Origin of the sequence: Undibacterium sp. Rencai35W (assembly GCF_049340185.1) — a bacterium.
GTDB lineage: Bacteria > Pseudomonadota > Gammaproteobacteria > Burkholderiales > Burkholderiaceae_D > Undibacterium.
Map to the genome: position 1 here is coordinate 346,029 of NZ_JBMPPC010000002.1, position 115,343 is coordinate 461,371.

At 50.0% G+C, this 115,343-nt stretch carries 108 protein-coding genes (2 of these 108 cut by a window edge); 56 read left to right on the forward strand and 52 right to left on the reverse strand.

All coding sequences use genetic code 11. The features are described 5' to 3' along the window. The 4 genes from ACO0K3_RS05530 to ACO0K3_RS05545 form a co-directional block, all read left to right on the forward strand. On the forward strand, positions 1-974 hold the 3' portion of the coding sequence (locus ACO0K3_RS05530; RefSeq protein WP_422982668.1) for an aminoglycoside phosphotransferase family protein. 49 nt of this gene lie to the left of the window's left edge; only the last 974 of its 1,023 coding nucleotides appear in the window; its start codon lies off the left edge, out of view; it ends in the stop codon at positions 972-974. A 166-nt stretch (positions 975-1,140) separates the two neighbouring features. Next, positions 1,141-1,869: an N-acetylmuramate alpha-1-phosphate uridylyltransferase MurU gene (gene murU / locus ACO0K3_RS05535; protein ID WP_422982670.1), complete on the forward strand. Its 729-nt coding sequence runs from the start codon at positions 1,141-1,143 to the stop codon at positions 1,867-1,869. A 22-nt stretch (positions 1,870-1,891) separates the two neighbouring features. After that, entirely contained in the window at positions 1,892-3,262 is a 1,371-nt protein-coding gene (locus ACO0K3_RS05540) for an aminopeptidase P N-terminal domain-containing protein (protein ID WP_422982672.1), read from the forward strand. Continuing rightward, positions 3,259-4,470, forward strand: coding sequence for an FAD-dependent monooxygenase (locus ACO0K3_RS05545; RefSeq protein WP_422982674.1), 1,212 nt, complete (start codon positions 3,259-3,261; stop codon positions 4,468-4,470). Before ACO0K3_RS05540 ends, ACO0K3_RS05545 begins: the two co-directional genes overlap by 4 nt. 239 nt (positions 4,471-4,709) lie before the next feature. Here ACO0K3_RS05545 and ACO0K3_RS05550 read toward each other — a convergent pair whose 3' ends face one another. After that, positions 4,710-5,165, reverse strand: a complete 456-nt coding sequence (locus ACO0K3_RS05550; RefSeq protein ID WP_422961051.1) for an Lrp/AsnC family transcriptional regulator — start codon at positions 5,163-5,165, stop codon at positions 4,710-4,712. A gap of 231 nt (positions 5,166-5,396) precedes the next feature. Here ACO0K3_RS05550 and ACO0K3_RS05555 point away from each other — a divergent pair, with 231 nt between their 5' ends. The 5 genes from ACO0K3_RS05555 to ACO0K3_RS05575 all read left to right on the forward strand — a co-directional run bounded on the left by ACO0K3_RS05555 (position 5,397) and on the right by ACO0K3_RS05575 (position 10,484). Continuing rightward, positions 5,397-6,470 (forward strand): ornithine cyclodeaminase, encoded by a 1,074-nt coding sequence (locus tag ACO0K3_RS05555; RefSeq protein ID WP_422982676.1) that lies wholly within the window; start codon positions 5,397-5,399, stop codon positions 6,468-6,470. 18 nt (positions 6,471-6,488) lie between these two features. Beyond that, a complete protein-coding gene (rocF, locus tag ACO0K3_RS05560; protein ID WP_422982678.1) occupies positions 6,489-7,400 on the forward strand; it encodes an arginase in 912 nt (303 codons plus the stop codon). Between the two features lie 251 nt (positions 7,401-7,651). After that, the gene (locus ACO0K3_RS05565) at positions 7,652-9,187 is read left to right on the forward strand and encodes a serine/threonine protein kinase (RefSeq protein WP_422982680.1); all 1,536 of its coding nucleotides are present in this window, start codon (positions 7,652-7,654) and stop codon (positions 9,185-9,187) included. Positions 9,188-9,305: 118 nt separating this feature from the next. Then, positions 9,306-9,677, forward strand: coding sequence for a TssQ family T6SS-associated lipoprotein (locus tag ACO0K3_RS05570; RefSeq protein WP_422982682.1), 372 nt, complete (start codon positions 9,306-9,308; stop codon positions 9,675-9,677). Between the two features lie 66 nt (positions 9,678-9,743). Further along, complete coding sequence (locus ACO0K3_RS05575) at positions 9,744-10,484, forward strand: hypothetical protein (protein WP_422982684.1); 741 nt, start codon at positions 9,744-9,746, stop codon at positions 10,482-10,484. 112 nt (positions 10,485-10,596) lie between these two features. Here ACO0K3_RS05575 and ACO0K3_RS05580 read toward each other — a convergent pair whose 3' ends face one another. The 4 genes from ACO0K3_RS05580 to ACO0K3_RS05595 form a co-directional block, all read right to left on the reverse strand. After that, positions 10,597-12,042, reverse strand: coding sequence for an NAD(P)(+) transhydrogenase (Re/Si-specific) subunit beta (locus ACO0K3_RS05580; RefSeq protein ID WP_422982686.1), 1,446 nt, complete (start codon positions 12,040-12,042; stop codon positions 10,597-10,599). After that, positions 12,042-12,365 carry an NAD(P) transhydrogenase subunit alpha gene (locus ACO0K3_RS05585; RefSeq protein WP_422982688.1) on the reverse strand — a complete coding sequence of 108 codons (324 nt, stop codon included), beginning with the start codon at positions 12,363-12,365 and terminating at the stop codon, positions 12,042-12,044. The genes ACO0K3_RS05580 and ACO0K3_RS05585 overlap by 1 nt, the downstream gene beginning before the upstream one ends. 53 nt (positions 12,366-12,418) lie before the next feature. Further along, a complete protein-coding gene (panD, locus tag ACO0K3_RS05590; protein ID WP_422982690.1) occupies positions 12,419-12,781 on the reverse strand; it encodes an aspartate 1-decarboxylase in 363 nt (120 codons plus the stop codon). A gap of 95 nt (positions 12,782-12,876) precedes the next feature. Further along, entirely contained in the window at positions 12,877-13,992 is a 1,116-nt protein-coding gene (locus ACO0K3_RS05595) for a Re/Si-specific NAD(P)(+) transhydrogenase subunit alpha (protein WP_422982692.1), read from the reverse strand. Positions 13,993-14,471: 479 nt separating this feature from the next. Here ACO0K3_RS05595 and ACO0K3_RS05600 point away from each other — a divergent pair, with 479 nt between their 5' ends. The 8 genes from ACO0K3_RS05600 to ACO0K3_RS05635 all read left to right on the forward strand — a co-directional run bounded on the left by ACO0K3_RS05600 (position 14,472) and on the right by ACO0K3_RS05635 (position 23,848). Further along, positions 14,472-14,978, forward strand: coding sequence for an NUDIX hydrolase (locus ACO0K3_RS05600; RefSeq protein ID WP_422982694.1), 507 nt, complete (start codon positions 14,472-14,474; stop codon positions 14,976-14,978). 39 nt (positions 14,979-15,017) lie between these two features. Beyond that, complete coding sequence (mnmA, locus tag ACO0K3_RS05605) at positions 15,018-16,118, forward strand: tRNA 2-thiouridine(34) synthase MnmA (protein WP_422982696.1); 1,101 nt, start codon at positions 15,018-15,020, stop codon at positions 16,116-16,118. A 143-nt stretch (positions 16,119-16,261) separates the two neighbouring features. Beyond that, positions 16,262-18,463 (forward strand): TonB-dependent receptor plug domain-containing protein, encoded by a 2,202-nt coding sequence (locus ACO0K3_RS05610; RefSeq protein ID WP_422982698.1) that lies wholly within the window; start codon positions 16,262-16,264, stop codon positions 18,461-18,463. Between the two features lie 617 nt (positions 18,464-19,080). Then, positions 19,081-19,395, forward strand: a complete 315-nt coding sequence (locus tag ACO0K3_RS05615) for a collagen-like triple helix repeat-containing protein (protein WP_422982700.1) — start codon at positions 19,081-19,083, stop codon at positions 19,393-19,395. 175 nt (positions 19,396-19,570) lie between these two features. Continuing rightward, positions 19,571-19,762, forward strand: a complete 192-nt coding sequence (locus ACO0K3_RS05620; RefSeq protein WP_422982702.1) for a Thivi_2564 family membrane protein — start codon at positions 19,571-19,573, stop codon at positions 19,760-19,762. A gap of 118 nt (positions 19,763-19,880) precedes the next feature. Next, positions 19,881-21,500, forward strand: coding sequence for an FMN-binding glutamate synthase family protein (locus tag ACO0K3_RS05625; RefSeq protein ID WP_422982704.1), 1,620 nt, complete (start codon positions 19,881-19,883; stop codon positions 21,498-21,500). A 378-nt stretch (positions 21,501-21,878) separates the two neighbouring features. Then, on the forward strand, positions 21,879-22,829 hold the full coding sequence (locus tag ACO0K3_RS05630) for a MurR/RpiR family transcriptional regulator (protein ID WP_422982706.1): 951 nt from the start codon (positions 21,879-21,881) through the stop codon (positions 22,827-22,829). 209 nt (positions 22,830-23,038) lie between these two features. Further along, positions 23,039-23,848, forward strand: a complete 810-nt coding sequence (locus ACO0K3_RS05635; protein ID WP_422982708.1) for a prohibitin family protein — start codon at positions 23,039-23,041, stop codon at positions 23,846-23,848. Positions 23,849-23,989: 141 nt separating this feature from the next. Here ACO0K3_RS05635 and ACO0K3_RS05640 read toward each other — a convergent pair whose 3' ends face one another. Continuing rightward, positions 23,990-24,508, reverse strand: a complete 519-nt coding sequence (locus tag ACO0K3_RS05640; protein WP_422982710.1) for a carboxymuconolactone decarboxylase family protein — start codon at positions 24,506-24,508, stop codon at positions 23,990-23,992. An 88-nt stretch (positions 24,509-24,596) separates the two neighbouring features. Then, positions 24,597-25,145, reverse strand: a complete 549-nt coding sequence (locus ACO0K3_RS05645) for a peroxiredoxin (RefSeq protein ID WP_422961032.1) — start codon at positions 25,143-25,145, stop codon at positions 24,597-24,599. Between the two features lie 468 nt (positions 25,146-25,613). On the opposite strand from ACO0K3_RS05645, the gene asd reads away from it, so the two are divergent. Continuing rightward, positions 25,614-26,474 (forward strand): archaetidylserine decarboxylase, encoded by an 861-nt coding sequence (asd, locus tag ACO0K3_RS05650; protein ID WP_422982712.1) that lies wholly within the window; start codon positions 25,614-25,616, stop codon positions 26,472-26,474. A gap of 104 nt (positions 26,475-26,578) precedes the next feature. Here asd and ACO0K3_RS05655 read toward each other — a convergent pair whose 3' ends face one another. Beyond that, positions 26,579-27,241: a hypothetical protein gene (locus ACO0K3_RS05655; RefSeq protein WP_422982714.1), complete on the reverse strand. Its 663-nt coding sequence runs from the start codon at positions 27,239-27,241 to the stop codon at positions 26,579-26,581. Positions 27,242-27,565: 324 nt separating this feature from the next. On the opposite strand from ACO0K3_RS05655, the gene hemP reads away from it, so the two are divergent. The 5 genes from hemP to bfr all read left to right on the forward strand — a co-directional run bounded on the left by hemP (position 27,566) and on the right by bfr (position 29,924). Next, complete coding sequence (gene hemP, locus ACO0K3_RS05660; protein WP_422982716.1) at positions 27,566-27,805, forward strand: hemin uptake protein HemP; 240 nt, start codon at positions 27,566-27,568, stop codon at positions 27,803-27,805. Positions 27,806-27,915: 110 nt separating this feature from the next. Further along, the gene (locus ACO0K3_RS05665; RefSeq protein WP_422982718.1) at positions 27,916-28,233 is read left to right on the forward strand and encodes a hypothetical protein; all 318 of its coding nucleotides are present in this window, start codon (positions 27,916-27,918) and stop codon (positions 28,231-28,233) included. An 86-nt stretch (positions 28,234-28,319) separates the two neighbouring features. After that, a complete protein-coding gene (locus ACO0K3_RS05670; protein ID WP_422982720.1) occupies positions 28,320-28,586 on the forward strand; it encodes a (2Fe-2S)-binding protein in 267 nt (88 codons plus the stop codon). Next, positions 28,583-29,290 (forward strand): TonB family protein, encoded by a 708-nt coding sequence (locus tag ACO0K3_RS05675; RefSeq protein ID WP_422982722.1) that lies wholly within the window; start codon positions 28,583-28,585, stop codon positions 29,288-29,290. The genes ACO0K3_RS05670 and ACO0K3_RS05675 overlap by 4 nt, the downstream gene beginning before the upstream one ends. Before the next feature lie 157 nt (positions 29,291-29,447). Further along, complete coding sequence (gene bfr / locus ACO0K3_RS05680) at positions 29,448-29,924, forward strand: bacterioferritin (protein WP_422955581.1); 477 nt, start codon at positions 29,448-29,450, stop codon at positions 29,922-29,924. Between the two features lie 270 nt (positions 29,925-30,194). On the opposite strand, the gene ACO0K3_RS05685 is transcribed toward bfr, so the two are convergent. Next, positions 30,195-30,803, reverse strand: a complete 609-nt coding sequence (locus tag ACO0K3_RS05685) for a glutathione S-transferase N-terminal domain-containing protein (RefSeq protein WP_422982724.1) — start codon at positions 30,801-30,803, stop codon at positions 30,195-30,197. A 383-nt stretch (positions 30,804-31,186) separates the two neighbouring features. On the opposite strand from ACO0K3_RS05685, the gene purB reads away from it, so the two are divergent. From purB to ACO0K3_RS05710, 5 genes are all read left to right on the forward strand, one after another. Next, positions 31,187-32,614 (forward strand): adenylosuccinate lyase, encoded by a 1,428-nt coding sequence (gene purB / locus ACO0K3_RS05690; protein ID WP_422982726.1) that lies wholly within the window; start codon positions 31,187-31,189, stop codon positions 32,612-32,614. 250 nt (positions 32,615-32,864) lie between these two features. Next, positions 32,865-33,401 (forward strand): cytochrome b, encoded by a 537-nt coding sequence (locus ACO0K3_RS05695; protein ID WP_422982728.1) that lies wholly within the window; start codon positions 32,865-32,867, stop codon positions 33,399-33,401. A gap of 40 nt (positions 33,402-33,441) precedes the next feature. Beyond that, entirely contained in the window at positions 33,442-34,056 is a 615-nt protein-coding gene (locus tag ACO0K3_RS05700) for a YceI family protein (RefSeq protein WP_422982730.1), read from the forward strand. Between the two features lie 39 nt (positions 34,057-34,095). Further along, complete coding sequence (locus ACO0K3_RS05705) at positions 34,096-34,668, forward strand: YceI family protein (protein ID WP_422982732.1); 573 nt, start codon at positions 34,096-34,098, stop codon at positions 34,666-34,668. An 85-nt stretch (positions 34,669-34,753) separates the two neighbouring features. Next, complete coding sequence (locus tag ACO0K3_RS05710) at positions 34,754-35,194, forward strand: MarR family winged helix-turn-helix transcriptional regulator (RefSeq protein WP_422982734.1); 441 nt, start codon at positions 34,754-34,756, stop codon at positions 35,192-35,194. A gap of 305 nt (positions 35,195-35,499) precedes the next feature. Here ACO0K3_RS05710 and ACO0K3_RS05715 read toward each other — a convergent pair whose 3' ends face one another. From ACO0K3_RS05715 to yajC, 5 genes are all read right to left on the reverse strand, one after another. Further along, positions 35,500-38,586, reverse strand: coding sequence for an efflux RND transporter permease subunit (locus ACO0K3_RS05715; protein WP_422982736.1), 3,087 nt, complete (start codon positions 38,584-38,586; stop codon positions 35,500-35,502). Next, entirely contained in the window at positions 38,583-39,890 is a 1,308-nt protein-coding gene (locus tag ACO0K3_RS05720) for an efflux RND transporter periplasmic adaptor subunit (RefSeq protein WP_422982738.1), read from the reverse strand. The genes ACO0K3_RS05715 and ACO0K3_RS05720 overlap by 4 nt, the downstream gene beginning before the upstream one ends. Before the next feature lie 348 nt (positions 39,891-40,238). Then, positions 40,239-41,177 (reverse strand): protein translocase subunit SecF, encoded by a 939-nt coding sequence (gene secF, locus ACO0K3_RS05725; protein WP_422982740.1) that lies wholly within the window; start codon positions 41,175-41,177, stop codon positions 40,239-40,241. A gap of 38 nt (positions 41,178-41,215) precedes the next feature. After that, complete coding sequence (gene secD, locus ACO0K3_RS05730; RefSeq protein WP_422982742.1) at positions 41,216-43,081, reverse strand: protein translocase subunit SecD; 1,866 nt, start codon at positions 43,079-43,081, stop codon at positions 41,216-41,218. Between the two features lie 75 nt (positions 43,082-43,156). Continuing rightward, a complete protein-coding gene (gene yajC / locus ACO0K3_RS05735; RefSeq protein ID WP_422955860.1) occupies positions 43,157-43,423 on the reverse strand; it encodes a preprotein translocase subunit YajC in 267 nt (88 codons plus the stop codon). Positions 43,424-43,852: 429 nt separating this feature from the next. Between yajC and ACO0K3_RS05740 the strand changes: the two genes are divergently transcribed. Both ACO0K3_RS05740 and ACO0K3_RS05745 read left to right on the forward strand, forming a co-directional pair. Continuing rightward, positions 43,853-45,214: a S1 family peptidase gene (locus ACO0K3_RS05740; protein WP_422982744.1), complete on the forward strand. Its 1,362-nt coding sequence runs from the start codon at positions 43,853-43,855 to the stop codon at positions 45,212-45,214. Beyond that, a complete protein-coding gene (locus ACO0K3_RS05745; RefSeq protein ID WP_422982746.1) occupies positions 45,211-46,188 on the forward strand; it encodes an FHA domain-containing protein in 978 nt (325 codons plus the stop codon). Before ACO0K3_RS05740 ends, ACO0K3_RS05745 begins: the two co-directional genes overlap by 4 nt. Positions 46,189-46,470: 282 nt before the next feature. On the opposite strand, the gene ACO0K3_RS05750 is transcribed toward ACO0K3_RS05745, so the two are convergent. The 3 genes from ACO0K3_RS05750 to queA all read right to left on the reverse strand — a co-directional run bounded on the left by ACO0K3_RS05750 (position 46,471) and on the right by queA (position 49,746). Beyond that, positions 46,471-47,418: a TraB/GumN family protein gene (locus ACO0K3_RS05750; protein ID WP_422982748.1), complete on the reverse strand. Its 948-nt coding sequence runs from the start codon at positions 47,416-47,418 to the stop codon at positions 46,471-46,473. Continuing rightward, complete coding sequence (tgt, locus tag ACO0K3_RS05755) at positions 47,418-48,551, reverse strand: tRNA guanosine(34) transglycosylase Tgt (protein ID WP_422982750.1); 1,134 nt, start codon at positions 48,549-48,551, stop codon at positions 47,418-47,420. Before tgt ends, ACO0K3_RS05750 begins: the two co-directional genes overlap by 1 nt. Positions 48,552-48,675: 124 nt before the next feature. Further along, positions 48,676-49,746, reverse strand: a complete 1,071-nt coding sequence (gene queA, locus ACO0K3_RS05760) for a tRNA preQ1(34) S-adenosylmethionine ribosyltransferase-isomerase QueA (RefSeq protein WP_422982752.1) — start codon at positions 49,744-49,746, stop codon at positions 48,676-48,678. Between the two features lie 376 nt (positions 49,747-50,122). On the opposite strand from queA, the gene recG reads away from it, so the two are divergent. The 7 genes from recG (at position 50,123) to ACO0K3_RS05795 (ending at position 58,828) form a co-directional block, all read left to right on the forward strand. Further along, on the forward strand, positions 50,123-52,231 hold the full coding sequence (gene recG, locus ACO0K3_RS05765) for an ATP-dependent DNA helicase RecG (RefSeq protein ID WP_422983174.1): 2,109 nt from the start codon (positions 50,123-50,125) through the stop codon (positions 52,229-52,231). 130 nt (positions 52,232-52,361) lie between these two features. Further along, on the forward strand, positions 52,362-52,847 hold the full coding sequence (locus tag ACO0K3_RS05770) for a GNAT family N-acetyltransferase (RefSeq protein ID WP_422982754.1): 486 nt from the start codon (positions 52,362-52,364) through the stop codon (positions 52,845-52,847). A gap of 105 nt (positions 52,848-52,952) precedes the next feature. Continuing rightward, complete coding sequence (locus ACO0K3_RS05775) at positions 52,953-53,858, forward strand: SDR family NAD(P)-dependent oxidoreductase (RefSeq protein WP_422982756.1); 906 nt, start codon at positions 52,953-52,955, stop codon at positions 53,856-53,858. 479 nt (positions 53,859-54,337) lie between these two features. Beyond that, on the forward strand, positions 54,338-55,282 hold the full coding sequence (locus tag ACO0K3_RS05780; RefSeq protein WP_422961856.1) for a hydrogen peroxide-inducible genes activator: 945 nt from the start codon (positions 54,338-54,340) through the stop codon (positions 55,280-55,282). A gap of 240 nt (positions 55,283-55,522) precedes the next feature. Then, on the forward strand, positions 55,523-55,834 hold the full coding sequence (gene sugE / locus ACO0K3_RS05785; protein ID WP_422982758.1) for a quaternary ammonium compound efflux SMR transporter SugE: 312 nt from the start codon (positions 55,523-55,525) through the stop codon (positions 55,832-55,834). A gap of 22 nt (positions 55,835-55,856) precedes the next feature. Beyond that, positions 55,857-56,411, forward strand: coding sequence for a ribosomal protein S5-alanine N-acetyltransferase (gene rimJ, locus ACO0K3_RS05790; RefSeq protein WP_422982760.1), 555 nt, complete (start codon positions 55,857-55,859; stop codon positions 56,409-56,411). Positions 56,412-56,560: 149 nt separating this feature from the next. After that, positions 56,561-58,828, forward strand: a complete 2,268-nt coding sequence (locus ACO0K3_RS05795; protein WP_422982762.1) for a patatin-like phospholipase family protein — start codon at positions 56,561-56,563, stop codon at positions 58,826-58,828. A gap of 27 nt (positions 58,829-58,855) precedes the next feature. Here ACO0K3_RS05795 and ACO0K3_RS05800 read toward each other — a convergent pair whose 3' ends face one another. Then, on the reverse strand, positions 58,856-59,647 hold the full coding sequence (locus ACO0K3_RS05800; protein WP_422982764.1) for a helix-turn-helix domain-containing protein: 792 nt from the start codon (positions 59,645-59,647) through the stop codon (positions 58,856-58,858). Positions 59,648-59,865: 218 nt separating this feature from the next. Here ACO0K3_RS05800 and ACO0K3_RS05805 point away from each other — a divergent pair, with 218 nt between their 5' ends. Further along, positions 59,866-60,501, forward strand: coding sequence for an outer membrane beta-barrel protein (locus ACO0K3_RS05805; RefSeq protein ID WP_422982766.1), 636 nt, complete (start codon positions 59,866-59,868; stop codon positions 60,499-60,501). 179 nt (positions 60,502-60,680) lie between these two features. Continuing rightward, positions 60,681-60,893: a hypothetical protein gene (locus ACO0K3_RS05810; RefSeq protein ID WP_422982768.1), complete on the forward strand. Its 213-nt coding sequence runs from the start codon at positions 60,681-60,683 to the stop codon at positions 60,891-60,893. Between the two features lie 20 nt (positions 60,894-60,913). Here the strand turns inward: ACO0K3_RS05810 and ACO0K3_RS05815 are convergent, their stop codons facing one another. The 4 genes from ACO0K3_RS05815 to ugpB form a co-directional block, all read right to left on the reverse strand. Continuing rightward, positions 60,914-61,993, reverse strand: coding sequence for a sn-glycerol-3-phosphate import ATP-binding protein UgpC (locus ACO0K3_RS05815; protein WP_422982770.1), 1,080 nt, complete (start codon positions 61,991-61,993; stop codon positions 60,914-60,916). Positions 61,994-62,069: 76 nt separating this feature from the next. Next, positions 62,070-62,921: a sn-glycerol-3-phosphate ABC transporter permease UgpE gene (gene ugpE / locus ACO0K3_RS05820; protein ID WP_422982772.1), complete on the reverse strand. Its 852-nt coding sequence runs from the start codon at positions 62,919-62,921 to the stop codon at positions 62,070-62,072. After that, complete coding sequence (ugpA, locus tag ACO0K3_RS05825; protein ID WP_422982774.1) at positions 62,918-63,802, reverse strand: sn-glycerol-3-phosphate ABC transporter permease UgpA; 885 nt, start codon at positions 63,800-63,802, stop codon at positions 62,918-62,920. Before ugpA ends, ugpE begins: the two co-directional genes overlap by 4 nt. Before the next feature lie 305 nt (positions 63,803-64,107). Continuing rightward, positions 64,108-65,445 (reverse strand): sn-glycerol-3-phosphate ABC transporter substrate-binding protein UgpB, encoded by a 1,338-nt coding sequence (gene ugpB / locus ACO0K3_RS05830; RefSeq protein ID WP_422982776.1) that lies wholly within the window; start codon positions 65,443-65,445, stop codon positions 64,108-64,110. Positions 65,446-65,669: 224 nt separating this feature from the next. On the opposite strand from ugpB, the gene ubiA reads away from it, so the two are divergent. From ubiA to ACO0K3_RS05850, 4 genes are all read left to right on the forward strand, one after another. Further along, entirely contained in the window at positions 65,670-66,530 is an 861-nt protein-coding gene (ubiA, locus tag ACO0K3_RS05835) for a 4-hydroxybenzoate octaprenyltransferase (RefSeq protein WP_422982778.1), read from the forward strand. 131 nt (positions 66,531-66,661) lie between these two features. After that, the gene (locus ACO0K3_RS05840; protein WP_422982780.1) at positions 66,662-66,970 is read left to right on the forward strand and encodes a DUF883 family protein; all 309 of its coding nucleotides are present in this window, start codon (positions 66,662-66,664) and stop codon (positions 66,968-66,970) included. A gap of 3 nt (positions 66,971-66,973) precedes the next feature. Beyond that, on the forward strand, positions 66,974-67,357 hold the full coding sequence (locus ACO0K3_RS05845; RefSeq protein ID WP_422982782.1) for a phage holin family protein: 384 nt from the start codon (positions 66,974-66,976) through the stop codon (positions 67,355-67,357). A 5-nt stretch (positions 67,358-67,362) separates the two neighbouring features. Then, complete coding sequence (locus tag ACO0K3_RS05850) at positions 67,363-67,671, forward strand: YqjK-like family protein (RefSeq protein ID WP_422982784.1); 309 nt, start codon at positions 67,363-67,365, stop codon at positions 67,669-67,671. A gap of 13 nt (positions 67,672-67,684) precedes the next feature. Here the strand turns inward: ACO0K3_RS05850 and proC are convergent, their stop codons facing one another. Both proC and ACO0K3_RS05860 read right to left on the reverse strand, forming a co-directional pair. Then, positions 67,685-68,512: a pyrroline-5-carboxylate reductase gene (proC, locus tag ACO0K3_RS05855; RefSeq protein WP_422982786.1), complete on the reverse strand. Its 828-nt coding sequence runs from the start codon at positions 68,510-68,512 to the stop codon at positions 67,685-67,687. Continuing rightward, complete coding sequence (locus tag ACO0K3_RS05860; RefSeq protein ID WP_422982788.1) at positions 68,502-69,218, reverse strand: YggS family pyridoxal phosphate-dependent enzyme; 717 nt, start codon at positions 69,216-69,218, stop codon at positions 68,502-68,504. The genes proC and ACO0K3_RS05860 overlap by 11 nt, the downstream gene beginning before the upstream one ends. 147 nt (positions 69,219-69,365) lie before the next feature. Between ACO0K3_RS05860 and ACO0K3_RS05865 the strand changes: the two genes are divergently transcribed. The 3 genes from ACO0K3_RS05865 to ACO0K3_RS05875 are packed head-to-tail and all read left to right on the forward strand — an operon-like array spanning position 69,366 to position 72,074. Next, on the forward strand, positions 69,366-70,409 hold the full coding sequence (locus ACO0K3_RS05865; RefSeq protein ID WP_422961873.1) for a type IV pilus twitching motility protein PilT: 1,044 nt from the start codon (positions 69,366-69,368) through the stop codon (positions 70,407-70,409). A gap of 49 nt (positions 70,410-70,458) precedes the next feature. After that, positions 70,459-71,595, forward strand: a complete 1,137-nt coding sequence (locus tag ACO0K3_RS05870) for a PilT/PilU family type 4a pilus ATPase (RefSeq protein ID WP_422961874.1) — start codon at positions 70,459-70,461, stop codon at positions 71,593-71,595. Then, a complete protein-coding gene (locus ACO0K3_RS05875) occupies positions 71,592-72,074 on the forward strand; it encodes a glutathione peroxidase (RefSeq protein ID WP_422982790.1) in 483 nt (160 codons plus the stop codon). The genes ACO0K3_RS05870 and ACO0K3_RS05875 overlap by 4 nt, the downstream gene beginning before the upstream one ends. Before the next feature lie 123 nt (positions 72,075-72,197). Here the strand turns inward: ACO0K3_RS05875 and glcF are convergent, their stop codons facing one another. The 9 genes from glcF to rplM all read right to left on the reverse strand — a co-directional run bounded on the left by glcF (position 72,198) and on the right by rplM (position 80,152). Beyond that, positions 72,198-73,439: a glycolate oxidase subunit GlcF gene (glcF, locus tag ACO0K3_RS05880; protein ID WP_422982792.1), complete on the reverse strand. Its 1,242-nt coding sequence runs from the start codon at positions 73,437-73,439 to the stop codon at positions 72,198-72,200. A 17-nt stretch (positions 73,440-73,456) separates the two neighbouring features. Beyond that, positions 73,457-74,533: a glycolate oxidase subunit GlcE gene (gene glcE, locus ACO0K3_RS05885; RefSeq protein WP_422982794.1), complete on the reverse strand. Its 1,077-nt coding sequence runs from the start codon at positions 74,531-74,533 to the stop codon at positions 73,457-73,459. Positions 74,534-74,853: 320 nt separating this feature from the next. Then, entirely contained in the window at positions 74,854-76,422 is a 1,569-nt protein-coding gene (locus ACO0K3_RS05890) for an FAD-linked oxidase C-terminal domain-containing protein (protein ID WP_422982796.1), read from the reverse strand. A gap of 168 nt (positions 76,423-76,590) precedes the next feature. Beyond that, positions 76,591-76,941 carry an iron-sulfur cluster insertion protein ErpA gene (erpA, locus tag ACO0K3_RS05895; RefSeq protein WP_262835249.1) on the reverse strand — a complete coding sequence of 117 codons (351 nt, stop codon included), beginning with the start codon at positions 76,939-76,941 and terminating at the stop codon, positions 76,591-76,593. Between the two features lie 85 nt (positions 76,942-77,026). Beyond that, entirely contained in the window at positions 77,027-77,416 is a 390-nt protein-coding gene (locus ACO0K3_RS05900) for a bactofilin family protein (RefSeq protein ID WP_422961881.1), read from the reverse strand. Between the two features lie 10 nt (positions 77,417-77,426). Beyond that, positions 77,427-78,149 carry a DUF6776 family protein gene (locus ACO0K3_RS05905; RefSeq protein ID WP_422982798.1) on the reverse strand — a complete coding sequence of 241 codons (723 nt, stop codon included), beginning with the start codon at positions 78,147-78,149 and terminating at the stop codon, positions 77,427-77,429. A 1-nt stretch (position 78,150) separates the two neighbouring features. Continuing rightward, entirely contained in the window at positions 78,151-79,188 is a 1,038-nt protein-coding gene (argC, locus tag ACO0K3_RS05910; protein WP_422982800.1) for an N-acetyl-gamma-glutamyl-phosphate reductase, read from the reverse strand. A gap of 133 nt (positions 79,189-79,321) precedes the next feature. Then, on the reverse strand, positions 79,322-79,714 hold the full coding sequence (rpsI, locus tag ACO0K3_RS05915; RefSeq protein ID WP_188566679.1) for a 30S ribosomal protein S9: 393 nt from the start codon (positions 79,712-79,714) through the stop codon (positions 79,322-79,324). Positions 79,715-79,723: 9 nt separating this feature from the next. Next, positions 79,724-80,152 (reverse strand): 50S ribosomal protein L13, encoded by a 429-nt coding sequence (gene rplM, locus ACO0K3_RS05920; RefSeq protein WP_262835245.1) that lies wholly within the window; start codon positions 80,150-80,152, stop codon positions 79,724-79,726. A 550-nt stretch (positions 80,153-80,702) separates the two neighbouring features. On the opposite strand from rplM, the gene ACO0K3_RS05925 reads away from it, so the two are divergent. Next, positions 80,703-81,158 carry an OsmC family protein gene (locus ACO0K3_RS05925; protein ID WP_422982802.1) on the forward strand — a complete coding sequence of 152 codons (456 nt, stop codon included), beginning with the start codon at positions 80,703-80,705 and terminating at the stop codon, positions 81,156-81,158. 72 nt (positions 81,159-81,230) lie between these two features. Here the strand turns inward: ACO0K3_RS05925 and ACO0K3_RS05930 are convergent, their stop codons facing one another. From ACO0K3_RS05930 to ACO0K3_RS05945, 4 genes are all read right to left on the reverse strand, one after another. Further along, positions 81,231-82,013 carry a BPSS1780 family membrane protein gene (locus ACO0K3_RS05930; protein ID WP_422982804.1) on the reverse strand — a complete coding sequence of 261 codons (783 nt, stop codon included), beginning with the start codon at positions 82,011-82,013 and terminating at the stop codon, positions 81,231-81,233. Further along, positions 82,013-82,975, reverse strand: a complete 963-nt coding sequence (locus ACO0K3_RS05935) for a homoserine kinase (protein ID WP_422982806.1) — start codon at positions 82,973-82,975, stop codon at positions 82,013-82,015. Before ACO0K3_RS05935 ends, ACO0K3_RS05930 begins: the two co-directional genes overlap by 1 nt. Positions 82,976-83,038: 63 nt before the next feature. Continuing rightward, positions 83,039-83,527 (reverse strand): hypothetical protein, encoded by a 489-nt coding sequence (locus ACO0K3_RS05940; RefSeq protein WP_422982808.1) that lies wholly within the window; start codon positions 83,525-83,527, stop codon positions 83,039-83,041. Between the two features lie 172 nt (positions 83,528-83,699). After that, positions 83,700-84,437, reverse strand: a complete 738-nt coding sequence (locus ACO0K3_RS05945) for a TIGR00730 family Rossman fold protein (protein ID WP_422982810.1) — start codon at positions 84,435-84,437, stop codon at positions 83,700-83,702. Between the two features lie 13 nt (positions 84,438-84,450). Between ACO0K3_RS05945 and polA the strand changes: the two genes are divergently transcribed. The 5 genes from polA (at position 84,451) to ACO0K3_RS05970 (ending at position 90,334) form a co-directional block, all read left to right on the forward strand. Next, positions 84,451-87,282 carry a DNA polymerase I gene (polA, locus tag ACO0K3_RS05950; RefSeq protein ID WP_422982812.1) on the forward strand — a complete coding sequence of 944 codons (2,832 nt, stop codon included), beginning with the start codon at positions 84,451-84,453 and terminating at the stop codon, positions 87,280-87,282. A 281-nt stretch (positions 87,283-87,563) separates the two neighbouring features. Beyond that, on the forward strand, positions 87,564-88,226 hold the full coding sequence (locus ACO0K3_RS05955) for a hypothetical protein (RefSeq protein ID WP_422982814.1): 663 nt from the start codon (positions 87,564-87,566) through the stop codon (positions 88,224-88,226). 299 nt (positions 88,227-88,525) lie between these two features. Beyond that, positions 88,526-88,879, forward strand: coding sequence for a hypothetical protein (locus ACO0K3_RS05960; RefSeq protein WP_422982816.1), 354 nt, complete (start codon positions 88,526-88,528; stop codon positions 88,877-88,879). A 160-nt stretch (positions 88,880-89,039) separates the two neighbouring features. Then, complete coding sequence (locus ACO0K3_RS05965) at positions 89,040-89,462, forward strand: rhomboid family intramembrane serine protease (protein ID WP_422982818.1); 423 nt, start codon at positions 89,040-89,042, stop codon at positions 89,460-89,462. A gap of 107 nt (positions 89,463-89,569) precedes the next feature. After that, positions 89,570-90,334, forward strand: a complete 765-nt coding sequence (locus ACO0K3_RS05970; protein WP_422982820.1) for a hypothetical protein — start codon at positions 89,570-89,572, stop codon at positions 90,332-90,334. A 148-nt stretch (positions 90,335-90,482) separates the two neighbouring features. Here ACO0K3_RS05970 and ACO0K3_RS05975 read toward each other — a convergent pair whose 3' ends face one another. The 4 genes from ACO0K3_RS05975 to ACO0K3_RS05990 all read right to left on the reverse strand — a co-directional run bounded on the left by ACO0K3_RS05975 (position 90,483) and on the right by ACO0K3_RS05990 (position 93,555). Continuing rightward, entirely contained in the window at positions 90,483-91,478 is a 996-nt protein-coding gene (locus ACO0K3_RS05975) for an alpha/beta fold hydrolase (protein WP_422982822.1), read from the reverse strand. Between the two features lie 106 nt (positions 91,479-91,584). Continuing rightward, positions 91,585-91,776 (reverse strand): helix-turn-helix transcriptional regulator, encoded by a 192-nt coding sequence (locus ACO0K3_RS05980; RefSeq protein WP_422955653.1) that lies wholly within the window; start codon positions 91,774-91,776, stop codon positions 91,585-91,587. After that, positions 91,773-92,186: a hypothetical protein gene (locus ACO0K3_RS05985; protein WP_422982824.1), complete on the reverse strand. Its 414-nt coding sequence runs from the start codon at positions 92,184-92,186 to the stop codon at positions 91,773-91,775. Before ACO0K3_RS05985 ends, ACO0K3_RS05980 begins: the two co-directional genes overlap by 4 nt. A gap of 436 nt (positions 92,187-92,622) precedes the next feature. Then, a complete protein-coding gene (locus ACO0K3_RS05990) occupies positions 92,623-93,555 on the reverse strand; it encodes a LysR family transcriptional regulator (protein ID WP_422982826.1) in 933 nt (310 codons plus the stop codon). A 167-nt stretch (positions 93,556-93,722) separates the two neighbouring features. Between ACO0K3_RS05990 and ACO0K3_RS05995 the strand changes: the two genes are divergently transcribed. Then, positions 93,723-94,481, forward strand: a complete 759-nt coding sequence (locus ACO0K3_RS05995) for an SDR family NAD(P)-dependent oxidoreductase (RefSeq protein WP_422982828.1) — start codon at positions 93,723-93,725, stop codon at positions 94,479-94,481. A gap of 289 nt (positions 94,482-94,770) precedes the next feature. Here ACO0K3_RS05995 and ACO0K3_RS06000 read toward each other — a convergent pair whose 3' ends face one another. The 10 genes from ACO0K3_RS06000 to ACO0K3_RS06045 all read right to left on the reverse strand — a co-directional run bounded on the left by ACO0K3_RS06000 (position 94,771) and on the right by ACO0K3_RS06045 (position 111,662). Next, positions 94,771-96,222 (reverse strand): DUF4139 domain-containing protein, encoded by a 1,452-nt coding sequence (locus ACO0K3_RS06000; RefSeq protein WP_422982830.1) that lies wholly within the window; start codon positions 96,220-96,222, stop codon positions 94,771-94,773. Between the two features lie 153 nt (positions 96,223-96,375). After that, positions 96,376-97,650 (reverse strand): amidohydrolase family protein, encoded by a 1,275-nt coding sequence (locus tag ACO0K3_RS06005; protein ID WP_422982831.1) that lies wholly within the window; start codon positions 97,648-97,650, stop codon positions 96,376-96,378. A gap of 240 nt (positions 97,651-97,890) precedes the next feature. Then, on the reverse strand, positions 97,891-100,710 hold the full coding sequence (locus ACO0K3_RS06010) for a M16 family metallopeptidase (protein WP_422982832.1): 2,820 nt from the start codon (positions 100,708-100,710) through the stop codon (positions 97,891-97,893). A gap of 272 nt (positions 100,711-100,982) precedes the next feature. Beyond that, complete coding sequence (locus tag ACO0K3_RS06015; RefSeq protein WP_422982834.1) at positions 100,983-102,227, reverse strand: Zn-dependent hydrolase; 1,245 nt, start codon at positions 102,225-102,227, stop codon at positions 100,983-100,985. Between the two features lie 132 nt (positions 102,228-102,359). Next, complete coding sequence (gene hydA, locus ACO0K3_RS06020) at positions 102,360-103,799, reverse strand: dihydropyrimidinase (protein ID WP_422982836.1); 1,440 nt, start codon at positions 103,797-103,799, stop codon at positions 102,360-102,362. Between the two features lie 57 nt (positions 103,800-103,856). Further along, positions 103,857-105,338, reverse strand: a complete 1,482-nt coding sequence (locus ACO0K3_RS06025; RefSeq protein ID WP_422982838.1) for an NCS1 family nucleobase:cation symporter-1 — start codon at positions 105,336-105,338, stop codon at positions 103,857-103,859. Positions 105,339-105,487: 149 nt separating this feature from the next. After that, on the reverse strand, positions 105,488-106,771 hold the full coding sequence (gene preA, locus ACO0K3_RS06030; protein ID WP_422982840.1) for an NAD-dependent dihydropyrimidine dehydrogenase subunit PreA: 1,284 nt from the start codon (positions 106,769-106,771) through the stop codon (positions 105,488-105,490). Then, complete coding sequence (locus ACO0K3_RS06035; RefSeq protein WP_422982842.1) at positions 106,771-108,225, reverse strand: NAD(P)-dependent oxidoreductase; 1,455 nt, start codon at positions 108,223-108,225, stop codon at positions 106,771-106,773. Before ACO0K3_RS06035 ends, preA begins: the two co-directional genes overlap by 1 nt. 240 nt (positions 108,226-108,465) lie before the next feature. Further along, positions 108,466-109,989 carry a CoA-acylating methylmalonate-semialdehyde dehydrogenase gene (locus ACO0K3_RS06040; protein ID WP_422982844.1) on the reverse strand — a complete coding sequence of 508 codons (1,524 nt, stop codon included), beginning with the start codon at positions 109,987-109,989 and terminating at the stop codon, positions 108,466-108,468. 356 nt (positions 109,990-110,345) lie between these two features. Beyond that, positions 110,346-111,662, reverse strand: coding sequence for an aspartate aminotransferase family protein (locus tag ACO0K3_RS06045; protein WP_422982846.1), 1,317 nt, complete (start codon positions 111,660-111,662; stop codon positions 110,346-110,348). Between the two features lie 282 nt (positions 111,663-111,944). On the opposite strand from ACO0K3_RS06045, the gene ACO0K3_RS06050 reads away from it, so the two are divergent. The 3 genes from ACO0K3_RS06050 to ACO0K3_RS06060 all read left to right on the forward strand — a co-directional run bounded on the left by ACO0K3_RS06050 (position 111,945) and on the right by ACO0K3_RS06060 (position 115,216). Then, positions 111,945-113,444 carry a PLP-dependent aminotransferase family protein gene (locus ACO0K3_RS06050; RefSeq protein ID WP_422982848.1) on the forward strand — a complete coding sequence of 500 codons (1,500 nt, stop codon included), beginning with the start codon at positions 111,945-111,947 and terminating at the stop codon, positions 113,442-113,444. Beyond that, a complete protein-coding gene (locus ACO0K3_RS06055; protein ID WP_422960843.1) occupies positions 113,425-114,111 on the forward strand; it encodes a TetR/AcrR family transcriptional regulator in 687 nt (228 codons plus the stop codon). Before ACO0K3_RS06050 ends, ACO0K3_RS06055 begins: the two co-directional genes overlap by 20 nt. 100 nt (positions 114,112-114,211) lie before the next feature. Continuing rightward, positions 114,212-115,216, forward strand: a complete 1,005-nt coding sequence (locus tag ACO0K3_RS06060; protein WP_422982850.1) for a LacI family DNA-binding transcriptional regulator — start codon at positions 114,212-114,214, stop codon at positions 115,214-115,216. A gap of 8 nt (positions 115,217-115,224) precedes the next feature. Here ACO0K3_RS06060 and ACO0K3_RS06065 read toward each other — a convergent pair whose 3' ends face one another. After that, positions 115,225-115,343, reverse strand: partial view of a YggT family protein gene (locus ACO0K3_RS06065; protein ID WP_422982852.1) — the 3' end only. 430 nt of this gene lie beyond the right edge of the window; 119 of the gene's 549 nt are visible here — the last part of the coding sequence; its start codon lies beyond the right edge, outside the window; it ends in the stop codon at positions 115,225-115,227.

A 115,343-nucleotide genomic window follows, 5' to 3' on the forward strand; every position in this document is an offset into this window, starting at 1 on the left:
TTGCCAGTATTGACAATCCCGGCCTGAACGTTGACAGCCTGCGCCCGGCCTCCGCTGATGCCAGTTTCCGCCGTTATTTCCGCATTGACGGTCTGGATGGCAAAACTTATATCGTCATGGATGCGCCACAGCCAGCCGAAGACGTGCGCCCTTTTATTAGCATTGCAGAATTATTGACTAAAATGAACTTGTCTGTTCCAGACATTCTTGCTCAAGATACAGAACAAGGCCTGCTGCTTTTGACCGATCTAGGAACCACAACGTATTTCAATGCGCTGAATCACGACACCGCACATAAGCTGTACATGGATGCCGTCGACAGCCTGATTTTGCTGCAAACCCAAAGCCAGCCGGACGTATTACCCGAGTACGACAGAGAATTCATGCTGCGCGAGCTGATGATTTTCCCGGAATGGTACATCGCCAAACATCTGGGTGTGACCCTGAGCGCGGCACAGACAGAGAGCCTGCACAAAGTATTTGACGCGCTGCTGGCTAATATCATGGCGCAGCCGCAAGTCTATGTCCATCGCGACTACCACTCACGCAATCTGATGGTGCTGGACAAAGGTAACCCGGGGATACTGGATTTCCAGGGCGCACTGTACGGACCGCTGACCTACGATCTGGTCTCGCTGTTACGCGATGCCTACGTGCAGTGGGATGAAGAAATGGTGCTGGACTGGGCCATCCGTTACTGGGAAAAAGCCCGCCGCGCCGGATTGCCGGTCAACACCGATGTCGACAGTTTCTACCGTGACTTTGAGTTCATGGGACTGCAACGTCACCTGAAAGTATTGGGCATCTTTGCGCGCCTGTCGCACCGCGATGGCAAGGACAATTATCTGGCCGATATGCCACTGGTGATGGACTATGTCCGCAAAACCGCGAATCGCTACCATGTGTTAATCCCCCTGCTGCGTCTGCTTGATGAAATTCAGGAGACAGCGCCGACATTCGGCTATACGTTTTAAATCCAGCAGATCAAAGTACCCAGACAAGACTGACGCGAAATTGTTACCGCAAGCACAATGACAAAGTCAATGCGACCAGAGCGGTTTTGCGCAGTCACAGTCCAATTTATATCGCAGCAATTTGCCCGAAGCTACGTCACTTGTTACCACAATAGATTACACGCCCATGAAAGCCATGTTACTAGCAGCAGGTCGCGGCGAGCGCATGCGACCACTGACCGACACCTGTCCTAAACCTTTACTCAAAGTGCGGGGGCGTCCACTGATCGTCTGGCATATCCTGAACCTGGTAAAAGCCGGGATCACCGAGATTGTCATCAACCATGCGCATCTGGGTCAGATGATTGTTGATGCCATCGGCGACGGCAGCAAGTTTGGTGCACACGTCACGTACTCAGCCGAGACAACGGCGCTTGAGACGGCAGGCGGTATTGCGCAAGCCCTGCACCTGCTCGGCGACGAGCCGTTTCTGGTGGTGTCATCGGATATCTATATTCCCCATTTCAACTTCGAGGAATGTAAAAACACGCTGGAGGACAATGATATGTGGGGTAATCCGCATCCGCTGGACCAGCGCGATGTCGCCTGGCTATACATGGTCAAAAATCCTGACTTTCATCCCGAAGGCGATTTCGCGATGAACCTGATGGGCTTGTCGAATGACAGTACCGAGGGTTCGACACGATATACATTCGGAAATATCGGCGTCTACCGGCCGGAGATTTTTGCCGGCATCAAACCCGGCAGTCATGCCAAACTAGGACCTCTCTTGCGCGAAATCGCGGATAAGGGGCAGCTCGGCGGCGAACTGTATCGCGGCGACTGGCACAACCTCGGCACGCCAGAACAACTCGCAGCCTTGAATGCTCCGCTCAACCCACAAGCCCGTATTTAGCCGAATCGATGGAGATCTGCCAATGAGTTCTTCTACTTGTTTTAGTAATTTCGCTGACTTCACTCATTATCAAACACGTCGCCAGCAAGTGCTGGAACAGATGCAGGCACAAGGTGGCGGTATTGCGATTATCCCTACCGCGTATGAGATGACGCGTAACAGCGATAATTTTTTTCCGTTCCGACATGATAGTTACTTCTACTATTTATCTGGCTTCACTGAGCCGGAAGCCGTCATTGTATTGATTGCGAATGCCAGCGAGCAGCGCAGTATCCTGTTTTGTCGTGAAAAAAATCCTGAGCGCGAAATCTGGGAAGGCTTTCGCTTTGGCCCGACAGCGGCAAGAGAACACTTTGGCTTCGACAGCGCGTTTGCAATCGATACGCTCACTAGCACAATGCCGGATTTGCTCGGCGATGCGCGCACACTGTTTTATAGCACTGGTCGCGATCCGCAACTCGATGCCCGCCTGCACGGCTGGATGGAGGCAGTGCGTGCCAGATCCCGCAGCGGCATCAGCGCCCCGGCGACAACTGTCGACATACGCGAGCTGCTGGATGAAATGCGCCTGCGCAAAGATACGTCCGAAATCGCCCTGATGCAAAAAGCCGCCAGCATCTCGGGTATCGCCCACACAAGAGCGATGCAGATCGCTTTGCCCGGCCGCTACGAATATGAACTCGAAGCAGAACTACTACATGAGTTCCGCCGCCAGGGTTCGCAAGCGCCTGCGTATGGATCCATTGTGGCAACCGGTGCCAACGCCTGCATCCTGCATTACAGCAGTAATAATGCCCAAATCAACGATGGTGATCTGATATTGATTGATGCAGGCTGCGAATACGACAGCTATGCATCTGACATCACACGTACCTTTCCTGCCAACGGCAAGTTCAGCGAAGCACAAAAAACCCTGTATGACATCGTCCTCGCCTCCCAACAAGCGGCACTGGATTGCGCCCGTCCCGGCTCACGCTATATGGACGGTCATCACGCCGCAGTGCGTGTGCTGACCCAGGGCATGCTCGATACCGGACTACTTGATAAAAATAAAACCGGCAATCTCGATGAAGCGATTGCCAGCGGGGCTTTCCGCCAATTTTATATGCACGGAACAGGTCATTGGCTAGGACTCGATGTCCATGATACAGGCTCTTATCGCGAAACAAAAAAAGTGGACGATGAAAAACCGTATCGCAAGTTAGAAGCCGGCATGGTCATTACGATAGAACCCGGCATCTACGTCCGCCCTGCCGAAGATGTGCCAGAACAATTCTGGAACATCGGCATCCGCATAGAAGACGATATACTGATCACAGCAGACGGGCATCTGAATCTGAGCCGGGACACACCAAAAACCGTCGCCGACATTGAAAACGTAATGAAGCGATGAACTTAGCAGACAAAACAGATACGACGAGTGCAGCAAACCCGGGCGATTTCAACATCGCTATCTGTGGCGCAGGCCCTGTCGGGCAAACACTTGCCCTGCTACTGTGCAAACAAGGCGTCGCACCCGAGAGCATCGTTTTGTTTGATGCCAAAACCAGTAGTCAGGCTGAGCAGGATGTGCGTTCGATTGCCTTATCCTATGGCAGTCAGCAGATACTCAGCAATGCTAGCGCATGGCCAGTCAAAGCGACCAACATCCAGCAAATCCACGTCTCCCGGCGAGGTCACCTGGGCCGCAGTCTGATCGACTGCAAGGATTACCAGATCCCGGCACTGGGCTATGTCGCCCGCTATGGTGACATCATGATGCCATTGCAGCGTGCTCTCGCACAAAGCGGCATTCACATCCAGCGCCCCGTCAAAGTAAGCGCGTTAGAAGAAACCGAAGATAGAGTCACGCTGCGCTTGCAGGGTGGCAGCGCCATTACTGCCGGTGTTGTGGTGCAGGCGGAGGGGGGCAGCTTTGCCGATCAGAGACAAAAAACGCAGCATCACGATTACCAGCAAACCGCCATCATTTCTCACATTACGGTCAGCCAGCCCGTCGCTCAGCGCGCATTTGAACGTTTTACCGGACAGGGGCCGCTGGCGTTACTGCCGCAAGAAGATGGCTATGCCTTGGTATGGTGCGTACGTCCCATGGTGGCAGAACAGCTTTTAGTATTGGATGATGTCGCGTTTAAACAGGCTCTGCAACACGCATTTGGCGAGCGCCTCGGCACCATCCTTACCATCTCAGTGCGTCATTCCTATCCGTTGGGCCTCAATGCCCAGGCGCATGCTACCAGACGCACGGTAACGATCGGCAATGCAGCGCAAACCTTGCATCCCGTCGCAGGTCAGGGATTGAATCTGGGCTTGCGTGATGCCAGCATAATGGCCCCGCTTTTAGCAAATTGTATGCCTCTAACAATGCTGCAAGCGGCGTCCGGTGATCTGCTTAGCACGCAATTGCAGTTATTTCTTCAGCAACGGCGAACTGACCGCCAGACCACGATCAGGCTCACCGATACCATGGCGAGAATCTTCGCCAGCGCCCCGGATGGTGCACTGACGCAATCGATGTTGGGCCTGGGTTTGGGTCTTCTGGACATCATCAAACCAGCAAAAAAAATCCTGGCAGAGCAGATGATGTTTGGCTGGCGCTAGAGAAAAATCTAGCCAAAATCAGGCAAAACCGGCCTGTGGCAACAACTACGGCGCCCGCAAATCCGGTCAGCAGAGGAGCTGACTAACCGGCAGCGTCAACAACCTGCGCCAACAATAAAATTATTAGCCAAATTGGGGGGGTATATTAAAAAATAGGCTTTAATCCGCTGAAATTTAAAGGGGATTAAAAATATACTCATAGCAGTATATAGATGCAACGAGCATCAAAACGTCGCGATTCAAACGATAGGTAAACTACTCACTGGCTTGATTTCCTCCATACAAATCATCGAACGCAACGACGCTACCCCCGGCACCTGCATCAAACGATCCGTCAAGAACTGCGACAAACTTTTCAGATCAGGTGCGACTACCTTCAGGATGTAATCGAAATCGCCGGTAATCGTATGGCACTCGATAATGTCCGGGAAGGCCATGATATTGCGCTCCACCTCGCGCACATTACGAAACTGCTCCCTATCCAGCGACAAATTCACAAAAGCCGTAACGCCAAGGCCAATCGCCTCGGCCGACACCTGCGCAACATAGCCGCGGATCACCTTCTTCTCCTCAAGCGTACGGACCCGCCGCAGTGTTTGCGGCGGTGATAAATGGATATGCTCTGCCAGTTGCAGATTACTCATGCGACCATCATCCTGGAGATGCTTCAAAATACTGCGATCATAGTTATCCATATCATCCTCAAAAATTTAATAATTTTATGATTTAATTAAATTTAGAAACTAAAATCATTAAATCAATCTAATTGGAAATTATATTTCATTAAATCTGTTTTATATATTCCATTTAGAAATCTAATTTCCGGCCGATTCGCTACAATTTATAGCAGAACATCTAGCGATTCAGGCGTACAAATTCTCTTGAATCCGTTCTGGCACTACCCCCAAAAATCAACGGAGAACATCATGGTGACCTTCATCGGCACACAGGAAATGCAAACCCACCTGAAAAAAGTCAGCGTAGAAACAGCGATTGCACGCTTAGCTGACATGATCAAGGAAGATTATTTACGCTGGAATCAATTCGACAAATGCGCACGCGTTGCCAGCCACTCAGATGTTGGTGTAATCGAATTAATGCCCATCTCTGACGGTACTCAATATTCATTCAAATACGTCAACGGACATCCAAAAAATACACAAGAAGGCTTGCTGACGGTGACAGCATTCGGTGTATTGGCAGATGTGGATACAGGTTATCCCAAGCTTTTGTCGGAATTAACATTGACTACCGCCATCCGGACTGCTGCCACCTCGGTACTCGCCGCAAAATACATGGCGCGACCAAACAGCCGCAGCATGGCCCTGATCGGCAATGGTGCGCAAAGCGAATTCCAGGCAATCGCCTTCCATTGCATCCTTGGCATACAAGAATTGCGCGTGTATGACGTCGATCCGGCTGCCACCGATAAATTGATCAAGAACCTGCGCGCGTATCCAAATTTGCGTATCATTCGCGCTGGGTCTACAGCAGAGGCTGTCAAAGGTGCAGATATCGTCACGACAGTGACCGCGGATAAAACCAATGCGCTGATTTTGCTGCCGGACATGATAGGCGATGGCGTGCATATCAACGGTGTTGGCGGCGATTGCCCCGGCAAGACAGAATTGCATGCCGATATTCTGAAAAACGCCAACGTTGTTGTCGAATACGAGCCGCAAAGCCGCATCGAAGGTGAGCTGCAACAGATGCCAGCAGATTTTGCTGTCACTGAATTATGGCAAATATTAGAAGGTCGCGTAGCGGGACGTCACAACGAAAAACAGGTCACCGTATTTGATTCCGTTGGCTTTGCTTTAGAAGATTTTTCCGCAATGCGTTATCTGGAAAAATACGTGATGCAAAAGAGTTCGCCTATTCTGGATCTGGTACCCGAGTTACTCAATCCTAAAGATTTGTTTGGTATGGCCGTGGATGAAAAATCAACCACCATATCAGCCACCATTGCAACAGAAACAGCAGTACCGATAAACGCTTAAATTTTAACAAATAACCGAATGAAAACCATTTCCTTAATTGGAGCTCCAACCGATGTTGGGGCAAGTGTCAAAGGTGCAGGTATGGGTCCCGACGCGTTGCGCGTCGCTGGTTTAGTAGAAGCTCTGGAGGCCAGGCAATTACGCGTCGTTGATCGCGGCAATTTGCATGGCCCTGCCAATCCCTGGCAACAACCGGTAAATGGTTTGCGTCATTTGAAAGAAGCGATTGACTGGAATCAGGCCGTATTTGATGCCGTCGATCAGGCGCTTAACGATGGTCACATGCCCATGATGCTGGGCGGCGACCATTGTCTGGCAATCGGCTCGATCAGCGCGATTGCCAAACACTGCAAGAAGAACGGTAAAAAACTCCGTGTCCTGTGGTTTGACGCTCACGCCGACAGCAACTTGTCGACGATTAGTCCGACCGGCAACATCCATGGGATGCCTGTCGCCTGCCTGATGGGCCATGGTCCTGAGCAATTAATTCATTATGCTGGCCACTCACCGGCAATGTCACCTGACCAGATTCGCATGATCGGCATACGCAGTGTGGATGCAGGCGAGAAAAAATTCATTCACGAAATGGGCATGCAGGTATTTGATATGCGCTACATCGATGAACACGGTATGCGCAGCGTCATGAATAGCGCACTTGAAGGTATCGATGACAACACGCATCTGCATGTGAGCTTCGATATGGACTGCCTCGATCCCGATATTGCTCCTGGTGTGGGAACTGCGGTATTGGGCGGCCCGACTTATCGTGAAGCCCAATTGTGCATGGAAATGATCGCTGACAGCGGCCACCTCGCCTCGCTCGATCTGGTAGAACTGAATCCCGCTCTTGATATACGTAACCAGACTGCGGTATTAGCCGTTGATCTGATTGAAAGTCTGTTCGGCAAATCTACGCTGGTCAGAATGTAATGCGAAATCGGGTGTAGCAAGACCCTGCAAATTTTCGCAGAATGATCACGAAAATTTTACGAATAAGCAGAGTTAGCCGCATGTTACTGCATGCGGCTTTTTTTATTCGTCCTGGTCTGTTGCTGCATGAAGTTTTGATCGATGACACGCAGATCGCAAAAAGTTTCAGAAGCTTACAAATTAAGCCACAAATCTCCGGCATATTTCGCTTCATCGCTGGAAGTAAAGTTGTTTTAGCGTTATGCTAAGGCATGACCGCCGACACGCTACGCACCCACCTGCCGCATACCAATCCAGTCCCCAAAGGGCGTATTGGCCGCTTCGTATATGAGAGTGAAATCGGACAGGGCTCGGTTGGTATTGTGTATCTGTTTCGCGATCCATTGATCGGCCGCAAAGTTGCGATCAAGATTCTGAATCCGCAATTACCTTCAAATCAACGTCAGTTATTTGAAAAGCATTTTATTCAGGAGGCGCGAGCTGCCGGTCGCCTGAATCACCCAAATATCGTGACCGTCTATGACGCCGATAAAGAAGGCGATTTACTGTATATCGTCATGGAATATCTCGAAGGAAAAGAGCTACGTGATTTAATGATGGGAGGCCATCAATTCAGCTACAAACAGATTGCTGACATGATCGCCCGCACCGCCAATGCGCTGGATTATGCGCATGAGCATGGTGTAATCCATCGCGATATCAAACCTGCCAATATATTTATCACCGGCACTGCGACACCGAAGGTACTGGATTTCGGCATTGCCAGTGCCTCTCGTCAGTTGTCCGATGGCGATGCAACACTGGGGCAAGATCATTTATCTGAACAACGCTTACTAGGCACACCCAACTACATGTCACCGGAGCAGACGCGCGGAGAATTAGTGGATGCGCGCACGGATATTTTTTCTCTAGGCGTTGTTCTGTACCAACTGCTGTGTGGTCAGTTGCCGTTTAAGGGCGATAGCATCAAGCAGATTTTGCATGCGATTGCACATGATCCGGCGATCCCGCCACAAGAAATACGCGCCGACGTTCCTTTGCGTCTGGCACGGATTGCTGCCAAAGCATTGGCTAAAAAACCGGCAGACCGTTACACCCGCGCCTCGGACATGGCGAACGATTTAAACCGTTTTTTATCCAAAGAAAGAGCTGAACGCATCATCGCCAAAATTCAGCAGCCCTCGACAGAAAAAGATGTCGCCGCCGCCGATGCAACAGGTGACAGGCGCAGAAAAAGTGATCAGAAAAAATGGGGCATCAATCATCTGTTGATCGCTGCCGGATTATCCGTGGTGATCGCGGTAGGCGCCTGGTCTTGGATGCACCCGGCTCCGCAAACGCTGGCTCCCGTTATTGTCCAGAGCGAGGTAAGTAACCCGTCGCCCGCAGCACCGCCCGCAGAAAAAACCTCTGCCGTTCCGGCCAGCAGCTCGGTCAAAGAAGGTTCTGAAGAAATCGTCAATTTGCCACTGGCAGCGACCACAACACCGGAAAAAAACAATAAAACGGATCCGGCAACGGCTAAGTCTCAGCAAAAACCCAAGGCATCCGCAGCTACGGTTGCGCTACCACCAGTACCAGTCGTGCTCGGCGCAGTACAACTTGCCGTCTCCCCATGGGGTGAGGTGTATGTGGACGGAGAAGCCAAAGGGGTAGCACCGCCACTCACCAAATTAAATCTGGCAGTGGGTAAGCATAAAATTGAGTTCCGCAATGGCGACGATAGCTATACCGTCAACATCGAAGTCAGTGCAGATAAGGAGAATAAAGTTGGCCACAGATTTTAAGCAGTCATTACTGCATACAACAACACCTGATACCCACACGGATACCCACAGTCCGGATTCATCCGAAAAACTATCCGGCAAGCGGATAAGTCAAGGGTCAAACGCCTTGACTGGCATAATGAGTGCACTCGGATTAGCACTCGTTCTGGCAGGCTGCGCCGCACCGGAAGCACAAGTCGGACTGTCAGACCTGTCCGCCCGCCCCGGTGAAAAAGCCCTGCTATCCGGCATCCGTTCTTATGAAGATGCCCAATATGCCGAAGCGGAAAAATCGTTGACGCTGGCACTCGGCTCTGGCTTTACCGTTAAAAAAGATGCCGCGCTTGCGCACAAATATCTGGCATTTATTTTTTGCACCAGCGCACGGATTGACGCATGCAAACAGGCGTTCCGCTCAGCACGTATGGCGGATCCGGGATTTGAGCTCACTAAAAGTGAAGTAGGCCATCCGCAATGGGGGCCTGTCTATAAACAAGTCATGGCTGAATAAACTCAGACCAGATCCGCTCTCAGCTTCCTTCTCACATCCTCTGCCACAGATACTGTCCGGACACTCATGATACGCAGCCTGCTGAAATGGCTGGTGATTGCCAGCCTTGTTTTGTTAGGCGTTTCGCTATGGCGTATGCATGCCTTGCCACCGGCGACGGAACTCTCTTCGTCATTGCTTGAAGAGCCTATTCAAACACCGCTAAAACAAGCGGCGTTTTCCGTAGAATCACATGGCATCACTTATCAGGTCCAGCCGCTTTATCACTATGATTTAACAGGTCTGGTCGTCAGCAAACATGATGCCAACACCTGGTGGGATTACTTGCATCGCGAGTGGAATGATAGCCTGAATATTGTTGATCTCTGCGTCGTCTGGGGTAATAACGTCCGCAGCGGTTCATACGCAGATATCAATTTCTCCAGTGGTCAGTTCACCTGCAATTTCAGTACGAATTCGAATGAGGCGTTTGCGGCTTTCGATCAGACGGCAATTTCAAATAATCATCTGCTAACCGATAATCCGCAACTCGCCAAGCTCATGCGCAGCGTGCAAGTAGGCGACCAGATTCATTTTCGCGGCCAGCTTGCGGAGTACTCACATCATCACGGTTTTGCATTTAAGCGCGGCACCAGCATCACCCGCACAGACACCGGCAACGGCGCTTGCGAAACGGTATTTATTGAAAGTTTTGATATCCTCAGAACAGGCGGAAAACCCTGGCGCAGCCTGTGCTGGATCGCGGGATTGATGCTGCTCTTCAGCCTAATTGCGTGGTTTATGCAACCTGTCAGATTTAATGATTAAGTAATTACATACAGATCTCTTGATGTCTGCATGCCGGGTGCAATAAACAGAGCCGTAATAAAAAACCACCCTGATGTTGAGGGTGGTTTTTTGTTTGGCCTGAAGCTAGTCGCTATTCAACTGCTTTCACCATATCTTCGATCACTTTTTTCGCGTCGCCGAACACCATCATGGTTTTATCCATGTAGAACAATTCATTGTCCAGACCAGCATAACCCGAGGCCATGGAGCGCTTGTTGACGATGACAGTTTTCGCTTTGTAAGCTTCGAGAATCGGCATGCCGGCGATCGGTGATTTGGGATCTTTGGCCGCTGGATTGACCACGTCATTCGCACCCAATACCAGCACCACATCGGCCTGACCAAATTCGCTGTTGATATCTTCCATCTCAAAAACCTGGTCATACGGTACTTCGGCTTCTGCCAGTAAGACGTTCATGTGACCAGGCATACGCCCTGCCACGGGATGGATTGCATATTTGACGGTGATCCCTTTGTGTGTGAGTTTTTCAGTTAATTCTTTCAGCGCATGTTGAGCACGTGCCACCGCCAAACCATAGCCCGGAACGATGATGACCGTCTCCGCATTACCCAACAAGAAAGCAACGTCGTCGGCAGAACCGGACTTCACGTTACGCTGCGCCTGCCCAGCCGCTGCCGCTTCAGTCGGCGTACCGCCGAAACCACCCAGCAAGACATTAAAGAAAGACCGGTTCATCGCCTTACACATAATGTAAGACAGGATCGCTCCCGAGGAACCCACCAGAGAGCCCGCGATAATCAGCATCGAATTATTCAGCGAAAAACCGATACCCGCTGCCGCCCAGCCCGAATAACTATTCAGCATCGACACGACGACCGGCATATCCGCGCCACCGATAGGGATGATGATCAATACGCCAAGGATAAAAGCAATGGCTGTCATCAAGACAAATGGCAACCATGCCGGCGCATTACCTGGCGCGAAACAAAAAATCAGCCCCAGACCAAGCATCGCAATCGCCAGTATCAGGTTCAGAAAATGCTGGCCCTGAAAACTGACCGGTGCGCCCTGAAACAAACGGAATTTGTATTTACCCGACAATTTACCGAACGCAATCACCGAACCCGAGAACGTAATCGCACCGACAAACGTACCGATAAACAATTCCAGACGGTTACCAAAAGGAATTGCCGCGTCGCGCGTGGTGATATTAAAAATCCATGGTTCAGCCACTACCGACACCGCAATACACACCGCTGCCAGACCGATCAGCGAATGCATCGCAGCGACCAGCTCAGGCATCTTGGTCATCTCAACACGCTTCGCCAGGGTTGCACCAATACCACCACCGACGACGACACCAAGAATGACCAGTCCATAACCGAGGCCAGAGCCAGCTGATTCATTTTTTAGCTTAACGATCAGCGCAACCGTGGTGGCAACCGCAATTGCCATACCGATCATGCCGAAAGCATTACCACGTCGTGCCGTCGACGGATGCGACAAGCCCTTGAGCGCCTGAATGAAACACACCGAGGCGATCAGGTACAACATCGTAACCAGATTCATACTCATTATTTGTGCTCCTTAGCGCTGTTTGCATTGGCCTTGGTTTCTTTTTTCTTGAACATTTCCAGCATACGCTGGGTGACCAGAAACCCGCCGAATACATTGACCGCCGCCAGTGCAACTGCCGCTGTGCCCATGACTTGTGCCAGCAGACCTTCGGTCAGTCCGGCAGCTAGCATCGCGCCAACAATAATGATGGCGGAGATAGCATTGGTCACAGCCATTAACGGTGTGTGCAATGCCGGTGTAACCGTCCAGACCACGTGGTAACCGACATAAATCGCCAGTACAAAAATGATCAGGTTGGTGAGGGTGTGACTAACTTCCATGATGTCCTCTCTTTTCTTTATTTGGGTGAGACATGCAAAGTAAACCGTCGGGATTAATATTCTTTAAGACTGGTAATTTGATTCTTGCCATCGACGAAAACGACTTTCGGCTTAAAGTTACTCGCCTCTTCATCACTCATCGGAGCATAAGTGCAGATGATCATCAAATCACCGAGTTGTACCCGACGCGCTGCTGCGCCGTTCAACGAGATTTCTCCGCTCCCACGTTTGCCTTTAATGACATAGGTAGAGAAGCGTTCGCCGTTGTTAACGTTATAAAGCTCAATCTGTTCGTGCTCCTTGATATCGGCAGCATCGAGCAGATTTTCATCAATACCACACGAACCTTCGTAGTGGAGATCGCACTGGGTCACAGATGCGCGATGAATTTTGGCGCGGAGCATATTTCTTTGCATGGTCGTTCTTCTTTCAATTACATTTACTAAAAAATTCTGGCTAAATTTCTTTAGCTGCACTACGTCACATAATGACCGCTGACGAATGTCTGGTCTTATTTTCGTAAAACTTCACCGCCTGCGCACACCAGAGTCGCGACGACGATTTCATCGTCTTTATTGATCGCCAGAGCGGCGTCTTTATCGATGATCAGTTTTAAAAAATCCAGTACGTTGCGGGCATATAAGGCAGATGCATCAGCCGCAACCAGCGTGGCCAGATTAGGTTCACCGATAATATGCACGCCGTATTTGGTGACGGTTTTATTCAGTTCGGACAATGGACAATTGCCACCTTGCTCGACCGCCATATCGACAATCACGGAACCGGGCTTCATTGCTTTGACCGTGTCTTCGGAAATCAAAACCGGTGCCTTGCGGCCAGGGATCAGCGCCGTCGTGATGATGATATCGGCTTGCTTGGCGCGCTCATGCACCAGCGCCGCCTGACGTTCCATCCATGCGGCGGGCATCGAACGGGCATAGCCGCCGGCGCCTTTAGCGATTTCGCGCTCTTCATCCGTCTCGTAAGGGACGTCGATAAATTTTGCCCCCAGAGATTCAACTTGCTCTTTCACCGGCGGGCGTACATCCGATGCCTCAATCACGGCTCCCAGACGTTTTGCCGTCGCGATTGCCTGCAAACCCGCAACGCCAACGCCCATGATCAGGACGCGAGCGGCTTTGACGGTTCCGGCAGCGGTCATCAGCATGGGCATAAAGCGCTGATAGGTATTCGCGGCCAGCATGACTGCTTTGTAGCCAGCGATATTTGCTTGTGAAGAGAGCACGTCCAGCGACTGTGCACGGGTAATGCGCGGTGCTGCCTCAAGTGCGAACGCAGAAATACCGTGTGCCGCCATCGCTGCAATATTCTCTGTATCAAACGGATTGAGCATGCCGACCAGCACCGTACCGGATTTGATCATGGCACGTTCATCTGCACTTGGCGCCCTGACTTTCAGCACCAGTTCGGCACCAAACGCTTCAGCCGCAGTACCGATCTGCGCACCTGCTGCCTGATAAGCTTCGTCCGTGATACTGGCTGCAATACCGGCACCGGATTGCACGATGACCTGATGTTTGGCCGTCACATATTTTTTAATGGTCTCTGGGGTCGCCGCTACACGCGTCTCGCCCGGCCGTGACTCGGCGGGGATGCCGATTCTCATAGGTTTGCTCCTTGGTTGCTTGTTTTAAATTAGTCGCACGGGCTCAAGACTCGACCCTCAATAATTTTTTATCAGACTATGCAAAATTCAGGCAATTCCAGACCTCGCGGTGCTTGCTCCAGCCGCCGGAATCCTTACCCGAATCTTACATTTGATATTCGACAACGATATTACACGCAAAATGTTTTTTAGCACAACCGTTCTATTTTCTGCTTTTTCTAGCAAAGACTGCCTTGTATTTGCACCAATAGCGGGCAAATTGCGTTTGCTACACTAGCATGAAAACCCGCTTGAAATAAGGCTTTATCCATAAAACAGCCAAATTTAATACGTCTTTTCCGGCAAAACTGTTTGCTGTTAATTCATCATGAAAACTGCCCATAGATAAAATTCGCATTAGCTAATTCGGCATCAGATTTGCTGCTTTGCCACACAATATTTGATGGCAAAGTAAAATACCGGACTTATTGAAAGAAGCTATGTCCACAATTTGGAAACCCTCGGTCACAGTTGCTGCCATTATTGCGCGTGACGACCGATTTTTAATGATAGAAGAAGAGACCGAAGACGGCGTAAGGATCAACCAGCCGGCCGGTCATCTTGATCCAGACGAAACCCTGCAACAAGCTGTGAGCCGTGAAACGCTGGAAGAAACCGCACACGATTTCACGCCGACAGAGTTAATCGGGACGTATCTGTCACGCTATGTGTCGCCAAAAACTGGCGAACAGGTGACCTATTTGCGCTTTGCTTTTAGCGGCGAGTTGGGGCGACTGTATCAGCGCGCGCTGGATCATGGAATTTTGCGTACGGTCTGGATGAGTCATGCAGAATTGCTCGCATCACAGGAGCGCCATCGCAGCCCTCTGGTGATGCAATGTGTGAACGACTATCTGGCAGGTCAACGTGCGCCGCTGTCGCTGCTCTACACGCATCCGTCTGCATTAGACATCAGCACCACGAAACCCGATTCTGAGCATAATTAAGCAAGACCACGAATAAGAAATAAGAAAGAGAAGTACAGCATGGCAAAGAAACGCGTAGTAATAGGCATGTCCGGTGGCGTTGACTCCTCCGTCTCCGCATGGCTGCTCAAAGAACAGGGTTATGAAGTCATCGGTCTCTTCATGAAGAACTGGGAAGATGACGATGACTCAGAATATTGCTCGACCCGCGAAGACTGGATTGATGCCGTCAGCGTGGCTGACGTGGTCGGCGTCGATATCGAAGCAGTGAATTTTGCGGCGGAGTATAAAGACCGCGTATTCGCCGAGTTCCTGCGCGAATATCAGGCAGGTCGCACCCCGAATCCGGACGTGCTGTGCAACGCAGAAATTAAGTTCAAAGCCTTTCTCGACCATGCGATGAAGCTCGGTGCCGATTACATTGCCACTGGTCATTACGCACGCGTTCGTGAGGTCAACGGTGAATTCCAGTTACTCAAAGCCCTCGACGCTAGCAAAGATCAAAGCTATTTCCTGCATCGCCTTAATCAGGCGCAATTATGCAAGACACTCTTCCCATTAGGTGAAATCCAAAAAACTGACGTGCGCAAAATTGCAGAACAACTGCAACTGCCGAATGCCAAGAAAAAAGATTCCACCGGCATCTGCTTTATCGGCGAACGTCCTTTCCGTGAATTTTTAAACCGTTATCTGTCGTATCAACCCGGCGACATGAAAACACCGGAAGGCGAGACCGTCGGCCAACATGTCGGCTTGAGTTTTTATACTTTGGGTCAGCGTAAAGGGATAGGTATCGGCGGCATAAAATCACACCAAAATGCCGATGGCAGCAGCGATGCCTGGTATGTCGCTAAAAAAGATATCGCTAGCAATACGCTGTACGTCGTGCAAGGTCATAATCATCCATGGTTGCTGTCCTCCGCATTAGAAGCCGGACAAAATAGCTGGATCGCCGGACGGGCACCAGACCAGATCCAGCTTTCGGCAAAAACTCGCTACCGCCAGGCAGACATCGCCTGCGCGCTACAAACACAAAGCGACAGCTTCGCCTTACATTTCGACGTCGCCCAATGGGCGGTAACGCCAGGTCAATCGGCGGTTTTATATGCTGGCGATGTGTGTCTGGGTGGCGGGATTATCAGTGGTGCGACGGCAAGCTAGGCAGCGAGTTAAATGCATGGGTTATGCCGCTCATGGCGAGCTGGCATGCTTGTTTCTTTTGACACGCACCGGCACTTTTTCGCTATAGTGCCGCATCTCAAAAAAATCAGCTTGCTCGTATGCCATCCTGTCTGCCATCCTGTTTGTCATCTTCTACTTCATCCCTGCTTACCTTTTCCCGTTTAGCGCTGTGTGCGCTGACATCGTCCAGCGTATTGAGCGCAACTGCAGCGGACGAGAACGGCGCTGCCAATACCAATAAAGAACCTTTACATAGCGTCGAGGTGCGCGGTGCGCATAGCGTACTGGACGAACGCAAGCAGGCAACCGCCAGCAAGGCCATCGTCAATCAGGAAGACATCGCGCGCTATGGCGACAGTAATCTCAGTGATGTGCTCAAACGGGTGCCTGGTTTAGGTTTCAGCAGCACAGGTGCTTTACAGATGCGGGGGCTGGGAAATGGCTATACCCAAATTTTGCTGAACGGCGAAGCGACGCCGCAAGGCTTTTTAGTCGATAGTATCGCGCCCGATTTGATTGAGCGTATTGAAGTCTTGCGCAGTGCGACGGCAGAATTCAGCACGCAGGCAATTGCCGGGACGATTAATATTATCCTGAAAAGCAACGTCAAAAAACCACAGCACGATCTCAAAATCGGCGTCACCAGCAGCAATGGCAAGATTTCACCAACTATGTCACTGCAATTAGCTGATCGACGAGGGGCGCTGGCTTATACCGTTGCCGGAACATTACAACATCAGCAGCGGATAACACCGTCCACTCAGGACGAAACAGGTAGCGGTCAGATCGCATCGATGAATCTGCAACGACACGCCAATCTGGAAGAACGTTTTACCAAGGATGAATTGAGTGTTGCGCCACGTCTGGTCTGGACGTTTTCAGAAGACGACACCCTAACCTCCCAAAGTTTTCTCAGCAGCAGCCGCATCAATAATGTCAAAGAGCGGCATGAGATCAGCACAACCGGTACGCTGTCTGAATTCCCGAACAATACCGGCAGTTGGGATGCGTATACCAATGCCTTGCGCAGCAACCTGAACTGGCGACGTAAATTATCCGACAGCGCCAGGATAGAAACGAGTGTGGGACTCAACATCAGTCACCGGCATACCTATTTTGATTTTAAAGGGATGTCCGCACAACAGGCTTTGTTAGAGCGACACGAAGTCGTTTCCGGCATTGATGACCAGACCGCGACATTCAGCGGCAAATACACCGCACCATATATTGATCATCATGCCTTGGTGTTAGGCTGGGATGGCAGCCTGATACGTCGCGACGAAAATCGTATTGAGCATATGAGCGATGCGCAGGGGCAAGGTACTGCGGATAGCAATGAAGCCTATCAGTCGAATGTCAGGCGCCTTGCCTTATTTGTACAAGATGAATGGGAAATCAGCCGCCAGTTAAGTGCTGCCCTGGGCTTACGCTGGGAGGGGTTGCAGACCACAACCACTGGCAATGTCCTGAGTCAGGTACATAATCAATCCAGCGTCTTCAGCCCTTTGCTGCAAAGTGTGTGGAAACTCAGTGATGACGCCGCCAACGCCAGACAAACGCAGCAATTCCGGCTGGCGCTGACGCGCACTTATAAAGCACCGACGACCACAAGTCTGATCCCGCGTCGCTACACCGTCGATAACAATAACAGCGCGATCAATCCTGATAACCAGGGCAATCCGCAGTTGCGCCCGGAACTCGCATGGGGTCTGGACGCCGCGTTTGAACAGTATTTCGGACAAGGCGGTTTGTTCAGCGTGAGTATGTTTGCACGTAAAATTGACGACGTGATTCTAGATAAAGTAACGCAACAAAACACCGTCTGGACCAGTACCCCGACCAATAGTGGCAAGGCACAAGTGCACGGCATCGAGCTGGAAATCAAGTTGCCACTACAAAGCCTCATGAGCAAGGCACCTGCCATTGATCTGCGTGCCAATCTGAATCGCAACTGGTCCAGCGTCGATCAAATCCCAGGCCCCGACAATCGCCTCGACCAGCAAACACCGCTCAGCGCCAACCTCGCACTCGATTACAAATGGGATCATCAACTCACGCTCGGCGGCAATCTCAGCTATCAGCGCGGCGGCAATGTCCGCAACTCATCCACCCTGAGCGGCATGACAGGCAATAACCGGACACTGGATTTATATGCGGCATGGAGTCTGGCAAAACAAACGCAACTGCGATTGTCGCTGACGAATCTGTTCCCCCAAAATAAACTGGAAATTGCCCGCTATCAGGATATACAGATGGCTCGTCAATCAACGACAACGACATCGGGATTGAGCAGCGTCAAGTTAATGCTGGAGCAGGCGTTTTAGCTTGCCCCCGGATAAGGGGAGCAAGTGGCAAGTGCGGTCAAACACTTGTGCAAAAAAATGACCTCAAGGATACGATATAGCAAGAGCCGAGCAGCTTCTTTGGGGGGAGCGTAATAAATATACTCCCCTTATTTTTTATAAAATCAACCTTAATCCGCAACGTTTATGGAGGCATAAAAAATATACTCCTTACGAGTATATTAAATATGTGAATATATCTAGATATATATGCAGATACATTTAGATATCAGCGCTATTTTCAGGCGACAACAAATCCATCCCAAGTCTGCTCTCCAAAAAATATATCTATTCCTCGTTTAAGCAATCTCGCCCGATGCGGTCTGAGCTCAATCCAGAGTCAGTTAATCATGAAATGGTAAGTGGCAATCTGTGCGCTAGCAAACAGATCATCACAAATGAAGCAGGCATGATGCGGTGTGTTTGTATGACCGGATCGGCTAAGCAATACATCTAATACCCCTAATGCATCGCCACCACACGATCCGGTGATCTGCTGACACTCACTTTAGTCAACCACTCCGCTGCTGTCCGGGCTTTTTTCCATGCCAATGCGGGAATGTTTGCTTCTCAACTATTTTTACATTGAGGTACTTATCATGAAATATCCGATTTTATTATTGGCCCTGCTTGGCACTGTGACTTTATCCGCTTGTGAACGTCAGGCTCCGCCGGTTGTGGTTCAGGTTCCGGTCGCAGTACCCGGCCCTGCTGGTGCAACGGGTGCAACAGGTTCCACTGGCGCGGCAGGTCAGACCGGAGCGCCAGCGTCTGTCGGTGCGACGGGAGCTACCGGCGCCAGCGGCGCTCAAGGCATGCCTGGCTACGATGGCAATAAAGGCGATGCGGGTGCTAAAGGTGAGCCAGGAACGCCCGGCAAACCCGGCGACACCGTTATCGTCGTGCCTAAATAAATCCGCTCAGATTGTCAGAGGCAAGAAATCCTCTCCGGAGGATTTCTAAAAAATTTTTGCGCGTCATCACATGGCATGCAAAGACAAAAATAGTACGGAACAACACGAATAACACAACAACATAAGCGACAACAGCCACATTGTCGCGCTATTACAAAATCACAAAGGAAATCCTATGACAATGCTCATCAATCTTATTATTTATCTGGTGGTATTTGGACTAATCTGGTGGCTGGTTGGCTTACTTCCCCTACCCTCACCGGTGGCACAAGTCGTACGCGTACTATTCATCATCTTATTGATTGTGATTATTCTGTCCGCGTTCGGTATTGTGCCCGGCATCCATTTGCCGAGCTTATCAGGCTGATTCCGCCAAAGCTCATGTCAACCATCAGAGACAGTCCCAGTATTTGATACTAGCTTGATCCGCGCGCACCGTTGTACACTCGGGGGATACCATCACCCGCTTATCAACGGAGAACACCATGCATGTTGCGCGCTACCTGACTTTGATCATTGCCAGCTTTGTGTTTTTGTTGTCGATGTTCATTGCCTATCTATTTCACGCAGGCTGGTGGCTGGTAGCACTTTCTGGTGGCATCACGGCAATCGGCGTTGCCGACCTGCTGCAAACCAAACGCTCCATCTTACGCAACTACCCCATCATTGCGCATTTTCGTTTTTTCTTTGAATCAATCCGTCCTGAAATACGTCAGTATTTTTTAGAGGAGGATACCGCTGCCAATCCTTTCTCCCGTAATCAGCGCTCGATTGTGTATCAGCGTGCCAAGCAAGAATTAGATAAGCGCCCTTTCGGTACGCAACTTGATGTCTACCAATCGGGCTATGAATGGATCAATCATTCGATCACCCCCAGCAAAATAGATAGCCACGATTTCCGTATCACGATCGGCGCGGATCGCCCGCAGCCCTATTCTGCCAGCGTGTTTAATATCTCGGCAATGAGCTTTGGCGCCTTGTCAGCGAATGCCATTCGCGCACTGAACCAAGGGGCCCAAAAAGGCCGCTTCATGCATGACACGGGCGAAGGAAGCATCAGCCGCTATCACAAGCCCGAGAGCGGCGATGAGCCCGGTGGCGATCTGGTCTGGGAAATCGGTTCCGGTTATTTTGGCTGTCGCAATTTAGACGGTAGTTTTTCTGAAGAACGCTTCGTCGCCAGCGCCTCTTTGGCTCAGGTCAAAATGATAGAACTGAAATTGTCACAAGGCGCCAAACCAGGCCACGGCGGCTTGCTGCCAGGTGCCAAAGTGACGATAGAAATCGCTGAAGCTCGCGGCGTCCCGGCAGGTACCGATTGCGTATCACCGGCATCGCACTCAGCATTTTCTACTCCGGTAGAAATGCTGCAATTTATCGATAAACTACGCACACTGTCCGGCGGCAAACCGACTGGCTTTAAATTTGCTGTCGGTCATCCATGGGAATTTTTCGGGATTGTCAAAGCTATGCTGGCAACCGGTATCACACCTGACTTTATCGTGGTTGACGGCGGAGAAGGCGGCACCGGTGCGGCACCGGTGGAGTTCACCGATCACGTCGGCGTGCCTTTGCAAGAAGCCTTGCTGCTCGTACATAACACGCTGGTCGGCACAAACCTGCGCGACAAAGTAAAAATCGGCGCTTCCGGCAAAATCATTACCGCGTTCGATATCGCCCGTACGATCGCGCTAGGCGCCGACTGGTGCAATTCGGCCCGCGGGTTCATGTTTGCGCTCGGCTGCATTCAGTCACAAAGCTGCCATACCGGCAAATGCCCGACTGGTGTGGCAACCCAGGATCCGCTGCGTCAACGAGCCCTGTTCATTCCCGACAAGGCAGAACGTGTTGCGCATTTCCATCAAAATACCCTGAAAGCGCTGGCCGAACTGATCGCCGCAACAGGCTTACATCATCCGGCAGAACTCAAACCCTATCATCTGGTACGCCGCGTTTCGGGTAATCAAGTCAAACTGGTATCTAGCCTGCTGCCGTATCTGGACGCTGGCGAGCTACTGGATCCCAGCCAGCTTAGTCGCATGCCGGAGGTGTTCGCCACCTACTGGCCGCTGGCTCAGGCGGAATCTTTCCATCCCATCAAATAAATATACTCCCCCTATTTTCATACAAAACCTACCCGACTCCGCACGTCTTTATTAGTGATAGAAAATATACTAGGGTAGGTATATGGACGAGAGTAATCTTTTGCGACATCGCCTAAGATTGCATTTCTTCATCTTTTTACTAACAAAATTGAGTAACGAGATGATATTTCAAAATAAAACTCGATAGAAACCCGATATTCTTGGCAGTCACCCAATTTCATTCAAATTTGATGAGATAAAATAGCAAATACGATGCTGCATAAAATTTCAGCATTTTTTTGATGCGTTTTATTTCTTTACAATTTAAAACGATGAAATTATATTTACATTTTACTTGCCGATTAATCCTTACTCCTCTCCTTTAGATTGCCACCGATCATGAATCGATTCGATAACCAAGCACTAGGTGGTACGGTTAATACCCGCATCGGCAAGGTGTATATGCACCTGTCCAAGGCGCACAGAAAAACTGCCGACTACGTGTTATCGAATGTCTTTCGCTCAGCAACCATGTCGATTGATGAACTGGCAAATGCCGTCGGGATCTCGGTTGCAACAGCAAACCGCTTTGCCCGCGCACTGGGCTTTGAAGGCTATCCGCAATTCCGCGCAGAACTGGTCTGTGGTTTTGAAGCGATGCTGGCGCCGATTGATAAATTACGCAGCGAAGTACAACGTCCCGCAACCAGTACCGAAATCATTGCCGGCTCGCTGAATGAAGATTTGAATAATCTGGAGGCGACGCGTCGCTCCCTGGTGCCCGATGTCTGCAATCAGGCCGTTAAAATGATTTTGAATGCCGAGCGCATCTATATCGTTGGTTATGGCGCAAGTGCTTTTCTCGGTGGACTGATGGCGCACGGGCTGGATCCGTTTTGCCAGACCATACAATCCACGATAGGCTCGGGCGGACCATCGCATGTGGCACGTCAGTTATTTAAATACACCGAACGTGATCTGGTGATTGGCATTACCTTCCCGCGCTATGCCGAAGATGTGATCACGCTGTTGCAGCAGGTCCGGGAAAAAGGTGTACCAATTCTGGCACTGACCGATGCCCCCAGCTCGCCGCTGGCATCGATTGCAAATCTGACCTTGTACGCGCAAACCCGTCGTCAGCTGTCACCGAATTCCGAAGGTGCGGCTCTCTGTCTGATCGAAGCTATTTGCAGCGCCGTCGCGCATCAAGCCAAATCACCAGTGCACGCTGCGTCAGAGATGACAAAATTCATGCTGCCATGGATGTATCAGGAGCCAAATTCAGGTTCACGCAAATCAACGCCCGTCGAAGATACGACAAAAAAATCACCGTCTGATCATCCTGTCTGATCATCCTGTCTGATCATCCCACATGATTCGCGCTGACGCATCGATGTTGCGATGTGTTGGATGTCGTCCGTGCCGAGCAATACCGGCATAAATCTGCATCAGCGTGATGGTGAATTCCATCACCGATTACCGCAGGATTTCACTGGCACAAACACCAGCCAGCTACTACACTTGCCTTGTTTTCATTCAAACAACAAGGTAAACCCATCATGCTTGCACAAAAGCTGCCCAAAATTATTGCGCTGGTCATTGCTCTCATCCTGCTGTTTTCGCTCTCACCTTTCGCCACGATCCCGGCAGGTTATCGCGGGGTATTGACGACCTTCGGCAAACCGTCGGACGAAGTGTATAGCGAGGGTATTCACTTCGTCTGGCCGATAGCACAAAGCATGCACCGTGTCTCTGTCGCGATCCAGAAAGGCGAAGGCGACGGCGATGCCGCTTCCAAAGATTTGCAAACGGTACACACCAAGATTGCGATCAATTATCACATCCGTCCGGACGCTGTCGTATCAGTGTATCGCGACCTCGGTAATGAGGCAGGTGAGCGCATCATTATCCCTAGCGTGCAAGAAGCGGTGAAAGCCGTTACCGCACGCTTCACTGCCGAAGAGCTGATCTCACGCCGCTCACAAGTCCGTGATGAAATCATCCTCGCATTACGCGAACGGATGGCCCGCCACGGTCTGGTCGTCGATGAATTCTCCATCGTCAATTTCAACTTTAGCAAAACCTTTAACGAAGCGATCGAGGCGAAGACAACAGCAGATCAATTGAAGATGAAAGCGGAACGCGACCTGCAAAGAATCGAAGTCGAAGCGAAACAAAAAATCTCCCGCGCCCGCGCTGAAGCAGAAGCCTTAGCTCTGCAACGTCAGCAGGTGACGCCAGAATTACTACGTTTGCGCGAGACTGAGAATCAGGCAAAAGCGATAGAGAAGTGGGATGGTCGCTTACCGACAACCACCGGTGGCGCGATTCCTTTCCTGAACATTGGCAGCCGTGGTGGTGATAAGTAAAAGACATGCAAGAAGTCATTCACCCAGCGTCTGACATGTTGAATGTGAAGGTTGAAGGTTGAATCTCGGGCGTAGCAAGCAAAACGGCAGCCTCACTGGCTGCCGTTTTTACATACTTTTGCAGAAAGAAACAAAGAACAATTATTCTGCAGCGATCACCTGTGCTGCCGCATTGACCACCGCAGCGATACGGCCAACATCACGCAACTGCACGGTCGACATTCCTTCTTTTTTCAACAATTCAAAATGCGATTTCACACAGAAATGGCATTTACCAACGATCGATGCGGCAAGCGCATACATTTCAAAACGCCGCTTATCAACACCACCGTTTGTCGCGTACGCATTCATGCGTAATTGCGCCGCCTGGGTTTTGAGATCGGCATCGTCTGCCATTTCAACGAACGGATACCAGACATTATTCATCCCCATCAAAGCGGATGCCGTTAAGGCCGCATGAATTTCTTCGGTCGAGATCGCGCCGCTACCTTTGATTGCATCGATGATGACCTTACTTTTTGCAGCGAATGCCGCAGCCAGCGCAACACCGACGGCATCATTGCCTTCGAGACTAGAGCGAGCAATCGTGCCATCGATATTCAGACGGATATCTTTCGCATAATCAGGAATAAGGTCTTTAATTGAATTTAAGAATTCCATAGTATTTACCTATCATTTCGTGATTTTAAAACCCGCCGAGGCGGGTTTTCGTCATTGATCTGGACATAACACAATGTCCGCGTCAAATTTACAGTGTAGAACCACCAACGGTGCGATTGCATGGGCACAGTTCATCTGTTTGCAAACCATCCAGAATACGCAAGATTTCTGTCGGGTTACGGCCGACGTTCAGATTGTTCACCGAAACGTGTTGAATGACATTGTCTGGATCAACGATGAAAGTCGCACGCAAAGCCACGCCTGCGTTCACATCACGTACACCCAACATATCAACCAAAGAGCCTGTAGCATCACCGAACGCGTGGTGATTCAGCTTGTCCAGATCTTTGTGTTCACGGCGCCATGCCAATTTGCAGAATTCATTGTCGGTAGAGCCGCCCATCAAAATAGCGTCGCGATCGGCGAAATCTTTTGTCAATTTAGCGAATTCAACGATTTCGGTCGGGCAAACGAAAGTGAAATCTTTTGGATAGAAGTAAATGATTTTCCATTTACCCGGGAAAGAGGCTTCAGTGATTGTTTCGAAAGCGGATACGCCGTTTTCCTCATGATGATTAAAACCTGGCTTGGCTGCTGGTACGCTGAACGCGTCGAGTTTTTGACCTACAGTTTTCATAACTTTCTCCTGAATGGTGGTGTAAAGAGTGGCTAAAACAATCCTGTTTAGTCACATTGAGTCGAAGCATATCACTATGAATTTTAAATATCCAATAGATTTTAGCTAAAAACCAATTAGCCAAAACATATGTACATAGGTTACATGGTGATGCACTCCCGATCAGCGGCTATCGATGCCCATCAAGGCCTTGGCAACATCATGCAGCAGATCTAATACAAACGTGTGACATTCAGCGTACGACACTCAGCAAGACATTCATCGTAAAGCATTGATTGCGCGCATCAGCCGCTGTAGCGCTTACACGTAAATAGCGATGGCGTTGCTCCTTCAATTATCTTATGCCGCTTAGGTTTTCCACAAAGTGATAGAGGCCTAATAGAAAATCCGGGTTAACCCCGGATTACGCTCACATTCCGCTCAGTCACCGCTATAATCCTTGCACTTCTTTAATTGGATTGATTTATCGTGTCTGATCGCCTCGCTGTATTACCCCAATACTTAATGCCGAAAAAGGCACTGACTGAATTTGGCAGCCTGATTGCTGATGCTAAAGCAGGTCATCTGACGACCAAACTCATACGCTGGTTCGTCGGTAAATATCAGGTCGATATGAACGAGGCCGCTAATCCGGACATCGCCAGCTATGCCAGCTTCAATGAATTCTTTACGCGCGCACTGCGCCCGGATGCCCGTCCATTAGCGAGCGCCGATATGGTCTGTCCCGTTGATGGCGCGATCAGCCAGTTTGGCCCGGTTGCGCAAGGTCAGATCTTTCAGGCGAAGGGACATGATTATTCTGTTACTGCCTTAGTCGGCGGCGATAAGGAACTGGCAGCCTACTTTCATAAAGGCAGTTTTGCGACCATTTATCTGAGTCCGCGTGATTACCACCGTATTCACATGCCATGTGATGGTCGCCTGACCAGAATGATCTATGTTCCCGGTGATCTGTTCTCCGTCAATCCGACTACCGCTCGTGGTGTTCCAGGCTTATTTGCGCGTAATGAGCGCGTCGTTTGTGTGTTTGAGTCAGCGAACGGCCCGTTTGTACTGACACTGGTGGGTGCGACGATCGTCGGCAGTATGGCGACCGTCTGGCATGGCATTGTCAATCCGCCGCGCACTAGGCAAATCCGGGAATGGCACTACAAGGACCAGGCTATCGTTCTTAAAAAAGGCGAAGAAATGGGGCGCTTCTTATTAGGCTCGACCGTCGTTCTGCTATTCCCAGAAAACACGGTGGATTTCAACCCTGCGTGGCAAGCTGCCGGTCCTGTCCGCATGGGCGAGATGATGGGTAATACACCGAAACCAATGAATCCTTAAACAATCGCGGACAAACATTGCATCCGATAATGCCGTCATTGCTTGTCCGCGATCTCGATACTACCGGTAGTAGAAATTACTCTTCGGCATAGGTAGCGCTGCTGTTATATAGCGGTCGCTTTACCAGCACTGACTGCCTCTTGCAAAATACTGCGTATGACCGGTTCTGCACTGAGTGCGCTGGCTTCTTGTTGCTTACCCAACGCATCCATCTTCTTGCCACGCTCGTCCATCTGCCTGCCCATTTCGTCCATTTTTTTACCTAGCGCATCCATTTTTTTGGCGGTCTCGCTTTGGAATACAGTGGCTGCCATCTTAATCCCTAGCGCTCCCATGCTGACGCCATCGGCTCCCATTTCCAGCCCAAGTTGGTTCATCTGACGACTGGTCTGATCCAGCTCTTTGAGCGCCTCATTCGCCTTGCCGATCAAAGTGCCATCCTGAATCAAATAACTTTTGCCATTTTGCTTAAACCATAAAAAATCCGCACTGCGCCCCGATCTCAGCTTATCCACACTGCGGATCTCAGCCGACGCGCAGTAAAAAATAGAATCAGCACCGGCAGCCGTGCGTACTAGAGCGTAGGTCAGATCGCTTTTCCGGTTTTCGATCTGCACATTCTTTGATAGCAGCTCTTTACTGATACTGATGTTAATTGAGGCCGTTGACGAGGCATCACCTGAACCCGCCCAGCTTGCCATTGGCGCACTTAACAAGCCTAAACAGCACAGACTGATTGCCGTAACAAACATTAATGGATGACGCATAAGATTCTCCGCAAATGAATTAATGGCGCCTGAATTATCTCCATCAGGCCATGTAGAAATCATACTGCGTGCTCAAAACTCCTTATATCGCTTTCCGACCAACTGCCAAAACAAGCGCCTGGAACGACAGATCAGGAGATAAGCAGCGCGGCCACGCCCTAGATTTATTCCTAAGATCAGTTGCGCTATATCGGGCATTCCTATTTCGCCCTGGCTGATACACAGACGCCTACCCATAATTTGATCAAAAAAAGCTTGCAAAGCAAAAGATTTTGCACAATAATCTAAATAAGAATTGTTCTCATTAATATTTAAGAGGTAGATATGGCTGAATTGATGTCGGAATTTTCCAGTCAGGAAAAGACTGCAAGCACGTCCACAGACAGCGCTACCCCACTGACATCGATCAGCATGACTGACAAAATGGCCATCGACGGGAAACAGATACCGCGCCTGAAAAGTCGGGAACTGATGCGTGAAATGCGTGAGGTTGAGATTGATCATGAGGGAAAAATTTATCGCCTACGCGTTACGCAACTGAATAAATTAATCCTCACTGCGTAGCCGGTAATCCCGGCAAACCAGGGAATCATCAGAATTGTGTTTGATTGAATACTGTAGCCAGCAAAGCGGAATTCATGCGAAGCGAGCCAGACACCCACCAGGAGAGTTTGATGCTTAGCACGAATCCGGAGTTTTTTGAAACGCCCGCCAAAGCGAATCAACCAGAATTATTAGTTTCAGCGGTCCTGCATCTGATGTCGCATTACACCGTCAGCACAGGACAAAATAAAGATGACGGTGCTTGTTTAAAACTCGCTTCCGTGATTGAACGGCACTTGAAAATTTTAGCCGAACTGCCTGAGTTAGGGCCTGTACTCAAAGCAACATGCCTGCAATTATCCGAGCAGTGGGCAATCTTGGTCGAGCACAGCCTATCGCGGCAAGGGCGAGTCAGTCTGTTTGAGCGCCTGGTCTCAGGTAGTCGTTAGTACGTGACCAAGCGGATTGAGCGGATGAAGTGAATTAGCGAAATCAGCCTGAACAGGGCCTTATTAAATTGATTTAGAGGAATAGCATGATTGTCTGTGTTTGCAATAATGTCTCAGAAAAAAAACTGCGTCATGCGGTCGCATCGGGTTTAAACACGATGGCAGACTTGCGCACTCACCTCGACGTCGGCACCTGCTGCGGCAAATGTGCTAGCTGTGCACGCAGCATTCTGCGCGAATGCCAGAACGCTAGCCAAAGCGCTCATCACGCAGTCATGGCATCGGTAACGCCAATGACTTTTCAACGCCAGCCCGCTACGCCTCATTTTCAAAATAATGCGCTGGCAGCATGAGTATGAATATCGTTCTGAGTCCTGCCATGTTAAGTCCCGCTAAATTAAGTCTTGATTACCCGGCGTTCTCTGCTCGCCGGACCACACGCTTATTACCGATCCTGGGTATCGTGCTCGCGCATATCGCACTGATCTATGCATTGGCCAATGGATTGCTGGTTAAAGCTGTACAAATTATTCCTAAAGAAATCATGGTCAGTATGGTACAGATCTCTGAACCGCCTCCGGTCGTCAAGCCAAGTGTTAGCCTGCCCAAACTGAACAATGCACCAACGGTATTTGTCCCGACACCCGAAATTGCCGTACCTGTCGTCAATACGGCGAATATCCAGGTCAGCAGTACACCGCCAGTGACGCAGCCAATCGCCGCCTTAGCGGAGAACACGCCGCCAGTACAGGCTCCGGTCCATCAGGTCGCGACGCCAAAGCTGGTCACGGGGGTCGAGTACATTCAGCCTCCACAAGCAGACTATCCGCCGCTGTCACGCCGTATGGGTGAAGAAGGAAAAGTTACCTTACGCGTACTCGTCAATGAAAAAGGCCGTGCAGAAAAAGTAGAAATCCAAAAGTCGTCTGGCTCGAATCGCCTCGATGAAGCAGCCCGAATCGCCATTCTGCGCGCCCTGTTTAAGCCGCATATTGAAGACGGTCGCCCCTTAATGATGCTGGCGACAGCAACGATCAGTTTTTCGTTGAATAGCTGACAGACGCATCAGACCTATCACTCATTAATCACTTACATCGCGCCTGAGTAACCGGTAAAACGGTACTTAGGCAATTTTGTTTGGTTTTCATTTCCCATATCCTCCCACCGCATCTATACTAGAACATTAGTCTTCCCACAACATATCCGAGGTTCCCATGAAAGGTGACGCAAAAGTAATCAAGTTACTCAATGCGCAGCTCACAAATGAGTTAAGTGCGATCAATCAATACTTTCTGCATGCACGTATGTACAAGCATTGGGGCTTTGAGAAAATAGCTAAAAAGGAATATCAGGAATCCATCGGCGAAATGAAGCATGCCGACAAACTGATCGACCGCATCCTGATGCTGGGCGGTCTGCCTAATCTGCAGGCTCTGCACAAGCTGATGATCGGCGAAGATACGCCGGAAATGCTGCATTGCGATTTAAAACTGGAAAGTGCTGCGCAAAAAACCGTAAAAGAAGGCATTGCGACCTGCGAGGCTGCCGGTGACTACGTATCACGCGATTTGTTTCAATTGATACTCGACGATACCGAAGAACATATCGACTGGCTGGAAACGCAGCTCGACTTAATCGAAAAAATCGGTCTGCAAAACTATTTGCAAGCGCAAATGCTGGATAACGAGTAGCGGAGGGAAATCATTTGAACTCATTCAAATGACTAGAATCCGTTCGAACTTGTTTTAATTAATCAATTTGAATTTAATTTAATTTAATTTAATTAATTAATTAATTGACGGATTTAATCCATAAGAGCGAGTTCAAAATAAAAGGGATGCAAGCCAATAAGCTTGCATCCCTTTTTTACCATCTGTCTTAACTCAGTGCTTACGCAGCAAAGCAATCAGCAGAATAACCAAACAAAGTGATTACTGAGATCACCTTATTGCCGGCATTGTTTATTGAGGAACCGTGTCTTTGAACGACGGACGCTCAGACAATTTATCGAGCAATTTCGCTAAATTTGGATAGTCGCCACGCCACTCAATTTCAGGGAAGCGGAAAGATAACCAATCCAGGGTACAGGCGACGCTGACGTCCGCCAGTGTCAAATGCGTGCCAGAGCAAAAAGCCGTATCGCCCAAACCGCTGGACATAGCTTTCAAGCCTTCAGTGACCTTGCTCATCTGGCGCGCTATCCAGGCAGCACTTTGCTGTGCTTCGGGACGTTGATTTCGCTCCAGACGGATCAAAATAGCCGCATCGGCCACGCCATCTGCCAGAGCTTCCCAGCATTTGACTTCTGCGCGCTCGCGGCCATTTACTGGGATCAGTTTGCCAACCGGGGTTAAAGTATCCAGGTACTCGACAATCACGCGAGAATCGAACATGGCACCGCCATCTTCCATTAACAGGCATGGGACTTTACCCAGAGGGTTGGACTGCTGGATTGTGGTGTCTGGCACCCAGACATCTTCTAACACTAAGCTGTAGTCAAGCTTCTTTTCCGCCATAACGACGCGGACTTTTCTTACATAAGGACTTGCGAGGGAACCGATCAGTTTCATAGGCACTTTGTGGATTTATTCGTCCGAATTATAGCATCGCCACCTGTAAAACCCGTTTCCGGTCTTGCTCCAGAACAGGTGTAAGCGAGGCTGGCTAATGGTAAAATCGTATATTCCACGCAAAAAACAGAATAAATCTGCCAGAAATACCTCGTTTTACCATTCGAATCGCTGTTTCAGATTATATCGGGAACTTGCACATTTTGTTGTATTTTGCGCAATTTAACTATTTATCATAATTGCCGCAAAATTGTCAGGCGCTGGTGCGGCAACGACGCTAATGCGCTGGGTATAGCGAGAGACTGCTTCATCGCTTTAGCAGTTTTTGCGCTGATCCTCTGTTTTTTGCTACTCTTTTTTCCACTTATCACTGCCCGTACATCATGACACTCTCTACTCTCTCAGCACTGTCCCCGCTCGATGGCCGCTACGCCAGCAAAGTTAATGCATTGCGCTCTACTTTGTCCGAAGCCGGTTTTATGCATCACCGCGTTAAAGTTGAGGTGTCTTGGTTGCAAGCGTTATCTCAGGCAGGCTTTGCCGAGATCACCCCTTTTTCATCCGCCGCAAATGCCTTGCTAGATAAAATCGTCAGCGACTTTTCTGAAGACGACGCAGCGCGGATCAAATCGATCGAAGCCGTCACCAACCATGACGTCAAAGCAGTCGAATACTGGCTGAAAGAATCCGTCGGCTTGCCTCTGCCAGACAGTTACGGACATTTACCGGCGCGCCAGTTAGCCATTGACGCGGCGATCACAGAAGAGTTGAAATCAGCTGCAGAGTTTATTCATTTTGCCTGCACTTCCGAAGACATCAACAATACCTCGCACGGCATGATGCTGAAAAATGCACGTGACGGCGTCATGCTGCCAGCGCTGCAAAACCTCATCGCTCGCCTGACCGAACTCGCTCATAACAATGCAGACGTTCCCATGCTGTCACGTACACACGGCCAGGCAGCCAGTCCGACCACCTTGGGTAAAGAGATGGCGAACGTCGTCGCCCGTCTGCAACGTGCCGCACAGCGTATCGCTCAGGTAGAAATCCTCGGCAAGATGAATGGTGCCGTCGGCAACTACAATGCGCACTTGTCCGCCTACCCACAGCATGACTGGGAAAGCTTCTCCAAAGCCGTGATCGAACAGCGTCTGGGCCTGACCTACAACCCCTATACGATCCAGATTGAACCGCATGACTATATGGCAGAAATGTTCGACGCCTTTGCCCGCGCCAATACCATCTTGCTCGATCTCAACCGCGATATCTGGGGTTATATTTCAGTCGGTTATTTCAAACAAAAAACCAAGGCAGGTGAAATCGGTTCCTCGACCATGCCGCATAAAGTTAACCCGATCGACTTCGAAAACTCCGAAGGCAATCTTGGTCTGGCTAACGCCCTGCTCAAACATTTATCTGAAAAATTGCCGGTCTCCCGCTGGCAGCGCGATCTGACGGACTCTACCGTTTTGCGCAATATCGGTGTTGCGCTCGGTTACACCTTGCTCGCTTATGATAGCTGCCTGCGCGGTCTGAACAAGCTGGAAACTAATCCTGAACGTCTGGCGGCAGATCTCGATGCGACATGGGAAGTGCTGGCAGAACCGGTACAAACCGTGATGCGTCGCTATGGCGTAGAAAATCCGTATGAACAGTTAAAAGAACTGACACGCGGCAAAGGCATCTCAAAAGACGCTCTGCGTGAATTCGTCTCTGGCCTGGCAATTCCACAAGATGCCAAAGATTTGTTGCTGGCGATGACGCCTGCTAATTACATCGGCATCGCGGCGAAGTTAGCCAAGGCAATTTAAAGATTGCGCGACTGGCCTGGCTCAATAAAATAAGTCAGGCAAGCCGTATTTTTACCGCAGAAAGTCGCAGGGGAAAAGCTGAAATTCCCCTGGAAAAGTTCAAGTAAGCACACTATTCTAAAACCTTGTTTTGGGCAGTCTCTGCAAACTTGAACTTTTTTTGCTATATTAGTTCTAATGCGAACTAATTAATATGGAATCACTATTTAATTAATTAGTTTCATCACAACCTATTTTGACAGGAGTCGTCATGCCCACACCACAACGCTACCCGTTAGCAAGCATTGCGTTTCACTGGCTGATTGCGCTTTTGATTGCTGCTGCCTTTACGCTGGGCACCATCATGACCGATATGAAAATCAGTCCAACTAAATTGCAATACTACTCCTGGCACAAATGGCTGGGCGTAACCGTGCTCGGGCTGGTTGCCTTGCGCTTGCTGACACGCTTGCTGAGCCAGGCACCCACCTATCCTAACAGCATGCCCGAATGGCAGAAAAAAATAGCAAGCCTGACGCATGGCGTGCTGTATCTATTGATGTTTGCCGTACCGCTGTCAGGCTACTTCTACACGTCTGCTGCGGGGTATCCCGTGGTATATCTGGGTCTGATACAACTACCTACGATTATTGGTCCCAATCCTGAATTAAAGCCCGTATTAAAAGAACTGCATGAGCTGCTCACCAATGTGTTATTGGTGCTTGTGATACTGCATGTGGTCGCGGCGCTCAAGCATCATTTCATCGACAAAGACGGCCTGCTGCAACGCATGCTGCCTGGCCGATAACTTTATCCGATGTCATTTATCCTAATTAAAAAGGAACAGTATGTTCACCACTAAATCATTATTCACACGCAATTCGGCAGCATCGGGATCGATATCAGGATCAAGATCGGGCACAGCAGCAGTGATCCTTGCGCTGGCGACTGCCATTGCTATTCCTGCCTATGCCGCACTGGTCAAACTCGACACAGCAAAAAGCGCCGTCACCATCATTTTTAAACAAATGAACGTACCGGTTGATGCGAAGTTTAAAAAATTCAGCGCCAACATTGATTACGACGCGGCCAAACCAGAAGCCTCCAAGGCCAGTGTCGAAATCGACCTCACAAGTTTTGATCTCGGCGATCCTCAATACAACCAGGAAGTCTTGAAAAAAGAATGGTTCAATACAGCACAATTTCCGAAAGCCAGCTTTGTTTCCACTGCGATGAAGCAAAGCGCTGCCGGCAAATTAGATGTTAGCGGCAAACTCACGATCAAAGGACGCGTCCTTGATGTGACTTTCCCTCTGACCGTCAAGAAAGAAGGAAGCGGCCAGGTATTTGATGGCAGCCTCCCGATTAAACGCCTTGCTTTCAATATTGGCGAAGGCGAATGGAAAGACACCGGCATGGTTGCCGATGAAGTAGTTATTAAGTTTCACGTTGTAACGCAATAAAACCAATTGAATCACATCCAAACCAACAAGGACTCCACCATGAAATTACGTCAAGTTATCGCTGCCGCTTTACTTCTGAGCGCTGCTCCGGTGTTCGCACAAAGCTACACCATTGATCCTAACCACACCTACCCAAGTTTTGAAGCAGATCATTTCGGCGGCCTGTCTGTATGGCGCGGCAAGTTCGACAAAAACAGCGGCAAAATCACGCTGGATCGTGCGGCAAAAACTGGCACTGTCGACATCACCATCGATACAACATCGATCAATTTTGGTCATGAAAAAATGAATGATCATGCCAAGTCCAAAGACCTGTTCAATGTCGCTCAATTCCCTACAGCGACCTACAAAGGTACATCCATCAAGTTCAACGGTGATACACCTGTATCAGTACAAGGCGACTTCACTTTACTGGGCGTGACCAAGCCTTTGACATTGACGATCAACAAATTCAAATGCGTTCAGCATCCGATGCTGAAAAAAGAAGTCTGCGGCGCTGATGCGACAGCAGAATTCAAGCGCACAGACTTTGGTCTGAACTACGGCATCGCTTATGGCTTCGCACCAGAAGTCAAATTGTCGATCCAGGTTGAAGCCATCAAAGCTGACTAATTTCAAGGCAGCATAGCAACATCGCAGGCACTTTGACCGGGCCGAAACAGGTCCGGTCAACCAACACTCTTCTCGAATTGATTTTATGGGTAAACGTTTTCTGCGTAGCATACGACTACTGGCTGAATGCATGCAGGCGTTTGAACATTCTTCGGCACTGAATGTTCGTCAGTTCGGATTAACGCATTCCCAGTTCGACATCATCGCCACACTCGGCAACACCGCAGGCATGAGCTGCAGAGAGCTCGGTGAAAAAACCCTGATTACTAAAGGAACGCTAACCGGCGTGCTTGATCGTCTTGAACAAAAAGGCTTGATTCAGCGCGAACGTAATGGCGAAGATCGTCGTCAACTTTTTATTAAATTAAGTCCGGCAGGAGAAGCCGTTTTTGATGATGTGTTTCCGCAAGTAGTCGCCAATGGAGAAAAACGTTTTACTGCTTATAGCGAACAGGATTTCGTCGCGCTGGAAAAAGAATTACTCAAACTGAAGACCAGCCTGACCCAGCATATCGGAAAGAAATAGTCCGTCTCTGGGCGCGCGCTTCACACAGTCCGCACCAGCCTCTACCGCTCACAGCGCAGCCATCCCCCGGCGCAAACTCGTCAGCAATATTGATCGCCGCACTTGAGTAGCCATGACGATCCGGCTTAATGTCATCGCCTCTCAAAAATAGATACTCCCTACCTGTATTTTACAAACCACCCTATAAAAGCGCGGGAATAAGGTTATTTTTATAAAATAAAGGGGGAGTATATGATTTTATGACTATGTACTACAGATACAACACAGCCAGACGCCGACAGCGACCGGCTGTGCATGAGGACAGATTACAGCGTATCCCCGACGATAGGTCCCTTGCCACTGAAACGATCCAGTGTAAGATAAATCACCGGCGTAATAAATAAGGTAATCGCTTGCGAGAAGATCAGACCACCGACAACGGCAAGACCCAGAGGCTGACGTAATTCAGCACCAGCGCCTAAACCAAAAGCAATCGGTAAAGCACCGACCAAGGCCGCCAGTGTCGTCATCATGATAGGCCGGAAACGCTGAATGCACGCCTCGCGAATCGCCTCTGGCGGTGTCATGCCGTGATGGCGCTGCGCATCAAGCGCAAAATCAATCATCATGATCGCATTTTTCTTCACAATACCGATCAGCAGCAAGATACCGATCGTCGCAATCAAAGTCAGATCTTCACCGAAAATCTGCAACATCAGCAATGCACCTACTGCCGCCGAAGGCAATCCGGCCAGAATCGTCAGCGGATGAATATAGCTCTCGTACAAAACGCCGAGCAAAACATAGATTACTAATAAAGCGGCGACAATCAGTACGACCTGACCTGACTGAGAATCCTTGAACACCGCAGCATCGCCGCCATAGGAGGTGATAATCGATGCTGGCAATTTAATCTCATCACGGTATTGCTCGATCTTCTTAGTCGCATCACCGAGCGCTGATCCCGGCGAAAGGTTGAACGATACTGTCACCGCCTGCAACTGACCGACGTGATTAATTGAGGTCGGGCCAACCGTGCGCTTAATCGTCGCGAAACTCGACAAAGGCACTAAAGCGCCCGTATTGCTGCGTACATAAATGGCGTTGATCGCGCTCTCATCTTTTTTCGCATCAGGTGCCAGTTCCATAATCACCTGATAGCTATCCACGTTAGTGTACATGGTGGATACCTGACGCTCACCGAATGCGCTATACAGACTCGACCGCACGCTATCCATCGCCACACCCAGCGCATTGGCACGATCACGATCAATATTCAGCGAGGCTTGCAAACCCTTGAGCTGGGAATCGGTCGTGACGTCTTTAAATGCCGGATCGTTCCTCAACTTATCCTGCAGTTTTAAGGACCAGTCGCTCAGCTCACCAGCCTCCACACTCTGCAAGATGTATTGGTACTGGCTCTTACTCGGGCGCCCGCCTAACTGCAAGTTTTGAGTTGGCCGCAAAAAGACAGAAATACCAGCGACCTCACTCAGTTTTTTGCGTAAGCCATCGACGACCTGTTTCATCGGCTTACGCTGATCGCGCGGCCTTAGATTGATAAACATACGGCCTGTGTTTTGTGAACCGCTGCCGCCGTTAAATGAAGTCGCAGTCAGGACATTCGGGTCATCACGGATGATCTTGGCAACCTTATCCTGCAAGGTCACCATGGCCGGGAAAGAAGTATCCTCTGCCGCCTCGGTCGACACGTTGATCTGCCCAATATCCTCTTCAGGGAAGAAGCCTTTCGGGATCGCCGTGAACATATACGCAGTCGCAACGAAGGTCGCCAGAGCCACCAGCAAGACAGCGCCACGATGACGCAGCGCGACATCCAGACCACGTGCATAGGCGTTTAAGGAGGCGTTAAAACTGTTTTCAAATACATGCAACAAGGCTGCAATCAAACGCGGCGGCTCTTTCATTTCATGTTCGCTTTTCAGAAAGCGGCTCGCCAGCATCGGCACCAGCGTCAGCGACACAAATGCCGACGCCACAATCGCCAGTGACACGATCACAGCAAACTCATGAAACAACTGACCAATCACGCCAGGCATAAAGAAGATCGGAATAAACACCGCGATCAGCGAAGTCGAAATCGAAATAATTGTAAAACCCACTTCACGCGAGCCTTGCAGCGCCGCTTTAAAAGGTGGCTCGCCCGCCTCCACGTGACGCATGATATTTTCCAGCATCACGATCGCGTCGTCGACCACCAGGCCGACCGCCAGTGTCAGGCCCAGCAAAGAAATATTATCAAGGGTATAGCCAAAACCCCATAGCAAACTGATCGCACCGATCAGTGATACCGGCAAAGACAAGGTAGGAATAATCGTTGCAACCATACGGCGCAAGAATAAGAAAATCACGATCACAACCAAAAATATCGTCAACAACAACGTCAGATTCACGTCATGCAAAGCATCGCGAATAGATACGGAGCGATCATTCACCTGATTGATTTTGACCGAGGCAGGCAACTGCGCCTGATAGCCTGGCAATGCGGCCTTGATCGCGTCGACCACTTTCACCGTATTGGCATCCGTCTGGCGCTGGATCGCTAATGTAATCGAGCTCTCGCCATTGAAGTTCGCCGCCGATTTTACAGTCTCAAAACTGTCTTCGATCTTGGCGACATCGCGCAAACGTACCACCTGTCCGCCCTTGTTACTAACGATCAGATCGGCAAATTCTGCTGCGCTCTGTAACTGGCGATTCGCGAGCAACGTCAAAGTCTGTTTATCGCCCTCCAGCGTACCGACCGGTGTATTGGCGTTGGAGGCACGGATACTGGCAGACAATTCATCAAGTGAAATATTCCGTGCTGCCAGCGCTTCCGGCATGACGCGTACACGTACAGCATATCGTTTGATACCAAAAATATTCACCTGCGCCACACCGTCCAGAGTGGATAAGCTAGGTGAAATCAGATGCTCGGCATAACTCGTTAATTCGGACAAACTCAAGGAGGGTGAAGTCAGCGCCAAAAACAGAATCGGTGCATCGGCAGGATTGACTTTGCGATAGGACGGCGGCGACGTCATGTCTTGCGGCAGCGAGCGCTGGGCGCGCAACAAGGCGGCTTGTACATCAACCGCTGCGGCATCAATTTTCCGGTTCTGATCGAACTCCAGCGTCAACGACGTCGAGCCCAGCGTATTGCTAGAACTGATCACCGACAAACCAGGGATCGTTGCAAATTGTTTTTCCAGCGGTAGCGCCACCGAAGTCGCCATGGTCTCGGGACTGGCACCAGGCAAATTAGCATTGACGCTGATCACCGGAGTATCGTAACTAGGCAACGCGGCAATCGGAATATAGCGATATGCCAGCACACCGGCAACGATAATCGACAAATTCAGCAATACCGTCATTACCGGACGACGGATAAACAGCTCCGACAAATTCATGATGCGCTCGCTGATGCTGATGCAGCGGCTGGAACTGATGCCGGAGCGGACACTGGCACTGCGCCGACTGGTGATGCTGATTTGCCGACAGCATCAGAAGAGGCCGATGCAGCCGATTGCGCAGCAGCACTGGCTGATGCTTTAGCCATATTTTTATCAGCACCTGTGCTATCTGCAGCACGTTCACGAACTACACTACCGGGCCGCAAATTCTGCTTGCCATCCACAATAACTTTCGCCCCCGCATCAATGCCTTTGACGACGGCGTCCGCACCTGCGGCATTCAATAAAGTGACGGGACGTAAGGCAGCCTTACCATCTGCATCGACGATATAGACGATGGTACCTTTAGGGCTGACAACCATCGCATCCATCGGGATCACAATCGCATCTTTCAAGGTGCGTACGCTTAAGTCGACGTTCGCATATGCACCTGGCCATAATTTCAATCCTTTGTTATCAAAGACCGCTTTAGCCTTCACCGTTCCTGACGAAGCATCGACAGCATTATCGACGAATTGCATACGACCTTTGAACTGATCAGGACGATCTGGTAATTGCGCTGTCACCGCGTTGCCAGCTTGTTGCATGCTCTCCAGTGCGTCCTGCAAATTGCGCTGAGGCAGCGGGAAGCTGATGGCAATCGGATCCATCTGAGTGATCGTGACCAAGGGCGTCGCCGTAGTATTCGCCTGCACCAGCGATCCCGGATAAACGCTGATCACACCCGTGCGTCCGGCGGCAGGTGCAACGATACGGTTGTAACTCAGTGCCACCTTGGCCGCATTCACAGCAGCGCGATCCGAGGCAATCACGGCAAGCTGGGCATCAACCTGGGTCTGACTGGTATCAAGCACACTTTGTGAAACAAATTTTTTATCGAGCAAGTCCTTGCTGCGCGCTAACTGGCGCTGCAGATCAGCCAGCGACGCCTGATCCTTATCGAGTTGCGCTTGTGCCTTGGCCAGATTCACTTCATCAGGACGGCTATCCAGTGTGAACAATAACTCGCCCGCACGCACAAACTGCCCCTCTTTAATATGCACCTTAGCAACGGTACTGGTAATTTGGGAACGAATATCAACCGTATTGAGTGCAGTCACAATGCCGTTAGCGCTCAGGCGAACAGGATAGTCACGCCGTTGTGCAATGGCTGTCGTCACACTGACTGGACGATTACCGGCACCGGCTGCTTTTGCTGCTTTATCAGCGGTATCCGCTTTACCAGCACTCCACTTGTAATAACCGCCTGCTGCAATAGCGGCAATGCCCAATACGATAACGGTCGTTTTTAATTTGCTCATACTTGTTTGCCTTGATGGTATACCGACGATGTCTTGTTCTGATGAGAATAATGAGGTTTTGGGTCTGCGAATGAAAGGCCACATGTGCATAAAATATGCGCCGAGACATGCAACAACATACGCAACCAAATGAGCGGCTAATTTACCGTACGTGGCTAGGACAAAGATTTGATGGTTTCGTTCTGTTGAACAACAAGATTTTTGTCAAAACCGCTTGTCTCAGAAATATCGCAATGTGTAATGCTAACAAAGAAAAAGCCAGCATACAGGCTGGCTTTGACTTTTAATACTTTTCGTTACATGCAACTCGGTTCAGTTGCATGATTGACGCATCTGGCTTATGTAGATTTACACAACGGCGCCGTCGGTCTCGTCTTTTTCCTTAATCGGCTTGATCAGGTCTTCGCGTTTAACGCCCAACCACATTGCAATCGCAGCTGCAACGAACACAGAAGAATAAATACCGAAGCAAATACCGATGGTCAGCGCAATCGCGAAATAATGCAAAGTCGGGCCACCGATAAACAGCATCGACAACACCATCATCTGAGTACAACCGTGAGTAATGACGGTACGCGAGATCGTGCTGGTAATCGCATTATCAATCACCTCTGTCACCGACATCTTGCGCTGTTTGCGGAAGTTTTCACGAATACGATCAAAAATAACCACTGACTCATTGACCGAATAACCGAGCACCGCGAGTACCGCTGCCAATACCGACAGATTAAATTCCCACTGGAAGAAAGCGAAGAATCCCAGAATGATGACCACGTCATGCAAGTTCGCAATGATCGCAGCAACCGCGAATTTCCATTCAAAGCGGATTGCCAGATAGACGACGACGCCTGCAATCACCATCAGCAAGGCCATCAGGCCATCATGAGCAAGCTCATCACCGACCTGTGCACCGACGAGCTCCGTGCGTTGCAATTTCACTTCCGGATCTTGTGTTTTCAATGCTTGTAAAACACGATCAGTTTGCTGCTGAAAATTACCATCTTTAGGCAAGGGCAAACGGATAACAACATCCTGTGCCTTACCAAACGTCTGCACCGGCGTATCGGTAAAACCAAGGCTATCCACGGTTTTACGAATCGCATCTACATTCGCCGCCTTTGGATACGTCACTTCCATGACAGTACCACCAGTAAATTCGACGGAAAAATGCAAGCCTTTGTGCAACAGGAAAAACACGGCAGCAACAAATGTGAGTGCCGAGATGACATTGAAGATCAGCGCATTGCGCATGAACGGTATGTCTTTTTTAATACGGAATAATTCCATGATGAATCCTTATATTCTGATCGCTGCTGAGTCGTTAACTATTCGGTCGGTTTCCAGATCTGACCGATCGCAATCGAGTTCAGTTTTTTCTTACGTCCGTACCAGAGATTAACGACACCGCGTGAGACAAATACCGCAGAAAACATTGACGTCACGATACCCAGGCAATGCACAATCGCAAATGCCTTAATCGGACCGGAGCCAAACATCAATAAGGCCAGACCAACAATCAGAGTCGTCACGTTGGAATCGAGAATCGTCGCCCATGCGCGATCAAAACCCGTGGCAATCGCTGCCTGCGGCGTACTACCGGCACGCAACTCTTCGCGGATACGTTCATTAATCAATACGTTCGCATCAATCGCCATCCCCAGAGCCAGCGCAATCGCCGCCATACCTGGCAGTGTCAGTGTAGCCTGCAATAAAGACAAGATAGCAACCAGCAACAACAAGTTCACCGACAACGCCAAGACGCTGAACACACCGAACAGCAAATAATACGCTGCCATGAAAATACCAATAGCGATGAAGCCATAAAGTGTTGAGTTCAGCCCTTTCTTGATGTTCTCAACACCAAGCTGAGGACCAACTGTACTCTCTTCAATAATATCCATCGGTGCCGCCAGAGAACCGGCGCGCAACAACAAGGCCAGATCCGATGAGGCGGAAGTAGAGCCCATACCAGTAATATTAAAGCGGGAACCGAGTTCATCCTGAATCGTCGCTACCGTCAACAGTTCGCCCTTACCTTTTTCAAATAAGACGATCGCCATTTTTTTACCGATCTTGCCACGCGTACCTTCACGCATCTTGCGACCACCATCGCCATTCAGATCAATGCTCACGGCTGGTTGCTGATGCTGATCGAAACTTGCTGACGCACCGGAAATATAATCGCCTGTGATCACAGGATCTTTGTACAGAATTGCGGGACCACCGCGACCAACTTTAAACATTTCAGAACCGAAAGGCACGGCGGTGCTGTCATCAACGACACCAATCACGCTTTCATCAACCAGACGCACTTCCAGTGTCGCCTGACGACCAATAATTTCTTTCGCACGGGCGACATCCTGCACACCTGGCAACTCAACGACAATGCGGTCTGCGCCTTGCTGTTGGATGATAGGTTCTGCTACACCGAGTTCATTCACGCGCTTGGACAAGGCTGTGATGTTTTGTTTTACACCTTCGGTCATTGCGGCTTTTAATGCTTCCGGCTTTAGGCTGACCTGGAGATTAATTTCGGTGTTGTCGGCATTTTTGGTATCAACAAAATTCACATCCGACATCTGATTGCCGATGACATTGATTGCCTTCGTCATCGTTTCTGCATCACGGAATTTCACATTGATCACATCACCATCACGAGAGATACCTGCATGACGGACTTCTTTATCACGCAATACCGTACGCACTGAGGATTGCAGACCTTGCAAGCGCTTGTTCAATACGGCCTTGGTATCAACCTGCATCAGAAAATGCACGCCCCCGCGCAAATCAAGGCCCAGATACATAGGGAAGGCATGCAAGCTCTGCAGCCATTTCGGCGTGTTTGGCGACAGATTGAACGCTACGCCATAAGTGGCTTCCGCCAAATCTGGATTCAATGCTTTTTCGATCACCGATTTCGCTTTGAACTGGTCGTCTGTGTCCTTGAAACGTGCGCGCACTGTACCGACAACACCGTTATTTTCGTAGGTCAGGCTAGTCGAAGCGATCGCCTCTTTTTTCAAGATCTGATCAACACGGTCGACCATGCTGCTGTCGATTTTTACCGTAGAACGGGTGCTACTGATTTGTAAGGCAGGTGATTCACCAAAGAAGTTTGGCGCGGTGTACAGCGCACCAAATACCAGTGCGATGACAATGAGAAGATACTTCCAGAGAGGATAGCGATTCATATCGGTTCAGAATAAGAGTAAAGCTGGGCTGAATGAGCAACGCAGCCTGATTGCAGGCTGCGCCGGATCAGAGGATCAGATCGCTTTGATGGTGCCCTTAGGCAGCAACATGGTAACGGCCACTTTTTGCACAACGATTTCAGTGCCATTCGCGACTTCGATAGTGACATAAGCGTCAGTCACTTTAGTCACTTTGCCCAAGACACCGCCAGCGGTAACGACTTCATCGTTCTTCGCCAATGCTTCCATCATGGATTTTTGTTCTTTTTGACGCTTCATTTGCGGGCGTATCATCAAGAAGTACAGCACCACAAACATCAAAATGATAGGCAGAAAACTCATCAGATCGCCGCTACCGCCAAGAGGGGAAGACTGCGCATAAGCATTGGAAATAAACACGTTGAAATTCCTTAAATTTTAATAATTATCTGCAAGGCAAGAATAAATCGACATCAGGTCATCAAATGGTGACAAAAATACCAATTAAAAGAGTCTGCCAACGATCGCAAAGCGCCACATTCTAGCATTGGAGAGCGTGATTGCTAGGTTTTAGTATGGTGACGATGTCCGGCCAATCAAGATTTAAACCGCTGCCGGGCAGATTTTGTGGAAATCCTGCACAAATCAGGTAGTTAAGCGACATTTGTATGGCAGCATAATCCTGATTACCGCACTGAGTTTGACTGTAATTCACTCGGTACCACATACAGGAATGCTCAATTAAGTTATGCTAGCGGCAATATTAATGAAAATATATTAACGAAAGATAGCATGCGATTCATACAACCGGCAATGTGGAGTGCCTGCCTGATCAGTCTAGCGAGTTTGACGGCCTCACACCAGGTTTCGGCGGCACCTCAGATAACACTACCGGCTCAGGCTAGCAGTGAAAGTGACGCCAGTCAGGTGCGTCAGCCCCCCTCGTCCACCGCGCAGAAACTATATTCCGCTGCCAAAGCCGACTTATTACAAATCCGCATGTTGCTGAAAAATGCGCGCAGCCAGTCCTCGGTCGGCTCCGGATTTTTGATTGGCACCAGCAATCTGGTGCTGACGAATTACCATGTGGTGTCGCAAATGGCACTTGATCCCGATGTGTACGTCGGTGAATACATAGACACCGAAGGTAAGCGCGGCCCCGTCGAATTATTGGCGGTCGATGTGCTGCATGATCTGGCTGTAGTCAGGATCAACCGCAACGGTACTGGCTTCTTCACGATTCCCGATACGCTTGCGCCGCTGACGCAAGGACAATACCTGTATTCACTCGGCAATCCTCTGGATCTGGGCTTTGCGATTTCAGAAGGCTCCTATAACGGTGTCATTACCCGCAGTTTTTATGACCAGCTGATGTTCACCGGCCCCATCAATTCCGGCATGAGCGGCGGCCCCAGTGTCAATGTCGATGGTGCGGTTGCCGGCGTCAATGTATCCAAGCGCCTGGACGGCGAGCTGGTAAGTTTTTTAGTGCCGATCAAATACGGACAAGAGTTACTCAAAAAAGTGGCGAAGCAAAGCAAAGCGCCTAAAGACTTTAATCCCCTGATCGGCGACCAGTTGCTGGAACATCAGCGCGGTATGATCGCCAGATTACTCGATGCTCCGTTCACGCAAAAGACGATGGGGCCCTATCAAGTTCCCGTCAGAGAATCGGATCAGGTACGCTGCTGGGGGCATTCCAACGTCAAAGACGAAGTGGGATTTACGGTCGACAGTATCAACTGCAAAATGGAATCGGCTATTTTTATCTCTGACTCGCAACAGACCGGGCATGTCTCGATGGGGCATCAGTATGTCACCACCAAGACTCTGGACACATTGCGTTTCTCGGTTCTGGCAAGTCGTATGTTCAAAGCGAATAACTTGGGCTCCCGCAAAGACAGTCAGTTGACCAGTGCCTCGTGTACTGAGCAGTTTGTCACGACCAAGACCCTGCCGTTGCGCGCGGTGCTCTGTGTCCGAGCCTACCGCAAGTTTGTCGGCTTGTATAACTTCACTTTATTTACTGCCAGCACGGATGAAGCCAAAGCCAGCTTGCAGAGCCGTGTCGATGTGACCGGCGTCTCCTACGAAAACGGCTTGAAGACGACACGCAACTTCCTCGATGCGATGTCACGCGGGAGCAAAAAATGAGCGCCCCTTATTTCATCGAAATCCTGGCACGCAATGGTGATGTCATACAGCGTCATCAGGTTCAGACACTGCCGGTTCGCATCGGACGCGCTTACGATAATGATGTGATTTTGGACGACGCACATATCGCGGCACACCATGCGATCATCGAACTCAACAGCGAGGCACAATTATGTGCACGTGATACCGGCAGCCTCAACGGCATTATCCAGGCGGAGAAACGTCAATCGACCATCGCACTGAATGGCAATACCGTGATCCGTCTCGGGCACACAAGCATACGCATACGCGACACGAGTTTTACCGTCGCGCCAGAAGTACCCGACCGCACCCGGCACACCTGGGAAGGTTTTGTACCAGGAATGATCGGTACGTTCCTGATCGCCTTGTTTGCGATTTACTCCACCTGGCAAACCGATACCAAACCATTGCAGGCAATCAGTTATGTCCAGGCAATCGCCTATATCCTGGGCGGTGGCCTGGTGTGGAGCGGACTCTGGGCAATTGCGAATCGCTTATTTGCCCAGCACCCGCGCTTCGGTCGTCATCTGTTTATTTTCGGTGCAGGCATAACGGCGCTGACGCTGTTGGAACTCGGTCTCAGCGTGATTGCTTACGCCTTCTCGCTCGACTGGCTAAGCCGCTATATTGTGCATTTGTATGTCATGGCCGCATGCACCATGCTGTTTTTTCACCTGCTCACGATCAAACCACATCATCCCAAACGCCTCGCGGGCGTCTCAGCGCTGTTAATGTTATTAAGTTCCAGCCTGATCCTGATGAGCAATGAACAAAAACTGGGCCGACTTTCTGGTGAAGCATTTATGAGTGTGCTCCTGCCACCCGCAATACGTATCAGTCCCGATCACAGTACCGACGAGCTCATGCAAAATGTCAGTGCAATGAAAGCGAAACTCGATATTGAGCGTATGAAAAAAGTGAAAGACGACGGTAGTGATTCTGAGGACGATTGAATTTAATACTGATTATTCTTGACTCATAAAAAAGGCTGACAAAACATTGTCAGCCTTTTTAACGTAAGTTAAGTGAACTCGGTTAGAGAAAATTATCATGTCTCTATTTTATTTCGCTACATTCATTAAAAACTTCTATATACCACTCACTGCAGCAATGCAGTGACACGACACGCCAGATTTTGAGACGAATAATCGTCGAGTAATCGTCTGGAACTAAGGCAATTCGACTTGAGTCAAGTTGAGAGTTCTATCTAGAAAGTAGTCAAACCAAAACATTACCTACTCAACGCGATTAATCTGAAAACCCTTCTTCTTCAAAATATCAAGAATACTGTTTTTACCAATCATATGACCCGCCCCCACAACCACAAAAACCGGCTGCCCGCCATTCATCAATTTAATGATTTTTTCACTCATGCCGACATTGCGGTCGTCGAGTAAACGTTTCATCATCTTGGCAGAGGCGGCGTCTTTGTTATTGAGGTCGTCGAGGATTTTTTCTAGGGCTGGTGCGTCACCGGATCTCCAGGCAGCAACCATGTTCTCTGCTTCTTTGACCGCTTCGCCGCTCTGGATACCTTTGAGGGTAGATGCCAGCATTTCATCGCCTTCTTTATCGCTGAAGTCGGTTAATACTTTTATCTGAAACGCCAGTGTTTCTAATTCCTGAATTTTCTTTTTATCTGCTTTAGCACGATTCAGAAAATACACGTCAATACCGGCCTGCGGCTGATAGCCCTGCCCCATCATGACACCGACGACTAAGCCGGTACTGACCATGGCGGGCTTAAGCATTTGTAATTGTGTAATGGCGGGACCAGCAACCTTGTTCAGTTCTGCCCAGGTTTCAGCCGAGATATGTTTGTCTAACTGATCCGGCGCTTTATATATAACCTGCGGCATGACTTTAGCAATTGCTTTCTGGTCCGTCGCATCGACCTCGACTGCCAGAATCTTCGACTTGGCGTACGCCTCTTCTACCGCCGTTGTCAGCGGATAAAAATCCGGTTTAGCCAGATGGATTGATCCCAGCAAATAAGCGGTTTTCTGACCTGCCTTGATTTCCCACATCAGACCTTTTGCCGGCGCGGACTGAGTCGCGTCGGTGACTTTGGCTACTTCGGCATCGGCATATGATGACTGATGCGGCGCGAACAAGACGACTGCTACACTGAATAAAGCGGTCAGTGCGTGGCGATATGTATTTGTTTTATGAAGGTACATCATTAGACTCCTCTAGCACGATCAGCATGGAATTGCGCGACGAATTCCGGGAAACGGTCATCATCCAAAGACTGACGGATTCCCTTCATCAGTTCCAGGTAGTAGTGCAAATTGTGGATCGTATTTAGACGTGCACCGAGAATTTCGCCGGTGCGGTGCAGATGGTGCAAATAGGCGCGTGAGAAATTTTTGCACGCATAGCAGGTACAGGTTTCATCAAGCGGTGCTTTGTCTTCTTTATAGCGGGCATTCTTGATTTTGACATCGCCGTAACGGGTGAATATCCAGCCATTGCGCGCATTGCGGGTCGGCATGACGCAATCAAACATATCGATACCATTGGCAACACCGGCCACCAGATCTTCCGGCGTACCGACCCCCATCAGGTAATGCGGTTTGTTCTCGGGCAAACGCGGTCCGACATGCGCCAGTACACGCAGCATATCTTCCTTCGGCTCACCGACCGACAAGCCACCAATCGCAATACCGTGGAAATTCAAGTCATTCAGACCAGCCAATGATTCGTCACGCAGATGCTCGAACATGCCGCCCTGCACGATGCCGAATAAGGCATTTGGATTGCCGCCCTGGTCAAACTCGTTTTTGGAACGCTGCGCCCAACGCAGCGACATACGCATGGATTTTGCTGCTTCTTCTATCGTCGCCGGACGACCGTCGATTTCATACGGTGTGCACTCATCGAACTGCATGACGATATCGGAGTTCAGCGCGCGCTGAATTTGCATGGAAATCTCTGGCGATAAAAACAGGCGCTCGCCACTAATCGGTGACGCAAACTTCACGCCCTCTTCGGTAATCTTACGCATGGCACCCAGAGAAAAAACCTGAAAGCCGCCTGAGTCAGTCAATATCGGTTTATCCCAACCCATGAAGTCATGCAGCCCGCCAAACTTGTTGATCACGTCCAGACCCGGACGCAGCCACAGATGGAAGGTGTTGCCGAGAATGATGTGGGCATCAATCTCTTTCAGCTCCAGCGGCGACATCGCCTTCACAGAACCATAGGTACCGACAGGCATAAAGATCGGCGTTTCAATCACACCGTGATTGACGGTGACGCGACCGCGACGGGCAGCGGTGGTTTTGTCTTTTTTAATTAATTGAAATTCAAGCATAGGATTTACAGACCTAAAAATAAAAGTGCATCGTAGGGTGCGCCGCGCGCACCAAAAATTTGTGTGAACCAGTGATGCGTATGTTGTCGCTCACTGATTCTCGGATTGTTCAACCTCAAACAATCTATTCCAGAGGGCCGGTGATTGGCTCTTCCTGCCCAGAGGTATTCGTCAACAACATCGCATCGCCATAACTAAAAAAACGATAGCGACTGGCAATGGCATGAGCATAAGTTGCACGGATGCGATCATAGCCTGCAAAGGCGGAGACCAGCATCAGCAGGGTTGATTTTGGTAAATGAAAATTGGTGATGAGCCTGTCGACGGTCTTGAAAACATAGCCCGGCGTAATGAACAAACGGGTGTCATCACTACCGGCCTGCAAACTGCCCGATTGCGAACCAGACTCCAGCGCACGCATGCTGGTGGTGCCGACGGCGACTACGGATTTACCGGCGGCCTTCGTGGCGCGCACCGCATCGACCGTAGCTTCTGAGATGGTGTACCACTCACTGTGCATGGCATGATCCGCCAAATTCTCGGTACGTACGGGCTGAAATGTGCCAGCACCGACGTGCAAAGTCACATAGGCAAACTGGATACCTTTTTCCGCACAACGGTCAAGTAAAGCCTGGTCAAAATGCAGACCAGCCGTTGGTGCCGCAACCGCGCCAGGCACGCGTGAGTACACCGTTTGATAGCGATGTTCGTCAAAGTCATCGGCTTCGTGATTGATGTAAGGAGGTAAAGGCAGGCGACCATATTGCTCGATCAACTCAAATACATCGCCAGGAAAATGCAGAGTAAAAAATTCACCGGCACGCTCGCCGACCACCACATCAAAGGCATCTGCCAGACGAATTTTTGCACCTGCCTGCGGCGACTTGGAAGCTCGCAACTGGACGTGCACGATATGCTCGTCAGCCGTATTGCTGATCACGCGCTCGACTAGCATTTCGACCTTACCGCCGGTTTCCTTGACGCCATGAAAACGCGCCTTGAGTACGCGGGTATCGTTAAATACCAGCAAATCGCCTGCCGACAATTGCTCGACAATATCGGCAAAATGCCGGTCGATCAGACGGTCGCCATCAACATGCAGCAAACGTGATGCCGTGCGGTCAGGCAAGGCGGTTTGCGCGATCAATTCTTCGGGCAGATCAAAATCAAAATCACTCAGGGTCAGGGTAGACATGCGATGCAATAAGTAAAAGCGGTCAGGTAAAAAAGAAACGTCTAAAAGAAATTTTTAAAAACAAACACACAGTATTCATGCGGCTTTGCAAGGCTTTTTGGCTCAAAACCCGCATCAACATTGCGGACAAAGTTTAGGAAACCCCTAAAAACAGCTAAAACGGCAACAATCTCACACCTCAATGAAACTTCGCGCTAGACACTGTATAAAAAAACAGTAGAATGGCATCATTCCATTTCATGAAGCACGCCGTAGCAGTCTACAGCAGCAATGCGTAAGTCCTTGTGTCAAACCAATCAGACGAACAGAAAACCCAGCATTCTACCTTATGCCTGCTCCTTCTCCATTGAGTCCACACACTCCCGATATGACCGAGATGCCCGTTGCATCTGGCAAGGCGCGTAAGCGATCCGCATCTGGTGCAGCCCCTGACACCAAGTCCAAGAGCGCAGCCAAGCTCGTTGTCAATAAGCTGGCCGACAAGTTCGCCAAACTCGGTTTACGCTCAGAGATGGATTTTGTCCTGCATCTGCCGATGCGCTATGAGGATGAGACTGCAATCACCAGCATGCATGACGCCAGTTTTCGCGGTGGCAGTATGGTGCAAATTGAAGGCGTCGTGACGGAATGTGATATTCAATATCGACCGCGCCGGCAACTGGTCGTCACGATTGCGGATGAAACGGCGCAAGTAGTGCTGCGCTTTTTAAACTTCTACGGCAGCCAGACCAAGCAGATGGCAGTTGGCATGCGGGTGCGGGCGCGTGGCGAATTGCGCCACGGCTTCTTCGGTGCAGAGATGGTGCATCCGAGCTACAAGATGGTCAACGAAGGCGCACCGCTGCCCACCGCGCTGACGCCGGTCTATCCCGCCGGTGAAGGCGTGTCGCAAACCATGCTACGCAAGGCGATCGCAACCGCGCTGACCAAGGTGCAATGGCAAGACACACTGTCGCCAGCCTTGCTCGCAGAATTACAGCTAGAGAGTTTTGAAGCTTCCGTCCGCTTGCTACACAATCCCCCGCCCGATGCCGATCAGCATAGTTTGATCGAACATGAGCATCCGGCCTGGCAGCGGATGAAGTTTGATGAACTGCTGGCACAGCAGCTTTCACTCAAACGGGCACAAGCAACTCGCAGAGCAAAAGGCGCGACCGCGTTGCCTGTCGTTGGTGAACTCTGCAATGCGTTTTTGATGACGCTACCCTTCACACTCACCGGCGCCCAAGAACGCGTGCTGGCAGAAATCCGCAGCGACCTGAAACAGAGTTTCCCTATGCAGCGCCTGCTCCAGGGTGATGTCGGCAGCGGCAAAACCATCGTCGCTGCGCTGGCTGCGGCACAGGCGATTGATAGCGGTTATCAGGCTGCGTTAATGGCACCGACCGAGATTCTGGCGGATCAGCATTTTCGTAAGATCGCTGCATGGCTGGAACCATTAGGCGTCAAAACCGCATGGCTGACCGGCAGCCTGAAGAAAAAAGACAAAGAAAAAGCGCAGGCCATGATCGCCTCGGGCGAAGCACAGCTCGTGATTGGCACACATGCCCTGATCCAGGATGCGGTGCAATTTTTTAATCTCGGTCTGGTCATCGTCGATGAGCAGCATCGCTTTGGTGTTGCACAGCGCCTCACTCTGCGCAATAAAGCACAGGCCGGAAAAATCCCGCATCAGCTCATGATGTCTGCCACACCGATTCCGCGCACCCTGGCAATGACTTATTACGCAGATCTGGAAGTATCGGTGATTGATGAGTTGCCGCCGGGACGCACACCGATCGTAACCCGTGTCGTCGATCAGAATCGGCGCGACGAAGTCATCGAGCGCGTGCACGCAGCAGCGCAAGACGGCAAGCAAGTGTATTGGGTATGTCCTCTGATCGAAGAATCCGAAACCCTGCAATTGCAAACAGCAACCGATACCCATGCAATGCTGAGTGCCGCATTGCCCGATCTGCGGGTAGGCCTGGTACATGGCCGCTTAAAACAGGCGGAGAAGCAGGCCGTGATGGATGCTTTTACCAGAAATGAAGTGCAGGTACTGGTCGCGACCACGGTGATTGAAGTCGGTGTCGATGTGCCGAACGCCAGCCTGATGGTGATTGAGCACGCCGAGCGTTTCGGCCTGTCACAGCTCCATCAATTACGTGGCCGTGTCGGTCGCGGCGCCGCAGCCAGCGTATGTTTGCTACTATATTTAGGACCACTGGGCGGCACGGCGAAGCAGCGCCTGATGACCATGCGCGAGAGTACCGATGGTTTTGAAATCGCTAGAAAAGATCTGGAGTTACGCGGCCCCGGCGAATTCCTCGGCGCACGCCAGTCGGGTGAAGCCATGCTGCGTTTCGCCAACCTGGAAACTGATCAATGGCTGGTCGAAAAAGCCCGCAATCTGGCCATCGATTTACTCCAGCATGACACCCCGACGGTAGACGCCCATCTACAACGCTGGATGGGGAATAAAGAAGAATTTTTACGGGTTTGATCTGCTTATTTACGATTCAAACGCAGTACATTACTACTCGCCACCGCTTGAGGCATAGCGAGTGCAAAACAAGTATTCGCAAGTATTCATCCACAACTATTTCACAAACACAAACATAAAAAATCTCACCATGCACACCATCATCAACGCCGACCTGCACAATCCCCAACATGCAAACGACCTCGTCATGCTGCTCAACGCCTATGCATCCGACCGCATGGGTGGCGGTGACCCGCTGTCAGCTTTTGTTACCGCCAACTTGATTCCTGAATTGCAAAAACGATCGAATGTGTATGCGGTACTTGCCTATGTTGACGGACAAGCCGCTGGCTTCAGCATTTGTTTTGAAGGGTTTTCGACTTTTGCCTGCAAGCCTTTGCTGAATATTCATGATCTTGGTGTACTGGATGAATTTCGTGGCCTGGGGTTATCTAAACTGATTCTGAAGCACATCGAACAGATCGCCCTGGAGCGCGGCTGTTGCAAAATGACGCTGGAAGTTCTGGAGGGAAATCATCTCGCGAAAGGTATCTATCAAACGCTCGGTTTCGCCGGATATGAACTGGATCCGGCAATGGGCGGCGCAATCATGATGCAAAAAAAATTAGCGAGCTGAGTCATTCTGGCTATCAAATTAAAATAGAATAGTCGTACTTTTTTATGTCAGCTTCACGTTCCGCTTTCTTTTCACTCTCTTATTCACTTTATTAATAGGTAAAACATGACGATCGATTTCAAAGGCCGTGTGGCCATCGTGACAGGTGCGGGTGGTGGTTTGGGTCGTGAACATGCGCTGGCATTGGCCAAACGCGGCGCCAAAGTCGTGGTCAATGATCTCGGCGGTGCGCGCGACGGTTCCGGCGGCTCATCCGCCGCCGCCCTGGCGGTGGTTGAAGAAATTATACAAGCCGGTGGCGAAGCGATTGCCAACGGTGCCTCCGTCACAGATTTCGTCGCGGTACAGGCCATGGTCAAACAGGCGATGGATACCTGGGGTCGGGTCGATATCCTGATCAATAATGCCGGCATCCTGCGTGATAAGAGTTTCGCCAAGATGGAGCTGGATGATTTCAAAATGGTGGTCGATGTACATCTGATGGGAGCGGTCAATTGCTGCAAAGCTGTCTGGCCCATCATGACGGAACAAAAATACGGTCGCATTGTCATGACGACCTCCTCTTCCGGTTTGTACGGCAACTTTGGTCAATCGAATTACGGCGCGGCGAAACTGGCGCTGGTTGGCCTGATGCAAACCCTGTCATTAGAAGGTGCGAAAAACGATATCCGCGTCAACAGTCTGGCACCGACCGCCGCAACCCGCATGACAGAGAGCCTGTTCCCGGAAGCAATGCTGCAAGCCCTGCAACCATCGGATGTCGTCCCGGCGATGCTGGTTCTGGCAGCAGAAAGTGCGCCAACCCGCACCATCCTGTGCGCCGGCGCAGGCAGCTTTGAGGCAGCGCATATCACACTGACACAAGGTGCATGGATCGGCCGCGGCGATGACGCACCAGAGCGCCTGGCAGCCCAACTGGCAGACATCAAAAACCGCGACGGCGACATCGTACCGGAAAGCGGCACAGCGCAAGGTCACGCAGAATTAACTCGTGCCATGAGCAAGATGTAAAACCGGATCGAGCTATTCTGACACGGTACCGTCATGACATCATCCGAGACTCTCCATGAGGCTGTAAGGGAATGACGGTACATTTACAGAGCTGGTTTTGGTGTAGATGAGGCGGTATGGGAAGCCGTATGCAAAGAAGGACGTCAAAAGTTAGCCGGTAATAGACCGACGGCATTCAGACAGCACTTTGGGTATGGCTGACGGACAAGCACGGATAAGTGCTCATGTAACATCATGGGTGTTGGTAGTATGTATTTCTAAACCGGACAACACACATAATATCTGAAAAAATCGCGGTATTTTTTGCCTTTTAAACAAGTTAAAAAATTTAATACTCCCCTATAGTACCCTTCAATTCATGTCTTTATCTGCACTATTTACCTAGTGATTTTAAAATACTCCCCCTATTTTTACTGATTTAAACAAAACATGATGATGCACTTGCTGACGCTGGCAAAAGTCTGTGCCACACTAGCAACATGACACTCACAGAATTAAAATACATCGTTGCAGTAGCCCGCCAAAAGCACTTTGGTCATGCGGCCGAAGCTTGTTTTGTCGCGCAGCCGACCTTGTCCGTCGCCATTAAAAAACTCGAAGAAGAACTGGGCGTCACTATTTTTGAACGCGGCGGTACAGAGGTCTCGACGACACCACTGGGGGCGCAGATTGTTGCCCAGGCCGAGCGCGTCCTGGAACAAACCGCAGCCATCAAAGAAATCGCCAAACAGAATAAAGATCCGCTGGCAGGTCCATTCCGCCTCGGTGTGATTTACACGATAGGACCGTATTTATTGCCCACGCTGGTCAAGACAATGATCAGGCAAGTGCCGCAAATGCCGCTGATATTGCAAGAAAATTTCACTGTCAAATTGATGGAATTATTGCGTCAGGGTGAACTGGACGCCGCGATCATGGCATTGCCCTTACCCGATCAGGGCATGATGGTGCAAGCACTCTACGATGAGCCTTTTGTGGTTGCCACGCCGCGCGATCATATTTGGGCCGACCGTACCGAAGTCTCTACCGAGGAACTGAAATCCGAAACGATGCTCCTGCTCGGCAACGGCCACTGCTTCCGGGATCAGGTGCTCGAAGTCTGCCCAGAAATGGCACGTTTCTCCACTGCGGGTGACGGCATTGCGCGCAGCTTTGAAGGTTCGTCTTTAGAAACGATCCGTCATATGGTCGCCTCCGGTATCGGCATCACTGTTCTGCCTATGGCTTCGGTACCTGATCTGGATACCAAAGACGGTATGCTGCGCTATCTCCCTTTCAGTGCGCCTGTGCCCAACCGTCGCGTAGTCATCGCGTGGCGCAAAAGCTTTACCCGCCAAGCGGCAATCGAGGCGATCCGGCAAGCCGTACTGGCTTGCGATTTGCCTGGCGTGTCGATGCTTGACGAAGCTGCCAGCGCACAATAATCTCTGTATTTGATTGTCGATATTCGGCCCGAGTCTGCGTATTGACCGATTATTGACCGAGTATTGACAGGGCATCGTTCAACCATCAATCAAACACTGGTTAAGCACTCATAAAACATGCATCAGGCCATCCGGCATACAAAAACAACATACAAAACTAAGCTCCTGCTAACTCAAGGATCAACGGCATCTGGTTAGCAGGAAATTTCTTTTTTTCTATTCGCTCAATCACTGAAACTCATGGCCTGGCTCATCTTATTCATCGCGGGTTTGCTTGAAGTCGTGTGGGCAATCGGACTGAAATACACCGACAATTTTTCTCGCCTATGGCCATCAATAGGAACAATAGCCGCAATGGCCGCCAGTGTCTGGCTTCTTTCCATCGCGATGAAAACTCTGCCGGTAGGAACCGCCTATGCTGTATGGACAGGTATTGGTGCAGTTGGCACTGTCATCCTGGGCATCATCCTGTTTGGCGACCCCGCAACGGTAACACGTCTGATCTGCATGGGGCTGATCATCGCCGGCATCGCTGGCCTGAAATTTTTGTAGTTTTTTGCAGCGGATACCATCAATGTCATCGATTTTATTAAGCACTGCACGTCTGGACTTGCACACTTTGACACCTGAGGATGCTCCGGTGCTGCAAGATTTTTTAGTAAGGAACCGCGCACACCTCGCGCCCTGGGAGCCGGTCAGAGACGAAAGTTTTTTTAGCCTGGAGCAATGTCAGCAAAGGCTCACCAGCAACTGGCTCAGCATGGAATCAGGACAAGCCGTATTCCTTGCCATTTTCAAAAAAAATGACTCAACAATGATCGGTGCCTGCAACTTCAACAACATCGTACGTGGTATTTTTCAAGCCTGTCATCTCGGCTACGCAATGGCAGCGCAATACGAGGGCCAGGGCTATATGACCGAGGCTCTGCGAGCGGCGATTCAACATATGTTCACTCAACAAGGTCTGCACCGCATCATGGCAAACCACATGCCGGAAAATAAGCGCAGCGCTGCCGTTCTGCAAAGATTAGGCTTCGAACGCGAGGGGCTGGCAAAATCGTATTTGAAAATCAATGGTGTCTGGCGCGATCATGTGTTGAACTCTTTGGTGAATAACCAGAATACATAAAACATCACTCAAGTAGTAGCGTAAGTATCGACCCTCGTCCTGACTTCTTCGATAATACGGCTATACTCGCTGCATTTTTGATTGATCAATCACAGAGACTTCTTTACCTAAGCGCTCTCTGCTCAATGCAAATGAAAGTCGCCTTCATCATGTCACTCCTTCGTGGTTTAGCGCTATGTTGCGCGCTGTTTTTATTTATCTCTCCATTTGCCGCAGCGGATACATCGCTTATACAAGATGAGGTGAAATCACTTACGTCACCTGCTGACATCGGCACTTCAGCATTGCGACCCAAAGTAGCATTGGTCTTGTCTGGTGGCGGCGCAAGAGGCTTTGCACATATCGGCGTACTGCGTGCTTTACGCGCACAACGTGTGCCCGTTGATATCATCGTCGGCACCAGTATGGGGGCGGTGGTTGGCGGTGCTTATGCCGCAGGACGCTCGGTCAGTGAGCTGGAGCAAATCGTCCGTGATACGGCATGGGATCGAGTGCTGGCTGACCGGCCAGCGCGCTACGATCTGGATTTCCGCCGCAAAGAAGAAGACATATTATTGCCGTCACGGATAGAACTCGCCGTCACAAAAAACGGATTCTCTTTACCTCCCGCTGCTGCGGGTAATGCCGCGCTGGAGCATGCATTAACACGTCTGCTGCCGCAAGGAATGCGCGACCGGCCTATCAATCAGCTTGGCCTGCCGTTTCGTTCAGTCGCGTCAGATTTGCTCACGGGAGAGTTAGTCGAGATGCGCGATACACCACTATTCCTGAGTATGCGCGCCTCGCTGGCAGTACCGGGAGTGTTTGCTCCCGTGCGCTTACATCAGCGTCTGGTCGTCGACGGCGGACTGGTGAGTAATCTTCCTGTAGAACTGGCGCGGGCAATGGGTGCCGATGTGGTGATCGCGGTCAATGTCGGCACGCCTTTAGCGAAAGAAAATGAGATCAGCAGCGCCTTCGGCGTCGCACAACAAATGCTGCAAATCCTGACCGAGCAAAACGTACAGCGCTCGATCAAGGAATTATCCAGTAAAGATATTTTGATCGCACCGGATTTATCGGGCATCAGTTTTCTGGATTTTGGTCAGCATGAGCGAGCGATCCAGGCAGGTGAAACTGCGACGCTCGCCATGTCAGATAAGCTGAAACATCTCAGCGTCAGTGCGGAGCAATACGCGGTGATAGATCAGCACAGACTGGAAGCCAGCAATGATGAGCAAGGTAGCACAAAGCCGTTACCCATCGCCAAAATCGACGTCCAGGGCAATCAATACATCAATCCGACTACCTTGGTCACACAAACGGGATTGCAAGCGGGTCAGATGCTGACATCTGATCAGATTCGCCAGGCCACAACACGCTTATACGGTCGAGGCGATATCGATAATATCGAAACCGACATCACGGATATCGACGGCCAGAGAAATGTCGTAATCAAACCGACAGAATCGAAATCGAGCCGTAACCGCTTACGCTTTGGGCTGGAATTAGCCAGTGATTTTTCGGATGACAATCGCTTTGCGCTAAGCATGATGCATGTCGCCTCTTCGCTGAATAGCTATGGGGCAGAATTACGTACTGTCGCAAAACTCGGCAGTCAACGGCAGCTCGGCACACAGTTATGGCAACCGCTGGGAGATAGTTCGCCATGGTATCTGGCGCCATCAGTCGAATTTGGCGGTACTGCGATTGATCTGTTCCAGCAAGGCAAAAAGGTATTTCGTGTGAATGCGCAGAACAGCAGCGGTACGATCGTCCTCGGGAGGCAATTTGATAACTGGGGCGATTTGCAAATCGGTGTCAGCCGTCGTTTCGGCAAATACAATGTAATCCTTCCTGAGACGTCAGAAGCACCGAGCGCCCGCTATTACGATACGACGCAATTCATACAGTTCCGCATCGATACACTCGATTCGCTGGCCTTTCCTGTTCGGGGTAATCTTGTCACCGCCTTATGGGAGCGCTCACCAAGTAAGGGGCTTGGTGAACCCTCACTGGCGCGCTCGTCTCTGACAGGCTTGTCAGCATTTCAGGCGGGGGACTGGGCTGGTCATATCTATGGCGAATGGTCACGCTCACAACGCGGCCTGGCACCTAGTAGTCTCGGCGGTTTTTTACGCTTATCAGGGACGACGGCGGATTCACTGGATGGTAATTCTGTTCTGCTGGGACGCGTGGTCGTCGCTCGCCGTGTCGGCGATATGCCAACGACTGTGGGCGGGGCAATCCGAGTGGGATTTTCAGCGGAACTGGGTGGTGGCTTTGGTACCGATCAGGCACTGCGATTCGGTAATCTGAAGCAAGCGGGCAGTGCCTTTATTTCCATGGATACCCGTTTTGGCCCTCTGTACTTTGGTGCCGGTGCAACACGCGGCGGCAACTCAACTGCCTACCTTTTTCTGGGGCCGGTCTGGTAAAAAGTATGATGCATCTCTACCGAGCATCTATTTAGCCGCGACTTTAGACATAGCAATCGTATGAACACGGCCTGCGGTGCTTGCCTCCTGGCGACGCAGCGCCGTAAAGGCTGAGAACTCCCAGGAGCGGAATCCGAGCAGTAGTGTAAAACCATCGCGCTCTTCCGCTTGCAGCCGGCGATCGTCCTGATGCAGGCGCGCCAGCTCGGCAACCAGTTGCTGGATTTTTTTTACTACCTCCTGCGCGCTGCCAGATGATAAACGGGCTGGTACACAGAGCACGGTTTCACCGTGACCGTCAAATCGTCCGTCGAAAAAATCACTGACAACGTGTTCGCGGAAATATGCCTGCACCGGCCCGTCAGGACGCCAGTGAAAAGCGCTGGATACATTCAGGCGATAGCGATTATGCGGACGTAGTTCGATCAGCTCCAGACGATCCAGTGCGACCAGATGCAACACACACTCGGCCTCGGACAAATGGTAAGTCTCGACAATTTGCTCCAGAGTCCAATGACCTAGACAACAAATTGCAACCAGCAATAGCTTAGGGTCCGCCATCAGCGAACGCTCTTGCGCCAGACTCAGATTGTCGGAATGCGGTGTGACATCTGCCGCTTGCCGCAACACGTCTTCCAGCGCGATCCCCGCGGCTTTGCAGATGGATGCGAGCCGTGATAACGCCATGTCCTTTTGCGCAAACATACGCTTCATGCTGGACTCGCTCATGCCTATGCGTTCCGCCAACACCTTATAGGTGACACCGGCTGCACGTAACTCGGTGCGCAGCACTTGCAAGACTAATTCTGGTGAACTCATGATTACCCTATTTCAGTTCAATTTTGATAAATAGTACCGCAAATCAGTACCAAAAATTCCAAATATCAGGTCTTCGAACAATTTTCTGGTACGTCACCATAATCTTTGCAACACTGCGCTCCAAGGTCGGGCAGCACTCAATACGGCGACGACCGCGGTTCATTTTTTGGGTGCAGCATAAATCCTGCTTTCCACATTTCACTTCTATTGAGGCTCTTATGTTCAAAATAAAATCTTTCCTGATGGCGGCAATTGCAACGGTGTTTGCGGGTACTGCGGCGACCAGTGCAATGGCTGCAGACAATATTCCGACTCAGGCAGAGACCTATGCAGGTATTAATTTCGCAGCACACGCCAAGTACGATCTCAGTTGTCTGGGTACCAGCAGCTGTGACACCAAAGCAAAATCCAGCGGCAAAATTTATGCAGGCTATATGGCTGCACCAACGATGTTTGAAGGGGTCAATGTGTCTCAGGGTGCAGAGCTGATGTATTACAAAGTTGGCAGCGCAGTATCGACCTATCCGTCTACCTTATCAACAACCAGCCCAGAGACTGTCTTACGCAGTACAGAAGGATTAGGCGCGTCCTACGTTCTGCAAGCGAACTTCAATGACTTCTCCCTGAATGGTCGTGCAGGTATTGCCTATACTAGAAACAAAACAAATTATTCTGATATCAGCGGCACCACAACGGACAAAGCATTCATCGTTCCGGTATTTGGTTTGGGTGTGCGTTATTCACTGGCGAAAAATATTACCTTGAACGCTGATTATGACCGCTTGCCAAATAAATTTGGTGGCGACAAGGGCGTCATCAACATGCTATCGCTGGGTGTGGGCTACAAGTTCTAAACGCTGCTTTACGATGCGAAAAACTATCCCGCCTTCATCAACATCCAGATTCACTGCGGCGGGATAGTTTTGTTATTACACATTTTTCGCACAATTTTGTACTAAGTCACGATCATTAATGTCTGTCATTCACTGAGATTCAACTGATATTAATGAGCGCTGTTGATGGAGAGTATCTGATGCATACCATGACAAAATTCACACTGTACTCACTGATAGGCAGCGTCGCTGTTCTTGCCTTCGCAGGGGGATTATTCGCTGCCAAATTAGGCGCCCATCATCACGACAACCGGACGAAAATCCAAGCCTCGTTTGATGTAACAGACAGTATTAAAACCGATGACAACGATAAAGAAAGCAAGTCAGTACAGCGTTACCGGATTTTAACCTGAGCACAATCAGGCCAAATAGCCTAGCCCAACCGCTTCTTCGTCGTCGCATCAAACCAATGCATGGTATCTGCGGCAAAACCAGCACTGGTGCGCTGACCAGCCTGAACCGGCGTGCCGACGGGTGTACGGATAACCACCGCCTGTCCGCCACATTGGCCGTGTACGAGTAAGTCAGCTCCCAGACTTTCTACCAGCTCAACATCGAATGGCAATCCCGGCATTCCTATAAATAAATGTTCAGGCCGCACTCCAAGAATTAATTCTCTGCTCGCAATCCGTTCTGCCTCAGTCTGCAATACCGGCAAATTGACAATCGTACTTCCCCACTGCATCTGACGGCCATCTTCACTGATATTACCCGTGATTAAATTCATCGGCGGCGACCCGATAAAACTGGCGACAAACGTGGTCGCCGGCTGGCTATACACTTCTGCGGGTGTCCCGATCTGCTCGGCGATGCCAGCATTCATCACGATCATGCGCTGACCTAAAGTCATTGCCTCGACCTGATCGTGTGTAACATACAAACTTGTCGTCCCCAGCGTGCGGTGGAGTTTCTGTATTTCTAAACGCATCTGCACACGCAACTTCGCGTCAAGATTCGACAAAGGTTCATCAAATAAAAATACTGCAGGCTCGCGTACAATCGCTCTCCCCATCGCAACTCGCTGACGCTGGCCGCCCGACAATTGGCGCGGAGTTCTTTGTAACAGTTCACCCAACTCTAAAATCTTGGCGGCTTTTTGTACCCGCAACTCAATATCCGCCTTAGAAAAACCGCGTATCTTCAAACCGTATGCCATGTTTTGATACACCGTCATATGCGGATACAAAGCATAGTTCTGGAATACCATTGCGATATCTCTATCCTTCGGTTCCAGCTCATTCACGACGCGATCACCGATGATCACATCACCTTCAGAAATTTCCTCCAGACCGGCGACCATGCGCAGCAAGGTTGATTTACCACAGCCCGATGGTCCCACCATCACAATGAATTCGCCGTGCGCAATATCAATCGAAATACCGTGAATGACAGCAACCGATTTATCACCTTTCCCATAGGTCTTTTTAACGTTTTTTAAGTGAACTTGTGCCATATCTCGTTATTGTTAAATTATTCTCGAATTGTTTTTGACTAATTTTCGGCTTATTCACGAATATCACTGTGGACTTCTACTTTTCAGAATCAACCAGGCCTTTTACAAACCATTTTTGCATAATCACAATCACCAGGCCTGGCGGCAACATAGCGAGCAGCAAGGTCGCCATAACCAGATTCCATTCGACCGCCGCATCACCACCCGCAATCATACGTTTGATACCAATGCCAATCGGGTACATGCTCTGCTCAGTCGATACCAGCAACGGCCAAAGGTATTGATTCCAGCCATAGATAAACATAATGACAAACAAGGCAATCAGATTAGTTCGTGATAATGGCCACAACACGTCTTTAAAGAAGCGCAGCGGGCCTGCGCCGTCTATCCTTGCGGCTTCCGCTAGCTCTTCTGGCACTGTCAGAAAAAACTGCCGGAATAAAAAAGTCGCCGTCGCCGACGCAATTAAGGGAATCGTCAAACCTGCGTAAGAATTCAACATCGACAAATCCGACACGACTTTATAGGTAGGCGAAATACGCACTTCAACCGGCAACATTAAGGTGACGAAAATCATCCAAAAAAACAAAGTGCGTCCCGGAAAACGAAAATACACAAGTGCAAATGCAGACAACATTGAAATCGATATTTTGCCAAACGCAATCAGCAGCGCCGAGACCAGACTCACCCACATCATACGAGCGACAGGGCTGGTCGCAACATTACCAGAAGCTCCCGAATTCAAGACCGCCGACAGGTTATGGAATAACTGATCACCGGGAATCAATGACATCGGCGCCAAGGCAGACTGCTCTGCCGTCTGACTGCTTGCAACCAGCGCAACATAAATAGGGAAAGCGACAAATGCCACGCCCAGTATCAACACCAGATGGCTGAAGAAATCCAATAAAGGACGGCGCTCTATCATGAGTACTGCACTTTCTTTTCAACATATTTGAACTGAATGACCGTCAGGACGATCACGATCGTCATCAGTATCACGGATTGTGCGGCGGCGCTGCCCAGATCACCACCTTTGAAGCCATCATTGAAGACACGGTAAACAAGAATTTCGGTATCTTTACCCGGGCCACCTTGCGTCGTCGCCTCAACAATCGCGAAGGTATCAAAAAATGCATAAACGATATTCACTACGAGCAAAAAAAACGAGGTCGGTGACAACAACGGAAACACAATCGTGGCAAACCGTTTCACTGGTCCGGCACCGTCAATGGCAGCTGCCTCGATCAAGGATTTGGGGATCGACTGCAGACCCGCCAGGAAGAACAGGAAGTTATAACTAATCTGTTTCCAGACTGCAGCGAGAACAACCAGAATCATCGCATGCTGGCCATTGAGGAGACTATCCCATTCGATCCCAAAACGACGCAGCGCATGGGCGAGTATGCCTAGTGTCGGGTTCAGCAAAAACATCCAGAGTACACCGACCACTACCGGTGAAACTGCATACGGCCAGATCAGGAAGGTCTTATAAATCGCAGCGCCTTTGACGACACGATCAGCAAATACAGCCAGGACCAGCGAAATACTCAGTCCCAGGCTCGCAACGAGAACTGAGAACAGCGCAGTCGTTTTAAACGATGCCAGATAACTGGGATCTGCAAATAAAATATTGAAATTATCAAACCAGACAAATTGCGTAGACATGCCAAAGGCATCCTGGAGCAAAACAGATTGATATAAAGCCTGCACTGCTGGCCAGAAAAAAAATAAGATCGTAATAATGATCTGCGGCGCGACCAGCACATAAGGCAGCCAGGCGGAGCGAAATCGGGCGCGTTTTTCCAAACTGCTTCCTAAAAAAATTTTACTCAAATTAAAGTGTCGACTTAACCACGACTCTAAAAACAGAAGTTTACTGATCTAGTTTCGGCCAAATCTTAGTGACGATGACCGGAATAACAGTAAACAAGAGCCCAGGAATTCCTTGCATTGCTCCTAAAATAAGCAACACAGTAGCGAGTTCGGCTCGGATATTATGAACGGGTATAAATTCTCTTATAGACAAATAGCACGATAAAGTCACAATGATTCCAATTGCGTGGACCGTTATTAAGAACCATTTTTTTGCTCTAATATCATTGAAACCCTTTTTACTTATTCGCTTTTTCGAAACGCTCTAATAAGTCATTACCTCGTGCAACGGCAGCATCCAGAGCATCCTTTGCGGTTTTTTTACCGGCCCAGACGGACTCCAGTTCTTCGTCCATGATGGTGCGGATCTGGACAAAATTACCGAGACGGATACCACGCGATTTTTCTGTGGTTTTGACGATCATCTGCTGTACAGCGACATTCGGACCCGGTGTTTTATCATAAAAACCCGATTTTTTTGTTAGCTCGTAAGCGGCATTGGTAATAGGCAGATAGCCGGTTTCCTGATGCCATTTCGCTTGCACTTCCGGTTGCGACAGGAATTTATAAAACTTCGCAACGCCTTTGTACTCATCGTTCTTTTTACCGCTCATGGTCCACAGTGACGCGCCGCCGATGATGGTATTTTGCGGCGCACCTTTAGCATCTGAGTAGTACGGCAGCGGTGCGACTGCAAATTTGAATTTAGCATTTTTGCTGACATTGCCATAAGCAGAACTCGATGAGGTCAGCATGCCACATTCGCCTGAATAGAATTTTGCTTCGGGCTCGTTCTTGCGTCCGGCATAGGTGAAGTAACCTTGCTTCGCCCAATTCGCCATGTTTTCAATATGTTTTACATGCAAGGGACTATTGAATTTCAAGCGCGCGTCCAGTCCGCCAAAACCATTGCCTTTCGACGCAAACTCTACATTGTGCCAGGCAGAGAAACTTTCCAGATGTACCCAGGTCTGCCAGCCAGTCGTGAAGCCACACTTCTCGCCGTTTGCCTTTAGACGGGCCGCAGCGGCGACAACTTCCTGCCAGGTTGACGGTGCCTTGTTGGGATCCATGCCTGCTTTGGCGAACATATCCTTGTTGTAATAGAACACCGTCGTTGAACTATTAAATGGAAAGGAGACCATCTCCCCTTTCGGCGAGGTGTAATAACCGGCAACGGCAGGAATATATACCGAGGCGTCGAATTTTTCTCCTGCGAGTTTCATGACTTCCGAGACCGGCTTGATCGCACCTTTGGAATACATCATGGTTGCAGTACCGACCTCAAATACTTGTAAGACATGTGGTGCATTACCTGCCCGATAAGCCGCAATGGCGGCGGCCATTGCTTCGTCATAACTACCTTTGTAGACCGCGACTACCTTATAGTCAGACTGACTTTTATTAAACTGTTCAGCCAGTCCGTTGACCCGCTCACCCAAAGCGCCTGTCATCGAATGCCACCAGCTGATCTCCGTCACCGCATACGCAGAACTGGAGAACGCACTCATTACCAGGAGCGCTAAGGCAGCGCGGTATTTGGCACTGCATGTTAATTTTGTAGAGGTGAATTTCATGGATGTCTCACTTTATGATTATTCTGAACCGGCTTATCAATTTTTTAGAGCGTATCAGGCAGTTTTTATTTTACGGATGAATTATGACGACTGCGCTACGATAGCATTGTCAGTGTTGCCATGTATAGATAGCCCTTATAATTTCATTTTTTAGTGCTGCTTTTTTCGCTGGTGAAGAATCTGCCTCTGGGCAACGGCACGCATAACCATAAAAATAGAAACGCATGATATTTCAACGAGCCCAACTGTATTTTCAGCTAGTCCGCCTTGATAAGCCGGTCGGTATCTTGCTATTGCTATGGCCGACACTCGCCGCGCTCTGGATTGCCTCGGATGGTCAACCCGACTGGCGCTTAGTGCTCATTTTCAGCTTAGGTACCGTGCTGATGCGCTCTGCCGGATGCGCAATCAACGACTTTGCTGACCGTGATTTTGATAAACACGTCAAACGTACGGCCGAGCGACCTATTACCAGTGGCAAAATTGCCGGGTGGGAAGCCGTGATGGTAGCCGTGCTACTGTCCCTGGTCTCTTTTTTTCTGATCCTACCTTTGAATACGCTGACCAGACAACTCTCGGTGCTGGCGGTAGTGATCGCAGCTAGCTACCCTTATTTCAAACGGTTTTTTGCAATACCTCAGGCCTACCTCGGCATCGCGTTTGGCTTCGGTATTCCGATGGGATTTGCTGCAATTCAAAACACCGTGCCGGCGATCGCCTGGATCTTGCTGATCGCGAATATTTTCTGGGCGGTTGCGTATGACACGGAATATGCGATGGTCGACAGAGATGATGATCTTAAGATCGGCATCCGCACCTCGGCCATCACTTTCGGCAACTATGACGTGCTGGCAGTCATGTTGTGCTACCTGATTAGTTTTATCCTGATTCTGTTTGTCGGCTGGCAGCAGGGACTGCGCTATTACTTCCTTGCGGGACTAATGATTGCCTGCGCTTTCGCGGCATATCACTACACTTTAATCCGCAATAGAGAGCGCATGGCTTGTTTTAAAGCGTTTCGCCACAATAACTGGTTAGGAGCCGCTATTTTTACTGGTATCGCACTGGACTATGCATTAAAGTAATTTGCAGGAGGCCAGCGCAGTCGCTCAGAAACTTACTTAGCGATGATTTGATTTCTCGCAAACCTAGACCTAAAGCAATTCCCTACACTGTCTTTAGCAATTGTTCCAATTTACTCTTGAAAGGAAACACCATGAGCTCAGCCGAACAGCATAAAGAAAAATTGATGCATGATTTAAATCAGGTCATCAGGGATGCAGAAGATCTATTGAAAAATTCCGAGCAACAAGCTGGTGAGGGCTACAAGTCAGCAAAAGCCCGGTTTGAGCATACTTTAAAAAATGCTAAAGCCGAAGTCACACGCTTAGAAGACGCTGTCGTCACCAAGGCAAAAGACGCCGCCCATGCAACGGACGTCTATGTCAAAGAAAATCCATGGCAGTCTGCCGGTATCGCGGCAGGCATAGGTTTGCTGGTCGGACTGCTTATCGGTCGCAAATAAGCGATGGCCATCGTTGATTCCGTAGCCCGTTTAGCCGCCACGCTGATTGGTATTCTGCATACCCGGCTGGAATTAATTTCGGTAGAGGTAGAGGAAGAACTCACTCGTTTTTCCTCTTACTTATTGTGGTCGCTGGTCGCTTTGTTTTGTGCTGGTGTTGCAGTGTTATTGCTGATACTGCTCTTGATCGCCGCCTTCTGGGACAGCTACCGTATGGCGGTTCTGCTCTCTCTGCTGGCAGTATTTTCAGGTGCGGCGATTGGCCTTGGGTGGTGGTTACGACAAAATATGCTGACCAAACCCAGATTATTAGCCAGTACCCTGGCAGAGCTGCGTAAAGATGCATCCGCTTTGCGCGGTAGCAGCACAACAGATGAATCGCTCTGATCGCCATGCCTAAACTGAGCCAACAACTCGCAGAACGCCACCGGCAACTCCTGGCGCAGACTCAGGTTCAGCGCGAAGTGATCGCCGGACATGGACGACAGATCAGGCAGTCCCTGCAATTTGCGGATCTTGGTCTGCAGGTTGTGAGGCAAATCAAAAAGCAGCCCGCGTTAGGGATTGGCTTTGCAGTTGCTACGCTGATCGTCAAACCTCGCCGTATGTGGCGACTACTCAAAACAGGACTGATTGCCTGGAATATCTGGCAAAACCTCGCGCCTGTTTTGAAAAACTCGTCCCACCCTAAGCAAGATTAAAGCTGAAACATCATCAGCTCTGAGCTCCGAACTCATCCCCCAATTCCTTACCGCGGGCGGCAGCGGCTTTGACTGCTTGCATGATTGCGGTCTTCACACCTTGAGCCTCCATACTGCTTAGTGCCGCATAAGTTGTACCGCCTTTAGACGTGACTTTCTCACGTAACACCGCAACGGAGTCTGTTGATTTCAAAGCGAGCTGAGTTGCACCGTCAAAGGTCGCCATTGCCAATTGCATCGCCTGCTCTGCCGGCAACCCCAATTCCAGCGCGGCCTGCTGCATCGCCTCAATAAAATAAAATACATAGGCAGGACCACTCCCGGAAACAGCAGTCACCGCATCAATCAAAGATTCATCATCCAGCCACACCGTCGATCCCACGGCTTGCATAATGTGATCGGCAGCCTCTCTTTGCTCAGGCGAGACACTGCTGGTCGCATACAAACCTGTCACACCTTTACCAATCAGTGCGGGCGTATTCGGCATACTACGGACAATTTTGTGATAGCCGTTTAACCAGCGAGCGATATCCACCGAGCGGATACCTGCGGCGATAGACAGGATCAATTGGGCCGACACATAAGGCACAAGCGCTTCTGCGACTTGTCTGAGCTGCTGAGGCTTTACCGATAAAATGATGATGTCGGCCTTTTCAATGCTGGTATCAATCTGCAATGCCGTACTGACACCGAACTGCTTAGCCAGTTTATCAAGCGATTCCTGATAAGGATCTACCACATGCACATACTCTGGCGCGGTTACTTCAGGTAATAAACCGCCGATTAAAGCGGTCGCCATGTTGCCGCCACCGATCAATGCTATTTTCAATTTATTTTGCATATGTTCTTTTTCCAAAAATTGCCGATCCTATCCGCACCATCGTACTGCCTTCGGCAATCGCCGCGTGCCTGTCAGCACTCATGCCCATCGATAATGTATCTAAAGTGATTCCTGATGAGAGCAAAGCAGCCTGAATTTTTTCCTGTAGCTCACGCAATTCGCGAAACGGCTGGCGCTGATGCAGCTCATCCTCCGTCGATTCAGGTACCGCCATCAGCCCGCGCAAGCGTAAGTGCGGCAATTGTGCAATATGCTGCGCCAGTGCGAGTGCTTCATCTGGCATGACACCACTTTTACTAGCTTCACGGCTGATATTCACTTGCAGGCAAATATTCAAGGGAAGCTTGCCCGCAGGACGCTGCTCCGACAGGCGGTTAGCAATTTTATCCCGGTCAACAGAGTGTACCCAATCAAATTGCTCAGCTATCTGGCGAGTCTTGTTACTTTGAATCGGTCCGATAAAGTGCCATTCAAGCAACAAATCCGGTCTCAGGCTGCGCACCAGCTGCATTTTCTCCAGAGCTTCCTGCAGGTAATTCTCGCCAAAGGCGCTCTGCCCGGCGCTGGCAGCATCAATAACCGCCTGAGCATCAAAAGTCTTAGAAACGGCGAGCAGCGCAATCCCCTGAGGATCGCGACCGCAGGCTAGGGCAGCGGCACGTAAATCATCACGCACGGCTTGCAAGTTGCTTGATATTAAGGACATAATCGAGATACTTGATTTTGCAACATAGCTGGGACCGGATTCAGGCAAAAAGTCCCGCCAGGATTGCATAAGTTGTAGGTTGATCAGTGCGATTGCATCAGAGTTCTGTGCACGCCACCGCAAATCATTTCATCACCGGAATTATAAATGGACATTTCAGAACTCCTCGCGTTCTCCGTAAAGAACAACGCATCCGACTTACATCTGTCATCTGGCTTACCGCCTATGATACGTGTGCATGGTGACGTGCGTCGCATTAATTTGCCCCCTCTTGAGCATAAAGATGTCCATGGTTTGATCTACGACATTATGAATGACTCACAGCGTAAAGCCTATGAAGAAACGCTGGAGTGCGATTTCTCGTTTTCCATCCCGGGTCTGGCACGTTTCCGTGTGAATGCATTTAACCAGGAACGTGGCGCAGCCGCTGTAATGCGTACCATTCCATCCAAAATTCTCAGTCTGGAACAGTTAAATACACCCCGCATCTTTGCTGAGCTCTCGCTCAAGCCAAGGGGCCTGGTGCTGGTAACAGGACCAACCGGCTCCGGTAAATCTACTACGCTGGCAGCGATGGTGAATCACGTCAATGAAAATGAATACGGTCATATTCTGACGGTCGAAGATCCTATCGAATTTGTCCATGAGTCAAAAAAATGCCTGATCAACCAACGTGAAGTCGGGCCTCATACGATGTCATTCAACAATGCGCTGCGCTCAGCGCTGCGTGAAGATCCTGACGTTATTCTGGTCGGTGAGTTACGTGATCTGGAGACTATCCGCCTCGCCCTGACTGCCGCCGAAACCGGCCACCTTGTGTTCGGTACCCTGCACACCTCGTCTGCTGCTAAAACCATTGATCGTATCGTCGACGTTTTCCCGGCAGAAGAAAAAGAAATGGTACGTTCAATGTTGTCTGAGTCATTGCAAGCCGTTATTTCACAAACCCTGCTCAAGACCAAAGACGGTACAGGCCGGGTTGCAGCACATGAGATTATGCTCGGCACACCGGCAATCCGTAACCTGATCCGTGAAGCAAAAATTGCACAGATGTATTCCTCTATCCAGACCGGTAGCAATATGGGAATGCAAACTCTGGATCAAAACCTGACAGAACTGGTCAAGCGCAATGTTATCTCTGTCGGAACCGCAAGAGCCGCAGCAAAAACACCGGATAACTTCCCTGGCTAATCGTCAGAAAAGCCTCCGGCTAATCAGTTTGAATTAAGGACGTACTACGATGGAACGCGATCAGGCTACCAAATTTATGCATGATTTACTGCGCTTGATGCTCAGTAAAAATGGCTCCGATTTATTTATCACCGCAGAGTTTCCTCCTGCTTTCAAAATCGATGGCAAGGTCACACCGGTATCGAATCAGCCGCTGACATCGGCGCATACCATTGACCTGGCACGCGCGATCATGAACGACAAGCAAGCGGCTGAATTCGAATCAACCAAAGAATGTAACTTTGCGATCAACCCAGCAGGGATGGGACGTTTTCGTGTTTCTGCATTTATGCAACAAGGCCGGGTCGGTCTGGTGCTACGTACGATTACGACAGCGATCCCGACCATGGAAGAGCTTGGCTTACCCGTTCATCTGAAAGACGTCGCCATGACCAAGCGCGGTCTGGTCATCATGGTCGGCGCAACTGGCTCTGGTAAATCAACCTCTCTGGCGGCAATGCTGGGCTATCGTAATGCGAATAGCTACGGTCACATCATTACGATTGAAGATCCGATTGAGTATGTACATCCGCACGGCAACTGCATCATCACGCAACGTGAAATCGGTATCGATACCGAAGACTGGGGTGCCGCGCTGAAAAACTCTTTGCGTCAAGCACCGGATGTGATTCAGATCGGTGAGATCCGTGACCGTGAGACCATGGATTTTGCGATTGCATTTGCAGAAACCGGCCATCTTTGCCTGGCGACCCTGCATGCGAACAGCTCCAACCAGGCGCTGGATCGTATTATCAACTTCTTCCCGGAAGAACGTCGTGCGCAATTGCTGATGGATTTGTCATTGAACTTGAAAGCAGTTATTTCTCAACGCCTGATCCCACTACGTGGCAAAAAGGGGCGCTGCGCAGCGATTGAAATTATGCTGAACTCGCCCTTAGTCTCTGACCTGATCTTCAAAGGAGATGTTCACGAGATTAAAGAGATTATGAAAAAATCTCGCGAAATCGGTATGCAAACTTTTGACCAGGCGCTATTTGATCTGCACGAAGCCGATCTGATCACGTACGAAGATGCTTTACGCAATGCCGACTCCGTCAATGAATTGCGTCTGGCAATTATGCTCAAAGGTAAAGAAGCTAAAAACCGTGACCTCAGCGCAGGCACATCACATTTAGGAATTGTATGAGCGTACTCGACTTTAATGCAGATAACCTGCAAGGCCAGCCTGTAGATCTGAAACAATACCAGGGCAAAGTACTGCTAATCGTGAATACTGCCAGCAATTGCGGCTTCACTCCACAGTACAAAGGACTGGAAGCCGTCTATCAGCAGTTTCGTGACAAAGGCGTCGAAGTGCTCGGCTTTCCCTGCAATCAGTTCGGTCATCAGGAGCCAGGCACTGCGGATGAAATCGGCGCATTTTGCGAGAAAAATTACGGCGTTACGTTTCCCTTATTTGCCAAAATCGAAGTGAACGGTAAAGATGCACATCCGCTGTATCAGTACCTAAAATCCAAAGCACCTGGCCTGCTGGGCAGCGAAGCGATCAAATGGAATTTTACTAAATTCCTGATCAAAAAAGACGGCACTGTCTACAACCGCTATGCGCCGCTAACAACACCCGCAGAACTGATTGCGGACATCGAAAAGCTGCTGGCAGAATAAACGCTAATCAACAAAAATAACAATCTGTGAATCTCAGTATTGAAAAATTCTTGAGAGATTCACAGATTTTTTTACGCTCGTCGTCTTGACTGGCTAGCCAGATTTGAAGACAGCCACATGCGCTTATTTGCCCTGATCTGAATTAGACAAACTAGCATCAATCAACTCTACCCAATGCCGCACTGGTGTATCCGTTCCAGATTGCAAATGGGTTAAACATCCGATATTGGCGGACAAAATCATCTCTGCGCCCGTTGCCGCCAGATTCTGTAATTTATTGTCCCGCAACTGATAGGATAATTCTGGTTGCAACACCGAATAAGTCCCGGCAGAACCGCAGCATAAATGGCTGTCTGTACACAGTTGCACATCAACGCCGACTTGACGTAACAAGCCCTCAACTTTGCCGCGAATTTGCTGACCATGCTGCAAGGTACAGGGCGGATGCCAGACGATCCTTGTCGCTATTTTCCCAGCTAATTTTTTGACGAGTGCGGTCTCAAAATCAGGCAAAATTTCACTCAGATCGCGGGTCATGGCGGAGATACGCAGCGCTTTCTCCGCATACGCACTGTCATGTGCCAAGAGATGCCCATAGTCTTTCACTGTGACGCCACAGCCCGATGCCGTCATGACAATCGCTTCAGCACCAGCGTCTACATAAGGCCACCAGGCATCGATATTCCGTCTCATATCGTCAAGTCCGCCATCTTGATCATTCAGATGAAAACGGATCGCGCCACAGCAACCAGCTTTCGGTGCGACGATCAATTGCACACCTAGCACGTCGAGCACACGGGCTGTCGCGGCATTGATATTGGGCGACATCGCCGGTTGTACACAACCATCAAGCAACAACATCTTGCGCGCATGCTGGGTCTGTGGCCAGAAGCTAGCAGGCTGCGCCGCCGGTATTTTGTTTTGCAATACCTGAGGCAAGACCGGGCGTATGGCTTGCCCAAGCTTCATCGCCGGATTAAAAATCGAGGCACGTGGCAAAACCTGTTTAAGCGCCCAACGCATCAGACGCTGCGCCAGTGGTCTTGGCACCTGATCCTCTACAACCTTACGCCCGATATCCAGCAGACGTCCATATTGCACACCCGACGGACAGGTAGATTCACAATTGCGACAGGTCAGGCAGCGATCCAGATGCTGCTGCGTCTTTGCGGTTGCCTGCTTGCCTTCCAGCACTTGCTTAATCAGATAAATCCGGCCTCGCGGACCATCCAGCTCGTCACCAAGCAATTGATAGGTCGGACAAGTCGCTGTACAAAAACCGCAGTGCACACACTTGCGCAGGATCTCCTCTGCCTCCTGGCCTTCACGGGTGTCCTTGATAAAATCAGCGAGATTGGTTTGCATAGAATAGGTCTGGAAAATTACAAATCAAGGTACATGCGTCCAGGATTGAAAATACCTGAAGGATCAAATGCGTTTTTTAGATGACGGTGAATCTTGGCCACGGCCGGTGCCAGCGGTGTAAACACGCCGGTGCGTTTATCGCCACCACGGAACAAGCTCGCATGGCCACCGGCTTTTGTCACAACATCCCGGATACGCTGTGGCGCTTCATCCGTAAATAACCAGCGCTGTGCCCCCCCCCATTCAATCAGGGATTTTCCAGTCAAAGACAGGGGACTTGCACTGGGCGGCAGAGACAGACGCCATAACCCATGTTCATCGTCTTGCACAAAAAAATCATGCTCGTGCTCACGTAATGCCGACCAATGCCGGCCTGCATCCTGTACCTCTTCGCCGCCTAATTTCTTTTTCGCCGCACGCACCGCGGCTTCTGCACCTGACAGGCGCAACATCAGGCGACCGACGTGCCAGGCGCTGGCAGAGATGGGGAGTGGCTGACCGCCCCATTGATTTAGTTTCGTCAAAGCGTCCGCTTCAGACAGCGCAAATACCAGCGTCGTTTCTGCGAAAGGTTTCGGTAACACTTTGATGGAGATATCGGTGATCAAACCCAGGCTTCCCAGCGATCCGGCCAGCAAGCGCGAAACGTCGTAACCAGCGACGTTTTTCATGACTTGCCCGCCAAACGCCAACAATTCACCACGCCCATCCATTAAATGTGCACCCAGAACAAAATCTCTGACCGCCCCCACCGCAGCCCGACGTGGTCCGGACAAACCAGCAGCCACCATGCCACCGAAGGTCGCCGTAGCGCCAAAATGCGGCGGCTCAAACGCTAGCATCTGCTGCTGCTCCGCAAGCGCGGCCTCAATTTCTGACAGAGGCGTGCCGCAACGTGCAGTGATCACCAGTTCTGTCGGCTCATAAGCGACGATACCGGTATAAGCGCGAGTGTCCAGCACCTCGCCGCACAAAGTCTGTCCATACCAATGTTTGCTTGCGCCGCCTTGTATGCATAGCGGTGCTTTCGTAGCCGATGCTGTCAAAATGCGATCGCGAAACTCTTGCAGGATATTGTCCATATCAGCGTTCATTCATTATCCGGTGGGCGTACTGTTTCTTCTTATAAAAATTATCAAAAGCCATAAAAACTCATCAAAACTCATCCAATTTAAAACCAATACCGCAATACCCATGCGGGTTTCCAGCCATTTTCATGCCAGAAGGCGCATAGAATATGCGTGCTTGCATGTAGAAATTTCTAAAAACCCTTGGAATCGATATTTCATGGAACCACTTACTTCTCTGTCTTTTCTCTGTATTTCTGTGTCTCTGCAGTGAGCACCTTGGCTTTTACGTCCTGTTGATATGATTTTTTAATGTCGAAGTTTTTAGACATGTCCATACCATTTTTTTAAAAACGGGGTAAATCAGGGAATGCCAGTTGTCCGCGCTTGACGTGCATGCGCCCGTATTCGGCACAGCGATGCAGCGTAGGAATAGCCTTGTCCGGATTCAATAAAAATGCGGTATCGAACGCGCGCTTTACCGCACGGAACGCATCGAGCTCCGCAGTCGAAAACTGGACGCACATCGAATTAATCTTCTCAATACCGACGCCATGTTCGCCGGTAATCGTGCCACCGACTTCGACACATAACTCCAGAATCTCCGCACCAAATAATTCAGCCTGATGGAATTCGCCGTCCTTATTCGCATCGAACAAAATCAGCGGATGCAAATTACCGTCACCGGCATGAAATACATTCGCACAACGCAATCCATACTTTTGCTCCATCGCCGCAATTCCTAGCAAAACCTGGGATAAATTTTTGCGTGGAATCGTGCCGTCCATGCAGTAATAATCGGGGGAGATACGCCCTGCTGCGGGGAAGGCATTTTTTCGCCCTGACCAAAACCGCAAGCGTTCGGCCTCCGTCGTCGACACGGCAATCGCAGTCGCCCCTGCTTGCTCCAGAACCACACTCATGCGCTGAATTTCTTCTGCTACTTCATCGTCGGTACCGTCGGATTCGCATAGCAGAATCGCCTCAGCATCGACGTCATAACCGGCTTTGACGAAAGGCTCCACCATGCGCGATGAGGTCTTATCCATCATCTCTAAGCCTGCCGGAATAATACCCGCAGCGATGACGTTCGCCACCGCATTACCGCCTTTTACCACGTCATCGAAGGACGCCATGATGACGCGTGCTGCCTGCGGTTTCGGCACCAGTTTGACCGTGACTTCTGTTACCACACCCAACATTCCCTCCGATCCGATAAATACCGCCAGCAAATCCAAACCTGGCGCATCCAGGGATGCTCCACCCAGTTCAATGACTTCACCATCAATGGTCACTGCACGCACGCGCAAAACATTGTGCACCGTGAGACCATATTTGAGGCAATGCACGCCGCCGGAATTTTCTGCGACGTTGCCGCCGATGGTGCAGGCAATTTGTGAAGACGGATCGGGAGCGTAATACAAGCCGAGTCCTGCAACTGCATCAGAGATCGCGAGATTGCGCACGCCGGGTTGTACGATCGCCGTACGCGAGTAAGCGTCGAGCTTGAGGATTTTATTTAAGCGGGCGGTTGATAACACAACGCCGTCAATGATCGGCATCGCGCCGCCGGACAGTCCTGTACCAGCACCACGCGGCACGATAGGTACCTGAAGTTCGCGACAAATATGCATGACTGCGATGACTTGCTGCTCGTTTTCAGGCAAGGTAACGACCATCGGTAATTGACGATAGGCGGCAAGGCCATCGCATTCATAAGGACGGGTATCTTCTTCCTGAAACAAGACGCTACGTTCAGGAAGTACATTGCGCAGAGCCGCAACTACTTTTCGCTGTCTGTCCAGGTAAGTCTGCAATTGCGCTGTCTGCGATAACTGTGACGCTGGTGGCGCGGGCGGCAACTGAGATGACGGCTTACTGTTCTGCTGGCTACTACTATTGATCGTCTGTTCCATCGCAAATCCTCGTGTTGTACAGCGCTCGTCAAGATCGATGAGATCAGTTTTGATTAGTGTAATCAATGCAATCCGGTTTGTGATGAATTGTTGCGCAACAATGCACTGAATTTATTTCAGGCATAAAAAAAGGACGCCTTAGCGTCCTTTTTTTCTCAACTCTACAGATTATGCAGAGAAGGAAGATCCACAGCCACAAGTCGTCGTCGCGTTTGGATTCTTGATCACAAACTGCGCACCTTCGAGGTCGTCTTTATAGTCGATCTCTGCGCCGACCAGATACTGGTAGCTCATGGAATCTATCAGCAACTGCACGCCATTTTTGGTCATGGCAGTGTCATCTTCATTCACGATTTCATCGAAAGTAAAACCATACTGAAAGCCCGAACATCCGCCACCCTGGACGAAGACGCGCAGTTTCAAATCAGGATTACCTTCTTCTTCAATCAATTGCGCCACTTTGGCGGCCGCACTTTCAGTAAAAATAATCGGTGCTGGCATTTCGGCTACGGCATTCATTTCGTGCTCCTACTGTTCTGACAAGGCTTCATTATAGACCTATATCCGCCCGCGTGTTTTGACGAGAATAAGTCTAGCGGTGATTCTAATTATTAGATGAGGCAAGTTTCAAGACGGGCTCGGCTGCTTGATCATGGGTCAATTTGCCCGACACCAGAGCGCCGTTCATCATTTCCAGGGCTTTATAGTGCACATCACCTGAAATACGCGCTTTGGGCTGCAGCTCCAGCAATTCAGTTGAAAATACCGGGCCATTGATTTCGCCATTGACAACCACATGTCCTGCGCGGACCTCTCCGTCAATTTTTGCCTGCTCCGAGATCACCAGCATGCTGGATTCATCGGCCTCTGCGATGACATTGCCTTTTACGTGGCCGTCAATGCGCAAACCACCCTTGAAATGCAGGTTACCCTCAATGCTGCTGGATACGCCAATCAGGCTATCAATGGTATTTTTACTTTTACGACTAAACATGGAAAACCCCTTACAAATTGATCGATTGCTGGGCGCGTAACTGACCTTTATCCATCACTTTGGCCTGTAGCGACTTGACCGTTGCGCCTTCCGGTAGGGTCACCACACCTTCGAGTCGCTGATAATACCTGAATGACAATTTTAATTTACCAGCTTCGCCCGTCTTCGGATCGGGGAATTGCATCATAACAGGTTTGCCGCCTTGCGCCAGCGTCAGAGATAATTGCAAATCGCCAACAAAATCCCGCCCGCCTTTGCCCCCTTGCATTACCAGAACGCGGTAACGCATCTGGTTCGGCGTCACCATTTCCGCCTTTACTCTCTGGAGGGTAATTCCTTCTGGCCCGGTGGCAGATGGCATCAGGCTCTCAAAAAAAGCCAGATCATCTTTTAGCTTCAGATTTTCTGAAGTCAGATTTTTGACCTGATCCGTCAATTGCTTTTGCGTCGATTTTTCGATATTTTGCTGGCTGTCAGAGGTATTAACCTGTGCGGCGAGTTTATCGCGCTCAACTTTCAGCTCATCGACTTGCTTGTGCAGCGCTTCGACTTCTTCCGGTTTAATCTTAGGGCCGAATGCAAAACTACGGCCCAGATCATAGGTCCATAAGGCGACCGCTCCCGCCAGACCGATAATGACAGCAACAATCGCCAATTTGACGGGCCAGGGCTGATCCTGGCGTATCGTCATTTTTGAAGCGACCAGGCGTCGCTGCCCTAAGCGTCGGCTCATCTTAAGGCATCACCGCAACATGTTTCAGACCTGTTGTTTCGTTCAGGCCAAACATGATATTCATACACTGCACCGCCTGCCCTGCCGCGCCTTTGACCAGGTTATCCTGGACCACCAGCACGACCACCGTTTTACCGTTATTTGGCCGATGCAACGCGAGGCGTAACATATTTGAGCCTCGTGTAGAACGCGTTTCCGGATGACTGCCGAATGGCATAACATCGACGAAAGGCTCATCTTTATAGGCATCGTCAAACAAGGATTGCAAGGCTTCATTACTGATGTCGCTGGTCAAACGACCATAAAGCGTCGAATGCATACCGCGTATCATCGGAACCAAATGCGGCGTAAATAGCAAATCGATCTTTTCGCTACTCATGGCCTGTAATTGCTCTATGGTTTCGGGGATGTGACGATGACCAGAAACGCTATAGGCCTTAAAACTGTCACTAGCTTCTGAAAACAATAAGCTCATTTCAGCCTTGCGTCCTGCGCCGGAGACACCGGATTTACAATCGGCAATCAGATTGCCCGCATCAATCACGCCCGCTTTCAATAAAGGATAAAAACCTAATTGCATGGTCGTCGGATAGCAGCCAGGGTTACCAATCACACGCGCAGTCTTAATCTTGGCGCGGTTCAACTCTGGCAATCCATACACAGCTTCTTTAAGAAGCTCGGTACAGCTATGTGGTATGCCATACCATTTCTCGAACTGGCTAACGTCTTGCAGTCGAAAATCTGCGGCAAGATCGATCACTTTGACACCCGCAGCCAGCAACTCCGGCGCCTGAGCCATAGCGACCCCATGCGGCGTCGCGAAGAATACGACATCACAGTCGGTCAATTTTGCTTTGTCGGGGGAAGAAAAAGCTAGACCAACATGGCCGCGCAAGGACGGGTACATATCAGCAACCGGCAGGCCATCTTCTTTACGCGATGTGATCGCTGTCAAGTGCGCAGCGGGATGTGCGGATAGCAAACGCAGCAGTTCAACACCCGTGTAGCCGGTACCACCGACTATGCCTATTTTGATCATTGTATGTTCCTCGACAGAAATTTTGTTCGTATTCTAGCAGCAGAAAGAGTCCGCAATTGTAAATAAGACTCCAAAATGGAAAAAAGCCGCCAGGCTATTAACCTGACGGCTTTCAGAGACAGAGTCCGCGAGATTAACGCTTGGAGAACTGTTTTGCGCGACGTGCTTTGCGCAGACCAACTTTTTTACGTTCAACTTCACGTGCATCACGTGTAACGAAACCAGCTTTTGACAGCTCTGGCTTCAATGTTGCTTCGTAGTCGATCAAGGCACGAGTGATACCGTGACGAACTGCACCAGCTTGGCCGGATTCGCCGCCGCCGTGGACGTTAACCATGATATCGAAAGTTTCGAGGTGGTTAGTCAATTCCAAAGGCTGACGAATGACCATCAGGCCAGTTTCACGAGAAAAATATTCGTTTGCTGGTTTGCCGTTCACAACGATCTTGCCGCTGCCGGATTTCAGGAAGACGCGAGCAACTGCGCTCTTGCGACGGCCAGTACCGTAGTTGTAATTACCGATCATGGCTAATCCTTAGATGTCGAGTACTTGAGGTTGCTGCGCAGTGTGCGGATGAGTTGCCTCAGCATACACTTTCAGCTTCTTGATCATCGCGTAACCGAGTGGACCTTTAGGCAACATGCCTTTAACAGCCTTCTCGAGTGCACGACCTGGAAAACGCGCTTGCATTTTCTGGAAATTAGTTTCGTAGATACCGCCTGGGTAGCCTGTGTGACGGTAGTAAGTCTTGTTCAGAGCTTTAGTACCTGTAACACGCAGTTTACCTGCATTGATAACGACGATGAAATCGCCCGTGTCAACGTGAGGAGTAAATTCAGGTTTGTGCTTGCCGCGCAAACGGAGTGCCACTTCGCTGGCAACACGTCCGAGTACTTTGTCCGTCGCGTCAATCACGAACCAGTCGCGCTGCACTTCATGTGCTTTTGCGGAAAAGGTTTTCATGATGAATCCTAGTAAGAGTTAAAAACGCCCTGTAATCTTGGTTGCTTTGGTGGTTCTGCCGACCTTGCTTGGCAGACTCTCCCTTGTAACTTCTCTCTTGGGCTAATAGAGAGTCGGAAATTATAGTATTTTCAAAGACTTAGTGCAAGCATTGTTTAAAAAATGAGCACCTGAAAGGCAAGAAATGCGGCAAAAAGGCAAAAAAAACCCGAAGTCTGAGCTTCGGGTTGAATCCACCTAGGAGGCGGAGGAGACAATTGCGTGGTCAGTTACCAGAACTTTTTACTGCACGATAACTAACCGATGAGTCAATAATAGGACAATAAATTGTGCAGTGCAAGGTAAAAAGACCAAAATATTTTCATCTATTTGCAATTTAATGAAAATTTGTTCACGAATTATCCAAATACTCACCCAATTCCGTTTTGCCACTCTTTTTAAGTCCACACTTTCACGATTATTGTGCGCTCTATGTGATTTGTTTTGCTGCGTTACAATTAGCTGAAATTACGCTAATTACTCTAGTCAATTCATTTTACAGGTGAGAAACATGGAAGCAACAGTGCGCTGGACCGGCTTGTCCGGCATGTCATTTCTGGCAGAAACAGGGTCAGGTCATGCAGTTTTGATGGATGGCGCACCCGATGGTGGTGGCCGCAATCTGGCACCGCGTCCGATGGAAATGGTGTTGCTCGGCACGGGCGGTTGCTCAGCTTATGACGTGGTACTGATCTTGCGCAAAAGCAAACAGGACATCCGAGGCTGCGAGGTCAAACTCCAGGCCGAGCGCGCAGAAACTGAACCTAAGGTATTCACCAAAATCAATTTCCACTTTATCGTTCGTGGTCGCAACCTGAGACCCAATCTGGTCGAACGTGCAATTAAGCTCTCGCATGAAAAATACTGTTCGGCATCAATCATGCTAGAAAAGACCGCGGTCATGAGCCATACCTATGAAATTATCGAAGACATCGATATGCCATCTGAACATCAGATCGCGGAGTAATCAGCGCCCGGCAAGCAAAAAACGAAGAGACAAACAAAAAAGCGTAGTCATGATCGACTACGCTTTTTTGTTTTATTCTGGATTCGCCTGATCAGGCTTTCCAAAAACATGGGTGTAAGGCGGATAAAACGAGCAATACATCACAACAGTTAATGCCAGCGATACCGGCATCATGATGATCACCACCGCAATCGCCTTGCCAACGATAATTGCTACCATCAGACTCAAGACCATGGGCAACAATACGCCCAGCACCAGCCATGCCAGGCCATAAACAGTGAAGGCACGGCCCTCACCTCGCACGGCAAAAAAACTATAGAACACGGCCTTGCCAAGGCCCATATTTTGCCAGGCGATCAGCGGTGCGGCGAACCAGAACGCCATTAAAGCTGGCAAATAAACGACGGCGGAACACAGCATGCCCCAGAACATCGCTGTATCCGGCATGCTTTTAGGATCCTGAGGATTAATCGGTTTTTGACTCGTCAAAAAATCCCAGAACGCACCACCATCCACCAGTGCCGAAGCACCGATTGCGACCATTGCAGCAAGCAGATAGAGCAAGCCCAGCATCAGCAAGCGAGGTAAGGCCGGCGAGCGGAATCCCGTGAGTAAGACATTCGGATGCACTCGCTGCCCTGCGTCGATCTGGCGACAGGCCTGCATAAAGCTCATGGAAAACGTCGGCACCAGTATCAAAGGCATAAATTGCCCCAGCACCGGAATTAAACCTATTCCCATAGTCAGGAACATATAGGCAAAAAACAGGGCCAGCATCTCTACCGGTTGCTGACGAAATAACCGAAAACCGTCTTTAATCCACAACCAGCCACTACTCGAATTCAGTTTCATCATCAGGCTACAGGTAAGGCTGGCGCATTGCGCGATTCACGCAAACGCAAAATCCGCTCAAAATGGCCGGGGTCGTGCGGCGTGAGCATCTCGGCATCACGCGGCAAATAAAAGTCGTACAGGCGTGACAGCCAGAACCTCAGTGCTGCCGCACGCAACATCGGCTGCCATGCCGCACGTTCACCCTCAGTGAAGGGGCGCACCGCATGATAAGCCGCCAGCAAAGCCGTCACCCGCGCATCATCGAGCTCACCTGTTGCCACATCAATACACCAGTCATTCACCGTCACAGCGACGTCAAAAATCCAGGTATCGCAACCGGCAAAATAAAAATCAAAGAAACCCGTCAGCTTATCGCCATCAAACATGACGTTGTTGCGGAACAGATCCGCATGGACAGGGCCGTTTGGCAATGCGTGATAAACCGCCGTACTCGCGAAGGTTTCCTGAAAATGCATTTCAGCGCGCAATAAATGCTGGTTCGCATCCGATAAAAACGGCAACACTACGGGTGTCGTCGCATTCCACCAGTCGAGACCGCGCAGATTAGGCTGACGTATTTCAAAATCCTGCGCGGCTAGATGCATGCGCGCCAGCATCGCACCGACCTCGGCGCAGTGCAAAGGCGCTGGCGACATTTGCGAGCATCCCTCTAGTTTGCTCACGATTGCGGCGGGCTTGCCATGTAAGGCAACGACCAGCTCACCGCGATCGTTCGCGATCGGCGCTGGCACCAACACACCACGATCCGCCAGGAGGCGCATTAACTTCAGATAAAACGGCAATTGCTCGAAGCTCAGATTTTCAAAAATCGTCAGAACGAATTCACCGGATTCTGTCGTGATAAAAAAATTGCTGTTTTCAATCCCTGACGCAATCCCTTTGATTGCCGATGCCTGACCTAGCGGGAATTGCGTCATCCATGGACGAAGATCATCCAGACTTACCGATGTAAATACTGCCATTTTGCGTAGAGTGATTAGAGTCTGATGAGTATCTGATGAGGATCTGAATGAGATCCGTGACGATTATTTTTTTACCGGCATGCTGGCTGCAGCGCTTGCAGCTGAACTGGCGGCAGTACCTGTGACAGTCGCCGCTGGTTTTGCGGGAGCAGGCTGCAAGGTAGGAATAGGTTCCACTTCCTTGCTTTCTTTTTTACCGCCGAATTGCAGCACCGACCATTGCGCACCGCGGTTAGCGTCGCCCTGCACCGTGCCTTTAGGCGCATTACCGATTTCTTGATTCGGCTTGACTACGTAATTGCTCTTACCTGCTTTGACCTGGACCTCAGTGACTTTGCCGCCGACACGTTTTTCTGTCGTTTGATTTTGTTTTTCAGGTTTCGCGATCTTGACGCCGGTTTCTGGCACTTCTTCAATCTTTTCCAGTTTTGGCGGAGAAGAGTCTGGCTTGGAATCTGGCTTAGCCGCAGTCTGGGCAGCGACAGAAAAAGGGAGCAAAACAGCGCTCAGGCAGAGCAGCGCAGCGGTAGATGTGTGGGACAAGTTTTTCATGATAGTCACTTTAAGCGTGTATGCATTGAATATACATCGGGGTTGCAGCATGCCCTCATTGTAACAAAGCGGCGTGCGCGCTCCCAGCAATATTAGGACTTACTTAGGACCTGCGCATCGCACGGAGACGGTTCAAACAGCAAAATTCTCGCTCCCATAGCGATGACGACAACTATAAATACAACATACGCTGGCGTTCTTCATCCGAAGGTTCAATATCGCGCGCTTCATAAAACGCAAAAATCGCATCAACAATATTCGCCGGTTCATCAATTAACTGCACGAGATTAAGGTCACTATGCTCAATCATGCCATTACCCGCCAGCTGCGTATTGATCCACTCCAGCAAACCACGCCAAAAACTGCTGCCAACCAGAATCACAGGAATGTGACGCGTCTTACCGGTCTGTATCAACGTCAATACTTCACTCATTTCATCCAAAGTACCGAAACCACCGGGAAACACAACGTAGGCATCGGCATACTTCACAAACGCTACCTTGCGTGCAAAAAAATGCCGAAAAGTCAGCGAAATATTTTGCCAGGGATTATTTTTCTGCTCATGTGGCAATTCAATATTTAAGCCTACCGATGCAGACTCTCCCTCATATGCGCCCTTATTTGCAGCCTCCATGATGCCTGGCCCGCCACCCGAAATCACCGCAAAACCCGCATCCGATAAGCGTCTTGCGACATCCACACAAGTCAGATAGTCCGGATGATCTGCCGCCGTTCTGGCGGATCCAAAAATCGTCACTGCCGGTCCTACACCAGACAGACGTTCGGTAGACTCAATAAACTCTGCCATAATCGTGAACATATGCCAAGATTCGCGCGCCTTGAGCGCGGTGGCCTTATCGCCGGCAAGCATCTGGCGTAATTTCACTATCCTTTTTCCGCTGTCACTCATTACCGTTATCCTTATGCAAAAAACCTTGTTATTAGTCGATGGGTCTAGCTACCTCTACCGCGCATTTCACGCCATGCCCGATCTGCGCAATCCGCAAGGTGAGCCAACCGGCGCTATCTACGGCATGATCAATATGTTACGCCGATTATGCTACGATTATCCGGCAGCGTACATGGCCTGCGTGTTCGACGCCAAGGGTAAAACTTTCCGTGACGACCTGTACGCCGACTACAAAGCCCAGCGCGCACCGATGCCCGACGACTTGCGTTTACAAATCGAACCCATCCACGAAGCCGTCCGCGCCATGGGCTGGCCGATCCTGATGGTCGAAGGAGTAGAAGCTGACGACGTGATCGGCACGCTAGCGGTCGAAGCCACGTCACGTGGCATGAACACCATCGTCTCCACCGGCGACAAAGATCTGGCGCAATTGGTCAATGCCAACGTCACCCTGATTAACACCATGAGCAACGAGAAGCTCGACGAAGCCGGTGTACTCGCCAAATTCGGCGTACCGCCAAACCGCATCATCGACTATCTCACGCTGATCGGCGACACCGTCGATAACGTACCCGGCGTTACCAAGTGCGGGCCGAAAACCGCCGTCAAATGGCTAAGCGAGTTCGACAGCCTCGACGGCGTCATCGCCAATGCAGACAAAATCAAAGGCGTCGTCGGCGACAACCTGCGTCAGGCATTAGACTGGCTGCCGCAAGGTCGCGTCTTGATCACGGTCAAAACCGATTGCGATTTATCCGGCCATCACATTTCGATCGACCAGTCGCTAATCGCCAAAGAAGAGAGCAAAGAAGCCATGCTGGCGTTTTTCACCCGCTATGGCTTTAAAAGCTGGCTACGTGAATTGTCCGGTGATCCGACGGCAGGTGCGACGCCGCTGCCCACTGCCAGCACCAGCAAAAAGCAAGCGTCACCGCAAGGCGGTTTGTTTGACAGCAATAGTAACGATGGCGACACTAGCGGCAATTCCGCCAGCGATGGCGCATCCGGCGCTGCGCCAGGCGCACCGACCACTACCGATGCCGCCAGTTACGAGACCGTGCTGACCGAAGAGGCACTCGATCGCTGGCTCGATACCATCAATCAAGCCACCCTCACCTGCATCGACACAGAAACAACATCGCTGGAGCCGATGAACGCACAAATGGTCGGCATCTCGCTGAGCTGCACCGCCGGCTCCGGCGCCTACATTCCGCTCGCGCATACCTACCCAGGCGCCCCCGAACAGCTCAGCCGCGACTTCGTATTAGGAAAACTTAAGTCTTGGCTAGAAGACGACAGCAAAGCCAAAGTCGGGCAAAACCTCAAATACGACAGCCACATCTTCGCCAATCACCACGTACATTTACGTGGCATTGCGCATGACACCCTGTTGCAATCCTACGTGTTTGAATCGCATAAATCGCACGACATGGACAGTCTGGCACTACGCCATCTCGGCAAAAAAACGATCAGCTTTGAAGAAGTCTGCGGCAAAGGCGCATCACAAATTTGTTTCGATCAAGTCGACCTCGACCGCGCCACCCATTACGCGGCAGAAGATGCCGACATTACCTTGCAACTACATCAGGCGATGTGGCCAGAGATCGCGCACGATGCCAAGCTGTTGCGGGTCTATCACGACATTGAATTACCAACCTCGATTGTGCTGCAAAAAATTGAGCGCAACGGCGTCCGCATTGATCCCGACAAACTCAATGCGCAATCCCATGAAATCGGCCTGCGCCTGCTGGAGCTGGAGCAGAAAGCGTATGAACTCGCAGAGCAACCATTCAACCTGAATTCACCCAAGCAACTCGGTGAAATTTTCTTCGTCAAGCTCGGCCTCCCCGTCGTCAAGAAAACGCCCTCCGGCGCCCCCTCGACCGATGAAGAAGTATTGCAAAAACTTGCCGAAGATTATCCGCTGCCCAAAGTGTTGCTCGAATATCGAGGCCTCGCCAAACTCAAGTCGACCTACACCGACAAGCTACCCAAGATGGTCAATGCCAGTACAGGCCGGGTTCATACCAACTACGCGCAAGCTGTGGCCGTCACCGGTCGCCTGGCATCGAACGACCCCAACCTGCAAAACATTCCCGTACGCACCGCCGAAGGTCGCCGCATCCGCGAAGCCTTCGTCGCACCGGCAGGCAGCCACATCGTCTCTGCCGATTATTCGCAAATTGAGCTACGCATCATGGCGCATATCTCCGGCGACGCCAGCCTGCTTAAAGCCTTTGCCGATGGCGAAGACGTCCACCGCGCCACCGCGTCCGAAATTTTTGGTGTCACGCTGCCAGAAGTCACCAGCGAACAACGCCGCTACGCCAAAGTCATCAACTTCGGCCTGATCTACGGTATGAGCGCATTCGGCCTCGCAGGCAATCTCGGCATCGAGCGCAGCGCCGCCCAAAGCTACATCGATAAATATTTTCAGCGCTACCCAGGAGTAGCCCAATATATGGCCGACACCCGCATCCAGGCCAAAGCCCAGGGCTATGTAGAAACCGTCTTCGGCCGCCGCCTCTGGCTGGCAGAAATCAATAGCCCCAACGGTCCCCGCCGCCAGGGCGCAGAACGCGCAGCGATCAACGCCCCAATGCAAGGCACCGCCGCCGACCTGATCAAACTCGCCATGATCGCCGTACAAAACTGGCTAGAAACCGCCCAGCTCCAATCCAAAATGATCATGCAAGTCCATGATGAACTCGTGCTCGAAGTACCGGACGCAGAGCTGGAATTGGTCAAACGCAAATTGCCGGAATTGATGGCGAATGTGGCTGCTTTGAATGTGCCACTGTTAGCAGAAGTTGGCGTAGGAAATAATTGGGAAGAAGCGCATTAAGTTTGATGGAATGTCAAAACCGATCGCGCAATGCTGGTGCGGCTCTTGGAGGCATTTCAGGCTAAGAGGCGCATGGAGATTGCGGGTTTTGGTTTTAATCACACAATTACTCCGCGATTAAACTGGGTGAGTTTGTGGGGTGCAACATGCGCACCGATGATGTAAACCAACGTCAAGCGGTGCGCAGGGCGCACTACGGACTGATTGAAAATTGGCATTTCCAGTTGTAATTCACGATGATAATATTTCCATTTGATTCGATCTGATTGCTCAAGGTTAAAATGAAAAATCTAACACTCAATCTGGATAAATTCACAGAAAAAGTTGCTGCCAAAGAAAATGAAAAAGAACTCTATTGGGCATTACAATCTTTCGCCAAACGGAATGTCTATGCCTCCCATTACTATGAAGATTTCTTACTTCACTCTGAAGAAGGTAAATTATCATTGGCAAAATTTGATTGTTCAGGAAATTTGAGAAATAACTTTGAAGCTCTAATAGTCGCATTTATTGCTAATGCTCATGCAATGATTGATTCGTTTCCGTTCGTGCTATATCTTGCATTAAAACCACTAAGCTACTTAGATAGTAAAGGAAAAGAAAATAATATATCTGAAATAGATTGTGGATGGACTCACAATTTTTTAAAGTCTATTTGTAATACTTATCCCTGCAACACATCGTTAGCGAACCTATTCCAAGAGTTAATAGATGACGAAGATTTCAAGTTACTGAAAAAAATCTCAAACAATAACAAGCACAAATTTTTAGCGAGAATAAAAAATGACGGGAAATCACTTGAATTCGAAATGATTGACTTTAAAAAGAACAAAATAACGTATGTCGGTGTGCAAGAATTCTTAGTCAGATCTCACGACCACTTAATTCCAAAAGTCATTAATCTATACGAAGAAGTCGCGAAGACAGCTCTGGGAAAGTCGTGATTTTTTGCAAGCGTAGCGTGCGCACCAGTGACGCAGGAAATACCCAATCGTCGCAACGAACAAAGTTTCAATTCGTAGGGTGCGCCATGCGCACCGATAATGCAACAAGGTAACAATCATCTGCACAAGAACGAAACGGTGCGCATGGCGCACCCTACGGCCGGAGAACTATGGGTCATAGCATGATATTGTTATTTGATATCAAAAAAGCGAGCAGTCTTCACTGAAAAAATTGTTGAGCATAGTCTTATTCAACTGAACGTTTTTTCTCATTACTCAATTCAATTTCAACCCCCAAAATGACAACAGACACAGACATCCAATTAAGCGGCCCGTTCAAAGCCACGGACTCCAGCGGCAGCAGCCACGACATCAAAGCGATACGGATTTTTGATGAGGGCTACGGCATCATCGATGTCTACATCGACTTTGCTGCGCCGATAGAAAATGGCTTGTATAACGACAAAGTGTTGCTCAGCCAGATCATGGCGAAGTTACGTGAACTCGGTTATGTCGGGCCTGACTTTGGACATAGTGATCTGGGTCTGCAAGAAAGAAAGCTGATCGTGCTGGAGGCACCGGAAGAATTCTGCGTGTTCGCTGCGCGTCATGGCTGGAAAAATCTTGCCGAAGAATTTGACGATGAAGAGTGATCCGACAATTTATGATTGAGATTAAAAAATATCTCAGCGTATCAAATGCGCTAATCGCTATCAGCCTCCTGGTCGCTCTGTTGTCTAAGCTAGGCGCAGTAGATGCCGTACTAAGCCCGCTATGGATCGCTGATCCGGCCAGCCACGGCCTGGATATATTATGCATGGTGAAGTCTGGCGTCTCATCACACCGATATTTATTCATTTTGGTGTCATGCATCTGGTGTTTAATATGATGGCGATGTGGGATCTGGGTAGGCTGATTGAGAGCAGGCGAAGTACGGCGTTTTATTTGCTGTTTATTGTCGTGCTTGGTGCCGGATCAAATCTCGTGCAATTTTTGCTGACGCAATCGCCTTTCTTTGGCGGCATGTCGGGTGTGCTGTATGGCTTGTTTGGTTACATCTGGATGCAAGGACGCACCAATCCACGATTTGGCATCATCCTGACGCAACAGACGATTGTAATGATGCTCGGCTGGTTTGTTTTATGTTGGGTTGGCGTACTGGGTTCGATTGCAAACTGGGCACATACCGGTGGCCTGCTCATCGGCGTTGCCTGGGGTTATCTGGATAAACGGTAGGCATGACGTACTGGCTGGTGCATTACATAGGCGCGATTTATCTTAGAAGTACATCGCAATAATTTGATCGAATTCATTGAGCTAACACATAAGCTCACGTCATCATTATGAAAACCATTCCATCACGCCTCTTATTATCGGTAAGCTTGCTACTGACATCCTTGAGTTACGCAGCGGACAAGGAGCCGGGTGCGCTGCTTAAAATCGGTGAGTGGCGTCAAGATGTTGGTAGTTATGGTGTGCCAAAACAATTTGAACATCTGGTGCCCGCAAAATGGCCAAGGGATCAATGGTATAGCCTGATCATCGAAGAGAACGTCTTGCATATCGAGGCGCAATCCCCAGCCGACAAAAACCCGGAATGGCTGAACAAAATCGTTCGCCAGATACCGGAAGAAAACACTCCTCCGGCAAGTTCATCTGCTGAATTCACAGAGCAGGAAAGTGATGGCATCTTGCATCTGCGCGTGCCCGGATCACCGATCAAAGCGGGTAAGCATCCTCTGTATGTGTTTAAAAACGGTGGACATATTCTCAACCCCGAACTCGATTACCAATACCGCTTAAAACTGAACGAAGTGCCGTTTGGCATGCGGATTCAAAATGGACTGAAGGGAAAAAACGGTGCGCCCTACGGTGAAGGTGCAACGTACTTTATTGAATATGATGGTAAGCAGTTTGAGTACGCGCTTGGCTATTATGGCTGGGCCTCACGCATCGTCGGGATTACGGATATGGATGGCGATGGTTTCCCGGATTTCATTATCGAAATAGACGGCCCAAACAGTACGGCTGTAATTATTCTGATGTCATCCACAGCAAAGCCCGGCAAGAATACGCCTACGGCGAGCTTGCATTCTTGGGGTTGCTAAAGGCTTGCTAAGGGATTGCTAAGAGATCGTAAAAGCGTTGCGGATGGCGAGATTCTACCAGCGCGTCATCAGCGCAATATCTGTCTACCCAGATGATAAAAAATCCGCGCTGCGACTGCTGCGCGGCTTTGACCAGAGCAGATCTAACTCAGTGAATTGAATTGATAAAACTCTGCAGCTTGTCATTAAAGATGGCAGGTTGATCGAGCATGACAAAATGCCTGGCATTGCTTATTGAGATCATCTGCAAGTTTTTCACTCCGGATAGCAGCGATGCGTAATAAGCTGTTTTTTGATTCTCTGACATAGGAATCGATACAAAATCTTTTTCATAATACGGCGATACAACGGCTAAGGGAACAGTGATCGAAGGCAGATCTTTGCGCATGTCGGTAGCAAACAATTCCGTCATGTAGTCAACAAATGCGGTGCGGTCACTGGTCGCACTGCGGATGGCCAGTTTTTTTGCAAGTTCCTGGTCAATGACGCCGATCACTTGCATATATTTTAGTTGTTGATCGGCGAAAACTTCTTGGGTGACGCCGGACATTTGCGTTTTCATTCCCTGGCTCATGGCTTGTCTCTGTTCTGTGGTCAAATTCTCGGATCGTGGCATTACAGGCAGGCCGTCAACAGCAAAAACACCGCTAATCAGATTGGAATAATCCTCTGCAAACCAAATCGATAAAGCCGCACCTAAACTATGACCAATCAATATGGGTTTTTGGATATTCTTTATCCTTATTAACTCGGCCAGTGATTCTTTGGCTTTGAGCAATTTGGCGCCGGGCATAGCGGGTTTTCCGTTAAAGCCTGCGAGGGTGATCAGATAAATACTGTGCTTATTTTGTAGCGCTTTGACCGTGTCATCCCAGACGTAAGCACCGCTGGACAAGCCGGGGATCAGAATGACAGGTGCGCCTTTTGCATTCGGGTTGAGGTACTGTTCGACATACATACTGCCGATCTGATATTCCGTCGCCGTACTGGGTCTGGACAGTTCATTAGCAACAGCGGATGTGTCAGTCGATGCACCAGCAGATGCGTCAGCCGCTTTACTGCTACCGGACGAAATCGCCGTAATGATGGCGACAATGAGTGCGAAATAGGATATTTTGTTTTGGCAAAAAGATGGGAAGCTCATGGTAATTCCTCTATCAATTATTAACAGTTGTTGATGAACTGAATTTCTAAAATCAACTGAGTTCATCTCTGAGTACACTCTTTATCGGGTTAGCGGATTATCTGGCTCAATCGACGAAGAAAATTTTTTCAATCGGCAATCCAAATAATTTGCTAATCGTAAAAGCCAGTGGCAAGCTAGGGTCATAACGTCCGGTTTCAATCGCGTTCACCGTCTGTCGCGAGACATCCAATAAGTCGGCGAGCGCAGCCTGACTTAAGTCTCTCTGGGTTCGTAATTCTTTGACGATGTTTTTCATTTTTCACGCTCCAGAATTTTGCGAATACCGATAATCAGGCACCAGCACCCCATAAAAATGCCGTAGGTGACAAATCCGCTCAAACGAGGAAAACCTATCCCCTCCAGAAACCCGTAACTGAAGCTAAAAAATGCGGTGATAGCACCGGAAATCGCCACCACCTCGAGCAGCCAGACGCGGACATAATCATCCATGCGCTTGAAATTACGTACGATCGCCCACAGCGCCCCAAACGCGGGAACCACTGGCGTCATGACGATCAAAGTACGGAGCACACTGTCCGCCATCGGCTTTGCATAACTAATTGAAACGAGCAAAACAACCACGTACAGCACAACCGACAAACCTAGTTCCTTGCGGTATTTCCTTGCTATTTCTTTGTCTCTTTTTGAATATGCTGCTTCATTCATTTGGATCTCCTTAAACAAAATGTAAAGCCTGCTTGACACTGATGCCGTTAAAAAAAGCAGGGTGAATGGTCACCTTGCTGAATTTATTTTTTACTGCGCAGTTACTTCGGTTTTTACTTCGTTTTGTACTGCCTTTTTTACTACGCTGATGACTAGATTCTCGTTCGCTTGCTCAAAGTTTTAACGAGTCTGCATTCCACTGCACTAAGTCAAGGAAACTTGACACGACTCTACAAAAAATAAGTAGCGATTCAAGCTATTTTTTCGCTGCCCAACTTTTTTACCTCGATTACGATGTAAAGCATGTTTTACATATTAGGTCTCAATAAACCAGATGTCAAGCATGCTTTACAAATTATTTGAATAGTCAGTAGTTTTTATAGGCAATTGAAGTCAGCTCGTCTTACCTGAGCGCGACGACAAACTCCTTGTACCACTAGGTACCGCGCGAATCTGGCGACACCAGATATGGTGCCATCACCTCCGCGATCCAGTTCATCAGACGCTGTGTGCGTTTGGGCAGGTGTCGCCGGTTAGCGTATAACAAAGAGACGGGCATGGCTTGTGCGGTGTAAGCGGGCAAAATCTCGACCAGCCGTCCCGCAGCAATCAGCTCGCGCTGCATGCCGATCACCGGCACCTGGATAATGCCAAAGCCCGCCAGGCAGGCGGCTTGATAAGCATCGCTGTTATTGACGGTGATGCTGCCAGTCATCTTCAGAGTTTTATTTTGTCCGTTGTCGACATATTCAAATCCCACCGGCTTGCCGCCAAAGTGGGCGGTGTAGTGAATCAGGCGATGCTGGCGCAAGTCGTCCAGCGACTGTGGTGTGCCAAAGCGTGCAAGATAATCGGGGCTGACACAATTAATTTGCCGCAGCTCGCCCAGCTGTCTGGCAATCAGTGCGCTCTCACCCAAGCTGCTGAGCGCACCGATACGCATCACGCAATCAAAGCCTTCTCTGACCAGATCGACCCGGCGATCGGTGCTGCTGATTTCAACTTCTAGCTTAGGCAGCCCCTGTAAGAATTCCGGCAAACGGGGAATCAGAATATAACGCGCAACACCAATCGGTAAATCAATGCGCAAACGCCCGCTGATCTCGCCCTCACCTTGCTGAAACATCGTCTGCAACTCGTCCATATCGGCGAGCATGTCTTTGCTGCGCTCATAGAACAAGACGCCGTCCTGCGTCATCTGTACCGTGCGCGTGGTGCGGTTAAGCAGCCGCGTGCCGAGCAAGCTTTCTAGCTGTTTGATGGCGGTGGAGATGCTGGCCTTGGGCAGACCGAGACTGTCTGCCGCCTGGGTAAAGCTGGCAAGCTCGGCAACCCGCACATAGATTTGCATAGCTTCCAGTCGATTCATGGCAAGGCTCCGTCTGTTATTTATTGTTCGCTATTTATTATTCGTTATTTACGAACAGTGCAATCATTTTAACTATCTTTATACCATTTAAATCAAGTTATACACTGCCTCCATCCCAAACAATTTGGGCAATATACATTTAATCTACATTAACCAGGAGCAACAAAATGACTCAAAAAATCGCAATCATTACCGGTGGTAGTCGTGGTCTGGGCAAAAACGCCGCACTGAAACTCGCGGCCCAAGGCGTCGATATCATTCTGACCTATCAAAGTAAGCAATCAGATGCGCTGGCCGTCGTTGCCGAGATCGAAGCGCTGGGCCGTAAAGCGGTTGCGCTGCAACTCGATGTCGGCAAGGTAAGCAGCTTCGCCGAGTTCAGCAATCAGGTGCACGCGGCATTGAACCAGACCTGGCAACGTCAGCATTTTGATTTTTTGGTGAACAACGCGGGGATCGGTATTCATGCGACGTTTGCCGAGACCAGTGAGGCGCAGTTTGATCAGTTGGTGAATATTCAGTTCAAGGGTGTGTTTTTCCTGACGCAGGCCTTGCTGCCACTGATCGCGGATCATGGACGTATTTTGAATGTCTCAACTGGACTGACTCGCTTTGCCTTGCCTGGCTATGTCGCGTATGCGTCGATGAAAGGCGCGATCGAAGTCCTGACAAAATACCTGGCTAAAGAACTCGGACCACGCGGCATCTCCGTGAATGTCATCGCACCAGGCGCGATTGAGACGGACTTTGGCGGCGGCGCTGTCAGAGACAACCAGCAGCTGAATCAGTTTGTCGCGAGCCAGACAGCATTAGGCCGCGTCGGTTTGCCGGATGATATCGGTGGAGTAATCGCATCTTTGTTGTCGGATGGCAGCGGCTGGATCAATGCGCAGCGTATCGAGGCATCCGGTGGGATGTTCCTGTGATCGGTTAAGACTTATGCCGTAATGCCGTAATGCTGTAATGCTGTAATGCTGTAATGCTGTAATGCTGTAATGCTGTAATGCTGTAATTATCAAATCATTTTTAAAAACGAATCCGCAAGCTGCATGCGCCTTCTGGCATGAAATGCCTCTGAAAGCCGCATGCAGCTTGCGGGTTCGTTTCTGGAGTGACGAAAATCTCAGAATCGATTGCACCAAGTCGTCATAAAACTTGGCACTACCAAGGTAATGCTTAGTGAAAGCTGGCAACTCGACCGAGAGACGACTCAACTCAATACTTCACCAGGCTACGGTAAGTCAGCTTGGTGTTCCCCTCGGCTGGCACGGTGATTTTCCATACCGCCGTGTTGCTGGCACTTTTGGTGAACGGGTGGCTGCTGTTCAGCACTTGCCAGTCTCCTGGCATAGGTTCTTGCACAGTCACGACAACAGCTTCTTTTTTGGCATTTTTCAACACTAGCTCATAGGCGCTTTCAAATACATAGTTGTACTTGCCGGAGCTTGCGAGTTTTTTGAAGTCAGTCTGTTTCTTATTGGCGGTCACGTCAAAAGCGTCACCTAGTTTAAGCCGGACTTTTTCATTTTTCGGTGTGTGATCGATGCTGTCCTCACCGATGAACTGTGCATTGCCTTTACCGTCTTTCTTATAAACACGTACGACACCTTTGGGTAAAGGCATACCCAATTGGGATGCCTCTTTATTATCGAACTCTACGAAAACGCCTATCTTCATTTTTTGACCTAGATCGCCGTAACTGCTCTGGTAATAATAGTCATTGCCAGTCAAGAGCAATTCCTTACGCGCCAAGACACCGGAAGCGGCCAGCAATGCCACTTGTTTGGTCTGATTTTCTGCAATGGTGGTTGGCCTGTCCAATGTGTATAAATGATATTCAAACAAAGACTCTTCGGCCATGGCCGCTTTAGCCATCATAGGCTGCAGGCTATCCATTCTTTTTATTGAACTGCCGGTAACCTCAACTCTTTGCGTGACTTGATGCACGTCACCAGCCACCAGTTGCAGCTTGGCATTGCGATACGTAGCACCGCTGGTATTACCCAGTGTGACCCAACCCGAAATATCAAGTTTATCGTCAGTGGCATTCAGTTCGACGACATAATCGGCCTTCCATGACAAACCGCCCGTCAGGTAACTGAGTTCGACATCTTGTTGCTGCGCGCCGTTGTTATCGAGTGCCATCACCAAGGTAGGACGGTCACGCAAATTCGCAGGGACATCAGGGTAAATAATGCGGCCAGGCAAACCAGTTTCTATGCGATCACCGATCTTCAACACCACGCCACCATTGGCAGACAACACTTGAGCCGACTCGGTCGTTTCCGCTCCGGTTGCCGTATTGGTGCGAATGATATTGACGTTACGACCCACATATTTTTCCAATAGTTTTTGTGGTGTCAGCAAATCAAAATTAAAATTCTGCTCAACGACAGACAAGCTCCCCGGTGCTGTCACGCTACGCAACAAGGCCGTCTCTGGCCGCATTCTGGCACTGACATCGCGAAAAGCAAGCGCCGATGCGCCACGCTTCAATTGCAACTTCCGCTGATCTTTTATCAGCGCAAGATTCTCGTTGTAAATCGTCACAGCAACTTCCTGCTGATCACTCAGAGTGCTGCGCTGCTCATCATTTTGCACGACTTGTGCGTAAGCGCTTCCGGCAAGGGAGAGTAGTAATAGACTGGCTGAAATGGGTCTGTGCATGAGAAGCCTCTCTTGGTAACTAGGATGACTAGGTGAACGATCAAAACAGCATAAGGTAATAACATGATGCAACATCACGGTAATACAAGATTGAAAATTAGAAACAGAATATTAAGTAAAGTTCAGATATTCAGGGCTGTTTGTTGTAAGCATTTATGACCGAAGCCGGAAATCGGCTAATGCAGGTCGCCCCGGCAAACTCAAACTCGCCAACGCAGCAGGGCTTTGGCTGATTACCTTGCCACGCCGTATCACACAGCGGCGCGCCGCGCGCAGGCGGATGGCTTCGATGGAGCTGCCTGCATCGAGAATCACGAGGTCGGCGTTGGCACCCGCGTAGATACCGTAATTCTCTAAGCCTAGAATTTGCGCCGGCATCTCCGTCACCGCTGCGTAGCATTGCTGCATTGCCTGCTGACCGGTCATTTGCGCGACATGTAGCCCCATGTGGGCGACTTCCAGCATGTCTCCTGATCCCAGGCTGTACCAGGGATCCATTGTGCAATCCTGACCAAAGGCAACGGTGATTCCGGCTGCTAGCATCTCAGGCACACGGGTCATGCCGCGGCGCTTCGGATAGCTGTCGTGACGGCCTTGTAATGTGATATTGATGAGCGGGTTGGCGATTGCGGCTACGCCGGCTTCGCGGATCAGCGGCAATAATTTACTGACATAGTAATTGTCCATGGAATGCATTGATGTCAGATGCGAGCCGGTGACCCTGCCTTGCATGCCTAGCCTCTGTGTGTGATAGGCGAGTGTCTCGATATGGCGCGACATGGGATCATCGGACTCGTCACAGTGCATGTCGACGCGATAGCCCTTTTGCGCGGCAAACTCACATAGCAATCTGACCGATTCTGCGCCGTCCGCCATGGTGCGCTCGAAGTGCGGAATTCCTCCGACCACATCAACACCCATTAACATGGCGCGCTGTAAATTATCGAATGCCGTTGCACTACGCAAAATACCGTCTTGTGGAAAAGCGACCAATTGCAGATCGATATACGGTGCTACACGTTTTTTCACTTCGAGCAAAGCCTCGACTGCCAGTAAACGATCGTCACAAATATCCACATGTGAACGAATCGCGAGCAGGCCGCGACCCACCGCCCAATCACAATACTGCATTGCCCGCTCAACCAAGGCTTCTTGTGTGAGTAAAGGCTTGAGCTCACCCCACAGAGCAATACCTTCTAATAAAGTACCTGACTGATTAACACGCGGCTGCCCATAGCTCAGCGTTGCATCCATATGAAAATGTGCATCAACAAAAGGTGGAGACGCCAGATCGCCAGCAGCATCGATTTCCTCACTGGCTTGCATAGAAAGCGCGTGATCAACAGCCATAATACGTCCGCCCTGTATCGCGATATCAATATCGCGGCGACCATCTGGCAAATTGGCATGTCGTATGATCAGATCCATGGATGTCCCTGTGATATAAAGTGAAAAAACGAATAAAGATAAAGACGATGCTGCATACAGTAATTAGTGCAGCATGCTGATCGCAGGATGCAAGAGATTCATTTTTTCTTCCAGACCCATACCAACAAAAAAAGAGCAGAGCGCAACGCATTCTGCACACTGCTCTATTGCGACACCTCAGCAAAATAAGCGATAGTCGTTCTTGCTTACATCGTTTACTTCACCGCATTACTGCATTACTTACTTCTCAGGATACATCACGAGTTGCACATAATTGTTCGTATTGAAGTAGAGCTTAGCCGCTTCTTTCACATCATAGACGGTAACGTCCTCAAGTCGTTTTTCGTAACTCAGCATCTCTGCCATATCGGTTCCGTATAACACTGAGTCCTGCAAATTACTCAGCCAATATCCATTAGTGCGCATCTGGGTCTGGCGCTCTTTAAGCCAATTCTGTTTGACCTTATTGAGATCGGATGGCAATGGCCCTTCTATTTTCATTTTTTCAATTTCGGCAAACATCGCCGCAATCACTTTGTCTACGTTGTCAGGGCCGCATGGCAGCATGACACCGATGCGGTAAGTTTGCGTCGGTGTGCGGCTAAGCGCACCGCTCATACCGCCGCCATAAATCAAGGCCATTTTTTCGCGCAAAATATCTGTAATACGCAAATTCATGACTTCAATCATCGCGTGGAAACGTAAGTTTTCTTCTTTGGAATAACGAGCATCGCCGTTGAACGTAATAGAAACCCGGCTCTTTTGTTCACTGCCGACTCTCACCTCTTTCTTGATAACGCCCGATACGGCATGCAATCCCAGATCCTTGTATTTAACGGGGAGCTCCGACGTCGGCAAATTTGCCAGATAGCTAGTGATCAGCGGTTTCATTTTATCGACATCGAAGCTGCCAACGATGATAAAGGTCAATCCTTTTGCGCTGCTAAAACGTTCATTAAAAATCGTCATTGATCTGTCGAGATCGATTTTGCTAAAGTCTTCTGGCTTTGCTGTATGTACCAGACGAGGATGGTCATTGAAGAGTGTTGATATCAGCGTGTCGTTAAATATCGATTCAGGATTGGCCATGGTATTTTTTGTGGCGTCCTGACTTTTACTGACGAATGCTTTAAATAATTCCTCATCTTTACGAGGACTTGTCATTCTTAAATACAGTAACTGGAACAAGGCTTCTACATCGGCGGTGCCGGCATTGCCACTAAAGCTCTCGGTATAAAAACCGCTGCTGGTCTGCAAATTGGCTGCCTTTCCTGCCAGTACCTTAGGAATATCCGTCGGCGAAAACGTCTTTAAGCCCATATTCCAGACAACCGCGTTAGCATAGCGGGCATTGAAATTATCCTTGTCACCATACAGAGACTGACCTCCGAAACGAGTGGCACTGATCAGGACCTGATCGTTTTTAAAATCGGTGGTCTTGAGAATCACCTTTACGCCGTTTGATAATTCAAGCTGAAGAAGATCGAGTTCTTTATTTGGTTTTTCTGAAACGATGCTACCCGGTTTTACGGGACGCTCCATCAGGCTGGCGGCGACCTTTTTTTGTTCGTTCATTACAACGGGCATTTTTTCCGCGGCATTGACCAATTGCAGTAGTGCGCTCTCTGTTGGTGCAGGTACCTCAGTCTTATCCGAGCCCATGTAGACCACTAATTTTTGTGTTGCGACGGGAATAGAACGACGCACATAATCGTTCACCTCAGCCAAATTAATTCCGGGCAAAAGCTCATTGAAATAAGCGAATTCATTGACGATGCCGGGGATGGTTTCCTGCATCAGGAAATGACGAATATATTCGGCAGCATAAGTAACAGAATTCGTTTTATCACGCTCGTTATAGGCGCTTTCCACATTGCGTAGCTGCATTTTTTTAGCGCGTTCCAGTTCTTCTGTACTAAAGCCATATTGACGCGCTTTTTCATTCTCTTGAACCACCGCACGGACCGCCGGCTCAACCCCACCGCGTCCCAGCACGGCATAGGATGAATATGACTCATAGCCGCGAACGATCATTCCCAGTGAATTCGATGCACCCAAAAACGGCGGCGTTGCCTGTAGTGTCAGTTCTTGCAAACGCTGCGCCATCATATTAGCGACAAGTCTTTTTATCATGTTCTGACGATAATCCGCCATGGTCTTTTCCTGAGCGGATGTGCGAACAGGATAGCGGATCAAGACAACATTATTAGTCGCCTCTTTATCTGTGACTACCAGGCTTTTTGACTCAGGCCGGTCGGGAATTCGGGCATAGTCGCGGACACGCTCTTTCGCCGGATTTTTTAAGCCTGAAAAATGTGCAACGATCATTTTTTCAGCCTGAACCGGATCAACATCACCGATCACAACAACTGCCATTAAATCAGGGCGATACCAGTCAGCGTAGAACCGTCTGATGGCCTCATATTTAAAGTTTTTGATGATGTCTTCTTTACCAATCGGCAAACGCTCGGCATATTTTGATCCGTTAAATACCTCCGGCAATACCAGTTTATTCATACGGTCAGTCGCGCCTTTGCCGAGACGTGCTTCTTCCAGAATAATGTCGCGCTCTTTGTCAATATCAGCGTCATTCATCGAGATCCCTTGCGCCCAGTCCTCAAGAACCAGGAATCCCGTTTCTAAATTATCTTTTTTGTCTGTCGGGATGGGCAAGATATACACCGTCTCGTCAAAACCGGTATAGGCATTCAGGTCAGCACCAAATTTCACGCCAATCGACTGCAAATAAGAAATCAGTTCATGTTTTTTAAAATGGCGAGAACCGTTGAACGCCATGTGCTCGGTGAAGTGGGCGAGACCTTGCTGATCGTCGTCTTCTAAAATAGAGCCCGCTTTGACCACAAGCCTGAGCTCGACACGCTGCTCGGGTTTGGTATTTTTTTGGATATAGTAGGTCAGGCCGTTAGCGAGTTTACCGATTTTCACTTGCGGCCCGACAGGAACCGGGTCAGACAGAGTGATCGCCGCTTGTGCGGACCAGCTTAGTGCAAGCAGAAACACGAAAGAAAATACGCGCTGCATCGTTGTAGTGATCATCATCTGCTCAAATCAAAGAAAGAGTGGCAATAATACAATAACAATGCTTTTGAAATGTGTGCTTTAGCAGAAGGAGAAAAACTAATTACCCCTCCCGATCCGGTTGACATTCGCACTAGCGGCTCGAATATCAACCAGTAACAGGAATTGAATCTACATTCATGGCAAGCTTGGATGGTGAAACTAAGTACTAAATACTAAATACTAAGTACTAAGTACTAAATATTAAGCACTAAACCCTGCGCATCTAACACTGAGCGCTCAACTCAGCTGGATTACGCGACGACTCTGGCCCGCTCCAGCATTGCTAGCAGCAAGACATTGCAGCCCGCCTCAAGATGCTCTGACTTTGCGTCTTCAATTTCGTTGTGGCTGATCCCGTCTTTGCACGGGACAAAAATCATACCGGACGGTGCCAGACGCGCTGTATAAATCGCATCGTGCCCAGCTCCGGATACGACATCCATCGTTGAATAACCGAGTCTGGCTGTGGCGCTGCGTACCGCATCAACACAGTCGGGATGGAATGGGCAAGGCGGATAGTAAGACACTCTGTCAATCGTGATATTCAGGCCGCTGTCACTCGCTGTCTTATCGACAAATGCCAGTATCTCTTCATGCATGGTATTTAGTAAGGTGTCATTGACGTTGCGTAAATCGATGCTGAATTTGACCTCACCAGGAATCACATTACGACTATTCGGAAAAACCTGCACCATGCCGACCGTGCCGCGTCCGTACGGCGGATAACGATTACCGATGTTGACCACTTCCTGCATGATTTTGGTGGCAATTTGCAGAGCGTCTTTACGCAGATGCATCGGAGTCGGACCCGCGTGCGCCTCCATGCCAGTAACGACGCAGTCATACCAGGACAAGCCCATCACGGCAGGAACAACACCGATCACTTTGTCGGCATCTTCGAGTACCGGACCTTGTTCGATGTGGGTCTCAAAATACGCACCGATGGGATGATCACCGGGTGTTTGCTTACCCAAATAGCCAATCCGTTCAAGCTCATCTTTGACGGTCTTGCCATCGACATCCTTAGCCGCGTACGCATGCTCTAGCGAAAATGCGCCGCAGAACACACCGGAACCCATCATGACAGGAACAAAGCGCGAGCCCTCTTCATTAGTCCAGAATGCGACCTCAATCGGCGCTTCCGTTTTGATCTGATGATCGTTCAGGGTTCGCACTACTTCCAGCGCAGCCAGCACACCGTAATTGCCATCAAACTTGCCGCCGGTTGGCTGGGTGTCGATATGGCTTCCAGATACAATTGGTGGCAAGGCACTGTTAGTGCCATCGCGACGCATAAATACATTACCGATCTGGTCTACTGTGACCGACATACCTGCCTCTCTGGCCCAACTAGTTACCAGATCGCGACCTTGTTTATCGAGATCCGTCAGAGCGAGGCGCTTCACCCCACCTTTGGCGGTAGCACCGATCTGCGCCAGCTCCATCAACGAGTTCCACAGACGATCACCGTTAATTCTTACGCCATCCGTATTCATGCTTATTCCTTTTCTTTACTACTGATTAGAACTTAGATTAAAACTTAGTTTTGAAGCTTGTTTTCAGCCCGGTTTTAAAGTCTCTTTTTACAGTCTGTTTTTACGGCAGAACTTACTGCCTGAATGTCGGTATTAGCGCTGCACAACAAGTGGTGCAGCATGCTGTGCCATGCGTCCCAGGGCATCAAACATCGGTGAGAACGCCGGTCTGTCCACATGTTGTCCCGCGCCCTCTACCGCGAACAATTCACCCTGTTTAAATACCAGCTTGCCGCCGCTGACTGTATGACTAGGAATACCGCGCACAGTACGTCCTTCAAATACATTAAAGCCGCCTTTAGCAAATTGTGTCTTAGCCGAAATTGTCCTTGATCCCTGCGGATCCCAGACGACGATATCGGCATCAGCACCAACCGCAACAGCACCTTTACGCGGATAGATATTAAAAATCTGCGCCGCATTGGTTGAGGTCACCTTGACGAATTCAGAGGGTGTCAGTTTGCCGCTGTTGACACCGGCATCCCAGATGACGGCCATACGATCTTCTACACCGCCACAGCCATTCGGGATTTTGGTAAAGTCATTTTTTCCCGCCGCTTTTTGGCTGTCGCAAAAGGTGCAATGATCGGTCGCTGTTGTATGTAGGTTGCCGCCTTGCAGCCCTTGCCACAATGCCGCCTGGTGTTCTTTAGACCGAAACGGTGGACTCATCACATGACCAGCAGCATATTCAAAATCAGGATGGCGATAGACGCTGTCGTCAATCGTCAAATGCCCGGCCAATACTTCACCGAATACGCGCTGACCTTTGCTACGGGCACGAGTAATCGCTTCCAGTGATTCAATGCAAGAGACATGGACGATATAGATAGGCGTGTTCAGGACATTCGCAATGGCAATCGCACGATTCGCCGCCTCGCCCTCGACCATAGGCGGGCGTGATAGCGGATGCGCCTCCGGACCGGTAAACCCTTTTTTCAGTAACTCTTGCTGAAGTAAAAAAACCAACTCGCCGTTTTCAGCATGTACCGTCGGCATTGCGCCCAACTCTAAAGCACGCTTGAAGCTTTTTACCAGGACCTCATCATCGGCCATGATGGCGTTTTTATAGGCCATAAAATGCTTGAAACTATTCACGCCGTAGTCACGTACCAGCGTTCCCATATCGGCATGTACGCTATCGTCCCACCATGTCACGGCTACATGAAAACTGTAGTCGCCGGCTGATTTTTTCGCCCAGCCGCGCCAGGTCTGATAGGCGTCCATCAGCGACTGCTGTGGATTCGGAATCACAAAATCGATAATGGTCGTCGTGCCACCAGCCAGACCAGCAGCAGTGCCGGTAAAGAAATCATCTGCCGTAACCGTACCCATGAAAGGCAGATTCATATGTGTGTGAGGATCGATCCCGCCTGGCATGACATATTGTCCGCCTGCATCAACGACCTGAGCACCGGCAGGCGCACGTAAATTCTCGCCGATAGCGACGATTTTTCCATCAGCGCACAAGACGTCTGCCTTGAATTCACGGTCTGCGTTCACGACGGTACCGCCGCGTATCAATATGCTCATACTGGTCTCCTGATAGTTCTGGAATAGCGTAACGATGATTCAATCAATAATCATGCTTTATTGCGGTTGCGGTACGACCAGCACATGATCCTTTTTACCCTTCATCATGACCAGGTACACGACGCCCGACAACACCAGGCCGACAAACCAGGCGTAGGTATAGATCGTTTTAAACAGATCGGAGGTAGCAGGGAATGAGGCCGGGAAAGCCGCGTTCAAGAAACCTGGAATATTCGGCACCACACCGATGACGAAGGCAGCGATGGCCGCCATATTCCAGCCATTTCCATAAGAATATTTGCCATTCTCTTGATACAACTGATCAACGTCGAGCGTGGTTTTACGGATGAAGTAATAATCAATAATAAGGATCCCGGCAATCGGCCCCAGCAAAGCAGAATAGCCGATCAGCCAGGTAAAAATATATCCCTGCGTTGATTCCAGTATTTTCCACGGCATCATCGCAATCGCGATAAACGCTGTGATGTAGCCACCGGTTTTATAACTGATCAGTTTGGGACTGAGTGCAGAAAAATCATAGGCAGGCCCTACCAGGTTCGCAGCCAGATTTACGCTGACGGTATCAATCAGCAAAATCAGCAACGCAATCAGCACCGCCACTCCCGTCATGCGGCTCGCCAGATCGACCGGATCCCAGATCGCCTTGCCATATAACACCACGGTTGCCGAAGTCACGATCACTGCCAGCATCGCCAGCAAACCCATGGGTACCGGCAAACCGACACTTTGTCCCAGCACCTGATCGCGCTGTGATTTAGCAAAGCGCGTGAAGTCAGGAATATTCAATGCCAGCGTCGCCCAGAAACCGATCATTGCTGTCAGTGAGGGCCAGAATGTTGTCCAGAATTGCCCAGCTTTTTTACCACCCTCGACAAACTGCGATGGCTGATCAAGAATCGGGCCGAAGCCGCCTGCCTTGTTATATACCCAGCCCAGCAAGACAAAACAAATCATGATTTTTAAGGGTGCCGTGTAGGTTTCTAATTTGCGGATGGCATCCATACCGTGAAAGATGTACCAGAACTGGATAGCCCAGAAACCGAGGAAGCAAGCGAACTGTGCGCCATTGATGCCGAGACCGGCGATCTTGTCGCCACCGAGAGGGTGGCCGAGCAACACACCCGCCAGCGTATAAATCATCATACCGCCAAACCAGGTCTGGATACCGTACCAGCCACAGGCAACAATCGCCCGCATCAAGGCTGGCAGGCGTGCGCCTTTGGTGCCGAAGGAACTACGCGCCAATACAGCATAAGGAATACCGTATTTAGTACCAGCATGACCAATCAACAGCATCGGCACCAGCACGATCGCATTCGCAAGGAAAACCGTCACCACGGCTTGCGATGCAGACATACCGCCCTCGATCAGGCTTGCCGCCAGAGTATAGGCAGGAATACACATCACCATACCCACCCACAGAGCCGCAAAATGATACCAGCGCCAGGTGCGTTGCGCCTCGCTGGTCGGTGCCAGATCTTCGTTCCAGAGTTCGCTGCTTGCCGCTGATTTGTTCACGTTTGCCTCTCCTTCGGTGGTTTATCTGTGCTGCCCGTAATGCCAGTGTTATCGGTATTATCGGTTTAGCTACGCTAGCCATGCTGCCCATGAATGCAAAAGGATTGCGCTCTGGATCGAGCGCAATCCGTAGATCGATGGCGGCACTTTTATGCTTTGATCAAATTTTCTGCTCGTGGATTGCGCGGATCCTGGGTCCAGTTCATATACGGTTTGCCTGTGTCTTCTGCGACCATCGTAATACAGTTTTCAACCGGGCACGTGATTTGACAGAGGTTGCAGCCGACACATTCTTCTTTAATCACTTCGTATGTGCGCTGACCATTTTCAGCGATCAGCTGAGCGATCGATTGATGCGATGTGTCTTCGCAGGCGATATAGCAACGGCCGCATTGAATACAATTATCCTGATTGATCTGTGCGATGGATTTGAAGTTCATATTCAGATATTTCCAGTCGGTCGTATTAGCGACCGCCTTGCCACGAAAATCCTCAATCGTGGTATAGCCTTTTTCATCCATCCAGCGCGACAGACCATCTTTCATGTCTTCGACGATACGAAAACCATGCAACATCGCTGCCGTACACACCTGCACCGAGCCCGCACCGAGAGCAATGAATTCTGCCGCGTCGCGCCAGTTGCCAATGCCGCCAATACCGGAAATCGGCAGGCCCTGCGTCGCAGGATCGCGGGCGATTTCTGCCACCATATTTAAAGCAATCGGCTTCACGGCAGAACCGCAATACCCGCCATGTGTGCTCTTACCGCCTACGATAGGACGCGCCACCATGCTATCAAGGTCAATCGAAGTAATTGAGTTGATGGTATTGATCAGCGAGACTGCATCGGCGCCCCCCTTATGCGCAGCGCGTGCTGGCATACGGACGTCAGTGATATTGGGAGTGAGTTTAACGATCACTGGCAAAGAGCAATATTGCTTGCACCAGCGCGTGACCATTTCTACATATTCCGGCACCTGCCCTACTGCCGCCCCCATGCCGCGTTCTGGCATGCCGTGCGGGCAACCGAAATTTAGTTCAATCGCGTCCGCGCCGGTTGCTTCTACCAGTGGCAATACGGATTTCCAGATTGCCTCCTCGCATGGATACATCATGGAAACGATCATGGCGCGATCCGGCCAGTCTTTTTTTACCTGCGTGATTTCACGCAGATTAATCTCCAGGCTACGGTCGGTGATCAGCTCAATATTATTAAAACCGATAACTTCACGATTTTTGCCAAAATGCGCGGAGTAGCGTGAAGACACATTCACGGGTGCCGGATCTTCGCCCAGAGTTTTCCAGACTACACCGCCCCAACCGGCTTCAAAGGCACGGATCACGTTGTAGGCTTTGTCTGTCGGTGGTGCGGACGCAAGCCAGAATGGATTCGGTGCTTTAATACCGGCGAAATTAATGCTGAGATCGGCCATTATGCAACCTCCCTTTTTGTCGTTGAGCTGGATGATGGAGCGGGCGATGTTGTGGACAATGCTGCAGACATCAGGTTCTGATGAATCGCTGCAGCGGCAAGTTTGCCGTGCTGAACTGCCTGCACTGTCAGATCCTGCCCGGGAGCCACGCAATCGCCTCCCGCATAGACGCCAATAAGTGAGGTACGGAACTGATCATCGACCGCAATTTTATCGCCGTCTTTTGACAGGTCATGGGCTAGAGGATCGCTGAGTGAGGCTGCATCCAGAGACTGACCGATGGCTTTAAAAATCGCCTGTGCAGGCAGCTCAAATGTCTCACCAGTACCCATCAGACGATTGCCTTCCATGCGCGTTTTCTCAAAGCGCATACCACGTACCTTACCGGCATCATCCAGCAATACTTGCTGAGGCTGAGCCCAGGTTTTTAATCTGACCTGATGCGCTTTAGCGATCTCCTGCTCATGTCCGGTGGCTGACATCGCCTCTGTGCCGCGGCGATACACTACGGTGACATCCTCCGCGCCAAGTTTGGCGATCTGTACTGCCATATCAATGGCGGTATTCCCTGCGCCGATCACAAGGCATGTTGATGGGAGCGGTAATTTACTCAGATCATCAGCCTGACGCAATTCGGCAATGTAATCGACTGCTGCCAGCAAACCGGGGGCATCTTCTCCTGTCAGGCCAAGTTGACGGCTAGCGCCAAGACCGATACCGAGAAACACCGCATCATATTTTTCACGTAACTCGCTGAGCTGTAAATTATGGCCTAAGGTATGGCCGTATTGAATCGTGATGCCGCCTATTTCAAGCAAAAACTGCACTTCACGCTGAGCAAAATCCTCAGTTAGCTTGTATTTGGCAATCCCATACTCGTTCAGGCCACCCGGTTTCGCGTGGGATTCAAAAATAACGACGTCATTGCCCAGCATCGCCAGGCGATGCGCGCAGGAAAGGCCAGCGGGTCCCGCGCCAACCACCGCGACCGTGCGCCCAGTCGCGGCAGTACGCTGAAATGGATGAGATTGAAAATCCATATGATCAATCGCATGACGCTGCAACAGCCCAATCTTGACCGGCTGAGCTTCAGCATCATGATTGCGCACGCAAGCTTGCTCACACAGGATTTCAGTCGGGCATACACGAGAACAACTGCCACCCAGAATATTCTCTTGCAGAATAGTCTTGGCAGCGCCGTTGATATTCTCATTGGCGATATTACGGATAAAACTAGCAACATCAATATCGGATGGGCAAATACGGGTGCAAGGCGCATCGTAACAATACAGGCAACGCTGGCTTTCTATCAATGCCTGACGCATGCTCAGAGCGGGAGCCAGGTCGGTAAAGCGCGCTGCGAGTGCTTCGTTGGCGGCATCTGGCTGAGCGAGATGTACTAGCTGAGACAATGGCAAACACTGTGTCAGCGGAGAGGAAGATTCAATCATCATGCATTCCTACTTATTATCTTGACTGGGAAAACAGCGGACATTCTCATTCCGCTATCCGTGGCTATTTTGAGTATCTGTGACGACTAACAATGCTGCTGGCACCCATCCGGTATTACCTGAAACAGCTAGCAAACCTCGTGCCAATATTTACCACTTGGTAAAAACAAAAATTACCACTTTTACGCTGCTATTTGGCACATTTCTGATTTGCACTGCACCATTCCAGAACATTTTTGCCCATTATTTCATTTGCGGAAAGGCAAATTCTGCACCGGCACTGCCATGGCCTTTTGCAGAATCAGGCCAGCGCTGCATGACCGCCTTGGTGCGGGTATAAAAACGTACCCCCTCAGGGCCGTAGACATGATGATCGCCAAACAGACTACGCTTCCAGCCACCAAAACTATGGAAGGCCATCGGCACAGGCAAAGGCACATTGACACCAACCATACCGACTTGTATTTGCCGGACGAACTCACGCGCCACACCACCATCGCGGGTAAAAATCGCGACGCCGTTGCCATATTCATGTTGATTGATCAGTTGAACCGCACTCGCAATATCCGGCACACGTACTACGCACAATACGGGGCCAAAAATCTCTTCCTGATAAATCGTCATTTCTGGCGTTACGCGATCAAATAAAGTGCCCCCTATAAAGAAACCATTCTCACGCCCGGCCACTTTGTGTCCGCGCCCGTCAACCACCAGATCAGCGCCCTGCTCTACGCCTTGACCGATCAGTTTTTCTATACGCTGCTTGGCCGCGAGGCTGACGACCGGCCCCATTTCGGCTCCGGCAGCCATGCCGTCATTGATTTTCAATGCTCGTGTTTTTTCTGCGAGGGCGGCAACCAGTTTATCGGCCGCACCACCCACAGCAACTGCGACAGAAATTGCCATGCAACGCTCACCCGCTGAGCCATATGCCGCGCCGATCAGGGCATCGACTGCCATTTCCATCTCGGCATCCGGCATCACGACCATATGATTTTTTGCACCGCCCAATGCCTGTACGCGCTTGCCATTGGCGCTGCCACGGGTATAAATATATTCGGCGATCGGGGTTGAGCCGACGAAGCTGATTGCCTGTACCTGCGGGTGATCTAGCAAGGCATCAACTGCGGTCTTGTCACCTTGTACGACATTGAACACACCATCCGGCAAGCCAGCCTGCTTCAGCAATTCGGCATGCAGAATCGATGGCGAAGGATCACGCTCCGACGGCTTCAGTACAAAAGTATTACCACAGGCAAGCGCTACCGGAAACATCCACATCGGTACCATCGCCGGAAAATTGAATGGTGTAATCCCTGCGACCACGCCAAGTGGCTGACGGAATGAGCAGGCATCAATACCACGCGCGATCTGGTCGCTGAATTCCCCTTTCAGGAGCTGCGGAATACCGCAGGCAAATTCGACGACTTCGATACCGCGGGCAACCTCACCCTGCGCATCGGCAAAGGTTTTGCCATGCTCCCGCGTCAGCATTTCGGCAAAACGATCTGCATGTTCTTGCAGCAGTTGCAGATACCTGAACAATACGCGCGCACGCGTCAATGGCGGCGTATTGGCCCAGGACGGGAACGCCCTGGCAGCGGCGGCAACGGCCTGGTCGACCTCTTCAACCGATGCCAGTGCAACACGGGCAACCGGTACGCCCAGCGCCGGGTTGTAGACGTCGGAATAACGCCCGCTGCTGGTATCCTGCTTCTCACCCTCGATGAAGTGGGGAATGGTGTCTCGGTTCATCAATGCACTCATAATGGGTTTCTCATTTCGTTCTTACTTATTTAGTTAGTTAATTAGTTCATAGGAATGGCGCAAAAACCAAGACCGCTCATCACAAAAACACGGAAACGCTGATACGTAGAGAAAATAGGAATAAGCGTTTCCATGGATTATCGGTAAAGAGTTTTTAGAAATTCCCAAAACGACTCCGCAGGCTGCATGCGCCTGTTGGCACGAAATGCCTCTGCAAGCCGCATAGAGCCTGCGGATTCCATATTGATTTGGTAAACAGCTTGTCGTTTTGCGTCAGTCCTGGTTCATTATTGATATAGTTAGTTGTCTGGCTTGGGTCTGATACACGCTCATAGTTATTGAGTTGAAGGGATCACTCAATCGAGCGTTTTTAAAATTTTTGCCAGCTTGCCGAAGAGTTCGTCGATATGTGATTTTTCTAATATCAGCGGTGGTGATAAAGCGATGATGTCGCCCGTGACACGGATCAGAATGCCATCGGCAAATGCGCGTTTGAATGCATCGAACGCTCTGGCACCGGGCCTGCCTGGTATGGATGCCAGCTCAATCCCTGCAATCAGTCCCAGATTGCGGAGATCGATTACATGCGGCAAGCCTTTCAGCGAATGCACGGCATCGGCCCAATACTCTGTCATGCCACGTGCATGCTCAAGCACTTTTTGCTCTTCAAAAATATCCAGACTTGCCAGTGCAGCAGCGCAGGCCAATGGATGACCGGAATAGGTATAGCCGTGGAATAACTCAATACCGGCGGGACCCTGCATGAAGGCATCATAAATATGCTGTTTAGAAAAAACTGCTCCCATAGGAACCACACCATTCGTCAAGCCTTTGGCCACCGTCACCAGATCCGGCTCAACATCAAAATAATCAAAAGCGAACGGTGTTGTCAGGCGACCGAAGCCCGTAATCACTTCATCAAAAATCAGCAAGATGCCATGCTTGGTGCAAAGCTCCCGCAGCCGTTTCAGATACCCTTTGGGCGGTACTAAGACACCGGTAGAGCCTGCCAGTGGCTCTACGATGACAGCCGCAATCGTCGAGGCATCATGCAAAGCGACCAGACGCTCCAGCTCATCCGCGAGATGCGCACCATACTCTGGCTCGCCGCGGGTGAATGCGTTTTTTTCCAGATTATGGGTATGCGGTAAATGATCGACGCCTGGCAGCAAGCTACCAAAAGTTTTGCGATTATTCGCAATGCCACCGACAGACATACCCCCGAAGCCCACGCCGTGATAACCACGCTCGCGACCGATCAGGCGGGTACGCGTTGCATCGCCGCGTGCACGGTGATATGCCAGTGCCATTTTGAGTGCAGTATCCACCGCCTCTGATCCTGAATTGGTATAAAAAACCTGACCAAAGCGATGATTGGTATAACTCATCAGGCGATCAGCAAGTTCAAAAGCGGAAGGATGCCCCATCTGGAAAGTGGGCGCAAAATCCAGTTGCGCTACCATGTCCTGCACTGCTTTCACCAATTTCGGCTGTGCATGCCCCAGTGGTACACACCATAACCCTGCCGTACCATCGAGAATGGTATTGCCATCAATATCGCGGTAATGCATTCCCTCGGCGGAGACCAGCAGACGCGGATTACTTTTGAAATCACGGTTAGCAGTAAAAGGCATCCAGAATGGATTCATTTCTTCGGGACGAGATTCATACATGGGAAGCTCCTGTTATTGGAAAAACTATTTACCATCTGGTAAAACTATGTTGCAATAGTAGGCAGCAGGATAAGGACGGCAGCATAGATGGCGACATAGACAGATACAGAAAAAACCAGCAACCGTATTGGTCAGCCAGGCACTACAGTTGGCAATCCAGCTGGATGTAGTCAGATACTGCTGACTCGTGATCAATGATGGTCGGTGGATGCTTATCGCTCTTGAGGCGCGTCATCGCTCGTAATCGGATTGGACAATATTGAGCAAGGTAGAGGTGTATAGATGCAACGGGTAATAGAGAGTGGCCATGTTGTTGATACATTGCCAGACAACCGGAACGGTGATGATAAGGAAGTGCGCTGGCCCGTACTGCAACTTGATCGCAGCAAGCGTGGCAGCCTGGTGGATCAAATTGTGCTGGCAATCACTGCCCTGGTGAATGCGGGTGACTTAGGTATAGGCACGAAGATGCCATCGGTGAGACAGTTTGCCAAATCGAATGGCGTCAGCACCTTTACTGTCGTCGAATCCTATGACCGTTTGCTGACAACGGGTCTGCTGTCGTCACGCCGTGGTTCGGGTTATTTTGTAGCGCGGTGCGAAAGTCCCTCTGCCCGTCCTGCACTGACTCAACAAGTGTTACCCCTCAGTATCGATGCGTTGAGTCCTGATTTATATACCGGTGTATCAGATGCACTGCCTGCGGGTTCTGGCTGGCTGCCACCGGAATGGTATGGGGAGTCAACGATTCTGGATGCGGTTCGACATGCGATGCGCATTCCGACCTGCCGTATGCGCGGCTATGGTAATCCACTGGGCTTCCCTAGTTTGCGGCAGCATCTGGCAAGCAGCCTGGGAGATGCGCTGTTTGCCGTTGAGCCGGATCAGATTGTGCTGACACATGGCGCTACCCATGGCTTTGATCTGATCTTGCGAACGCTGACAAAGCCGGGTGACTGTGTTTTTGTGGAAGATCCTGGCTATAGCAATCTGCTGTCGCTGATTCGCCATCATGGTTGCATCCCCGTTGGCATACCACGTGGCGAACAAGGTCTAGATTTTGATGTTCTGCAAGAGAAAGCGACCATTCATCAGCCCAAGCTGATGTTTGTTAATACCGTGTTACACAATCCCCTCGGCACCTCACTCAGCCATGCGCAGGCGCACCGTCTGCTGAGTATGGCGGAGCGTTTTGATTTCTGGATCGTTGAAGATGACATTTACCGGGACCTAAGCGCACACAGCGATCCTTCTTTGGCCGCGATGGATGGATTACGCCGTGTGATACGGGTCGGTAGTTTTTCTAAAACACTGTCACCGGCATTAAGAGTAGGTTCGATCACGGCATCAGCCTCCCTGGTAAGCGAATTAGTGCGGATCAAGATGCTGGCCGGACTGACTACCTCGGAGATTAATGAGCGCGCGGTGTTATATGCAATTACGGCCCGGCCTTATCGCCGGATGCTGGAACAACTTATCCACCAGCTAGATACTGCGCGGGAAAGCAGCATGCACATGTTGCAGCAGTCTGGCATGAGGCCATTGGCAAAACCTCGTGGCGGCATGTTTATCAGCGCTGGCTGGCAAACCCCATCGACGCCAGAATTCAACGCCAAACTGATTGCAGACCAGGCGTTAAAAGCAGGCATATTATTGTCCCCGGGCGAATTTTTTTCGATCGCCCCCGCCGGTACGGTCTGGTTCCGTTTCAATGTTGCCTATACCAATTCCGAACAACTGAGTCACTTCTTACGCACCTGTCATGACACTATTGGACATTGAAAAAAATCTCCCCGGTAAAGCACCTTCAGCAAAATCAGCGACGATTAACCGGCGTCTGCAAAATCGCGATAAATTAGAAGCAGAAATTCTGGCACAAGCGGTACGCCTGTTTGCCGAATGCGGTTACGAGGGCACATCGGTTGCCACAATTGCGGAACAAGTTGGTTTGTCCAAACAGAACCTGCTGTATTACTTCCCAAGCAAACAAGCGCTCTATCAGCGCGTGCTGGATGATGTATTGCATGTCTGGCTGGAACGCATGAATAGTCTTGCTGACGACAGCCGTGAGCCGGAAGAATTGCTGCGTGATTACATCGTGGCAAAACTCCGCTTTTCACGTGACCAGCCCTGGGGTTCACGGGTCTATGCAATGGAAGTCATCGGCGGAGCCAAAGTGTATGGTGCCGATATCCGGAAAAAAGTTGTCCCTTTATTGCGCAAGGACATAGAAATTTTTGAAAAATGGATCACCGAAGGTAAGATCGCCGCTGTAAATCCTACCCATCTGCTATTCGCAATCTGGGCAATGACGCAATCCTATGCCGATTTCGCAACGCAAATGAACCTTGTCATGAATCGCAAACAATTAAGTAAAAAAGATTTTGACGACGCGGAAAAACTGATCGTCGATATGGTACTGGCGGGACTGGCAATAAAACCAGCTTGAGGCATCAAAAAAAGATCAAAACAACATTGTCAATTCTTTAAAAGTCACCTTTTTCTGTAATTCATGCGTCATAATTCATGCAGAGAGGGGATGAAATTTTATGGCAACAATGAAGCAGGTCGCTGAGAAAGCACGCGTGTCCACCACCACGGTTTCTCACGTCATCAACAATACCCGCGTCGTCAGCGAAGATGCCCGTGAACGCGTACTGTCCGTCATTCAGGAATTACGCTATATCCCCAGTGCCGTTGCACGTAGCCTGAAGAATGACAAGACCCATACTCTGGGTATGATGATCCCGAATAATTCGAATCCCTATTTTGCTGAGGTGATACAGGGAATCGAAGATGAAAGCTTCCGGCTAGGCTATAACATTATCCTCTGCAATTCCTATGATGATCCCAAGAAGCAAGCGGCATACACCCGTGTGCTGATGGAAAAACGGATTGATGGCCTGATCCTGGTGTCGTCTGGCATCGATCTGGAGCTCACTCAATTATTGGCAGACGAAGCGATTCCCAAGGTCCTGGTCGATAGGGAAGTTCCCGGTGTCGCAGCTGATTTTATTGAAGCCGACCATGAACAAGGTGGCTATCTGGCGACCAAATATCTGCTGGATCTGGGTCATCGCCGTATCGCCTGCGTATCAGGCCCAAAAACCTTATTACCTAGCGGAGACCGGGTATCCGGTTATCTGCGTGCACTGAAAGAGGCGAGCATCGATTTCAACAGCGATTACCTTGCGCACAGCGACTTTACCAGCCAGGGTGGCTTCAGCGCGTTTCAGCAGTTGTTGGCCCTGCCTGACCGCCCTACTGCCATTTTTGCGAGCAATGATCTGATGGCAATCGGGGGATTGTGTGCCGCCCAGCAAGCGGGTGTGCGGATTCCGGAAGAGTTGTCAGTAATCGGCTACGATGATATCGCTCTGGCTTCGTTCAGCACACCTCCGCTGACCACCATTGCACAGCCTAAATACGAAATCGGGGTATTGACCGCGCGTGTCCTGGTGAACCGTATCGTCAACGCAGAATTACCGCTGCGACGTGAAATGCTGGAGACCAAGCTGACCGTGCGTCAATCGACCGGACCAGCACCTGCTTAGGGTCTTGTTCACATCAACAACAGCCTTGGCAACAACTCAACTAAGAGACGATTAAATACCTGAAGCAAGATTAATGCAGCCATCGGTGAAAAGTCGATCCCTCCAAGTGGAGGCAGTAATTTTCTTA

What these genes read in the sequence shown, in the direction of transcription:
- murU (WP_422982670.1), top strand. Translation starts at nt 1,141, where the DNA reads ATGAAAGCCATGTTACTAGCAGCAGGTCGCGGCGAGCGCATGCGACCA.
- ACO0K3_RS05540 (WP_422982672.1), top strand. Translation starts at nt 1,892, where the DNA reads ATGAGTTCTTCTACTTGTTTTAGTAATTTCGCTGACTTCACTCATTAT.
- ACO0K3_RS05545 (WP_422982674.1), top strand. Translation starts at nt 3,259, where the DNA reads ATGAACTTAGCAGACAAAACAGATACGACGAGTGCAGCAAACCCGGGC.
- ACO0K3_RS05550 (WP_422961051.1), bottom strand. Translation starts at nt 5,165, where the DNA reads ATGGATAACTATGATCGCAGTATTTTGAAGCATCTCCAGGATGATGGT.
- ACO0K3_RS05555 (WP_422982676.1), top strand. Translation starts at nt 5,397, where the DNA reads ATGGTGACCTTCATCGGCACACAGGAAATGCAAACCCACCTGAAAAAA.
- rocF (WP_422982678.1), top strand. Translation starts at nt 6,489, where the DNA reads ATGAAAACCATTTCCTTAATTGGAGCTCCAACCGATGTTGGGGCAAGT.
- ACO0K3_RS05565 (WP_422982680.1), top strand. Translation starts at nt 7,652, where the DNA reads ATGACCGCCGACACGCTACGCACCCACCTGCCGCATACCAATCCAGTC.
- ACO0K3_RS05570 (WP_422982682.1), top strand. Translation starts at nt 9,306, where the DNA reads ATGAGTGCACTCGGATTAGCACTCGTTCTGGCAGGCTGCGCCGCACCG.
- ACO0K3_RS05575 (WP_422982684.1), top strand. Translation starts at nt 9,744, where the DNA reads ATGATACGCAGCCTGCTGAAATGGCTGGTGATTGCCAGCCTTGTTTTG.
- ACO0K3_RS05580 (WP_422982686.1), bottom strand. Translation starts at nt 12,042, where the DNA reads ATGAGTATGAATCTGGTTACGATGTTGTACCTGATCGCCTCGGTGTGT.
- ACO0K3_RS05585 (WP_422982688.1), bottom strand. Translation starts at nt 12,365, where the DNA reads ATGGAAGTTAGTCACACCCTCACCAACCTGATCATTTTTGTACTGGCG.
- panD (WP_422982690.1), bottom strand. Translation starts at nt 12,781, where the DNA reads ATGCAAAGAAATATGCTCCGCGCCAAAATTCATCGCGCATCTGTGACC.
- ACO0K3_RS05595 (WP_422982692.1), bottom strand. Translation starts at nt 13,992, where the DNA reads ATGAGAATCGGCATCCCCGCCGAGTCACGGCCGGGCGAGACGCGTGTA.
- ACO0K3_RS05600 (WP_422982694.1), top strand. Translation starts at nt 14,472, where the DNA reads ATGTCCACAATTTGGAAACCCTCGGTCACAGTTGCTGCCATTATTGCG.
- mnmA (WP_422982696.1), top strand. Translation starts at nt 15,018, where the DNA reads ATGGCAAAGAAACGCGTAGTAATAGGCATGTCCGGTGGCGTTGACTCC.
- ACO0K3_RS05615 (WP_422982700.1), top strand. Translation starts at nt 19,081, where the DNA reads ATGAAATATCCGATTTTATTATTGGCCCTGCTTGGCACTGTGACTTTA.
- ACO0K3_RS05620 (WP_422982702.1), top strand. Translation starts at nt 19,571, where the DNA reads ATGACAATGCTCATCAATCTTATTATTTATCTGGTGGTATTTGGACTA.
- ACO0K3_RS05625 (WP_422982704.1), top strand. Translation starts at nt 19,881, where the DNA reads ATGCATGTTGCGCGCTACCTGACTTTGATCATTGCCAGCTTTGTGTTT.
- ACO0K3_RS05630 (WP_422982706.1), top strand. Translation starts at nt 21,879, where the DNA reads ATGAATCGATTCGATAACCAAGCACTAGGTGGTACGGTTAATACCCGC.
- ACO0K3_RS05635 (WP_422982708.1), top strand. Translation starts at nt 23,039, where the DNA reads ATGCTTGCACAAAAGCTGCCCAAAATTATTGCGCTGGTCATTGCTCTC.
- ACO0K3_RS05640 (WP_422982710.1), bottom strand. Translation starts at nt 24,508, where the DNA reads ATGGAATTCTTAAATTCAATTAAAGACCTTATTCCTGATTATGCGAAA.
- ACO0K3_RS05645 (WP_422961032.1), bottom strand. Translation starts at nt 25,145, where the DNA reads ATGAAAACTGTAGGTCAAAAACTCGACGCGTTCAGCGTACCAGCAGCC.
- ACO0K3_RS05655 (WP_422982714.1), bottom strand. Translation starts at nt 27,241, where the DNA reads ATGCGTCATCCATTAATGTTTGTTACGGCAATCAGTCTGTGCTGTTTA.
- hemP (WP_422982716.1), top strand. Translation starts at nt 27,566, where the DNA reads ATGGCTGAATTGATGTCGGAATTTTCCAGTCAGGAAAAGACTGCAAGC.
- ACO0K3_RS05665 (WP_422982718.1), top strand. Translation starts at nt 27,916, where the DNA reads ATGCTTAGCACGAATCCGGAGTTTTTTGAAACGCCCGCCAAAGCGAAT.
- ACO0K3_RS05670 (WP_422982720.1), top strand. Translation starts at nt 28,320, where the DNA reads ATGATTGTCTGTGTTTGCAATAATGTCTCAGAAAAAAAACTGCGTCAT.
- ACO0K3_RS05675 (WP_422982722.1), top strand. Translation starts at nt 28,583, where the DNA reads ATGAGTATGAATATCGTTCTGAGTCCTGCCATGTTAAGTCCCGCTAAA.
- bfr (WP_422955581.1), top strand. Translation starts at nt 29,448, where the DNA reads ATGAAAGGTGACGCAAAAGTAATCAAGTTACTCAATGCGCAGCTCACA.
- ACO0K3_RS05685 (WP_422982724.1), bottom strand. Translation starts at nt 30,803, where the DNA reads ATGAAACTGATCGGTTCCCTCGCAAGTCCTTATGTAAGAAAAGTCCGC.
- purB (WP_422982726.1), top strand. Translation starts at nt 31,187, where the DNA reads ATGACACTCTCTACTCTCTCAGCACTGTCCCCGCTCGATGGCCGCTAC.
- ACO0K3_RS05695 (WP_422982728.1), top strand. Translation starts at nt 32,865, where the DNA reads ATGCCCACACCACAACGCTACCCGTTAGCAAGCATTGCGTTTCACTGG.
- ACO0K3_RS05700 (WP_422982730.1), top strand. Translation starts at nt 33,442, where the DNA reads ATGTTCACCACTAAATCATTATTCACACGCAATTCGGCAGCATCGGGA.
- ACO0K3_RS05705 (WP_422982732.1), top strand. Translation starts at nt 34,096, where the DNA reads ATGAAATTACGTCAAGTTATCGCTGCCGCTTTACTTCTGAGCGCTGCT.
- ACO0K3_RS05710 (WP_422982734.1), top strand. Translation starts at nt 34,754, where the DNA reads ATGGGTAAACGTTTTCTGCGTAGCATACGACTACTGGCTGAATGCATG.
- ACO0K3_RS05715 (WP_422982736.1), bottom strand. Translation starts at nt 38,586, where the DNA reads ATGAATTTGTCGGAGCTGTTTATCCGTCGTCCGGTAATGACGGTATTG.
- ACO0K3_RS05720 (WP_422982738.1), bottom strand. Translation starts at nt 39,890, where the DNA reads ATGAGCAAATTAAAAACGACCGTTATCGTATTGGGCATTGCCGCTATT.
- secF (WP_422982740.1), bottom strand. Translation starts at nt 41,177, where the DNA reads ATGGAATTATTCCGTATTAAAAAAGACATACCGTTCATGCGCAATGCG.
- secD (WP_422982742.1), bottom strand. Translation starts at nt 43,081, where the DNA reads ATGAATCGCTATCCTCTCTGGAAGTATCTTCTCATTGTCATCGCACTG.
- yajC (WP_422955860.1), bottom strand. Translation starts at nt 43,423, where the DNA reads ATGAGTTTTCTGCCTATCATTTTGATGTTTGTGGTGCTGTACTTCTTG.
- ACO0K3_RS05740 (WP_422982744.1), top strand. Translation starts at nt 43,853, where the DNA reads ATGCGATTCATACAACCGGCAATGTGGAGTGCCTGCCTGATCAGTCTA.
- ACO0K3_RS05745 (WP_422982746.1), top strand. Translation starts at nt 45,211, where the DNA reads ATGAGCGCCCCTTATTTCATCGAAATCCTGGCACGCAATGGTGATGTC.
- ACO0K3_RS05750 (WP_422982748.1), bottom strand. Translation starts at nt 47,418, where the DNA reads ATGATGTACCTTCATAAAACAAATACATATCGCCACGCACTGACCGCT.
- tgt (WP_422982750.1), bottom strand. Translation starts at nt 48,551, where the DNA reads ATGCTTGAATTTCAATTAATTAAAAAAGACAAAACCACCGCTGCCCGT.
- queA (WP_422982752.1), bottom strand. Translation starts at nt 49,746, where the DNA reads ATGTCTACCCTGACCCTGAGTGATTTTGATTTTGATCTGCCCGAAGAA.
- recG (WP_422983174.1), top strand. Translation starts at nt 50,123, where the DNA reads ATGCCCGTTGCATCTGGCAAGGCGCGTAAGCGATCCGCATCTGGTGCA.
- ACO0K3_RS05770 (WP_422982754.1), top strand. Translation starts at nt 52,362, where the DNA reads ATGCACACCATCATCAACGCCGACCTGCACAATCCCCAACATGCAAAC.
- ACO0K3_RS05775 (WP_422982756.1), top strand. Translation starts at nt 52,953, where the DNA reads ATGACGATCGATTTCAAAGGCCGTGTGGCCATCGTGACAGGTGCGGGT.
- ACO0K3_RS05780 (WP_422961856.1), top strand. Translation starts at nt 54,338, where the DNA reads ATGACACTCACAGAATTAAAATACATCGTTGCAGTAGCCCGCCAAAAG.
- sugE (WP_422982758.1), top strand. Translation starts at nt 55,523, where the DNA reads ATGGCCTGGCTCATCTTATTCATCGCGGGTTTGCTTGAAGTCGTGTGG.
- rimJ (WP_422982760.1), top strand. Translation starts at nt 55,857, where the DNA reads ATGTCATCGATTTTATTAAGCACTGCACGTCTGGACTTGCACACTTTG.
- ACO0K3_RS05795 (WP_422982762.1), top strand. Translation starts at nt 56,561, where the DNA reads ATGTCACTCCTTCGTGGTTTAGCGCTATGTTGCGCGCTGTTTTTATTT.
- ACO0K3_RS05800 (WP_422982764.1), bottom strand. Translation starts at nt 59,647, where the DNA reads ATGAGTTCACCAGAATTAGTCTTGCAAGTGCTGCGCACCGAGTTACGT.
- ACO0K3_RS05805 (WP_422982766.1), top strand. Translation starts at nt 59,866, where the DNA reads ATGTTCAAAATAAAATCTTTCCTGATGGCGGCAATTGCAACGGTGTTT.
- ACO0K3_RS05810 (WP_422982768.1), top strand. Translation starts at nt 60,681, where the DNA reads ATGCATACCATGACAAAATTCACACTGTACTCACTGATAGGCAGCGTC.
- ACO0K3_RS05815 (WP_422982770.1), bottom strand. Translation starts at nt 61,993, where the DNA reads ATGGCACAAGTTCACTTAAAAAACGTTAAAAAGACCTATGGGAAAGGT.
- ugpE (WP_422982772.1), bottom strand. Translation starts at nt 62,921, where the DNA reads ATGATAGAGCGCCGTCCTTTATTGGATTTCTTCAGCCATCTGGTGTTG.
- ugpB (WP_422982776.1), bottom strand. Translation starts at nt 65,445, where the DNA reads ATGAAATTCACCTCTACAAAATTAACATGCAGTGCCAAATACCGCGCT.
- ubiA (WP_422982778.1), top strand. Translation starts at nt 65,670, where the DNA reads ATGATATTTCAACGAGCCCAACTGTATTTTCAGCTAGTCCGCCTTGAT.
- ACO0K3_RS05840 (WP_422982780.1), top strand. Translation starts at nt 66,662, where the DNA reads ATGAGCTCAGCCGAACAGCATAAAGAAAAATTGATGCATGATTTAAAT.
- ACO0K3_RS05845 (WP_422982782.1), top strand. Translation starts at nt 66,974, where the DNA reads ATGGCCATCGTTGATTCCGTAGCCCGTTTAGCCGCCACGCTGATTGGT.
- ACO0K3_RS05850 (WP_422982784.1), top strand. Translation starts at nt 67,363, where the DNA reads ATGCCTAAACTGAGCCAACAACTCGCAGAACGCCACCGGCAACTCCTG.
- proC (WP_422982786.1), bottom strand. Translation starts at nt 68,512, where the DNA reads ATGCAAAATAAATTGAAAATAGCATTGATCGGTGGCGGCAACATGGCG.
- ACO0K3_RS05860 (WP_422982788.1), bottom strand. Translation starts at nt 69,218, where the DNA reads ATGTCCTTAATATCAAGCAACTTGCAAGCCGTGCGTGATGATTTACGT.
- ACO0K3_RS05865 (WP_422961873.1), top strand. Translation starts at nt 69,366, where the DNA reads ATGGACATTTCAGAACTCCTCGCGTTCTCCGTAAAGAACAACGCATCC.
- ACO0K3_RS05870 (WP_422961874.1), top strand. Translation starts at nt 70,459, where the DNA reads ATGGAACGCGATCAGGCTACCAAATTTATGCATGATTTACTGCGCTTG.
- ACO0K3_RS05875 (WP_422982790.1), top strand. Translation starts at nt 71,592, where the DNA reads ATGAGCGTACTCGACTTTAATGCAGATAACCTGCAAGGCCAGCCTGTA.
- glcF (WP_422982792.1), bottom strand. Translation starts at nt 73,439, where the DNA reads ATGCAAACCAATCTCGCTGATTTTATCAAGGACACCCGTGAAGGCCAG.
- glcE (WP_422982794.1), bottom strand. Translation starts at nt 74,533, where the DNA reads ATGAACGCTGATATGGACAATATCCTGCAAGAGTTTCGCGATCGCATT.
- ACO0K3_RS05890 (WP_422982796.1), bottom strand. Translation starts at nt 76,422, where the DNA reads ATGGAACAGACGATCAATAGTAGTAGCCAGCAGAACAGTAAGCCGTCA.
- erpA (WP_262835249.1), bottom strand. Translation starts at nt 76,941, where the DNA reads ATGAATGCCGTAGCCGAAATGCCAGCACCGATTATTTTTACTGAAAGT.
- ACO0K3_RS05900 (WP_422961881.1), bottom strand. Translation starts at nt 77,416, where the DNA reads ATGTTTAGTCGTAAAAGTAAAAATACCATTGATAGCCTGATTGGCGTA.
- ACO0K3_RS05905 (WP_422982798.1), bottom strand. Translation starts at nt 78,149, where the DNA reads ATGAGCCGACGCTTAGGGCAGCGACGCCTGGTCGCTTCAAAAATGACG.
- argC (WP_422982800.1), bottom strand. Translation starts at nt 79,188, where the DNA reads ATGATCAAAATAGGCATAGTCGGTGGTACCGGCTACACGGGTGTTGAA.
- rpsI (WP_188566679.1), bottom strand. Translation starts at nt 79,714, where the DNA reads ATGATCGGTAATTACAACTACGGTACTGGCCGTCGCAAGAGCGCAGTT.
- rplM (WP_262835245.1), bottom strand. Translation starts at nt 80,152, where the DNA reads ATGAAAACCTTTTCCGCAAAAGCACATGAAGTGCAGCGCGACTGGTTC.
- ACO0K3_RS05925 (WP_422982802.1), top strand. Translation starts at nt 80,703, where the DNA reads ATGGAAGCAACAGTGCGCTGGACCGGCTTGTCCGGCATGTCATTTCTG.
- ACO0K3_RS05930 (WP_422982804.1), bottom strand. Translation starts at nt 82,013, where the DNA reads ATGATGAAACTGAATTCGAGTAGTGGCTGGTTGTGGATTAAAGACGGT.
- ACO0K3_RS05935 (WP_422982806.1), bottom strand. Translation starts at nt 82,975, where the DNA reads ATGGCAGTATTTACATCGGTAAGTCTGGATGATCTTCGTCCATGGATG.
- ACO0K3_RS05940 (WP_422982808.1), bottom strand. Translation starts at nt 83,527, where the DNA reads ATGAAAAACTTGTCCCACACATCTACCGCTGCGCTGCTCTGCCTGAGC.
- ACO0K3_RS05945 (WP_422982810.1), bottom strand. Translation starts at nt 84,437, where the DNA reads ATGAGTGACAGCGGAAAAAGGATAGTGAAATTACGCCAGATGCTTGCC.
- polA (WP_422982812.1), top strand. Translation starts at nt 84,451, where the DNA reads ATGCAAAAAACCTTGTTATTAGTCGATGGGTCTAGCTACCTCTACCGC.
- ACO0K3_RS05955 (WP_422982814.1), top strand. Translation starts at nt 87,564, where the DNA reads ATGAAAAATCTAACACTCAATCTGGATAAATTCACAGAAAAAGTTGCT.
- ACO0K3_RS05960 (WP_422982816.1), top strand. Translation starts at nt 88,526, where the DNA reads ATGACAACAGACACAGACATCCAATTAAGCGGCCCGTTCAAAGCCACG.
- ACO0K3_RS05965 (WP_422982818.1), top strand. Translation starts at nt 89,040, where the DNA reads ATGCATGGTGAAGTCTGGCGTCTCATCACACCGATATTTATTCATTTT.
- ACO0K3_RS05970 (WP_422982820.1), top strand. Translation starts at nt 89,570, where the DNA reads ATGAAAACCATTCCATCACGCCTCTTATTATCGGTAAGCTTGCTACTG.
- ACO0K3_RS05975 (WP_422982822.1), bottom strand. Translation starts at nt 91,478, where the DNA reads ATGAGCTTCCCATCTTTTTGCCAAAACAAAATATCCTATTTCGCACTC.
- ACO0K3_RS05980 (WP_422955653.1), bottom strand. Translation starts at nt 91,776, where the DNA reads ATGAAAAACATCGTCAAAGAATTACGAACCCAGAGAGACTTAAGTCAG.
- ACO0K3_RS05985 (WP_422982824.1), bottom strand. Translation starts at nt 92,186, where the DNA reads ATGAATGAAGCAGCATATTCAAAAAGAGACAAAGAAATAGCAAGGAAA.
- ACO0K3_RS05990 (WP_422982826.1), bottom strand. Translation starts at nt 93,555, where the DNA reads ATGAATCGACTGGAAGCTATGCAAATCTATGTGCGGGTTGCCGAGCTT.
- ACO0K3_RS05995 (WP_422982828.1), top strand. Translation starts at nt 93,723, where the DNA reads ATGACTCAAAAAATCGCAATCATTACCGGTGGTAGTCGTGGTCTGGGC.
- ACO0K3_RS06000 (WP_422982830.1), bottom strand. Translation starts at nt 96,222, where the DNA reads ATGCACAGACCCATTTCAGCCAGTCTATTACTACTCTCCCTTGCCGGA.
- ACO0K3_RS06005 (WP_422982831.1), bottom strand. Translation starts at nt 97,650, where the DNA reads ATGGATCTGATCATACGACATGCCAATTTGCCAGATGGTCGCCGCGAT.
- ACO0K3_RS06010 (WP_422982832.1), bottom strand. Translation starts at nt 100,710, where the DNA reads ATGATGATCACTACAACGATGCAGCGCGTATTTTCTTTCGTGTTTCTG.
- ACO0K3_RS06015 (WP_422982834.1), bottom strand. Translation starts at nt 102,227, where the DNA reads ATGAATACGGATGGCGTAAGAATTAACGGTGATCGTCTGTGGAACTCG.
- hydA (WP_422982836.1), bottom strand. Translation starts at nt 103,799, where the DNA reads ATGAGCATATTGATACGCGGCGGTACCGTCGTGAACGCAGACCGTGAA.
- preA (WP_422982840.1), bottom strand. Translation starts at nt 106,771, where the DNA reads ATGGCCGATCTCAGCATTAATTTCGCCGGTATTAAAGCACCGAATCCA.
- ACO0K3_RS06035 (WP_422982842.1), bottom strand. Translation starts at nt 108,225, where the DNA reads ATGATGATTGAATCTTCCTCTCCGCTGACACAGTGTTTGCCATTGTCT.
- ACO0K3_RS06040 (WP_422982844.1), bottom strand. Translation starts at nt 109,989, where the DNA reads ATGAGTGCATTGATGAACCGAGACACCATTCCCCACTTCATCGAGGGT.
- ACO0K3_RS06045 (WP_422982846.1), bottom strand. Translation starts at nt 111,662, where the DNA reads ATGTATGAATCTCGTCCCGAAGAAATGAATCCATTCTGGATGCCTTTT.
- ACO0K3_RS06050 (WP_422982848.1), top strand. Translation starts at nt 111,945, where the DNA reads ATGCAACGGGTAATAGAGAGTGGCCATGTTGTTGATACATTGCCAGAC.
- ACO0K3_RS06055 (WP_422960843.1), top strand. Translation starts at nt 113,425, where the DNA reads ATGACACTATTGGACATTGAAAAAAATCTCCCCGGTAAAGCACCTTCA.
- ACO0K3_RS06060 (WP_422982850.1), top strand. Translation starts at nt 114,212, where the DNA reads ATGGCAACAATGAAGCAGGTCGCTGAGAAAGCACGCGTGTCCACCACC.